Source organism: Thioalkalivibrio sp. ALE28 (genome assembly GCF_000377425.1).
GTDB lineage: Bacteria > Pseudomonadota > Gammaproteobacteria > Ectothiorhodospirales > Ectothiorhodospiraceae > Thioalkalivibrio.
Window position 1 is genome coordinate 1 of sequence record NZ_KB898103.1, and the last position, 99,050, is coordinate 99,050.

Below are 99,050 nucleotides of genomic sequence, written 5' to 3' on the forward strand. Positions count from 1 at the left end.
ATCGAGGGCGTCGGTCCGCTCACCGCGGCAGGCCTGACCATGGCGTTCCAGCGGGGGGCCTTCCGCAACAGTGATGCGTTCGTCGCCTTCCTGGGGCTGGATGTCCGCATCCGCGACTCCGGCACAAAACGGGGGCAGCGCAAACTCACCAAACAGGGCGATCCAGAGTTGCGACGGCTGCTCTATCTGGCCGCGATGCAGGCCAAGTCCAAACCCGCCTGGAGCGACTACTACCAGCGCTGCCTGGACCGTGGCCTGGCGACGACCCAGGCACTGAATGCCTTGGCTCGAAAGCTGGCCCGCGTCGCCTTCGCTCTGATGAACAATCAGACCGACTACCAACCTAAGACCCCTTGTGGAGAGACATAGAATCTCCTACAAGGATGTTTCCACCGCGCACCTCCCTGTTCGTCATCCCGGAAACCGCGTAGCGGTTATCCGGGATCTCCGGGGCCTGCACGGCGTCGGTGGCAGGGACGGGAGATCCCGGCTCTTCGCTTCGCTACGGCCGGGATGGCGGCGTGTGGGGGGACGCTGCGGCCGGGATGACGGGGTCTGGGGGAACGCTGTGGTTGGGATGACCGGGGGGGAACCTTGGGGGTAGGGCATCCAGGGTGTTGGTCTGGCGTATGGCCGGAGGGCGGGCAGAAAAAAGGGCTCCGCGGAGGGAGCCCTTAACTCGGTGACCCCACAGGGGGGAGTGGGTCACCAAGGCTGTTGGTGGTGCGTGTTATGCGGCCTGGCGGTGGGTGCTGTTGGAGCGGCGGCGCATGCCACCGACGCCGATGAAGCCCGCCAGGATCAGGAGGGACAGGCCCATCAGCGCCAGGGTACCCGGCTCCGGCACCGCGAAGCGCAGGCTGCCGTCATGGGTGGACTGGGTTTCGCTGAAGAGGCTTTGCCCTTCGCGCTCGTCGCCGTAGACGTTGTTGGCGTCATCGCCGAAGAAGGTCACGGGACCGGGTTCCTGGATCGTGCCGGCGCTGGCGAAGGCCGAGACGATGAACGTCGGGGCGCCTTCCTCGTCCTCCAGCAGATCGGCGAAGTCGATGCCGTCGGCGGTGAACCAGAAGCCCGGCAGTACGTTCACGACCTGGAATTCGAAGGTGAAGGTCCCTTCGATGAAAGCGCCGCCCGCGCTGTCGAACTCCAGGATGCTGTTGCCGGACACCAGTGCCAGCTCCATCACCTGTTCGCCAGCGCTGAAGTGGGCCGCCGCCGCCTCATAGTCCTGTCCGAAACCGGGATTCCGGTCGGATACGAAGAGCTGGAAGTTGTCGGTGCCCACCGAGGTGTAGTTGGCGTTGACCACAAAGTTGTCGCCGACGGTATTGGTGCCGGTGACCACCCCGCGGAGTTCATCCCAGAGGAGCCCCATGGAGTATTGGTTGCCAAGGGTGTCGGGCCCGGATTGGAGTGCAGAGGTGCCACTAGACGTCCGGTAGGAACCAGCATCGCCGTAGCCACGGTCATAGAACACATCGCCGACCTGTACCGGGTCGCCCGGGTCCTGCACGTACTGGAAGGTCTGGGTGTTCAGGTCGAACTGGATGCGGCGCACGTCTTCCACCGACCCGCTGTAGTCCGCGGTGGCGTCGAGGTTGATGTCGAAGTCGATGATCTCCGCCGCCATCGCCGTGCTCGCACCGGCGGCGAACATGCCGACAAAGAGCGAAGCGAGAAGCACTTTTTTCGCGTTCATTGGAACTCTCCTGATGCTCAATTTACAGCGATTCAACCATCGCCGGGGTCTGGCCTGGTGGCCGTGTCTGTTGCTTTCGGTTGAATACAAAGCAGGCTCCGTGCCAATTTCCAGGCTCAGGGCGGATGGGTCGCAAGGCATTGAAAAGAAGGGAGGAAAGTGGGGGTCATGTGCTGGGCCATGGGCCGCGTGATCGCAGGAGGGTCTTCTGGCCGGGGAACTGTAAAGGGTGTCGACGAGCGGGCCGGCTGGATGAGGCCGTCAGGACGCCCGAAACCGGAGAAACCGGTAAAGAATGTGCAAAAACAGAGGGTTGTTCGGATTACTTGGCTTGTAAAGCATCTCGACAGGCCGGCCGCCAGAGGCGCGACCGGGGGCTCGGTCAGGCCGCGCGGGCCCGCGCGAGCCGGTGCCCGACGACCAGCAGGGCCGGGAGGACCAGCAGGTCGAACAGCAGCGCCGCGATCAGCCCGAAGGCGGTCAACCAGCCAAAGGCGGCCGTGGGCTGGAAGTCGGACAGGGCCAGCAGCAGGAACTGGCCCACCAGCACCATGGTGGTGGCGGTGATCGCGCGCCCGCTGCGGCGGAAGCTGCGGGCGAGCGCCCAGGCAACCGGGCTGCCCCGCCCGCGGCGCTGGCGATAGTTGTGCAGGAGGTGGATGGTGTCGTCCACGGCGATGCCGATGGCGACGCTGGCAATCATGGCCGTGGCCATATCCAGCCAGATGCCGAGCAGGCCCATCAGGGCGAAGATCATCGCCACCGGTGCCAGGTTGGGGATCATGCTGAGCAGCGTCAGCGGGATCGAGCGCCACATCAGCAGCATCAGCAGCGTGATCATCGCGGCTACGGCATACAGGCTGTGCAGCTGCCCCTCGATCAGTAACCGCTCCTGGTCCGCGAACAGTCGGGCCATCCCGGCCATGTCCCATTCCAGGTCGGCCGGAGGGTTAGCCTCCAGATGGTCGCGCAGGTCGTCCATCAGTGCGTTGATGGCCCGCGCCCCGTGGGCGTTCAGGTTGAGCAGGATGCGGCTGCGTTCGAAGTCGCGGTCCACCGCATCGAACAGGTCGCGGCCGTCGTAGATGAACAGGTACTGGGCGACCAGGTTGGGGTCGTCCGGGATGCGCCGGAAGGCCGGGTCTTCCTCGTTGAAGGCCCAGTGCATCTCGGCGACGAGATCCGGCAGGGACAGGCTGTAGTCCACCTCGGGGCGCTGGTCCAGCCAGTCCTGCACGCGCTGGATGGCCAGCATCCGTTCCGGATCCTGCAGGCTGTCCCAGTCCGGCCCGTCGAACACCACCTCCAGCGCCATCACTCCGGAGAGTTCGCGCTCCACCGCACGGGTCGCCTGGGTGATCGAGTGGTCGTCGTCGAAGAAGGCGTAGAGATCGGTCTCGACCTCGACCTGCCGGATCTGCGGGATCGCCAGGGCCACCAGGATGGCGGTGGCCAGCAGGACCCAGCCGGCCCGACGGATCGCCAGGTGTGCCGCCAGCGCGGTGAAGCGGTCGAGCAGGCGCAGGCCGCGCTGCGGGGCGAGCCAGTCGCCGCGATCCCAGCGCACCATGATCGCCGGCAGGAGCAGCAGTACGACCGCCGCGGCGAGGAGCACGCCGAAGGCCCCGATCAGACCGAAGGTCTCGATCGGCCGGATGCTGCTGACCTGCAGCGACGCCAGCCCCGCCGCGGTGGTCAGCGCCATGAACGCGGTGGGACGGGCCACGGCGGCCAGCGCCGCCTCCACGCGCGCGCGCCCCCGGTGGCCGCGCTGCGCGGCATGCAGCAGGGCGTTGAAGAAGTGCATCAGCATCGCCACCGTCAATGCGGTCAGCAGGGGCGGCAGGATGGCGGAGATCAGTGTGAACGGCCGGTCGAGCAGGATCAGCAGGGCGATCGCGGGCCCGGTGACCGCGCTGATCGTGGCAGCGGACAGCACGACCACCAGCGGGCGCCGGAACAGCCACCACAGCAGCAGGAGGCTGATGGTCATGGTGCCCGGAACCAGGAAGGCGAGGTCCTTGACCATCGCCCGGAGCTGCGCGACATCCAGGGCGATATGGCCGGCGATGGCGGTCAGATCGCCTTCCAGGTCGTGCTCGGCGATCCGGTCGCGGAGCAGGCGTTCCAGCTGCAGGCGCTGCAGGCTGTTTTCCAGCGCGTGCGGGCGCACAACCACCGCCAGCGCCTCGCCGCCGGGGCCGGCCACCAGGCCGGGGGCGAAGCGATCACGCAAGACCCGCTCGCGCCATTCATCGGCCGTGCGCTCGTTCAGCGCGCGGCCGTCCACCAGGCGGTCCACGGTGAAGCCGTCGGTCGTGGCCCGGATGTGGTCCAGGGTGGTGACCGACAGGACCCGTTCGACGCTCGGATCGGCCTCCATGTCGCGCACCAGCGCGTCGATGCGTTGCAGGAAATCGGCCTCGAACAGCTCGCTGCCGGTAAACAGGCCGACCAGTACCTGATCCTGAGGGAAGCGTTCGCGCAGTTCGCGATCGAAGGTGACGGCCGCGGCGTCCTCGGGGAAATAGGACTCGGGGGCGTTATCCAGGTTGACCTGCAGGAGAACGGGGCCGGGCAGGAGGAGCAGCAGGGCCAGGATGCCCAGTGCCAGTCGCGGGCGCCCCAGCAGCCAGCGCATCAGAACTGCCCCCGCCAGCCGGTGACGAGCATGCGGTTATCGCGGTAGAAGCCCCCGGCCGTGCCCTCGGCCCCGTCCAGCCAGTGCAGGCCGATATAGAATTCCATGGGTTCGCGGGCGATCCATGCCAGTTCCGGGTTCAGGTAGACGTCGCGGCGGTTGAGCCCGATCGAATAGCGCAGGCGGGCCCGCCAGTTGTAGTCGGCAAACGGGCTCTCCAGTTCTCCGGTCAGGAAGTAGCTTTCGCGCGCATCCAGCATGTCGCCGGCGTTCAGCAGGTGCTGGCCCGCCAGCTGGGTGGTCATGCGGAAGTCCCCGTCTCCGGGGAAGCCCTCGGCGCCGACCACCCAGTCGACCCCCTCCACCGTGGTCTGGCGCAGGTCATCCGCGCGAGTCACCGGTACGTCGCTCAGCCAGGCGGCCTCGGCGCGCCAGGTCCAGGCGCCAGTGGCAAAGGCGGTGTCGCCGCCCACTACCCAGGTCCGCGGGTGGACGGCCTCCAGCGTCGGGTCCCCGGGTGGCTGGCCGGCCAGGATGGCCTGGCGGGTCTCGGTATCGAAGCGGTAGTAGGGCTGCGAATGCCGGGCCCGCTGGACGGTGACGGCGAAATCGGCGCCGCGGCCGGAGCGCCCCAGGCGCACGCCGGCGCCGCCGTTGCCGGAGACATCGTCGTCCAGCGCGGCCTGCTGGATCACCGGCGCCAGCGCCGGGTCCTGTGGAAGCCCCAGCAGGCGTCCGCGGTTGCGGTCCACCGGGTGCCAGAGGTTGTCACGGTCGGGTAGCTCCGCCGGCCGGAACAGGGGCAGGAAGACCAGGTCCGCATGCCACGGCCCCTGGAAGAATTCCGCGCGGATCGCCGGGTTCGCGCGGCGCCGTTCGCCGTACGGGTCCAGGCCGAAGCGGGTCAGGTCCTTGGTGCTGAGCCGGTCGGTGGGCGGGATCTCGTCCACCCGTCCCCACAGGATGCGCTGGGTGCCCACGGTGACGCGCGTACGATCGCCCCGGTAGCGCAGGAAATTTTCGTCATAGTCGGCGCGTGCGCGGGTGGTGCTCGGGTAGTCGCCGCCCTGCTGGGCCTGGATGTCCGCGCGCGCGCCCAGGCGCAGCTCCCAGGCCTCGTTCAGGTCGCGGCGGGCACTGACCACGCCGCGACCGTGCTGCACATGGTCCACGGGGCGCCCGGATGTGCCCAGCACGCCCAGTTCGATGCGGGCGTCCTCTACCCGCAGGTCCCAGGCGGCGGCGCCGGTCTGGGTGTCCGCGTCCGCATCCTCGGCCGACTCCTCGCCGAATACGAACGCGCGCTGTGCTTCGTCTTCGGCATCACCGTTTGGGGTGTCGCGCGACGGTGCCGGAGTGTCAGGCGCGGCGTCGCTCGCGGGAGCGGAGGATGCGTCGGCGACGGCGACGGGCGCAGCGGCGGACCCAGCCGTGGGCATGTCCGGGACCTGCAGCACCGCGCCGGCGCGCAGGGTATGCACGTCGCCGTCGAAGGCGTGCGGATTGTGTTCGAACAGGCGCTGGACCATCTCCCGAGTGGGGATGCGCGGGTCCGGGCGCAGGCGCTCGGCCACGCTCCACAGGGTGTCGCTGGCGCGCACGGTGTAGTAGTTGCCGGCGCTCGGGATGGGCGAGGGTTCGGTGCGCGCAAGCTCGTCCGGCGCGGGCGGCTGGAGCGTCGCCCCGGCCTTCAGGCCCTCGGGCCCGCCGTCAAAGGCATCCGGGTTGCGGGCATACAGCGCCTGCGCCATGGCCTGGATGCGGACGGACGGGTCGGGGCGCAGATCGCGGGCGATGCTCCAGAGGGTGTCGCCCGGCTGCACGGTATAGGGGGCCGGCGCCGCGGCGGCCAGCGGCATTGGCCCCAGCACCAGCAACCCGGCGAGCACCGTGGCGCGCCATCCCCCGGGCCGGGGCGTGGGCGCTTCATGGGCGATAGGGGCGCGCAAGGCTCGGGTCCGACAGGCCGCGGAGGGTGAATAGCTCGTCCGGGAGGCCGCTGTTGTAGGTCACGTCCTCGACCTCGAGGATGGTGGTGCGACCGCTGGCAAGATCGGTCATGGAGCTGCGGGTTACCGTCCAGTAGCCCTGGATCTCCTCGATCCGCTGTACCTCCAGGCGCTTCGCGGGCTCGTCGCCCCCTTCGTACAGGTCGATACGCAGCGGCAGGAGGGTCTCCTCGTGGATCCAGCTGACTCGCTTGCTGTAGACGGAGTTGCCGCTGTCCACGGGCACGCTCTCGAGCACGGTGACCGGGGTGCCCTCGTAGGTATCCTCGCCCAGGATGCGGTGGTGGTCCTTGTGCGGTTCGCGGTCTTCCAGGTCCTCGAAGTAGAGCTCGGACTGCACGAAGCTGCCGCCCCGGTTCTCGCTGCTGATGCGGCGCTCGCGCTGGATCGCGGGCAGGTAGAGCCACTGGTCGACATCGCCGCCCGGGTGGTTGTGGACCAGGATGGCCGTGTCGGCAATGTTGCGCGGCGACGTAAAGCGAATGAGGTTGCGGCTGGCACCGGGCTCGTCGCCATCCAGCCGGTACTCGTAGCTTTCGCGCACGCGCTCGCGGCGGCCGCCGCCGGTGAGTGTCATGATCCCCCGGGTGACGGCGTCGTCCCCGTCCGGGCGCTCGTGGACGGCGCGGGCCAGCTCGCGCGCCGCGGATTCCTCCGCCAGCGCCGTGGCGGGCAGGGTGGCCACCGCGAGCAGGAGGCCCGCGCCGAGGAACATGGCGGTGCGGTTCATCATGGCGTCATTGTACCTCCGGGTTCGCGGCCCGCTGGTGCGCGCGCTGGGCGCGCAGTCGCCGGCGGGCGATCCGGATCAGCAGGCGGTGGAGCGGGTTGCGATTGCCCCCGGGGCGCCAGGTGCGGGCGAGGCGCTGGCGGTAGGCGTCGAAGTGCACGCCCCGCGGGGCCCAGGTCAGCGCACCGCGCCCCAGCAGCAGCTTGAGCACCTCGGTGCCCATGACCCCGGCGCACAGGTCGCAGGCCATCGGCGTGGAGGGGCCGCGGCGTGCCGCCAGGTCGACGGCTGTCGGGTCGGCCAGGTAGCCCATCTGCAGCATCGCGGGCGCCAGGCCGATCATGAAGCGCAGGGCCAGCTCCTCGTCGTCCAGGTCGTCGTGCAGGTCGAAGTAGGCGTCGAAGCTCATCCCGTCGGGGCGGAAGTTCAGCAGGGCGGACCCCATGCCGAGCGGGGCCACCGTGACGGCGGGGATGCCGCGCTCGGCACAGGCCCGGAAGACCTGGCGCCGGATGTCGAAGGCGAAGAAGTCGAGGCCGTCCACGTAGACATCCACGCCGTCGAGGAAGGCCTCCAGGTTGTCGGCGTGGACGCCCTGCGCAAAGGCGTCGATCTCGAGTTCCGGGTTGATGTCCCGGGCCATCTCTTCCAGCACCTCGACCTTGGGTCGGTCCAGCCGCGACAGGGCCGCGCCGACCTGGCGGTTCATGTTGTGCAGCTCGAAGATGTCGGGGTCGGCGATGCGGAAATGGCCGATCCCGAGGCGCACCAGGGTCAGCAGGTGGGCGCCGCCGACCCCGCCAAGACCGGCGATCGCGATGCGGGCGCCGCGCAGCCGCTGCAGTTCGGCCGGCGTCACCCAGCCAACCGTTCGGGCGAAGGCCGTCTGGTAGTCGAACCCGGAACTCAATGTGCCAACCCGTTGAGTCCCGGTTGCGAGCGTGCCGGTAGCGGCAGGCGTGTCCGGCCGGTCGGGCGGACGACAGGGCACCCGGGCGCGCCCGGGAAGCGGAGCATCTGCGCGGATGTCACGGCCGGGGGGACACGCGGTGCGCGCAGCAAGGTCGACTCCACGTGCCGGCAAAGCTCGCTCAGGGCGCTCGATCGCTGGATGCTTTCGTGTGCCTCGCCGGAGTCGATGTAGAACGCCGCGCGCTTGCCGTGATAGTGCACGACCTCGCCGATCTGGGTGAACTCCAGCCCGGTATGCCGCAGGATGCGAGCAAGCGCCGGCTCCATCATCGCGAAGGCATGCTGCTTGCGGTAGTGCACGCAGAGCAGGGTTGCGGCCACGAACAGGCTGACCGCGAGGATCGGGAACACGCGGATCTGGTCGGGCGAGAGTTTCAGGGCCTCGATGTCCCCGATGGGGGTGGCGGCCTCGCCGTTACGGCGGCGGAACATGCTGTGCACGGCGAGCCGGGACACCTCGCAGACGTTGTCGCGCTCCAGCCGGTCCGGGCGCCAGGGGGTGTCGAAAAAGCTGTCGTGGCAATGGCGCTCCATGGGCAGCTGTCCGATCGGGTCCCGGGTGTCGACATGCACTACGCGCACACAGCCGGCGGCCATCCCGCTGGGCTTGTGCTCCAGCAGGCAGTGCCAGGCCTGGGCGTCGTACGCGTCGACCTCCTTGTGGCCCGGGCAATCATCCTCCCGCTCGAAGCCGAACTCCTTGCAGTACACCTGGTAGCGAAGATGCTGGATGTCCTCCAGGTGTTCCCCGGTGCGCTGGGAGAGGTCGAAGTACCGCTTGAACCCGCTGACGATCGAGTCGCTTTCCACGACTAGTTTCCTCCTGCTGCAAGCCCCGCCACGTCCGGTGGCGGCCCCCACGCGGCGGGCACCTCCGTCGGATGCGGCGCCCCGCCCGTGGCGGGCTCTTCCCACGCAGTGTAGTGGGGAATCTCCGCCGCTGCCGGGAGTTGCAGGCGCTCTCGCCAGGCGCGCAGGGCCGTGCCCGCGGTCTCCGTGTGCGCGAGGCACGGGATGCGGGTACCACGATGACGGTGGGGGGCGCCGCACACCTCGATGGGCAGGCCGTGGCGTCGCAGCAGTCGCACGAGTGCCGGGCGCACCAGGAAGAACATCCGGCGGTAGCCGTGGCGCCGCGCGTACTCCTGCGAGGCCTGGCACAGGTGATAGAGCACCTCGGGCGAAGCCCCGCGCACGATCAGGCGCGACACCTCCAGCGCGGGTTCCCAGGACTGGGCTGCCACCTCGGGAAACAGCCGGCAGTTCGCCGTGGTCGGCAGGGGTTGGTTCCCCGGCAGGATCAGGCGCATGGCGCCCACCCAGCGAGCGTCCGGCGGGCGGCCTTCGTGGCTGATCAGGAAATGCTCGGCATGCTCGTCGTAGGCATCGCGCTCGATGCCTTCCGGGTGCTGTTCGGCGGGTTCGAAACCGGTTTCGCGGCAGTACACCTCGTAGCGCAGGCGGAAATGGATCCGTCGGGCGGCCTCCGAGCGTGCGAGATAGGCGCGGAACCGTCCGGCCCTATTCACGCGCAGCGCCGCATCCGGAACCGGATGCGGCGGGCGGGCGAGGGGGTGTATCCGTACTCCGGTCGGGGGTCGAGTCCGTGTTCGGATGTTGCATGTTTCTGCTCCCATGGTCCGAGATTGAATGCCGCACGGTTCAGTGCGCGGCATTCGCGAACTGCAGCCCGACCCCGCGCGGACTGGAAAACACCACCACGCCGTCGCGCACGCTGCCCTCCGCCACCATGACCCGGATGGGCGTTCCCGGGGGCAGTCGCGGCTGGTAGCGCAGCGGCATGACGCGTGCGCCGTAGCGCGAGATGTCCACCAGCCGGCAGCGCGCCGGTCGTCCCTGCACCCACATCTCGGTGAGTCGGTTGACGATCTCGCGCGGCCAGCGCCGCCGTTCCTCAGGCATCGGGGTGGTTGCCCCGTCGTCCTGTCCCTCGCCGAGCTGCCATGCCATGGCCGCGCCCCAGTGCCGTTCCTCCGACGAGCTGGCGTAGATCTGTGCCTGCGCCGGATGCGTGATCGGGGGTGACCCCAGTCGGTCGATCAAGGCCGCCACGAAGCTGGCGGAGACCTGTTCATACTCGCCGACGGTCTCCAGATCCTGATACAGCTGGCCGTGGACCTCGTCCAGGATGCGCAGGCGTTCCTCCCAGGGTTGATCCGCGATCGCCGGGAACCAGAAGTCCGCGAGCTCCAGTGCCAACTTTTCGTGACTCATCAGCGATCCTTGAGGGTCGGTGCAGGGGCCGCTGCAGGCTTACGACTCTACCCAGTGACCCGGTAGCAAACCCTGTACCAGTTCACAGAACCGCCCGGGATTCATTCGCCTCCGTGCGATCGCCCGCGCCGTGATCTGCGCGTCAGTTCGCCGTGTGTAAACAATCCCGACATCTGTGGACAGGTGTGAGCAAACCCACTTGAATGAACCTGGGATTTCCCCAAACCCGGCGGGACCGGCACGACGGTGCCAGAGCCGGGTGGTCCCGGCGCAACGCAGGCGCGTCCGGGGGACAGGTATTCGCTGCAGATCGGCCCGCGGGCGCTCCCATGCGCCAGTGCGGTCGGCGGGAAGCTGGGCCGTATGGAAAAGATCGTTCAAGAGCTCTGGCAACATGTGCGGGGCACCTGGCGCAAGCGCTGGTGGATCCTGCCGATTGCCTGGCTGGTCTGTATCGGTGGCTGGGCCTACGCCCACAACCTGCCGGATACCTACCAGGCGGATGCCCGGATCTACGTGAACACCCAGTCGGTGCTGGACCCGCTGCTGCGCGGGATGACGGTACGCCCGAACACCGAGCAGCGCCTGCGCATGATCACGCGCACCCTGCTCAGCCGCGACAACCTCGAGGAGATCGCCCGCGAGAGCGATCTCGATGTGCTGACCGGGAACGCCAGCCTGGATGCCCAGGTGGCATTGCTGCGTTCGCGGCTGACGCTGGAGGGCGGCGAGCGCGACAACATCTACAGCGTCCGCTTCCGCCACAGCAACCCCGAGGTCGCCTACCGTGTGGTCCGCGAGACGGTTGACCTGTTCATGGCCCGCGGCATGGGCGACTCGCGCCTCGATCTCACCACTTCGCAGCAGTTCATCGAGCGTCAGCTGGAGAACTACGAACAGCAGCTGCAGGAGAAGGAGGCCGAGATCGAGCAGTTCAAGCGCGACAACGCGCGCTTCCTCAGTGGCGATGGCAACTTCTACTCGCGGCTCGAGCGCACCCGTGACCAGTTGCAGCAGGCCCGGCTGCAGCGCCGCGAGGCCGAGAGCCGCCTGCAGACCCTGGAGCGGCGCGCCCGCGAGGGCCGGGCCAGTGGCCTGGGCGGCTACGAGAACTCGGAACTGGACCGGCGCATCAGCGAATTGCAGGAGAACATCGACGCGATGCGGCTGCGCTACACCGATGAACACCCGGACGTGGTGTCGTCGCGCCGCATCCTCGTCGAGCTGGAGGAGCGCCGGGAACGGGAGGCGCAGGAGTTCGCGCGCAACCCGCAGGCCATCCAGCGCCCGGGCAGCAGCAACGAGGCGCTGCAGAACGCGATCTCCGAAACCGAAAGCGAGATCGCCTCGCTGACCACCCGCATCGCCGAGTTCGAGGAGCGGGTGGCGCGGCTGGAGGGCGATGTGGACCGCGCGCCGGCGGTGGAATCCGAGCTGACTTCCCTGACCCGCAACTACGACGTGCTGCGCAATTCCTACCGCCAGCTGCAGGACCGTCGCGAGCAGGCGGTGATGTCCGAGGCCGTGGAGAGCCAGACCGACGCGGTCGATTTCCGGGTGCTGGAGCCGCCGCGCCAGCCCACCGCGCCGGCCTCGCCGGATCGGCCCATGCTGGCCACCGCCGTCCTGCTGGTCGGCCTGGGGGCGGGCACCGGATTTGCCTTCCTGCTGTCGCAGCTGCGGCGAACCATCAGCAGCAGCCAGCAGCTGGCGGCGGTGACCGGCCGCCCGGTCCTCGGCAGTGTGTCGCGTGTGCGCACCCCGATGACCCGGCACCGGCGGCTGTCCGAGCTGGCCGTGTTTGCGGCGGCACTGGGGACCCTGGTGCTGGTCTACGCCGTGGTCATGGGGCTCTATGCGACCGGGTCCGAGTTCCTTCTGGACGAGCTCATGGGATGGCTGCGATGAGGGTGCCGGGCGGGTTCGCCGGGCACGTTTCCGGTCATCGCCCGGCGCACCGACTATTTTTCAGGGAACGGGCCGATTCGACGCAATCGGTTGCCGGCAGGGGGCAGACAGCGCGATGAGCATTATCGAGAAGGCACTGGACAAGAACCGGGCGCGACAGCCGGTCCCCGAAGCCAGGGCGGAACAGGCGCCGGCCCCCGAAACCGCGACACCCGAGCCCGAACCTCAACGGGCGCCGGTATCACAGGAAGTCAGCATCGATTTTGCCTGGCTGCGCAAGCAGGGGCTCATCGTGCCCGGGGATCAACGCTCCAGCGTGGCGGAAGAGTTCCGCATGATGAAGCGCCCGCTGCTGAACAACGCCTTCGGGCGCCACGCGGCAATGCGCGTGCCCCGCGGTCGGCTGATCATGATCACCAGTGCCCTGCCAGGGGAAGGCAAGACCTTCACCAGTGTGAACCTGGCCCTGAGCATGGCGATGGAACTGGAGCGCACGGTGCTGCTGGTGGATGCCGATGTGGCGCGACCGGCGATCCCCCGCACGCTGGGTTTCAAGGCCGACCTCGGGCTGATGGATGTGCTCAGCGAGCCCGATATCGAGATCCCCGATGTCCTGCTGCGCACCAACGTGGAGAACCTGACCGTTCTGCCCGCGGGCCGTCCGCACGGGCGTTCGACCGAGATCCTGGCGAGCGACGTGATGCGGGATCTGGTCGATGACCTGCACGATCGCTACGAGGACCGGGTCATCCTGTTCGACTCCCCGCCCCTGCTGGCGACCAGCGAGCCGGGCGTGCTCGCGACCCACATGGGACAGGTGGTGATGGTGGTCGAGGCCGATCGCACGCCGGCCACCACGGTGGAGCGGGCCATGCATCAACTGGATTCCTGCGGGGTCGTGCTCACCTCTCTCAACCGCGCGACGCCCGGTATCGGCATGGGGGGGCAGTACTACGGGGGCAGCTACTATGGCAGCGAGCGTGATCATGTCGCCGGCGCCCCGTCCCGCTAGGCCCCGTGGCCCGGGGGTGGCCGGTCGGTGGTGGATCGGCGCGGCCGCGGTCGTGCTGGCGGTGCCCGGTAGTGCGCAGGCCGTCGACTGGACGTTCACCCCCCGGGTCACGGTATCCGCGGAGGTGACTGACAACGCCCGCCTGGCCCCGCGGGGGCAGGAGGAGGCCGACCTGATCGGCACGGTCGCGCCCGGGTTCACGCTGCGCGGCGAAGGCGCGCGCAGCGACACCCGCATCGACTACCGCATGAACTCGCGCTTCTATGCCGACGATACACGCCAGGACCGCACGACCCACACCCTGCGCGGCCGCACGAACTGGGAGCTGGTGGACGATACCTTTTTCGTCGACGCCGGGGCCTCGCGTACCGAGCAGGCGGCCTCGATCCTCGGGCCGGTCGGCATCGGGGGCAGCACCCCGCGCGAGAACCTGCAGGAGACCACCACCTACAGCGTCTCGCCGATGCTGCGCACCCGCTACGGCAGTTTCGCCACGCAGGAGATCCGCTACACCTACGGCGAGAATCTCTACCACCGCAGCAACCGCCAGGACAGCGACTTCCACCGGGGTGAATACGTCCTCGACAGCGGGGCCGCCTTCAACCGTCCCTTCTGGCAGCTCGCCGGGTTCTACGAGAAAGAGCGCTTCGAGGATGGCCTGGAGGGCGAGTTCGGACAGGTCAGTGGGACCCTGGGGTACCGATTCGGGCGGTCCCTGCGCCTGTTCGGCGTGGTCGGCGAAGAGTTCAACGACTATGCGACCACCCGCGAGGACGATGACGGCGGCTTCTGGCAGGTGGGGGCGGGCTGGGCCCCGACGAGGGTCACCAACATCGAGGCCCGCTACGGCGAACGCTACTTCGGCAAGAACCGGTCGTTGGCGGTCGACCAACGCAGCCGCCGCGCCACCTATCGCCTCAGCTACAACGAGGGCGTGAGTTCGACCCGGCAGCGGCGCGACGGGCCCTTTGCCCAGCTCGCGGAGGACATCCAGTTCATGTCCGTCGATGAACTCCTGGACAACTACTCCCCGGAAGAGATCTTCCTGTTTCTGCTGAACCCGGAGCTGGGCGACGAGGCATTCGTGGAAGGCTTCTACCTGACCCGAACCTGGCGCGCCGGCTGGAGTTACGACACCGGTCGCAGTGTGTTCGGCGTCAACCTGATCCAGACCGAGCGCGAATCCGAGACTCAGACCAACGTCGGCCTGTTCGAGGACAACCGCACCCAGCGCGGGGCCAGCGCGTTCTGGCAATGGCGCTACGGTCCGCGCACGACGACCCTGCTGACCACCGGCATCAGCCGGACCGACTTCACCGACAGCGATCGCGAGGATGACCTCTGGTTCCTGCGCGCCAGCGTCAGTCGTCAGCTGACGCCGGATACCAGCGCCAGCCTGGCCTACCGGCACCAGCGCCGGGATTCGAACGCCGCGGCCAACGAGTACCGCGAGAACGCGATCATCGGCACGCTGACACGGGAGTTCTGAGGCATGTACGAGGAATTCTATGGTTTCACCGGCCGGCCCTTCGCGCTGAGCCCCGATCCGCGGTTCTTCTACGCGAGCAAGGGCCACAGCCGGGCGATGGCCTATCTGGAATACGGCGTGCAGCTGGAGGAAGGCTTCATCGTCATCACCGGCGAGGTCGGGGCCGGCAAGACCACCCTGGTGCGCAGCCTGTTCGAGACCCTGAGCGACAAGCCCTTGGTGGCGGCCCAGCTGGTGAGCACACAGCTGGATGCCGAAGACCTGCTGCGCTCGGTCTGCCTCGCCTTTGGGCTGGAGGATGCCCCGAATCACAAGGCCGGGCAGCTGCGCCGCCTGGAGTCCTTCCTGCACGACACGCGGGCCCGCGGCCAGCGCGCGCTGCTGGTGGTCGACGAGGCACAGAACCTGGGTCCCGACGCCGTAGAAGAACTGCGCATGCTGTCCAACTTCCAGGGCGAGGACGGCCCCCTGCTGCAGAGCTTTCTGCTCGGTCAGCCGGAGTTCCGGCGCCTGCTGCGCAGCGAGAACATGCAGCAGCTGCGCCAGCGGGTGATCGCGACCTACCACCTCGGCCCGATGGACGAGGACGATACGCGCGCCTACGTCGAGCACCGGCTCGCGCGGGTGGGCTGGAATGGAAGACCGCATTTCGACGACGACATCTGGCCGCGCATCCACGACTACACCAGCGGCATCCCGCGCAAGGTGAATACCTTCTGCGATCGCCTGTTGCTGATGGGTTACCTGGAGGAATGCCCGGATCTGGATGCGGCGCGCGCGCAGCAGGTGATCGACGAGATCGAGGAGGATCTGGAGGGAGTGCTGCTGGACGAGACGCCCCCCGCCGCCGGTTCATCGGGGCCGCGCTGGGAGGCGCACGCGGGCACGGACGACCAGGGCGACCAGGGCGACCCGGATCAGGCCGTCGCCAGCCAGGTCTCCATGCTGCGCATCGAACAGGATCTCGAGGCGCTGGAAGAGCGCCTGCACCGGATCGAGCGCAACCTCCTGGTCAACTTCCGCGTGACCCAGGAGGTGCTCAAAATCGTGCGCGACGAGGGCTACGAGCCGGAGTCCTTGTCCCCGGTTCCCAGCGCCGTACGGTCGTAGGGGCGGAGCCTCGTCATGCAGCCGAAAAACGCCCATCGGCCCAATGCTCTGACCGTCGATGTCGAAGACTACTTCCAGGTCTCCGCGCTGGCGCCGCAGATCCCGCGCGACTCCTGGGATTGTCGTGAGTGCCGTATTGAGCGGAACCTCGATCGCATCCTCGACCTGTTCGAGCGCCGTGGGGCGCACGCCACCTTCTTTACCCTGGGCTGGATTGCCGAACGTTACCCTCAGGCCATCCGGCGTATCGTCGAGGCCGGGCACGAACTCGCCAGCCATGGCTATGGCCACCAGCGGGTAACCGACCTCAGTCCCGAAGCCTTCCGCGCTGACGTTACCCGCGCGCGCGGGATACTGGAGGATCTTTCCGGTTCCCCCATCCGGGGCTATCGCGCGCCGAGCTTTTCCATTGGGGAGGGCAACCTGTGGGCGCTCAGAATTCTGGACGAGACAGGGCATGACTACAGCTCGAGCATTTATCCGGTTCGCCACGACCACTACGGCATGCCGGACGCCCCGCGCGAGCCCCATCGCCCGTTGGAAGGCGGTATCCTGGAACTGCCGCCCGCCACCCTGCGCATGGGCGGCCGAAATCTGCCGGCGGCCGGCGGCGGCTACTTTCGTCTCCTGCCCTACGCCATCTCGCGGCGCGCCCTGCGTCGGATTGAGCAGGTGGATGCGATGCCCGCGGTGTTCTATTTCCACCCCTGGGAGATCGACCCCGGCCAGCCGCGTATTCCCGGCATTACCGCCAAGACGCGTTTCCGGCACTACGTGAATCTGCACCGTATGGAGGCGCGTCTGGATCGCCTGCTGCAGGACTTCACCTGGGATCGAATGGATCGCGTATTCGCTGTCCCCCTCGATTTGCAGGCCCCCGCCCTGACGTCCTCGGAGGGCGCCCGTGTATCAGTCGCCTGAAGACCAGGAACGGATGGCGGCTACGCTGCCCATGCAAGTGTGCACACTCGACGCGACCGGGCATGGGCGCTGGGATGCCTTCGTCGATGGCTGCCCGCAGGCCACGTTCTTCCACCGCGCCGGCTGGGCAACGGTCATGCAGCGCGCCTTCGGGCATCCCGTCTGGTTTTTCTACGCGGAACAGAACGGGGTTATCCAGGGCGTGCTGCCGCTGGTGCGGGTGCGCTCGCGCCTGTTTGGCGATGCCCTGGCCTCGATCCCGTTCGGCGTTTACGGCGGCATTGCCGCGCAGACGCCCACGGCCTTCGAGGCCCTGGATCGGCGTGCCCGGGCGCTTGCCGAAGAGCTAGGGGTGGATTATCTCGAATACCGTCACCTGGAACCGCAGCACCCGGACTGGCCAACCAAGGACGATCTCTATTTCACCTTCCGCAAGGTCATGGAGCCGGAGGTCGAGGCCAACATGAATGCGATCCCCCGCAAGCAGCGCCGCATGGTGCGCAAGGGGATCAAGGCCGGGCTGACCAGTGAATTCGAGTCCGATATCGAGCGCTTCTACCCGATTTTCGCGGCCAATGTGCGCCGCATGGGGACGCCGGTCTTCAGTCGTCGCTACTTCGAGACTCTGCTCGACGTGTTCGGCGACGAATGCCGGGTGCTCACGGCGCTGCACGACGGTGATCCGGTCGCCAGCGTCGTGACCTTTTTCTTCCGCGAAGAGGTGCTGCCGTACTACGGCGCAGGTACGCCCGAGGCGCGCCAGGTCGCGGGCTATGACTTTCTCTACTGGGAGCTGATGCGCCACGCCTGCGAGGACGGTTACCGCATCTACGACTTCGGTCGCAGCAAGCGCGATACCGGCTCGTTCAGTTTCAAGAAGAACTGGGGCTTCGAGCCGCAGCCGCTGTACTACGAGTATCAACTGGTGCGAGCGCGCGAGATGCCCGACGTAAACCCGCTCAACCCCAAGTACCGCTATTTCATCAAGGCCTGGCAGCGCCTGCCACAGCCCGTCGCCAACTGGCTCGGCCCCAAACTCTCCCGCTCCCTCGGTTGAAGGGCCTTCCCGCCACCGAGGCCACAGCCAACACCGAGCAGGTCAAGGTCAGGGGCGGATTCACCACGAAGAACACGAAGACACGAAGGAATGCCAAGGCAAGTTCAAATGCAGAGCAGGCCTTGCCACCGGGGCCATGGGGCACACGGAGAGCGGCGACTGCAAGAGCGGGTTGACCGCGAAGGCACGAAGGGAAACCAGAAAGTGATTATGGGGGAGAAATGGAATTCGACCCGCTATCGAAGAAGGCCATTGGATTGGCGATCGAGGTACATCGCGAGCTTGGGCCGGGGCTCTTGGAGTCGGTTTACGAGAAATGCCTGGTGCACGAAATGCTGGAATCCGGCCTGTACTGCGTGTCCCAGGTTCCGATCCCGGTCACGTACAAAGGGCGGGAGCTGGATTGTGGCTACCGTATCGACATCCTGGTCGAGGACAGACTGATGCTGGAGCTGAAAAGTGTGGACGCCCTGCAAAGGATTCACGAGGCCCAAACCCTCACATACATGAAGCTCGCGAATGTTCCGCAAGCGCTGTTGATCAACTTCAACAATGTGCGCCTGAAAGACGGTCTCAAACGACTAGTCCTTTGAAGTGAAGGCCCTTCTTCGTGACCTTCGTGGTGAATACGCCCTATGGATGATCTTCTTTATCTGGTGCATCGGATTCCGTGGCCGCCGAACAAGGGCGACAAGATTCGTTCGCACCACATCCTGCGCTACCTGGCGCAGCACTATCGTGTGCACCTGGGTACGTTCATCGATGACCCGGCGGATGCGGCGTATCTGCCCGAGCTCAAGCGCATTTGCACGACGGTCTGTGCGCGTCCGCTGCCGCGCCGGCGGGCCCAGTTGCGCGCGCTGACCGGCTTCCTGAGCGGCGAGCCGCTGACCGTGCCCTGGTACCGCGACCGCGAGCTGGCGCGCTGGGTCCGGACCACGCTGATCCGCCAGCCGGTCGCCTGTGCCGTGGCCTTTTCCTCGGCGATGGCCCAGTACCTGCCGGAAGGGGGCGGGCGAACCCGGGTGGTCGACTTCGTGGACGTCGATTCCGACAAGTGGACGCAGTACGCCCCGACGCGGCGCTGGCCCATGAGCGCGGTGTATCGGCGCGAGGGCCGCCGGCTGCTGGACTACGAGCGCCAGGTCGCGCAGGCCAGCGATGCCAGTCTGTTCGTGTCGCCGGCCGAAGCAGACAGCTTCCGCCAGCGCGCCCCGGAGGCGGCGGACCGGGTGCATGCGCTGAACAATGGCGTCGATGCCGCCTTCTTCGCACCCGAGGCGGTGGCGGGTTCCAACCCCTATGTCGCCGGCGCCCGCACCATCGTGTTTTCGGGCGCGATGGATTACTGGCCCAACGTCGATGCGGTGGTGTGGTTCGCCGATCACGTCCTGCCCGGCTTGCGTGCGGAACACCCGGGTGTGGAGTTCTGCATCGTCGGCAGCCGGCCGGCGCCCGAGGTGGCGGCCCTGGCGGGCCGGCCCGGCGTGACGGTCACCGGATTCGTGGACGACGTGCGTCCCTGGATCGCGCACGCCACGCTCGCGGTCGCGCCGCTGCGCATCGCCCGTGGCGTGCAGAACAAGGTCCTGGAGGCGATGGCGCTGGGGCGTCCGGTCGTGGCCAGCCCGCAGGCCCTGGAGGGGCTGACCGCGACCCCCGGGCACGAGGTCGTCGCGGCCGAGGCCGAGCCGCGCGCGTTCCTGGAGGCGGTCTCCGGGTACCTGCGCGCCCCGGACCCGGCGCTGGGGCAGGCGGCCCGCGCCCGCGTACTGGCGGACTACGACTGGGCGCGCAATCTCGCGCACCTGGGCGAGATCCTGCGGCGTCGCCCGGGCCGCGTGTCGGGTACGGTGTCGATCGAGGAGGCCGCACATGGTCGCTGACGCGCTGAATTCCCGAACACGCGCCCGCGGTTCCTCCTGGTGGTTTGCCGCGCCGGTCCTGGTGCTGGGCCTGGTCGTGCTGGGGTGGATGTTCTACCCGACGTTCGCCTCCATCGTTACGATCTGGAACCGCTCGGACACCTTTGCGCACGGGTTCCTGATCGTCCCCATCGTCCTGTTCCTGCTGTTTCTCAAGCGTCAGGAGGTGCTTGCGCTGGAGCCGCGCCCATCCTGGTGGGCGTTGTTGCCCTTGGTGGGGCTGTCCCTCGTCTGGGTGGCGGGGGAGTTGGTGGATGTGGTGTCGGTGCGCCAGTTCGCGGCCGTGCTGATGATTCCCGCGCTGTTCTGGCTGGTGCTGGGCAACGCGATCACCTGGCGCCTGCAGTTCCCCCTGGCGTATCTGCTGTTCGCGGTCCCGTTCGGCGAGTTCCTGGTTCCGCCGATGATGGATCTGACCGCGGATTTCACGGTGACCGCCGTGCAGCTGACCGGGATCCCGGTCTATCGCGACGGGCTGTATTTCGATCTGCCCACCGGCCGCTGGTCGGTGATCGAGGCCTGCAGTGGCGTGCGCTACCTGATCGCGTCGGTCGCGCTGGGCACGCTGTATGCCTATCTCATGTACCGCAGTCCCTGGCGGCGGATCGTGTTTGTCGGCGTGTCGATCGTGGTCCCGATCGTTGCCAACGGCCTGCGCGCCTACATGATCGTGATGATCGGCCACCTGAGCGACATGGAGCATGCGGCCGGGGTGGATCACCTGATCTATGGCTGGATCTTCTTCGGCGTGGTCATCGCGCTGATGTTCGCGATCGGTGCGTTGTGGCGCGAGGACATGGAGCCGTTGCCGACCCCGACGGTGCCTCCCGCGCAACCCGGGCGCTCCGCGCAGGCGGGTTCGTTCGTTGCCGCCGCGGTGCTGACGGTCGTCCTGGCCAGTGCGGCGCCGCTGTATGCCGAGTGGATGAACCAGCGTGATCTCGGCCCCGTGGCGGGCCTGGGTACGGGCCCGCTGGCACCAGCAGGCTGGCAGGTCCTGGAGGAACAGGATGCCGCCTGGGAGCCGGGGTATCGTGGCGCCCGCGACGGTCGCGGCGGCCTGGTGACGGCCGCCGACGGCGGCGAGCCGGTGGGTATGCATGTGCTGTTCTACCGCGAGCAGTACCGGCACGGGAACATGGTGGGCTGGAGCAATACCCTGGCCGGGCGCGATCGGGCGCTGGAATGGTCGCAGTCGCGTCGCGGCCGGGCCATGCTGGAGGGATACCCCAACCCGGAACGCTTCCTGCTGAACGGTCCCGGGCAGCAGGTGCTGGTGTGGCGCTGGTACTGGGTGGATGGCCGCCTGACCACCCGCCCGCATGAGGTCAAGGCGCGGGAGGCGCTGAACCGGTTATTCGGTGGTCGGGACGATGCCGCGCTGGTGGTGCTCTATGCGCCGCTTGAGTTCGACAACGGCACCGATGCGGCGGAGGCGGCATTGCGGACCTACGCCGCGGATGCCCTGCCCGAGCTGCTCGAACAGCTCGACCACGTCGCGCGGCAGTGACGGGCGCCTCCGTACCCGTGGCCCGGGAGGGTGATCAGCGCCCCTGTGTGGCGCACATCATCCATCGCCTGGATATCGGCGGGATGGAGAACGGGCTGGTCAACCTGATCAATCACATGCCGGCCGATCGCTTCCGCCACGCGATCATCTGCATGACGGACTACACCGACTTTCGCCGACGCCTCGAGCGGGACGATGTCACCCTGCACGCCCTGCACAAGCGCGAAGGCAAGGATCCGCGGGTGCACCTCCGCCTGTGGCGGCTGCTGCGCCGCCTGCAACCGGACATCGTGCATACCCGCAACTTCGGCACGCTGGAGGCGCAGGTGACCGCCGCGCTCGCCGGGGTGCGGGCGCGGGTGCACGGCGAGCATGGCTGGGATGTCGGGGACCTCGACGGCACGCGTGACCGCAACCGCCGCCTGCGTCGCCTGGTGCGGCCACTGGTGGGGCATTACATCGCCCTGTCGCAGCACCAGACGGGCTATCTGCGGGAAGCCATCGCGGTGCCCGCGGCACGCCTGTCGCACATCTTCAATGGTGTGGATACCGGCCGCTTCGCGCCGCCGCACGAGGGCTTTGTGTCCCCGTTGCCGCAGGCATTTCGGGACCCCGGCACGTTCGTGATCGGCTCGGTCATGCGCATGCAGGCGGTCAAGGCGCCACTGGATCTGGCACGGGCCTTTGTCGCGCTGCGCGAGCTCCTGCCCGAGGCCTTTCCGCGCCTGCGCCTGGTGATGATCGGGGGCGGCCCCCTTCGCGCCGAGGTCGTTCAGTTCCTGGAGCAGGCCGGGGTCGCGCACCAGGCCTGGCTTCCCGGCGCCCGGGAAGACGTCGCCGACTGCCTGCGGGCGCTGGACCTGTTCGTGTTGCCGTCGCTGGCCGAGGGGATCTGCAACACCATCCTCGAGGCGATGGCGACGGGCCTGCCGGTGGTCGCGACGGATGTCGGGGGCAACCCCGATCTGGTACAGCCCGGGGTGACCGGGGCACTGGTGCCGGCGGGGGATCCCGACGCGATGGCCCGCGCGCTGATGGCCTATCCCGCCGATCCCGCGCGGACCGCACGCGAGGGACAGGCCGCCCGCGCCCGGGCCGAGGCGGCGTTCAGCATGGAGGCGATGGTCAAGGGCTACATGGCGGTATACGACCGGGTACTGGCCCGGCGTTAGTTGTGGCGCTAACGCCAGCCGCCCCACGGCGCGAATCGCGGGCGCTCGGTGGCGGGGTTGTCGTTTATTCTGGATTTTCCGTGATGGTGCGAGGGCCCGGCCCGAACCGGTGTCCGCCCGGCGGCACCGCCCAGTGTCGACCTGGCCGTGGATCGCCCGAATTCGACCGACGCCCAGGCAAGGAAGCAATCAGGATCCCTACATGTGCGGTATTACCGGCATCTTCGATCTGCGCGACCGGCGGCCGGTCAATCGGCCCCTGCTGGAGGCGATGAACGAGACCCAGTTTCACCGGGGCCCGGACGAGGGCGGTGTGCATCTGGAGCCGGGTGTGGGGCTGGCGCATCGGCGCCTGTCGATCATCGACCTGGCCAGCGGGCAGCAGCCGCTGTTCAACGAGGACGAGACCGTCGTCGTCACCTACAACGGCGAGATCTACAACTTCCCCGAGTTGACCGCCGAGCTGCAGCAGGCGGGCCATCGCTTCCGCTCCCACTGCGATACCGAGGTGATCGTGCATGCCTGGGAGGAGTGGGGCGAGTCCTGTGTGCAGCGCTTTCGCGGCATGTTTGCCTTCGCCGTCTGGGACCGCAACCGGGATACTCTGTTCCTGGCCCGCGATCGTCTCGGGATCAAGCCGCTGTATTACAGCGCGCTGGCCGACGGGCAGCTAATCTTCGGTTCGGAGCTCAAGGCGCTGATGGCGCATCCGGGGCTGCCCCGGCGCATGGATCCGCATGCGGTGGAGGACTACTTCGCCTTCGGTTACGTGCCGGAGCCGCGCAGCATCTTCCGCGGCGTGCACAAGCTGCCGCCCGGCCACACGCTGACCGTGCATCGCGGGCAGGGCAACCTGAGCGAACCACGCGAATACTGGGACGTGCCGTTCGCGGACAACGGCGTCACGCACCTGGATACGGCCGCCGAGGAACTGACCGCACGCCTGCGCGAGGCGGTGGACATCCGCATGGTGGCAGACGTCCCGCTGGGCGCGTTTCTCTCCGGCGGGGTCGACTCCAGCGCGGTGGTTGCGATGATGGCGGGGCTGTCCGACGACCCGGTGCGCACCAGTTCCATCGGCTTTGCCGACCCGGCCTACGACGAGTCCCGCTACGCCCGCCTGGTGGCCGAGCGCTACCACACCGATCACCACACGCAGGAGGTCGATCCCGACGACTTCGCGCTACTGGATCGGCTGAGCGGGCTGTACGACGAACCGTTTGCCGACAGCTCCGCGCTGCCGACCTACCGCGTCTGCGAACAGGCGCGCCGGCAGGTGGTGGTGGCCCTGTCGGGGGATGGCGGCGACGAGAACCTGGCGGGCTACCGGCGCTATCGCCACCATCTCGCCGAGGAGCGTCTGCGCGCACCGTTGCCGCTGGGGATGCGGCGCCCGCTGTTCGGCTCGCTCGCGCATCTCTATCCCAAGGCAGACTGGGCCCCGCGTCCACTGCGCGCCAAGGCCACCTTTCAGGCCCTGTCCAGGGATTCGATCGAAGGCTACTTCCAGGGCGTCTCCATCCTGCGCGATGACCTCCGCGCCCACCTGTTTTCGCCGACGTTCCGGCGCTCGCTGCAGGGCTACGGCGCAGTGGAGGTCCTGCGCCGGCACGCGGAACGCGCGCCCACCGAACACCCCCTGTCCCTGGTGCAGTACCTGGACATGAAGACCTACCTGCCCGGCGACATCCTGACCAAGGTCGACCGTGCCAGCATGGCGCATGCACTGGAGGTGCGGGTCCCCATCCTCGACCACCAGCTGGTCGAGTGGATCTCGGGCCTGCCGCCGGAACTCAAGCTGCGCGGCCCCGAGGGCAAGTTCGTGTTCAAGAAGGCCATGGAGCCCTACCTGCCGGAGGAGATCCTCTACCGCCGCAAGAAGGGGTTCTCCGTCCCGGTGGCGGAATGGTTCCGCGGGCCGCTGCGCGAGCGCATGCAGGCGCAGGTGCTCGGCCCGCGCATCGCCGACTCCGGCATCTTCGACATGGACTACCTCAAGACCCTCGTGAACCAGCACGTCAGCGGCGCCCGCGACCACAGCCCGGCCCTGTGGTCGCTGCTTATGTTCGAGGGCTTCCTGCGCCAGCACGTCGAAACCGCCGATAAGGATGACTGAACCGTCTGTTTCAGACGCTCGTGCCGGTGGGGCGGCGCCGCTGCTACCGCAGCCCGACTGGCCGCTGCGCATGCCGCAACGGCTGGCGGGGCGGGTGCTCTGGCCGCTGCACGAGCGCCTGCGTGGTCGGGAAACGGCCGCTCATTTGAAGGCCCTGCAGCAAGGTGAGCAGGCCGGAGCCGCCGCTCTCGGGCGCTTGCATCAATCACGCATAGAGGCCCTGCTGGCGCATTGCGCGGAGCACGTGCCCTGGTACCGGGAAGCCCTGGCAGGCCGTGCTCCCGAGTTGGAGGATTTTCCGATTCTCGAACGCGATACCGTGCGCGAGAACGGGCGTGCACTGGTGGCCGACAACGCTACGGGGCCGTTATTGCCCTCCAGTACCGGGGGCTCTACCGGGCGGCCCCTGGTTTTCTGGACGGATCGCGTCAAGGAGGCGCGCCATAACGCGCAGAAGCTCCGGTTTCGGGGCTGGTTCGGCATCCGTCCGGGCGATCGTCAGGTCGACTTCTGGGGTTCCCCCATCGAGCTTGGCAAGGCGTCGCGCCTGCGCGTAATCAAGGATCGCTACCTCCTGAACCAGGTCGTGCTCTCGGCCCACGATCTCACCCCCGAGCGTCTGCGCGCCTATGCCGGGTTCCTCGGGCGCTTTCGACCGCGCCTGGTCTATGGCTACCCCACCGTGATCGTGCGTGTCGCGCAGACCCTGCGCGAGCACCCGGAACTCGCGCGTGGCTGGCGGCCTCAGGCCGTGGTGTGTACTTCCGAGATGCTGTATCCGCAGGTGCGCGACACCATTGGCGAGATCCTGCAGTGTCCGGTCGCCAACGAATACGGATCGCGCGATGCGGGACTGATCGCCCACGAATGCCCGCACGGTCGCCTGCATATCGCGAGCGAACACGTGCACGTGGAGGTCGACGAACCGGACGCCGACGGGATCGGCGATCTGCTTGTCACCAACCTCGACGGGTATGCGATGCCGTTCGTGCGCTATCGCGTCGGCGACCGCGGCCGGCTGGGCGAGGCCGGTACCTGCCCCTGCGGCTCGCTGTTGCCGACGCTCGATCGCCTGGAAGGGCGGCGCAATGACTTCCTGGTGGGCGCCGAGGGGCGGCGGGTCCACGGCTCTGCCGCCAACTACGTGATGCGCGAGTTGCCGCAGGTTGCTCAGTACCGGCTGGTGCAGCGTGCGGACCTCTCCCTCGATATCGAGGTGATCGCCAATTGCGCCTGGGGCGAGGCGCAGACCCGCACGGTTACCGAAGGGATGCACCGCATCCTGCATGCCGATGTGCCTGTGCGCCTGGAGCTGGTCGAGTCCATCGCGCCGTCGCCTTCGGGCAAGTATCGCTGGGTCGAGAGCGAGGCGCTGGAGACGTGAAGATCCTTTACCACCATCGCACTCGCGGCGAGGATGCCCAGGGTATACATATCCAGTCCCTGTGCGACGCCTTCCGTGAGCTGGGCCATGAGGTCCACATGGTGGCGCCCCTGCAGCGCAGGGCCGAGGCGAGCAATACGCCAGTGCCCGCCAGGAACGAGGAAGGGGACGGGGATGCGAGGCCCACGCTGAAGGGCGTGCCGATCCCCTTCTGGTTCTACGAACTGCTTTCGCTGGCCTACAACGGGCCCGCCTTCGTATTGTTGCTGTGGGCGGTGCTGCGCCACCGGCCGGCCTTCATCTACGAGCGCTACAGCCTGTTCAGCTTTTCCGGTCGGCTGGTGGCCTGGCTGACCCGGCGTCCTCTCGTGCTGGAGGTGAACGCCCCGCTCAGCCTGGAACTGCAAACGCACGGGGATCTCGTGTTGCGGCGGCTGGCCCAGCGCATCGAGGACTGGCTTTGCCGCAGTGCCACCCGCACCATCGTCGTCACCCAGGCCATGGCAGATATCTTTGCCGCGCGTGGCGTCCCGCGCGAACGCCTGATGGTGATGCCCAATGGCGTGGACGGGGCCCGTTTCAACCCCCAGGTGGACGGTCGTTCCGTACGCGAGCGTTACGTACCCGCGGATGCCCGGGTGGTGGGTTTTGTCGGGTGGATCCGGCCCTGGCACGGCGTGGACGGGCTGATCCACGCCTGCGCGGCGCTAACGGGTGTGCACCCCAGCCTGCACCTGCTCATTGTGGGGGATGGCCCCGCCGTTCCTGCTCTCCAGAAGCTGGTAGTGGATCTGGACCTTGCCGAACGCGTCCATTTCACCGGGCCGGTGGAGCGCGTCGCCATCCCGACCCATATCGCGGCGCTGGATATCGCCGTACAGCCGGATGTCACCGACTACGCATCCCCGATCAAGCTGTTCGAGTATCTGGCGCTGGGTCGAGCGGTGGTCGCTCCGGACAAACCGAACATCCGGGAAGTGGTGCGCCACGACTCTAGCGCCCTGTTGTTCCCGCCGCGCGACTGGGGTGCTCTCGCCGAGCGCCTGGATGCCTTGCTGGCGGACGATGCGGCCCGCGTGCGGCTGGGTCGTCAGGCCGCGACCCTGGTGGAGGAGCGTGGCTATACCTGGCAGGCCAATGCGCGACATGTAATCGCCAGCGTCTGCCCCGCGGATGCGTCGGCACGGGATACGGCATGAAGCTCCTCGTCCTGTCGCGGGTGTTCCCCAATGCCGTGCAGCCCACCTACGGGGTATTTGTGCGCGAGCGCATGTTCCGCGTGGCGCGCCACATCCCGCTGGTGGTGGTCGCACCGGTTGCCTGGTTCCCCGGTCAGGGACTGATCCGCCGTTTCTGGAATCCGCACTACCGGCCCCCGGTGCCCTATCACGAGGTGCAGGACGGGATCGATGTCTACCACCCGCGGTTCCTCTGCATCCCCGGCATCATGAAGTGGACCGACGGGCCATTACTTGCGCTCAGCCTCCTGCGGCTGGTGCGGCAGCTCAAGCGGGATGAGGCCGTCACTGCTATCGATGCCCACTTCATCTACCCGGATGGCGTGGCCGCATGGCTGCTGGGTCGATGGCTGGGCCTGACCCACACCATCACCCTTCGCGGAACCATCCTGCGCATATCGCGCACACGGCTGTCGCGCTGGATGTCCGCGCGCGCGATGCACGCCGCCGCCCGTGTGTTCTCCGTCTCCGGCGATCTGCGCCGCGTCGCGCTGGGCATGGGCATTGCCGAGAATCAGGTGCAGGTGATGCCCAATGGCATCAACCTGGACTACTTCTACCCCGAGGACCGGGCGACCTGCCGCCAGGAACTTGGCCTCCCAGAGGACGCAAAGGTCCTGATCACCGTCGGCGGGCTGAACGAGCGCAAGGGTTTCCATCGGGTGATCGAGCAGATGCCGGCCTTGTTACGGCGTTTTCCCAACCTCCATTACCTCTGCGTCGGTGGTGGCGGACCGGACGGCAATGGCCAGGCCTGGCTGGAAGGGCTCGCGCGTGAGCAGGGCGTGCAGGATCACGTGCACTTCACCGGGGCCGTGGCACCGGAACGTCTGCGGTTCTACTACTCTGCCGCCGATGTGTTCGTGCTGGCCACCCGCTTCGAGGGCTGGGCGAACGTCTTCCTCGAGGCGGCTGCCTGCGGCCTGCCCACGGTGACCACGCGCGTGGGGGGCAACCCGGAAGTCATCTGCTCGGATTCACTGGGCACACTGGTCGAGCTGGGCGATGGCGATGCCCTGCGCCGCGCCATCGAGGACGCGCTTACAACCGACTGGGACCGCGCGGCGATCCAGGCCTACGCCCGCGAGAACCGCTGGGAGGCCCGCATCCCGATACTGGTGGATGCCCTGCGCTCCGCCCATTCCGCACAACCGCCAGCCCACTGAACAAGGCCAGGGCGTTTTCACCACAGAGGACACGGAGCACACAGAGGGGAAAGATCGGGTTCACCACGAAGCTCACGAAGGCACGAAGACGAGCTTGTTCACAGGAAGCGCGGGAAGAAGGGAAGATTTGTGAGGGTGGTGACGGGGCATGCCGGGTGATCGGGGTAACCCCAGCGCGGCGGATGCAGGCGACCACCGAAGCCCACAAGGACCTGAGTCCGCACTCCGCCGCCCAGATGAGGGGAGATGGAAACCGGTGCAGACGGGTGAGTTCCAGGCAGTCGACGCCGAGTCATTTCAGCCTGAGCCTTCCCTCTCTTCCCGTCTTCCTGTGACCCGCCCTTGACCTGAAGGGATTGAATTCACCACGAAGGACACGAAGGCACGAAGAAATTCTTGTGCTGTCTTTACAGCATGCCTGCGACACCCCGGCGCCGGACAGTGCCAGACAGGACGCGATCACCAGACCTACCCACCTTAATCCAGCCCTTCTCCGTGCCCTCTGTGTCCTCCGTGGTGTAACCGCCCTTGACCTTGCCCTTCCTTCGTCTCTTCGCGCACTTCGTGGTGATTAAATCCAGCTAGCGGGCGGCGGGGTGCGACTCCAGCCAGAGGTCGAGCATCATCAGGACCCACACCAATTCGCCGTAATACGCCGCGTGTTCCTCGCGATGCAGGCGGATCAGTTCGTCGATGAAGTCGTCGCGCAGGAAATCGCGTCCCTTCAACCGCAGCAGGCTGTCGTAGGCCAGTTCCTGTAGCGGCGCGTGTTCCTGCATCCACACCCCGAACGGCAGGCCGAACCCGTGCTTCTTCTTGTCGATGATCGCCTCCGGCAGAAAGCCGGTGAACGCCTCTTTGTAGAAGTGGCGCAGGCGTCCTTTCTTCAGCTTCAACGCGGACGGCACGCGGCAGGAAAACTCGACCAAGTCGTCGTCCAGCAGAGGGAAGGTCACATCGACCCCGGCGAGCTGGCACATGCCGGTCACCTTACGCAGGTCGTTGTCGGCCAGCGTCTGCTGCCAGTCCAGGTACATCATGCGATTCAGCGTGGAGGCATCCTCCGGCTGCGTATAGATCCGGCGCATGAGTTCCCATGGCGCCTCACGATCCAGCCCCGCGAGGAAGTCCGGCGTAAACATCGACTCCTGTGACAGCCGGTACAGGTAGTTGTAGGTCTCCAGCCGGTCCGGCAGCGGGATGCGCGCCTGTTCCACATAGCTGCGCGCCTTGCCGACCACGGGGAGCGCGCGCGGAAGGCGGGTAAACAGTGGATCCAGCAGATTTCGCCGCAAAGGCGCGGGGATGCGTCCCCAGTGCTCGAACACGCCCTGCTTGGCGTACCGCGCATTCCCGGCGAACAGCTCGTCGCCCCCGTCGCCGGCGAGCAGCCGGGTCATGCCGGCGTCTTTGGCCATGCGCGCGCAAAAATAGGCTGGCAGCGCCGAGGAATTGCCGAAGGGTTCGTCGTAGCTGGCGGCGATCCGGGGCACCGCGTCGACGACATCCTCGGGAGTCACATAGTACTCGTGTGCCTGGGTGCCGAAGTGCTGCGCGGCGATGCGCGCGTACTCCATCTCGTCGTAGCCGGGCGCGTTGAAGCCGATGCTGAAGCTGTCCGCCCCGGGCTGGATGCTGGCGAGCATGCTGGCGACCGTGGAGCTGTCCAGGCCGCCACTCAGGAAAGCGCCGGTTCGCGGGCCATCCGCGCGCCGGTCCACCGCGGTTTGCACCCGTTCGCGCAGCTCCTGTTCCAGCGCTGCCGGCGCGGCGCTGCCGTCCTCCGCGAAGACGGGGCGCCAGTAGGCGTTCACTTCGGCCCGGTCGCCGTTGTGGGTCAGGCAGTGCGCGGCGGGCAGCTTTTCCAGTCCGGCGAACAGACTGACCGGGGCTGGCAGCATGTGGAAGAAGCAGTAGTGGTAAAGCCCCTCGCGCGTTACCTCGGTGGCGACCGCTGGATGGGCAATCACGCTCCCAGCGCTGGTGCCGAAGGCTACGCCGCCATTCAACCGTGCAAAGTGCAAAGGCGTCTGGCCCAGACGATCGGTGCCGGCTACCAGGTGCCCCTGGCCTGCATCCACGATGACCAGCGCGAAGTCGCCGGTTATCTGTTCGAACAGGCCGCTGCCCTGTTGCCGCCAGGCCTCCAGCAGAGCCTGCGCGGGGTCGCGTTCGCGCGCACACTCCGCCAGCGCGGGTTTGCGCCATTGCGGGTGGCCGGCGATCGCGGCGATGACGTCCCCTTCCTGCGCGGTCCAGCCGCCCCGTACAAGGCAGCCACCCAGGCGGTTCGTGCACCGGGATTCACGTGCCCCGGGGAGCCCTGTGAGGGCCGCTCCCTGGGCCTCGAGGGCGTCGCCCGGGGATGCGGCATTCACCGCGAACCATCCACAAAGTCCCGCCATCCGTCCGCCTGCTGCCTGGTCGGTCCAGGGAAACGCTGGTTGATGTACGCACCCGGGCGTGGGCCCGGCGATCCGTGCCGTATGGGTCACCATTCTACGTCCGGGGTCGGGCGTTCGAAGGCGTGCGGGGTGCGGGGGGTTAACGAGCCGATCACGCGGGACCCGCGGGCTGTCAGCGACGATCTGGACAGCCTGTGCAGATACGGTAACCTGCCGGGTAACCCGCATCTCCGGTCGGGCACGGATACCCGCCTTCAGGAACCTTCATATGTCGACCCTCGATCACACCCGGAATCTGCTGGACAGCGCCCTCAGCCTGAACGGACGCGCTCAGCAGTTCGACCGCAACACCACTCTGCTGGGCGGTGTCCCCGAGCTGGACTCCATGGCAGTGGTCTCGCTGATCACCGCGATCGAGAGCCACTTCGACATCGTGATCGATGACGACGACGTCAGCGCCGAGACCTTCGAGACGGTTGGCACCCTCGCTGATTTCATCGACGCCAAACTCGACTAGCTCGGTCATGGAAGCCGGGTTCCTGGAGGGCAAGGCCGGACCGGTGTTCCATGTGCTGCATCGACCGGAAGGCCCTTCCGTCCGTGGCCGTGTGCTGTTTTTCCCGCCGTTTGCCGAAGAGCTCAACAAGTCCCGCCGCATGGTGAACCTGCAGGCTCGCCGCATGGCGCAGGCCGGGTATGCGGTGCTGATCCCGGATCTCTACGGATGCGGCGACAGTGGCGGTGACTTCGGCGATGCCGACTGGGACCTGTGGCTGGATGACCTCGCCCGCTGCAGCGACCATCTCGAGGCCTGCTGCCCGGCCCCCCTTCTGGTCTGGGGCTTGCGCGCCGGCTGTCTGCTGGCGGGCGATTTCCTGACGGCGCGTGCCGAACAGGCCGCCGCCGCGATCTACTGGTCGCCCGTCACGAATGGCGAACAACACCTGACCCAGTTCCTGCGCCTGCGCATGGCCGCCGGGATGATGGGCGGGCAGAAGGAATCCACCGGTGATCTGCGTTCGCGGCTGCGGGACGGCGAAGCGCTGGAGGTGGCGGGCTACACCCTGGCACCCGCCCTGGCCGAGCGCCTTGCCACCGCCCGCCTGGAGCAGCCCCGGGCGGCATCCATCGCCTGGTTCGACATCGCAGCACAGGACGATGCCCCGCTGCCGCCGGCGGCCGAACGCCTGATCGAGCGCTGGCGCGAAGATGAGGCGGCCGTAACCGCAACGGTCGTGGGTGGCGACGCCTTCTGGTCCACCCAGGACATCATCGAGGTGCCGCAATTGCTGGAGGCGACCACGCAGCGCCTGGAGGCCCTGGCATGAGCGAGCGCGCCGTTGTCTTCCGGGTGGGGGAGGAGGAACTGCTGGGTATCCTGCACCCAGGGGCGGAGGGCGCCCGGCGTGGTGTGCTGATCGCCGTGGGCGGGCCCCAGTACCGGGTTGGCAGTCACCGCCAGTTCCTGCTGCTCGCGCGGCACCTGGCGGCGCACGGCATCCCGGTATTCCGCTTCGACTTTCGCGGTATGGGGGATGCTTCCGGCCGCCAGCGCGATTACGAAGAAGTCCATGACGACATGAGCGCGGCCATGGATACCTTTGCGCAGCAGGTGCCGGACCTGCGCGAGGTCGTGATCTGGGGCTTGTGCGGTGCCGCCTCGGCCGGCCTGTTCTATGCTTGGCGAGATACCCGCGTGGCGGGGCTGGTGCTGGCCAACCCCTGGGTGCGGACCGACGAAGGCCTGGCCCGCGCGTACCTCAAGACCTACTACCTCAAACGCCTGTTCAGCCGGGATTTCTGGGCCGGGGCCCTGCGGGGCCGCTTCAACCCCTGGACCTCGGTCCAGTCACTCGCGCGCATGGCCGTCGCTGCCCTGCGCCCGCGAGGCACGCAGGGCGATGGGAGTAATCCAGATGCCGCTCGCGCCGATCTGGGCAATGGGCCGCTGCCGGATCGGATGGCGGAGGGCTGGCGGCGCTTCGACGGGCCGATCCTGGTGATCCTCAGCGGCGATGATCTGACCGCGGCCGAGTTTCGCGACGTGGCCACCGCCGCCCCGGCCTGGGAGGGTCTGCTGGCAGAGCCGCGCGTGACCCTGCGCGAGCTGCCGCAGGCCAACCACACGTTCTCGCGTCGTGAATGGCGCGATCAGGTGGCCGCCTGGACACAGGACTGGGTGCAGACGGCCCCCAATCGGGGAGCTACATGACCACGAGCACGCCGCCCAGCATCAATGCGAACCCCGCCGAGGCACCGCGGGCGAGCAGCAGTGTGCCGCGGGTATCGGTGGTGATGCCGGCCTTCAATACCGCCGCCTACATCGCCGAGTCCATCGACAGCGTGCTGGAGCAGGATTACCCGAACCTGGAACTGATCGTGGTGGACGACGGCTCCACCGACGGCACCGTAGAGATCATCCGGGGCTATGGCGATCAATTGACGCTGCTGACGCAACAGAACCAGGGCGCGGCGGTGGCCCGCAACGCGGGTATCGCGGCCGCCACCGGGGAGTACATCGCCTTTATCGACTCCGACGATATCTGGTTGCCGGGCAAGATCACCGCGCAGGTGATGTACATGGAGCAGCACCCGGAGATCGGGTTCACTCACACCCATTTCCTCTCCTGGAAGCCCGGCGCCGACGGCGCATTCCCGCCACCCTCGCAGATGGCGGCCCCCAAAATGCCGGTGCGCGAGGCCCCGGGCGTGGTCGCGGAAGGCTCCGGCTGGGTCTACAACCAGCTCCTGATGGAGTCCCTGCCGCACACCATCACGGTCATGATGCGGCGGCAGCTGGTGGACGAGGTGGGCGAGTTCGATCCGCAGCTCAAGCGCGGCCAGGACTACGACTACTGGATTCGCGCATCGCGGTTATCCGAGTACCGGCAGCTGGACCGCGTCACGGCCCTCTACCGGCTGCACGGCGCCGGCTGCATCACCAAATATCCGGATGTGAACTACGAAGTCGAGGTGGTCCAGCGCGCGCTGGCGCGCTGGGGGCGGGTCGGACCGAACGGGGAGGAAGCCCCGGCCGCCGCCGTGCGCAGGCGGCTTGGCGATGCCTGGTTTACGTTTGGCTACCATCACTACTGGAGCGCAAGCCCGCGTATCGCCCGGAATGCGTTTCTGCAGTCCATCCGGCAGCGCCCGCTGCGCGCGAAGTCCTGGGCCTATCTCGGGCTCAGCGCGCTCAAGTCCGTGCGCGCCCCGCGCCGGTAGCAGTTCCGGGCCGCACTCGGGCGATCAAGTACGGCTGCGGTATACCGCAACCCGGCCGATCGGCATTTTGCGAAAGCGCTTGGTGCGGTATTCGCGGTAGGTGACCGGCTCCAGAAACGGAGTCGCGTCCAGCAGTTTTTTCTGGGTTGGATTCTGATACACGATCAGCACTTCCCGTGGCTCGGCCCGCATGGCGTTTTCGAGATTTTCGAGCACCCGCTCCATGATGGCAGCCTTGAACGGATTGAACAGGTAGATCAACAAATCGCCCGCAGGAAGGTCGTACGCGCCGGCATCGCCGCACACGGTTTCGATCTTCTCCACCTTGCGTTCCGGGTGTTGGTAGAGGCGCGCGTTCTCGGTGGCAATGTCGTTCAGACGCGCGTTGTATTCCACTCCGATAACGCGGCGGAATGGGTGGTGCGAGGCGAGCAGCAGCGCCTTGCCCTTGCCCGAGCCCAGATCAATGAAGGTGTAGCGCCCGTGGACAATGTCCAGGGAGTGCATGATCCTGTGAAACAGCCTCGGAGGCGCGCCTTCGTAGCCTTCGTGTTCCTGCGGCAGGCCTGCATCGTCCTCGGCCTGCATCCCGGTGTTGGTGCCGTACTTGCGGTCGAAGTCCGTCAGAAAGAACAGGATGTTCCGGGGGATGAGCGTCAGGGTGCGCCAGAACCCGCGCTTGCGCAGTGAATCGCGCAGCCGACCAAACACGTGCGTCATGTCACTGTTCTCCCTTTGCCCGGCTCTGGAATCGCCAGCAGCGTCAGCCTGCGTCGGCGTCCAGGCGCGCGATCAGCGCCTTGCGGTCGACTTTGCCGTTCGCGTTCAGCGGCAGCTCGTGGGTTGCGTGGATTGCGCGGGGCACCATCACGGCGGGCAGGCGCTGGCGCAGTCGGTCGCGCAGGGCTGCTTCGTCGGCGCCTTCTGCGACCACGAAGGCCACGATCCCGGAGGCGCCGCTTTCCGTTCGCGGCCATCCGACGGCCACCGCCTGGTCCGTGCCGGCGGCCTCGCGCAGCGCCGCCTCCACCTCGCCGAGCTCGATACGTACCCCGCCGATCTTGATCTGATGGTCCAGGCGCCCGAGAAAGATGATCGGCTCGCCCGGGCCCGGGCGGCGCACCAGGTCGCCGGTCCGGTAGTGCACGCGACCGTCATCCAGGTGCACGAAGGCCTGCGCCGTGCGCTCAGGATCCTTCCAGTAGCCGGGGGTCACCTGCGGACCGCTGATCAGTAATTCGCCCTCGGCCCCGACGGGCACCTCCTGCAGGGCCTCGTCCACCACCCGCAACTCCACCTGATTGCCCGGATAGCCGATCGGGACCATGCCGTGTTCGCATTCCCCCGGTGACTGCGCCGGGTCCCAGCGGTAAAAGCAGGCATCCACCGTGCATTCGGTGGGGCCGTAGGCGTTGTCGATCCAGGCCTTGGGCGCGGCGACGGCCATTGCCTCGGCCAGCTCCGCCGACAGCGCCTCGCCACCAAAGCGGCACAGGCGCAGGTCCGGGAAACGCCCCGGCGCCCAGCCGTTGCGACGGTTCATCCCGTGCCCGGCCGAGGGGGTTATGTCGATCACCGTAAGCGCCTTGTCCGCAATGTAGCGGTTGGGGTTGAACCACTCCTTCGCGGACGGGCAGCACAGGCAGGCGCCAAAGGCCCACGAGACGTACAGATCGAACATCGACGAGTCGAAGGTGATGTCGTAGAACTGCGAAAAACGGTCCGTCTCGTTGATGCCGAAGTCCCGGTACCTCTCCAGCGACATCTCCACAAACCGGGCGACGTTGCGATGCAGCACGCCCACGCCCTTGGGTATGCCCGTGCTGCCCGAGGTAAAGAAGAGGCAGGCCAGGTCATCGGGTGATACAGCTGACGGTACCCAGTCCGTGGGTCGAGCGGTGTCTCCGGCCACCCGAAAGTCGTGCCCGGGCCAGCGCGCCTGGAGCTCGTCCAGCCGCTCGGTATCGGGTAGCAGGATCACGAGCGGGCGTGAGAACGCCCCCAACAGGTCATCGAGCCGCTCCAACCCTTGATCATCCACCAGCAACGCCGACAGATCCGCCTGCTCGGCCATAGCCAGTGTGCGCTCCGTCGGGAAGCCCGGATTCAGCGGAACCAGGGTATGTCCGGCCAGCAGCGTACCCAGAAGCCCTTGGTACATTGCCAGCGAGCGCTGAGCCAGCACGCCAATACGGCAGGGCGTGCCATCGCAATCGACGGACTGCTGCAGCGCGTGGGCGGTTGCGGCAGCGGCCTCGAACAGCTCGTCGTAGCTGAGCACCTGGCTCTCCACATCCAGCGCCGGGCGTTCCGGGAACTGTTCCGCCGAGCGCAGGAAGCCGCTCAGCAATCCGTTCGTTAGCCTGGCGTTTGGCACTGTTGCGGCCCCCGCTTTGCTCGAAAATCCTTTGTCCGCGCGGCTTGCCGACCCTTCCGGCCGGTTGTGGCACGAAGCTCTCGCAGCCTGCCGCGCCCCGGAACGCCCTGGGCGCTTCCCGCCAAGCTTCCGTGATCCGTGCATCTCGTACAATCGAGTACATCTACAGGCCGCATGGCCTGGCTAACGGCTGCCTGATGGCGGTTCCCCCGTGGGTCGCCAAGGCCCCTCGCATGAAGGATCCGGGTCGGCGACATGCTGGAAACCCTGCACAAGCTGAATGCCCTGCTGGACCCCCGCGATCGCGGGAAGGTCGGGCTGCTGGCGATCCTGATGATCGTGACCGCCTTCATGCAGACGGTGGGTATCGCGTCGGTAATGCCGTTTCTCGCAGTGCTGTCGGACCCGGCCATGGTCCAAGACAACGACCTGCTGCGCATGGCGTACGAGTGGCTGGGGTTCGAATCCACCAGCAGCTTTCTGTACTTCCTGGGGCTGGCCGCTTTTGTGCTGTTCATGACGGGCACGGCCCTGCAGGCGCTCAGCCAGTGGGCGATCACCCGCTTCACCCACATGCAGCAGTACGAGCTGTCGCGGCGCCTGATGGGTGACTATCTGGCGCGGCCCTATACGTTCTTCCTCAATCGCAATTCCGGCGATCTGGCAAAGACGATCCTGGAAGAGACGACCCATGCCATCAACGGCGCCCTGATGCCGGCCCTTCGACTCGCCAGCCAGGGGCTTCTGGCATTGTTCATTATTGCGTTGCTCATTGCGGCCCAGCCGTTGCTGGCTTTTATCGTAGCCGTCAGCCTGGGAGGGGTTTACGCGGCCATCTACGTCGTCGCGCGCACCTGGTTAAACCGCATTGGGGAGGACCGGGTGGAGGCGAACCGGGAGCGCTTCACCGCCGCCGCCGAGGCCTTTGCCGGGGCCAAGGAAATTCGGCTTCTCGGGCGCGAGCGTGACTACTTGGAGCGTTACCGTCAGCCATCCAAACGCTTCGCCAGCCACCAAGCCAACGCAAGCCTTTTGAGGGACCTGCCACAATATGCCATCGAGTCCATTGCCTTTGGCGGGGTGCTCTTACTCGTTCTGTTCCTGATGGCGGGCGACGGGGGGCTGGCCCAAGCCTTGCCACTCATCGGTCTTTATGCCCTCGCTGGACGCCAACTCATTCCTGCCTTCCAGAAGATCTTCCAGCAGGTCGCCTTGTTGCGTTTCAGTACCGCGGCGGTCAACAACATCCTCAAGGATCTGGGCCCGCATCCCGAAAGCACTCCTCTGCTCTCGCAAGGTGAAACGCCTGAACCTCTCGCGCCGGAGCGCTCCATCGAAGTGATCGCGGCCACCTACCATTATCCGGGCCATGAACGCCCTGCTCTCGGGGACGTCACGCTGGAAATTCCTGCCCACACCACGGTTGGTTTTGTCGGATCCTCCGGGGCCGGCAAGAGCACGCTGGTCGATATGCTGCTGGGGCTGCTGGAACCCCAGTCCGGCACCCTCCAGATCGATGGCAAGCCATTAACCCGGGAGAACGTGCGCAACTGGCAGGCGGCGATCGGCTATGTCCCGCAGCACATCTTTCTGGCGGACCAGACGGTTGCAGCAAACATCGCTCTCGGGGTGCCGGAAGACAAGATCGACCATGCGGCGGTGGAAAAGGCCGCTCGTCTGGCCAACCTTCACGATTTCGTCATCGGTGACCTGCCGGATGGCTACAACACCATCATTGGTGAGCGCGGCACGCGCCTCTCGGGCGGCCAGCGCCAGCGTATTGGCATTGCACGTGCGCTATATCGCGATCCTGCAGTGCTCTTTTTCGATGAGGCCACCAGCGCGCTGGATAACGCGACCGAGAAAGCGGTGATGGAGGCCCTGCACAACCTCTCTGGCGAAAAGACCATCATTCTTATCGCGCACCGCTTGAGTACGGTGCGGCCCTGCTCCCGGATCTATGTACTGGAACGAGGGCAACTTGTGGACAGCGGTACATGGAAGGAACTTGCCGGTCAAAGCGCTCCTTTCCAGAGACTGGTTGCCGGGATGTCGTGACCCGCAGCCGTTCAGCTGCACTCGGATTGAAGCAAAAGTGGGCCAGAAACCGGCCCGAATGGAAGAACCATGAATCTGGAAGAAACCGAGTACACCGAGGAAGTCAGAGCTCTTCTTCGGGAGGCAAAGGGAAACTGGGACTTCTTCCCACCGACCAAGATTCCGCAGATGGAGGAAGCGGCGCGGGAGTGGGCTTCCGCGCTTGAAGGCATCGAGCGCCCCTGGTTGTGCTGGAATGTCGACGAAGACTGGTGCCGTATTCAGCAGCGGCTGGTTCGCTCGGTCGGCTGGACGCCTGTTGTGGGTGGTGATCCACGGGCCGGGCGTCCGCCCCTTGAGTCCGGGGCAATCGCCGTCGACTTTAACGCCCGATTTGACTACCCGATCATGCATTTCCTTTTTCCGATCGAGTTTTCGCACCTGTTCACCCAGAAGATCGCTTTCTGGCACTCGGATCTGGTGGTCCGAAAGACAGTGATGGAGAACCTGGCCACCATGTTCGAGAACCTGCCCGATGGATCCGCCGCAGCGGTGGATCGGCGCAGGGGCTGGTATCGCAGATGGCGTGGACAACGGGGGCGGTTCTGGGAGCTGGTCGCGTGTACGACCGCTGGCGCCAGTCGAGACCAGTACGCCAAAGGTGCAGGCTGGTGGCGCAACATCTGGCGCCACCCGAATTGTCGGGATGTCCTGCGCCAGCGCCTTGAGCATCGATATGACTACGACCATGGGGCAGGAATACTGGCCTGGCACGAGGTCCACGGAGGAAATGTTGTCCCCATCCCGCATGGCTGGGTCGAAGAGGGCCACTGTACCCGCGTGGGTAATTCCAACTACCGGCGCCGGAGCCCGCAGGACGAGCGCCGCGACCTGGGCAAGGATCTCAGTCACAACTTCGATTTGCGCGAGGTCTGCCAGCGCCTGGGCATCAGTGATCTTCTCTAGCCCAGGCCAACATGGACGTTCATGGGTCGGGATGGGCGGGCCTCGTGATCAACCGCAACGAGAAGGGGCTCATCCATGAAATACGCCAAAGCACTGGTGCGGCGCCTTCTGCCTGCGCGGATCGAGTCCTGGCTCACTCGGATAGTCAGAGCAGTCGAGATCGCCGCGCGGGTATTTCATCTTCGGCTGGTCAATCGCCTATCGCGTCGCAGGATTCGCGACGCACCAGACTCGCCGGTCGTCAGCCTCACCAGTTTCCCGGCGCGACTGGAAACGGTCTACCTCACCATCGAGAGTATCTTCCGGCAATCCGAGCCACCGGGCGGTGTATACCTATGGCTGTACGAGGGGGAGGTTGCGCGATCGGAGTTGCCTTCAACCCTACGCCGACTGGAGCGCCGCGGGCTTCACATCGAGTTCGTCCCCGAAAACCTTCGGGGTGCCAAGAAGCTGATATACGCCGCCCGCGCGTTTCCCGAGCGCAGTATCGTCACCGCAGATGATGACCTGATCTATCCACGAGACTGGCTGCAGCAACTGATGGCGGCCAGCAGGGCCACGCCCGGGGCCGTGGTGTGCCACCGGGGCCATAAGATCCGGCGCCGCCCGGACGGCCCGTTTCATCGGTACTGGGACTGCATGAGGACCGACCGGGGCGGAGTCGAACCCGCTTTTGCGTTGCTACCGACCGGCAATGGAGGCGTTCTTTACCCGCCGGGTGCGCTGAATTCGCGGGTTTTCGATACCGAGCTCATGCACCACCTGTGCCCGACGGCCGATGACATCTGGTTCAAGGCGATGACGCTGCTCAACCAAGTGCCATCACGACGGGTCAACACGCGCAACTTCATGCCCATCGTGATACCCGGAAGCCAGGAACAGGCGCTGATCCATGGCAACAAGCACGCCAATGACGCCCAGCTCCAGGCCACCTTTTCTCACTTCGGCCTGGAGGAGTACTTTCCGAAGGAGTCATTGGATGATGCGTAAAGCCTACCGCGTGATCAGACACGCAAGCCCCGGATTCATCTGGAAGCCCATCCGGCGCGCGGTCCATGACATTGCCATGGAGGCCGGGTACCGACGTGATGCGGAGCCTTCCCCGTGTGATCTTCGCGGGCTGATCGATGATCCCCTCGAGGCCCTGGAGCGTGCCAATGGGACGACCGCCCTGGTCGAAATACCGATGGCCCGGTGCCGCACGCTGCACGCACTGGCCTTCCCGGCACACCCCGAATCGGACAACCCCTACATCCTGACGGCACGCTGGATGCAGGCGACCTCGCAAGATGACCAACCGCCTGAAGAATCTCCACTGTCGGCCTACTTCGAGGCCGTGCAGCCGCTGTCCGCGGCACAGTTCTTCGGTATCAGAAGCGATCGCCTCTCCAGCTTGACGCCTATCGCAGCCGAGTGGCCCTGGACAGGCCCCTCGGGGCGCCCGGTTCAACTCCGTCGTCATAACACCGTGGCCAAAGAGGCCCGGGTCAATGGCTGGGACCTGGCCGCGGGCCATGGCTGGCAACACGTTGGGCCTGTCACCGAAGAAAAACTTCGGCTGGAGCTTGAGCGCACGGCGAATCTGGTGCGCTCGATCGGGCGAAGCGGCTACCGCGCGGAGCAGTCAGGGCTTCGCAGGGGACTGGATCAGATCAGGGGGCTGCTGCTGGTCAACGAACGGGGCGAGTGGCGCTTTGTTGTCGACGGTGGCGAGCATCGGGTGGCGGTCCTGGCGGCTCTGGGTCATGCCACTTTTCCCGGGGTCGTGCGCCCGGACGGGGTCTATTACCGCTCAGGTGTGGAAGAATGGCCGGGCGTGGCGGCCGGCGATGTCGGCACCAAAGAGGCCACCCGGCTTTTCGACCGTGTGTTTGCCGGCGAGCCGCCGGGCTTCGTCGAAACCGCATGGAGCCCTGTCGCCGCCTGCCTGCGGCAAGCGCTGCGCGACCATGGTGCCCGCGAACCTGACACAGTTGCCGGCCCCGCCGACTCGGAGACACAGTGATGGTGGATGCGGTCATCACCTGGGTGGACGGGGCCGATCCGGCGCATCAGGCAAAACGCGAACGCTGGCTGGCAGAACTGGAGGGGCGCGAGTCGAAAGCCCGGCCCGGCACGGCGGAAACCCGCTGGGAATCACGTTTTGAATTGTATTACTGCATCCGGTTGATTCGCCAGAACGCGCCCTGGATCCGGCGGATCTTTCTGGTGACCGACAATCAGCGCCCGGAATGGCTCACCGAGGAGGCCGCCCAACACTATGGCGTGGTGCTGGTGGATCACAAGACCCTGTTCGCCGGCCATGAGCACGTGTTGCCTACATTCAACTCCACCACCATCGAGACCATGCTCCATCGCATCCCGGGGTTGTCGGAGCGCTATCTCTATTTCAACGACGATGTCTTTCTACTAAGACCCGTCCGGGAAGAGGACTACTTTCGCGGCGACCGAGGGTGCTGGCGTGGACAATTCCAGAAGCGCTACACGGTCAAGAAAGGGGTTCAGTTCATGCGGTGGGTCACCCGAAAACCGATCCCCGATGGCTTTGTCGGAGTGCGTGGAGAGCAGGAGGTTCTTGGCCGGAAACGGATGTTCATGCTGGGGCACGCGCCGCACCCGTTTGCTCGGGATTTCACCCGTTCCGTGATCGAGCATGACGGGCGCATGGAACGGAATATCGTCCACCGATTCCGCCATTGGGACACGCTCTGCGTGCCTGCATTGATTGCCAATGCGGGGTTCCTGCAGGGCCAGGCCCGGCGTGGGCCCAACGACTGGGCCTATATCCATGAACACCATGGCGAAGCTGAAATCCGGCACCGGATGGATCGCTGTCGCAGGGACGACCGTATCAAATCCCTCTGTGTTCAGTCTCTGGACATGATGCCGGACGACGTTCAAATGGAGATCGAAGCGCTTTTGAAGGGATTTCTGAACGCGCCCTGACCCCGACGGTGTGTGCAGAAACGGGCCTGCCGGCTTGCTACTCGTAGCGGCGAAAAACCCGGCGTCAGGCCCGTTGCGTTCCTCAGGGTGTGGGCCCTCGTGAGGCCCACTTCACGACCAACTCGGTTGCGCACCGGCCTTTGCAGAGTTCGAATGCCGGAAGGCTGCGACCGATTGCCCCCGCGATCGCGGATGGCATCGGTGCTTCCAGCCAGTCTGCGGTGCTCAGCGGTTTGATTTGGCCGCTGTCTTGCGGCCCCGTTGTCAGGGAGTAATCGGTGATGCTGCTTTGCGTAACCGCGTGTCCGCCGGGGTTGAGGTATCGCACGCTCTTGCCTGGCGCGCAGTCGAGCACGACTCGCTGTGTGATGCGCGGGCGATCCAGGTGAATGGTCAGCTCCAGATGGGCCGCGATGCCCTCCAGGCGAGGGCGCCGCAGGGCGGACTGGCGGCCAAGCTGGCCGCCCAGCAGGCGCCAGTCCAGGGCCGCAAGTGCGCGCGCGGGGAGGCCCGTGATCGGGGGGCGATGCAGTGCCCGGGGGTGGCCGGACAGGGAGACCCGTACGAGTCGTTCGTCTTGTGTGACTTCACACGAGTCGAAATCCGTCAGGCCAAACATCACGCCTTCGGACTCGAAGATCGGCGTCCACCCGGCCAGGGCCGGGTCTGCCTGAAGCGCTTTTAGCGAAACCCGCGCGGGCGCGGGGCACAGCGGTTGGCCTTGCCATGTCATGTGCAGCGGGACGCCGCCGGCGTAGCGCAGCTCTGCCGCGCTGCGGCTGAAGGCCTGGGGTGGCTGGCCACGCCCGGAAACCAGCGCAAAGACCGTGGCGGGATTGCCCACGCGGAACTGTTCCGAGTGCGGATCGTGTGCAGGGAAGGGCTGGGTGGCCCGAAGGTCGATTGGTATCGGCGCGCGCTCCGCCTGTGTGGCCCGGTGCCGTGCCCATGAAACGATGGCAGCCGTCCAGGCGTTGTATACCGACAAGTGCATGTAGGGGTCGTAGCCGCAACCGGCTGTGGACCGGTCCGCCGGGTTCAGTGCAATGAAGCCATCGGCGCGCGTCTGTGCCTGCCAGCGGTCCAGAATGCCATGCAGCATTCGGGCTGTGGCAGTCTCTCGAGCCGAGGATTGGCCCGCGCCCAACAGGATCAGGCTGGCCACCAGGCAGGCATCCCCGAACAGGGCGTGGCTGCTGCGGCCCAGGCCACCGACATGCCCGTGGCCATCCCAGGTTTGCAGGCTCCATTGCAGCAGGCGCGCCACGATTGGCTGCCAGGCCTCGGCCTCCCCGTATTCCGCGGCCATCACGGCGACGAACAGGGCCTTGTGGTGGTAGGCGGCGGGTGTGGCACCCGTTCTGGATCGGCCCGGGTGTGCTGGGTAGTCGATGAAGGCGCCGTCCGGGGTCGTCCACTTGTCGAACAGTCCGAGTAGTCGCCGTGCAGCCCGGCCCTTGCGGAGGGCGGGCGCCTCCTGGAGATCGCACAGACGCGCGAGCAAGGTCCAGTTATTCGACGGATACCCGCGCGCCAGTCTGCAATCGCGTGCGAGGCCGCGAAGGCGGGAAGCTTCGCGCGGGTCGCCGGTTTTGTTCGCTTTGCAGTCGGCCAGCAGGTTGAGCAGGAAGCGGTTGAAAGGCGCATGCCCCCGATCCCTCGTGGGAAGTGCCTGCCAAGCCGTCAGGGCATTACGGGCCGCGATGGAGTGGTCGCCATCCAGAAGCGTCAGGGCCAGCGCCGTGGAGATCTGTCCGTAATGATCGGGTGGCGTGGGTGACTGATCCTGTGGGTCCCATAACCCGGATTCGGGGTGGCTGTGGTCGCGCAGTGTGTCGGCAAGCGCCTGCAGTGCGGTATCGAGCCGAGTTGTTTCGAACGCGTCGCGCGTTCGCGAGGAGCCTTGCGCCACTGGTGCGGGCACGGTCTCGCGCTCAGCGGGACGAGGACGCATCGCGGCCAGAGTCGCTCATCATCGAGCCCGACATGATGGTATCAGGCGCACCGGTCGTCGGTTCGTATACCGGTTTTGTCGCTGGCGCCGAGGTCTGCGGCCCCGTCACCGTAGGGGAACGCACCGCCGCCCTCTCGGGCGCCGGGACCGTTTCCAGTTCGCGCCGCATGATCACAGCGAGAGCGATGAAGGCATATAGGAGGTTGAAATAGGTCACATCGAGGAATGTGCCAGCGACCAGATATCCCAGAAGACCGATCTGCAGCGCCCAGGCATACTCGGCCAGCCATATCTGCCCGGTGCGGTATCGGGCGGTACGCCGGATTCGGTTGAACGTCATGAAGGTGAAGGCCATGAGAGTCAGGAATAGCCCCAAGCCCACAAAGCCGTGTTCCTGCATCAGGCCAAAGTAGACGCTATGGGGCGACAATACATGGCGCCATACGCCCTCGAAGTTCGCATAGGAGATGTACCAGTCATACCCAAGGTGATGCGCACGAAAGCCGGCTCCGGTCACGGGGTTTTCCATGGCAATGTTCCAGGCCACCCCCCAGGACTGGATACGCATCATCGCGGAGTTGTCTTCCTCGTAGGCCTGGATCGTCTGCCACCGCTCAACCAGCGGTTCGGGCGCCGTAACCCCTACAAGGGCGACCAGGACAAATCCAGCCAGGACCATCAGCCCCTTCTTCTGCATATGCAAGAACAGGAACGGGACAATCGCCAGTAGACCAACAAAGGCGCCGCGCGAATGTGTCGCGAGGATCGCGATGGCGGTTAGCCAGAAGACGGCATAGGAGAACCACCCGATGGGCCGCGAGAAGCGATTCAAGAGCCCGACGCCGAGGTCGGCCGCCCAGCGCCGGTCGAACATCCGGGCGGTGGCCAGGATCAGCGGCAGCACCATGACCATCGCCAGCCCGATATACGTATTGCCGGACAGGTAGGATCCACTGGGGCCCAGAACGTGATACCCGCCACCGGTCTGGATCGCGAACAATCCGCCCTTGAAACCGTAGAAGGCAATCGAAGCGGTAATGACCAGCAGCAGCCAGACAATGCGGCGCTCACCGTAGATCAGCATCGGCGTGATGAAGGTGATCAGCAGGATCTTCATCACGTGGATCCAGAAGTCCCACGCCCCGCTGGAGTTGACCGCGAAGTGGCTGGTCATGGCAAAAAAGCCCGCCAGCACAAACAACATGACTGTCTCCCGTGTGAACGGGAACGGTTTTCGATCCTGGGCCAGGAACAGCGCGATCAGTGTGGCTCCGCCTACGTAGGTGGCCAGCGGTGCGCCGCGCATGAAACTCCAAGCGTGCCATTGGGGGGCAAATAGCCCAACCCAGAACCATGCAAGGATGCCGATCCACGCATAGCGCACGATCAGCGGCAGCAGTACGGCGATGATCAGGGCGAGGAGGTAGTCACGCATGCAGTTTGCATCTCGCGCCGCTGTGGCTGGTTCAGGCGATAGGGGCTGGCTCATGGCCCGTTTCGTCGCATGTTACACGCGGCCGCTCCCGTGTAACCCCGGGCCGACGAACGGGCTACTAACGGTGCGCCTGGGCCGCGGCCGGAAGCCGCTGGTGCCTGGGGTATGATCGAGCCGTCATTTTCCGATAGCCCCGGGCGCCGAGATGTCCTTTCTTGTGCACGATTCCGTATGGATGCAAGCCGACAGCGCAGCGGCCGCCCCGGCCCTGCGCTATCGGGACGAGGGCGAGGACTACGCGACAGTTGCGGCCAGTATCGATCGAGCCGCCCGGCGCCTTCTGGGGTGCGGTCTGGGGCGTCAGGAACGGGTGGCGGTCTACCTCGACAAGCGGCCGGAGACGGTGCACGCCCTGTTCGGCGCCAGCCGGGCCGGCGGCGTCTTCGTGCCGGTGAACCCGTTGCTCAAGGCGGAGCAGGTGGCGCACATCCTGCGCGACTGCAATGTGCGCATCCTCGTTACCTCAGCGGACCGCCTTTCGGCGCTGAGTCCGGTCCTCGCCGGCTGCCCCGATCTGCATACGGTGCTGGTGGTGGGCCCGGAGCCTAGCCAGGACTCGGGTGATGCCGAGGTCGGGCATGTCCGAGTGGATGCCTGGGATGCCGCGCCGGAGCGTGACGGCTTGCGCCCGCACCGGGTGATCGATACCGACATGGCGGCGATCCTCTACACCTCCGGGAGTACCGGACGTCCCAAGGGGGTCGTGCTCTCGCATCGCAACATGGTCGCGGGGGCGCAAAGCGTTGCGACCTATCTGGAGAACCGGCCCGAGGATCGTCTCCTCGCCGTGCTGCCGTTCAGCTTCGACTACGGCCTGAGCCAGTTGACCACGGCGTTTCGCACCGGGGCCCAGGCCGTGTTGCTGAACTACCTGCTCCCGCGCGACGTGATTCGGGCGGTGGAGCGTTACGGCATCACGGGGCTGGCGGCCGTGCCTCCGCTCTGGATTCAGCTTGCGCGTCTGGAATGGCCCGAGGCGGCGCGGGAGACGTTGCGCTATCTCACCAACTCCGGTGGCGCGATGCCGAAGGAGACGCTGTCGGCCCTGCGAGCCGCACTGCCCGGCACCGACTGCTATTTGATGTATGGCCTGACCGAGGCGTTTCGGTCTACCTATCTTCCGCCCAAGGAGCTGGATCGGCGTCCCGGCTCCATGGGCCGGGCGATCCCTAATGCGGAGATCCAGGTGGTCCGCGAGGATGGCAGCCCCTGCGCCCCCGGCGAGCCGGGAGAGCTGGTGCATCGTGGCGCCCTGGTCGCCATGGGGTACTGGAACGATCCGGAACGTACGGCCGAGCGGTTCCGCCCGGCGCCCGGCCAGCCGTCCGGTACCCCGCTGCCCGAGATCGCGGTGTGGTCCGGCGACACGGTGCGCATGGACGAGGACGGCTTCCTGTATTTCGTGGGCCGCCGGGACGAGATGATCAAGACCTCGGGATACCGCGTGAGCCCTAACGAGGTGGAAGAGGCGGTCTATGCCACGGGGCTGGTGGCGGAAGCCGCGGGGCTGGGGGTGGAGCACCCGGATCTGGGTCAGGCCATCGTGCTGGCGGCCCTGCCCCAGGCCCCGGGTTTGAGCGAGGACGACTTGCTCAACGCCCTTCGTCCCCATCTGCCGGGCTTCATGCTGCCGGCGCACGTGGGGCTGCGCACCGAGCCGCTGCCGCGTAACGCCAACGGCAAGATCGACCGCAAGGCGCTTGCTGAAGAATTCGGCGATCTGTTTCGGGAGGGGGTGCCGGCATGAGCGATGTCCGCCCCGGTCACAGCGCGATGGAGCAGTTCACGGTAGTGGACGACTGTCTGCAGATCGGCGGTATTTCGCTGCCCGATCTGGCCGCGCGTGTCGGCCAGACCCCCTTTTATGCCTACGACCGTGCCGTGATGATGCGCCGGGTCGAACACCTGCGCAGCAGCCTTCCGGACGGCCTCTCCCTCCATTACGCGATCAAGGCCAATCCGATGCCGGCTGTGGTGCAGCATATGGCGGGTCTGGTGGACGGGCTCGACGTGGCCTCGCAGCGGGAGATGCAGGTGGCTCTGGATACGGGCACTGCGCCGGACGAGATCAGCTTTGCCGGGCCGTGCAAGTCGGTGCCGGAGCTGGAGGCGGCGGTAGCGGCCGGCATCACGATCAACCTGGAGTCGGAGACGGAACTGGAGCGTATCGGTGCGATCGCCGAACGCACGGGGCGGCTGCCGCAGGTGGCCGTCCGCGTGAATCCGGATTTCGAGCTGAAGAGCTCTGGTATGCGCATGAGTGGCGGGCCGAAGGCCTTCGGCGTCGATGCCGAACGGGTCCCCGATCTGCTGGCCCGTATTGGCGAACTGGGGCTGCACTTTCGGGGCTTTCACATCTTCTCGGGTTCCCAGAACCTGCGACCCGAAACGCTGGTCGAGGCGCAAGGGCAGACGTTCGAGCTTGCCCTGCGCCTGGCCGAGTCCGCGCCGGGCCCGGTCGAGATGCTGAATATCGGCGGCGGCTTCGGTATCCCCTATTTCCCGGGTGACCCGTCGCTGGATCTCGGCCCCATCGCGGAACACCTGGCGGAGCGCTTGCCGGCGGTACGGGATGCGCTTCCGGACGCGGAGATTATTCTCGAACTGGGGCGCTACCTGGTGGGCGAGGCGGGTATCTATGTGGCCGAGGTGCTGGACCGGAAGGAATCGCGCGGTCAGGTCTTCCTCGTCACCAACGGCGGCCTGCACCACCATCTGGCCGCCTCCGGCAATTTTGGCCAGGTGATTCGCAAGAATTATCCGGTGGTGGTGGGCAATCGCGTGCAAGGCACCGAACGCGAGGTCGTGAACGTGGTGGGCCCGCTGTGCACGCCGCTGGACGTACTGGCCCAGCAGATGGAGCTGGCGCGCGCCGATGTGGGCGATCTGATCGTGGTCTTCCAGTCGGGTGCCTACGGCTACACCGCCAGCCCGACGCGCTTTCTGAGTCATCCGGAACCGGTGGAGATCCTGGTGTGAACAAGCAACCGATCGCTGCCCTCGACCCGAGCAGTCAGGCCGAGGCTGGTGAACGCCCATGAGCCAGCGGTGTTCTCCAATCGTTGTCGTGGGCAGCGGGCGTTCCGGCACGACATTCCTGGCCAAACTTCTCGACAGTCACCCCCGTGTTCTGTATCGACACGAACCGGATTGGGCACTTGTCGACAGGTCAATCCCGTTTCTTCCCGGGCCGGACGATCGGGAACGCTGTCTGCGTCAGGCGGGCGAATATTTAAGGCGGTTGGAGAATGTTCGGGCGCTTAAGGTCAGCGGCAAGGAGCCCTTCTTCCGCAAGTCTTACCGGTCCAGCCCGAGAGAGGCCGCTTACCGGCTCAATGTTGCGGCCGCTCGCCTGCTGGACCGGGTGGGGATCGCACAGAAACGAGACACCGTCCGGGACATGGTTGGCCGGGGTGCCCCCGATAACGTGGTGACTGTCATCAAAAGCGTGAATTCGGTGGCGCGGGCACCGTTGTTTGCGGATGCGCTGCCCCGTGTGCGGCTTGTGCATATCGTTCGCCATCCGGCTGGGGTCATTGCATCCAGACTGCGCGGAGCCGACAGGGGCCTTATGGACTCTCGGGTCTACATCAACAGCCTGTTCGACGCGGGCTATGCGGACCAGTGGGCGTGGCAACGAGAGGAGGTCAAGAGCTGGCCTATCGAGAAGCAGTTGGCCTTTGAGTGGATGGCGGTTAACGAATTCGTTTACCGATCACTCGAAACCCACGAGGCCTACATGTGTGTGACTCATGAGGCGTTGTCCCGGTCCACCGAGGCGGAAACCAGAAAGATCTTTGCCCACGCAGGGCTTGACTGGAATGAACAAACGGCTGGGTTTGTTCAGTCGCTGACCTCTCGTTGCGGCCAGTCCGGTTACTTCGACGTGCAGCGGGCGCCGGAGACTCAGATCGCCAAATGGCGCGAGGAACTGACGGAGCAGCAAGTGTCCTGGATCGAAGAGGTCGTCACGCCCTCATTGGTGGGCAAGTGGTTTCTTTGAGCCATTTGCGGAACGCTGGCCAGACTGATCGGTGTCGCCTCAAGCGCGTACTTCTCTCGGCCCCGTGAGGTTGCGGGCCAGGCGCAGGCCGAAGCGCAGGGGGGTGCGATCCCAGGGGGTGAAGCGCGGGAGCTGGAAGAGGTCGGAGTCCGCGCGTGCAGCACCCGGCGCGGTGGACACGGCGGCCTCGAAGCCGCAATCGCGCGCGATCTGCACGTGTTCGGCGGCGTAGTCCTTGTCCGGGCGCCCGTTGGGGTAGGCGAACAGGCGTGGCGCCCGCCCAAGCAGCGCCTCGAGGTCGTTCCGGCCCTTCTGGATCTCGGCCCGGGCGGTGGCCGCGTCCACCTCGGTCAGGATGGGGTGGGTGGCGGTGTGGCCGCCGATTTCCATACCCGCGTCCGCGAGTTCGCGCACCTGCTGGCCGCTCATCATCAGGTTGTCCGGCAGTTGCAGGCCAAAACGCGCGGCCAGAGCCTCGGTACCGGCTCGGCGCTGTTCGGCGGGCTGGTACTTGAAGCGGCTGATCAGCGCGTGGATCAGTTTCAGGCGGTCCTGGTGGGTCTCCAGCGCCCACTCCCCGAGGCCTTCCGGGCTCATGTCGGCATTTTTCGGCAGGCGGCGCACCGTCTCGATCAGGGTGTCGTTGAACATCCGGCCGCCATCGAGATAGCCGGTGGCAATGAAGAACGTGGCCGATATGCCTTCCTCTTGCAATATCGGCAGCGCGACCTCGGCGTTGTCGGCATAGCCGTCGTCAAAGGTCACGCATACGGCCCGTGGTGGCAGGGTGTGGTTTTGCAGGCGTTCGACGGCCTCGGCCAGCGGTAATGGGTTCATGTGGCGGGCCAGCAGGCGCATCTGCCAGCGGAAGTCATCGGCGTGCGGATCACCATCCAGCAGCGGGTCGGGCTCCGGCAGTACGCGGTGGTAGATCAGGATGGACAGACGCCCCCTGGAGCCACCAGGCGACATAAGGGACAGCAGCGAGCGCAGCAGCATGAGGCCTAGACCGTCCGAATGCGCGCGACGCAGCACCGCCGGGCGATGACGGGGGCGGTCTGCTCGCTGGCCTCGCTGACCCGCACCAGCCTGTGCGGCGCCCGGCCAATTTTCATGAACCTCGGCCGGGCGCCGACCCCTCGCATGGTTTTGCATGGCGGATGAGATTTCATGGTTGTCGCGGTGTTCTGTTGGTGGATCTTCAGGGCGCTGTCGTGGCGCCGCCGACGGACGCTGCTCGTGTCCCTGGCGGGACTGTGTGGCCGGTCCAGATCCCTCCTTCAGACTTACTCTAACCTGCCTGCAGAAACATGCCGGCCCTTCGTGAATGACCCGTTATATCGCGAGGTGAGAGGGGAGCGTGACAAGGCCGGTTGAGCGGTCCACCTTTAGGTAGGTCTAGGATCAGGTTGTTGCGTTCCTGCGTCTGATTGCTCGTTGGGTTGGCGGGCCGGGGCAGTGCGCATGCGTTTCCTTGCGTGTGGTTCGTTTTCGGGCAATCCGCCGGAGCTATTCAAGGGGGTGGGCCATGGACTACAGGAAGTTGTTCAGCCCCCGCCGGCTACGAACGGGTTTGCGCGGCCGGTTCCTCGATGCACGGGATACCTGGCGTCACCTGAAGGACGAACAGGCCTATTTCAAGGCTCGCTTCCCGAGCGCATTCCGTCGCTATCGGTACTTGGCCTCGCGGGGATTCTCGGCGCGCGAGATCAGGCTCTGGGGGTTGATGAATCCTGGGCTCGGTCGGCGGGCCCTTGAGCAGTATGTCAGCAAGCGCGAGATGCTGAAGGTTCAGGCGAGGCACAGTCCTGTTGGGCACGCCGCCCTGCTGGAAGACAAGGCGGTTTTCTATCGCTACTGCCATGAACTGGGATTGCCTATTCCGGGGACCGTCGCGTTTCTCTCGCGGGACCTTGTGCGATTCCCGGATTCCCTGGAGCCCTTGTCCAGCGAGGACATGGCGAACGCCCTCTATAGAGAAGAGGGGCGTGAGTTGATCCTCAAGCCTGCCAACGGTGTGTATGGGGCCGGGATTCGCCGGCTTCGGGTCGTGGAGGGATGGTTGCAGGAAGGTGAGCGCATCCTTGATCTTGGGGATCTGCTTGCTGAGCTCAAAGGGCAGACGTGTTATGTCCTGCAACGCAGGCTTGAAAATCATCCGTCCATTGCGGGCTGGACGGGCCTTGAAACGGTCCAGACCGTGCGGATCGCGACCGCCATGCCCGCGAGTCCCGGCTCCAGCCCGACATTGATCTCGGCAAGTTGGCGCTCTGTAGCCACGAATGTTGATAACGACAACTTCAACTACGGGGATACCGGAAACCTGCGCGCGCGACTGGACCTTCTATCCGGCCGGATTCTTCGGGTAGTCCGCGCATCGCCCTCGGGCATTGGCCTGGAGGAGGTTGAAAACCACCCCAATACCGGATCCCAATTGGTTGGCAGAACATTGCCGCACTGGGAGGAAACACGGCGACTTGCTCTGGCAGCCGCGCAAGCGTTCTATCCGATTCGTCTTATTGGATGGGATGTCGCGATCACCCCGCAGGGGCCTGTGTTGATCGAGGGTAATTACTGGTTCGACCCGGACAACGCCTGGGGCGAACTAAGGAGTCAGCTGGACAACGCCTTGAAGCATTGACGGGCCGGGAGGTAGGTCGTGGCTTTGCAGCGACAGTGGTACTGGACATCCAGCTGCTGGCCGGTCCGCTTCATCGTGTCGGTGCTGGCCGGCAGTGCAGCAGTGGCTTACACACCCGCGGTGTCGGCGGATGTCGCGACCGTTGCGCAGTCCGCGCCCTCGGCCTCGCAAGTCGTGCGCGCGGGGCCGGAGGATTACCGGGTGGCGGTGGGTGCGCTTGAGCCCGGTGACTGGTTGCGGCTGGAGCCAGGGGGCTATCCGCGTTCGCTGCGGTTACACGGAGTGCGCGGGACGCCGGAGCGGCCCATCGTGATCAGCGGGCCGGCGGAGGGTGAGCCGGCCGTGCTGCGCGGGCGCCGCGGGGAGAACACGATCAGCCTGGTGGATGCGGAACATCTGGTGATCCGGCATCTGACGCTGGATGGCGGCGGGGAACCGGTTGCGGGGGTGGTGGCGGAGGCGCGCGGTGACGGCGTGCATCACGTGACGCTGGAGCACCTGACCATCCGCCATTATGACCGTTCGCAGGGCAACACGGGGATCACGACGCGCGTGCCGGCCTGGGGCTGGGTGATCCGGCACAACGAGATCCATGATGTGGGTACCGGGATGTATCTCGGACAGCCGGATGGCACCAGCCCGTTTGTCGGTGGCGTGATCGAGCACAACCATGTGCACCGCACTCTGGGGTACAACATCCAGATCAAGCACCAGACGGAAAGGGAGATGATTCCGGATCAGGACCCGGGCCCGCGCGAGACGCGGATTCGCTTCAATTTTCTGAACAAGGCAGAACGCGGGAGCGACGGGGCCCGGGCCCGCCCCAATCTGCTGGTGGGGCATTTCCCGCCCACCGGCCCGGGGTCTGAAGACCGCTATCGCATCGAAGGGAATCTGCTCTACCAGAACCCGCACGAGCGATTGTTCCAGGGCGAGGGCAACCTCCTGATCCACGACAACCTGTTCGTGAATGATGTCGGCGATGCGTTGCTGGTCCGCCCGCACAACCATGTGCCGCGGGAGATCCACGTTGTGAACAACACGGTCCTGGCGAGCGGGTTCGGGATTCGGGTGGACGAGCCCGACCAGGCATACGAGCAGGTGGTGGCGGGCAACGCCGTGTTTGCCGGGAATCCCCTGCAGCTTTCAGGCGGTATCGCCGGTGACCACAACTACACCGCACCGCGGGAAGACGCGGCCCGGTATCTGGAGGCACCGAATGCGGGACTGGATGCCCTGGATCTCTACCCGCGCGCGGGCGGTCTGCGGGAACGTGGGGACAGCGTGAGTTCGCCCGCAATCGCGGGCGCGGATCACGATTACAATGGCCGCCTGCGCGAACGACCGGTCTGGGGCGCCTTTGCCGGTCCGCCGGGCCCCAATCCGGGGCGCGTGGATGAGATAGGGCCACGCGTACCGGGTTGCGCGCCCTGCCAATAGGGAAACATGGATCTGTGTTTCCGTGAGGCGGGCGCGGTCCAGGGACAGAACGGCCCCCGCCGGGGTGCCGCATGACGAAGAGCAACGAGAACGGACATCTTATGCATACGCTTCCCGCGCTGGATGAAGTCACCATTGGGGTCATCGGTCTTGGGTATGTCGGCCTGCCGCTGGCCGTCGAATTCGGCCATCACTGGTCCACCATCGGGTTCGACATCGACCCGGAACGGGTGCGGCAGCTGCGGGCCGGAGTGGATCGCACGCGCGAGGTGGAGGCGGACAAGCTGGCGGCCACGCCGCATCTGGAATACACCTCGGACCTGGAGGCGATGCGGGCCTGCAACGTGTTCGTCGTGACGGTGCCGACGCCCATCGACCGGCACAAGCGCCCGGACCTCGGGCCGCTGCTCGGGGCCAGCCGCAGTGTGGGGCGGGTGCTGAAGCCGGGCGATACGGTGATCTACGAATCCACCGTGTATCCGGGGGCCACGGAGGAGGATTGCGTGCCGATCCTCGAGGCGGAGTCCGGTCTGGTGCACAACCAGGATTTCTTTACCGGCTACAGCCCCGAGCGCATCAACCCGGGCGACAAGGAGCACGGGGTGACCTCCATCATGAAGGTCACGTCCGGCTCCACGCCGGAGGTGGCCGACTTCGTCGACGCGCTGTACGCGCGGGTGATCACCGCCGGTACGCACAAGGCCGAGAGCATCCGCGTGGCCGAGGCCGCCAAGGTGATCGAGAACACCCAGCGCGACGTGAACATCGCGCTGATCAACGAGCTGGCACTGCTGTTCGAGCGCCTGGGTCTGGATACGGAGGCGGTGCTGAAGGCGGCCGGGACCAAGTGGAACTTCCTGCCGTTCCGCCCTGGGCTGGTGGGCGGCCACTGCATCGGCGTGGACCCGTACTACCTGACGCACAAGGCGCAGGCGGTGGGGCACCACCCGGAGATGATCCTGGCCGGGCGCCGTGTGAACGACTCGATGGGCGCCCACATCGCGGACAACACGGTGCGGGCCCTGGTGCGCAAGGGCATCAACCCGGTGGGCGCGCGCATCCTGGTGATGGGGCTGACCTTCAAGGAAAACTGCCCCGACCTGCGCAACACCCGCGTGATCGATATCCACGCGACCCTGGCCGGCTACAACGCCGAGGTAACCGTCTTCGACCCCTGGGTGGACCCGACCGAGGCCGAACACGAATACGGCATCACCCCGGTGACCGAGACCCCGGCCCCGGGGCAGTTCGATGCGATCATTGTCGCGGTGCCGCACCGCGAGTTCCTGAAGATGGGGATCGAGGCGATCCGGGCGCTGGCACGCCCGGAGTCGGTGATCTTCGACGTGAAATCGGTCTTCCCGCGCGCGGCGACCGATCTGCGCCTTTAGCAGCTGGGCGGTTTCGCTTCGCGTCTCCCGGGATACCGGCGCGCAGCGCGGCTGGTGAACGGCACGCCCGCATAACGCCTGCGCTGTTCCCGGACGAGGGCAGGTTTAAAGTGGCGGGACGCCCTTCGTCCCGGGAGACGCCTAAGCATGCATCCCTCCGCGTTGTTGCCCCATGGTTTCCACCGTACAGCCTGACGGCGGCGGTGCTGCGCCCGCTGTGCGTCCATGGGCGGCGCGTGGCGGAATACATCCCTGGATCGGCGTTTCCCCCACCCTTCGATGAGCCCGCCGGCCGCCGCTGTGGAACCTCTGTCGCTGCGCACCTGTGCGCTGTGGGCCTGGCTGTCGCTGGGGGCGGCGATCTACCTGACGCTGCTGCCGTTCGAATTCGGCTCGGTGAGTCTGGAGCGTGCCTGGGAGATCTACCGTGGCATGAGCCTGACCGGCCCCGGGACCAGCGGCCGCCAGCAGTTCATGGCCAATGCCCTGATGTTCCTGCCGCTGGGGTTCTTCTGGACCGCGTGGCTGACCCATGGCCGCCGCAACCGGCTGACGGCCTTTGCGGTGTTCACCTTCGTGGCAGCCCTGGGGCTGGCGGTTACGGCGAGCGTGGAGTTCCTGCAGGTCTGGCTGCCCTATCGGCACCCCGCGGGCGCCGATATTGCCGGTAACTTTTCCGGGGCCGTGGCCGGTTCGCTCGTCTGGCTGGCCCTGCGCGATCCGCTGGTGCGCTGGCGGCAGGTGCTGGAAGGCGCGGGTGCGCAGACCCTGACCGCCGGTCTGGTGGTCTATGCCGTGCTCTACGTGCTGATTGGCTTCGTCCCCTTTGACTTTGTACTGGCCGCGGACGAGTTGCGGGCCCGGTTGGCATCGGATGCCTGGGGCTGGTGGGTGGCGGCCGGCGCCTGCACGGGTGGTCTCCGCTGTATCAGCTGGCTGACGCTGGAGGTGGTGGTCAGTGTACCGGTGGGCTTGCTCCTGGCGCTTTGGCTGCAGCGGCGCGGAGCTTCGCTGCTAGGGGCCGGGATTCCCCTGGCCCTGCTGCTGGCGGGCCTGCTGGAGCTGTTGAATCTGGCGACTCTGTCGGGGATTGCCGAAGGACGTTCCGTGCTGCTGCGGGCACTGGGGATGGGGATCGGCCTCGTCCTGTTCCGGCGCCTGCCCGCGCATCCCCATGGCGTGATCCGGACGCTGCAGCAGTTCGCCACCCCGTTGCTTGTGACCGGCGCTGTCGCCTATGCCTTGCTGCTGGTCGCACTCAACCACGGCTTCGGTGCGTTTCACGCCGACGGGGAGGCGGTCCGTGCCCAGTGGGCCGACCTGAACCTGTGGCCGTTCTACTACCACTACCACGTGGACGAGATCCACGCCCTGCGCAGTACCGCGCTGCACCTGGCCATGTACGCGCCTCTGGGGATGCTGGTCTGGCTCTGGCAGTTGCGTCATCCACTGCAACCGGCCGCGTTGAACCTGCTGGCCGTCGTCGCGGGGGCGGTGCTGGCACTGGCGGTCGAGGCCGCCAAGCTGTTTGTGGACGGTGCCCGCCCGGACCCGGCCAGCCTGGTCCTGGCCGGGCTGGCGGCCGGGTTCATGGCCGCCTCGCTGCAGTGGCTGGAACGCGCGAGCGTCGCGGGTGTCGGGCAACCGGCCGTCGCGTCGCGACACGAGCCCCGGAGTGTTGTCCCGGGGCCGGGTGATCCAGGCCCGGTCGTGGGCTCTCTGCAGCGGTTCCGTCAGGCCCTTGGTGGCCTCCTGGCTTTGGTGGCCGTACTGGCGGCGGTGACCTGGCCGGTGGCGCCAGTCGCGCTGGCTGCGGGGTTGCTGGTCTACGCCGTATTGCTGGCCTGGCGTCCGCAGGCCTGGCTGGTCGTGATCCCGGTTGTGCTGGCCACGCTGGACTTGACCCTCTACCACGGGCGTCTGTTTGTCTCCGAGCTGGATCTGTTCCTGTTGATGACCCTGGCCGTGGCCCTGTGGCGAGGGCCCCATGCGCTGCATGCGGGCGTATCGCTGCTGCCGCGCGGGATTTGCTGGCCACTGGGGCTGCTGGTCGTCTCCACCCTGATCGGCCTGGCGCTGGCCCTGTGGCCGCCCGGAGGCTGGAATCCCGGCGCAGCGGTGCACTTTGCCCACGAATGGAATGCGCTGCGGGTGGCCAAGGGACTGCTGTGGGCGGTGGTGCTGCTGGCGGTGTTGCGCGTGGCGCCCATTCCGGTCCGGGAGCAGGTGACACGCTGGTTTCTCCCGGGCGTGGCCCTGGCCCTGCTGGCGCAGCTGGCCTTCGTGGTGCGGGAACGGATCACCTACCCCGGGCTGCTGGATTTCGACAGCGGCTACCGGCTCTCCGGCCTGTTCTCGGAGATGCAGGCCGGTGGCCCCAGTATCGAGAGCTTTCTGGTGCTGGCCTTTCCACTGGCCCTGATCTGGTTCTGGAGGCAGCGCCCCGGCCTGATGCTCGCCGGGGCGGCTGCGCTGGCGGTGGGGACGGCCTATGCAGTGGCCATGACGTACTCCCGCGGCGGGTATCTGGGGCTGGTCGTGGCGGTGGTGGTCCTCGCCGGCGGGGTATTGCTGGCGGCGCTGCAGGGGCGCATGCGGGCACGCGGCGGGGCGCTGATCGGCGTGCTGTTGTCGGCCGCAGCGATCGCCCTGATTGCGGGCACGACCCTGGGCGGATTCGCCGAACAGCGTCTGGGTCAGATCGAGCGCGACTTCGGCAGTCGCGTGGATCACTGGCAGGCCGCGCTCGAATTGCCCGGTGGCGGGCCTCTGGCTCCCCTGTTGGGTCGAGGCGTCGGCAGTTTCCCCGAGCACTATCGCACCGGGAACCGCGACGGGCGCCTGCCCGGCAACCTTGCGTTTACCCGCGAAGAGGGTGAGCCGCGCCTGCAGCTGGGCGGCGGCGATTCGCTGTTCGTCAATCAGCGGGTGGACCTGCCGCGGGAGGGTGTCTATCGCGTGACGGTTGAGGCGGCCAGCGCCCGACCCGCGGGTTTTCGTCTGTTCCTCTGCGAGAAGCCCATCCGCCATTCGTTCGCCTGTCGCAGCGAAGGGGTGCAACTGGAGGGGGACGCGCGCCAGACGGTTGAGTGGACCTTCGATCTCGATCCGATGGGGTCCCGCCCATGGCCGTTCCAGCGCGGGCTGGTGCTGTCACTGGCGGTCGATGCACGGCAGCAGTCTGTCGTCGAATTTTACAACGTTCAGCTCCGGGGCCTGGACGGTCGCGAGTACGTGGCAAACGGCGACTTCCGGCATCTGGGGCGTCACTGGTATTTCACCACGGATCACCTCTGGCCCTGGAGGGTCGAGAACCAGTGGCTGGAGCTCTATTTCGACCAGGGCTGGCTGGGCCTGGTCGCCTTCGTCTGGCTGACACTGGCCGCTCTGACCCTGCTGGTACGGCGCGGGCTGAGGGGCGATGCAGTGGCGCTGGCCATGGCGGCCGCGCTGGCGGGGGCATTGACGATTGGCCTGTTCAGTACGCTGTTCTTCTCGCCGCGTATCGCGCTGTTGTTCTATCTGGTGCTGTTGCTGGGGGTGGCCTCCGCCATCATGCACGTCGAGGAAGAAAGCCGGACTCGGGTCCGGATGCCGGCCGGTTCAGACCCGAAGGGTGCCGGTTGAACACAGTGTCTGGATTATTCGACAGGCCTGAACGGATGGACGGTCGGTGGGGTGTCCGATTTTTTTACGCAGCCAGGTGCGTGGTGTGTATCGGTGACGGAACACCCGGAGCGTGTTGTTAAAAAACAGCGGCCTATCGCGGGTGGCATCGTGATTGCTTGCGGGTCGGGCCAATGCCTCGGAACACCGACCAAGGGACGCGACCCATGAAAAAGGCACTTCTGATCGTACCGCTGGCGCTCCTGTCAGTCTCCGCCCACGCTGCGACGGTCGATCCGACCTACCAGTTCTTTGGCGCGTTGCCGGAAGCTGATTTCGGAGGGAGTGGCATCCCCAACGATTCCGTTGCCCAAACCCCGTTCGAGACGGCGGAGGCCCCCGGCCGGCTGGGCCTCTCCGCGGCGCAGCGTTTCGGTTCGCCCGAGGTCACCAACGACGGCGCGGGCACGTTTTTCGCGCAGCCCGGCATCAGCGACCCGACCTACGACTCGGATTTCGGGTCCGGTCTGTCGTTGTGGAACTTCAATTTCTACATCGATCCCGGCGCCGGTTTCATGACAGGCGCGCCGCTGACTTTCGAGCTGTATTTCGAGACCGTGCCCGGCCAGATCAGCACGTTGCAGCTGGGAAGCCTGGAGGGCGTTACGCAGGGCTCGCAGAATCTCGGCTTCGACTGGGTGAACACCCTGGCGGGTTCACAAGGGAATGACCCGTTCGACCCCTTCGCGGAGGGCATCTACAGCTTCGGGCTAGCCGCGTTTAGCCAGTCTCTCGAACTGCAAACCACGCAGAGCGTTGCCCGTCCGGTGGCGGAAACCTGGATCAACGTCCAGGTGGGCGATCCGACCGCGGTGTCGGAGCCGGGCAGTGCGTGGATGCTGGGCACGGGCCTGGGGATGCTCGCGCTGATGGCCTGGGGTGTGGGCCGCAGGCGCCCCGGCGCTGGCAAGGCCTGACACCGGCCTAGTCTGCCCCTGGCAACCCCCGGTGCTGGCTTTCGCCAGACCGGGGGTTTTTCGTGTCGGGCTCACGGTCGCGCAGACGGCATGGCCCGGGGCGGGTACCTGTCGGGAAATCCCGCTGCTACTCTCGTTTGACCGACCTTCCTTGGATCCCGGGAGATGAACAAGGCCTTCGAGGCGTTTGACGAGCACCTGCTCGAGCTGGCCCGGTTTGTTGAAGAAGCCGAGTCCATGGAGAAGGGGCTGCACCAGTTGACCGTCCTGGTGGGCCACGCAATGGACTGCCGGCATTGCTCGATCATGCTGGTCAAACAGGATCCCGAGACCGGCGAACCACGCCTCCGGGTCGAGGCGCACCAGGGGGCGCTTGTGCCGCAGGCCTACGGGGAGTCCCAGCGTTTCGGGACCGGCATCGCGGGACAGGTCGCCGCATCCGGCAAAGGGCTCCTGATCAACGATCTCCACCATTCCGAATTTGCCGGCGACGCCCGCCGTTGCCACGAGGTGGAGGCGGTCGACGTGATCGCGGTGCCGGTGCTGCTCGATGGCGAAGTGATCGGCGTGATCAATATTGATTCCCCGCGTGATCAGCGGCGGCTGACGCAGGAGGATCTGCGCATGGCGTCGATCCTGGCGCTGGTGGTGGCCAAGTCCGTACTGGTCCATCGGCTGAAGGGGCTGCTGCGCACCAGTTTCACGCAAATGGCGCTGGCCCGTCAGCCGGGAGCGGCGACGGGGCCCATTACCCACGCACCGGAGCGCGTTGCCCGGTTGCTCGCGCGCACGCTGTACGACGAGATGAGCCGCGCCGGGTTTTCCCGCGATCATGTGCTGACGGCCGCGACCGAACTGATCGGCCAGGTGAGCGAGGGGCGGCAATGACGGCGAGGGTGCCATGAAGGACGCCGGATTCGAGCGCCGCTGGCGCCAGCGTTTCCTCGAACGCGGGGCGAGCCTGGAGGATGACGCCGGGATCGCCGGCTGGACGCCGACTGGCCTGAACAGCCGCGTGCGGCAGTTCGAGCGTCTCTGGCGGGACGCGGCCCATGCGCCCGGACGCTGGCTCGATATCGGCTGTGGCGCGGGTACCTACACGCGAATGCTGCATGCGCAGGGTCATGCGGTGTGGGGGCTGGACTACTCCAACCCGTCCCTGGCGAAGGCGAGGGATCGCAGCGATCCGGCGATCCCGTGGCTGGCGGCGGATATCCAGCATCTTCCGCTGCCGGAGGCCGCGTTCGACGGGGTACTCTGTTTTGGCGTAATGCAGGCGTTGTCGGAGCCTGCGCCGGCACTGGCCGAGATCCGGCGGGTCCTGCGTCCCGGTGGCGAGGCCTGGGTCGATGCGCTGAACCTGCGGTGTCTGCCCACGGCGCTTCGGGAGTGGCGGCGCCATCGCCGGGGCCGGCCGCCGCATTTGCGCTACGACGATCCCGCCGCCCTGCGTGCCACCGCCGAGGCCGAGGGTCTGGTGGCGCTGGAACTGGACTGGTTGCCGCTGGCACCCGGGCGTCTCGCGCGCCTGCAGCCACTGCTGGAGAACCGGGCCACCCGTGGCGTGCTGCAGACGGTGCCGGTCGCCGGGGCATGGCTGAGCCATTCGTTCATTCTGCGCTTGCGCAGGGCGTGATGCGCCAGTCGTCCGGCCCCTGTCGGGAAATTTTGCACTTGGCGGCGACGAGCTCCCTTGCGAACTCGAGGTCTGGTGAGGCGGCCCTCGATATCAGTGAGTTACCCGTTATTCGATGGAGTGGCATTGCGCTTGCTAACTCTTGGTAGAAAGCGTCTGATTGCAGTGTGCCCCGAAATTCCCCCGGTGCGGGTGGAGGCGGGTGCCCTGGCGCGAACGGCGTGACGCCGGGGACGGACCTGGAGCAGGCAAGAATGAGCGACGAACACGATCAGAACCACAGCCATGGCCCGGAGGGCGAGGATCCGTCCGGCAGCCCCGTGGATCGGGACGAGGCTTCAGCCGGCCCGCGCAGCCGGACCCGCCGCCGTCTGACCACCGCCGGCCTGGGTGGCGCGATGCTGGTGTCCCTCCCCGCCAAGTCGGTCTGGGGTGCGCAGGGCCAGTGCTCGCTGTCGGGCAATATCTTCTCCGCCAACGTCTCCAATATCGACCACGAGTGCACCGAGGGCGATGGCTGCACGCCGGGCTTCTGGAAGAACAACTGGTTCGCCTGGGACTGCACCGGCTACTCGCCGGGGACCTGCCACAAGACCAATCCACCGGGCAACCAGTGCCGCAGCTTCGATGCGACGGTGCATCCCGGTGGCGCGACCTCCTTCGAGTCGGTGTTCGGCTACAAACCGGAGTGTCTGAGTGGCTCGCCGTCGCTGATGGAGGTGCTGCAGGCCAGTGGCGTGTGCAGTGGCTCGCTGGACTGGCATGCGGTGGGGGCGGTCCTGAACGCGGCCTGCACCTCGATCGACTTTGGCGCCTCGGTGGATGAGGTGGTGAAGGCCTATTCCATGGCCCGCGATGACGCGGACAAGTACACGGCCGTGAAGAACGTCTTCGTCTACATGAACGAGCGCTTCTGCCCAATCAACAGCCAGGGCGACTGCGAGGATGGATACTCGCGCAACGAACTGGGCGTATGCGTAGAGGTGCGGACCACCACGTCCAACCAGAAGGGCAATCGCTGACCTGCGGGGCGCTGCCCCGGGTACGCCTGGCCGCACGGTAAACGAGGCGCACTTGTCCGTTCCCGAAGAACCCCTCGAACTGATTTCGCTGCCGGTCGCTCACGTGCGGGCGTGGGGCGAATCCGTGGTCGTCTATGATCAGCGCTGTGGCGAGACACACGTGCTGCAACCGCCCCTCACCGAGCTCTTCCAGGCCCTGCAAGAGGGGCCGATGACGCCGACGGCCCTGTTCGAGTACCTTGAACAGCGTTACGAAGCCGCCGAGGGGGAGCTGGAGGATGCGATGCAGGCCGGCCTGAGTCAGTTGCGGGAGCATCACCTGATCTGTGATCCGGCGGACTCGCGGGACGCGTGACAGCCCCAGAAGACCTGCGCGCGGGGCTGCGCGGCGCCGGGGTGGCCCTTCAGGTGGGCCCGTTCGTGGTCCGGCTGCGTTCGCGGCTGGACCGGGTCGAACGCGCGCTGGCCCTGTTCTACGACCGGCAGTTGCTGCCGCCGGAACAGGCGGCGTTTGCCGATTTTCACATCACGCTCGCACGGGCCTCCGGTCTGCACTGGCTCTGGCGCCCGCAGGCGCGATTCTTCCTCGACGGTCGATCACCGTTTCGCCCCCTCCCGCTGGCCCACGCCTACCCGCTGTTCGAGTGGGGACTGAACTGGTGCATTGCCCAGCACGCCCACGACTTCCTGATGATCCACGCGGCGGTGCTGGAACGTAACGGTCGGGCGCTGGTGATGCCGGGCGAGCCGGGGGCGGGGAAGAGCACGCTGACCGCCGCGCTGACCCTGTCCGGCTGGCGCCTGCTGTCGGACGAATTCGCCCTGCTTTCCCTGACGGACGGGCAGCTGGTGGCCCTGCCGCGCCCGGTCAGCCTGAAGAATGCAGCCATTGACCTGATCCGCGAGCGCTACCCGCAGGCGGTCATCGGGCCCGCCTCGCATGACACCAGCAAGGGGACCGTGGCGCATCTGAGACCGCCGGATGCGAGTATTCAGAAGATGCACGACCCGGCGCGACCGGCCTGGCTGGTCTTCCCGCGTTTTGCCGCGGGGGGCCGTGACCACCTTGCGCCGCTGGACCGGGCCGTGGCCCTGCAGCGGCTGGTCGGGTCGTCGTTCAACTACAGCGTGGTGGGGGCCGCGGGCTTCGAGGCCGCGGCCGACCTGATCGAGCAGAGTGCGTGCCTCGAGCTCGAGTACGCGGATCTGGATGCCACCCTGGGGCTGCTGAACGACCTGACCGCGGGGGGCGCGTGACATCCTCCGTGCTGACGCAACTGCTCGCGGTCCTGGGCACTCCGGAGTCGGCCGGGAGGCTTTCGCTGGCGGACTGGGACCTGCTGGTGCGGGTGGCGCGGGTGGCCTCCCTGGAAGGGCGGCTGCATGCATTGATCGAGGAGGCCGGGACACTGCCCGAGGTGCCACCGGCGCCGCGACGGCACCTGCACGCGGCCCGGGTCCTGGCGGACCGTCAGCACGCCATGGTCCGCTGGGAGGTGGCGCGGATCCACGAGGCCCTGGCGCCCGAGGCGATCCCGGTGATGCTGCTCAAGGGCGCTGCCTATGTCATGGCAGGCTTGCCCTGCGCCCCGGGGCGTCAGTTCTCCGATGTCGACATCCTCGTCCCGCAGGCGCGGATTGAGCAGGCGGAGCAGCACCTGTTTGTCCAGGGTTGGGTCTGCGAGGGCTACGATGCCTATGACCAGCGGTACTACCGCCAGTGGATGCACGAACTGCCGCCGCTCACGCATATCCAGCGCAAGAGCGTGCTGGACGTGCACCACACCATCCTGCCGCCGACCGCGCGGCTGCATCCCGACCCGGATCTTCTGTGGCAGGCGGCGCTGCCGCTCGACGACTATCCGGGTGTGTATATCCCGGCTCCGGTGGACATGGTCCTGCACAGCGCGACGCACCTGTTCCACGACGGCGAGCTGGAGAACGGGCTGCGGGACCTGGCCGATCTGGATGCGCTGCTGCGGTACTTTGTGGCCGAGGATCCGGGTTTCTGGGAGCGGCTGACGGCGCGCGCCTTCGAGATGGATCTGGCACGCCCGCTCTTCTACGCCCTGCGCTATGGCCGCGAATTCCTGCAGACCCCCGTGCCCGATTCGGCCTTCGCGGCCCTGGCCCGCGCGCGCCCGTCGGCGCCTCTGCGTGGGCTGATGGACGGGCTGTTCCGTCGCGGCCTGATACCCCATCACTGGAGCTGCGATGGCGTCGGGTCCGGCGCCGCGCGCTGGCTGTTGTACGTGCGTTCCCATTACCTGCGCATGCCGCTCCACCTGCTCCTGCCTCATCTGGTGCGCAAGGCGGTCAAGGACCAGCGCAAGGGGAAGCGGGAACGGCCCGAACCCTGAGGGAGACGCTGATTGAATCGCACGTCCGCGCTCGAGTCGCTTTTGCGTGCGAACAAGGCGCGGTGACTGCGGTGCAGTCATTCTGCACAAGGGAACCGCAACGCCGTTCCCGCGCCCGTTTTTGATCAACAACGGGCGGCCGAGCCCCGACTTTCACTAGCTTGTGGGGTTGGCACCCCAAGTTCCCCGATCCTGCGTTGCGCCGCTTGCGGGTAGAACCACTACCCGCTGCACGACGCGCCTTGTCTCGGAACGCTTTGTCTCGAAGAACCGGGGGGCACCAACGCGGACGTGCGATTCAATCAGCGTCTCCCTGAGGTCCGCGCGCTCCCGAACCCGCAGCTCGACCGCCGCCCGTCTACCCGACCAGCGGGCCTTTACCCGGTAGCGGGGTCCGCCTCTACGCTTAGGGGTGCCAGGAGCAGCTCGGCGCGAAACAGGACGCGTGGGCCGGCCACCAGGCCGAGGCAGCGGTAGCGCTGCTGTGCCATCCCGGAGCCGGCCAGGCCGCGATCCGAGGTGTCCACGTGTTCGGCCGGGCTCACCAGCATATGCAGGGCATCGGCGCTGCGCAGGGCGCGCGCCAGACGCTGGTCGACGCTGATGTGATGCGCGGTATAGATCATGGGGTCGCGATAGAAATCGTGGCCATCGGCATGGGCCTTCTCCAGCAGCGCGCAGGAGATCAGGGATGCCGGAAACATGTCGGGAAAGTTGACCCGGTCCTCCAGCTCGTCGAAGTAGTCCGCCTGGCGCACGAGCGAACCCGACAGCAGATTCTTCGCGTTGCTGTTGGTCATGAACTTGCGCTTGTGGAACCACCCGTTGTCCGGCAGTTCGCGGCGGTCCTCGAGCCGGTCGAGGTCGAACCCCGCGGGCAGGGGCAGTGCCGCGTCCGGCAGCGCGCGGGGGGTGGCCGTGTCGCGCACGTGTCCCAGCAGCACCAGACCGCCGGATGTGCGCATCGCGATGCGGTTCGACAGTTGCGGCCGTCCCGCCTCGTCCATGCGCCGGTTCGTGGGCTTGACCACGGTGGTCAGGGCCTCGTCCGGGCGCAGGGCCCCGGCAAAGGTGAACTGGTAGTTCCGGAATGGCCGTTCGCGGATGTTCCCGCTGTCGCCCTCCGCCTGGCGTACCTGCGTGATCAGGGCCTCGGCGAGGCATTCCAGTTGAAAGCCCAGCACAATCGGGCCGCCAAACGGGTTGCCGCGGATCCGCATCCACTTGTCGCCGTCATGGAACGGATTGAAGTCATCGGTGGCGTTGCGCGCCACGTCGATGTGGATCTGACGAAAGACGCGGGGGGCGTCGAGAGGGGGCGCGGCCATGGGCGTGCGTTCTACCGGGCAGGGCCTGCCGTGACGTGTGCGGGCGTCGATGGGTTACTCCCGGGCGTTTGCCAGCAGCGGACGAATCCGGTCCGCTGGCACCGCGTAGCTGATCCCGCTGGGGTGGCCGACCGCCGCCTCGCGTCCGCCCTGGACGAAGACCTGATTGATCACGCCGACGACTTCGCCGCTGTCGATCCGGTAGACGGGGCTACCGCTGTTGCCGGGGTAGGCGGTGGCATCCAGCTGAAACACCATGGGTGCGCCGGCCCGCAGTTGCCGGATGCGCGCCTCGCTCAGTTCGCTCGAGCGCCGGGCGGTGATCGCCATGGGGGTGCGCGCCGCCACGCTCGCGCGATGGGTCGCGGGATAGGTGCCCAGGACCATGCCGATCGGGAAGCCGGTAAAGGCCAGTTGTTCGCCTTCCCGCACGGCATCGGAGGATCCCAGCTGCAGGGGTGGCAGCGGGGGCCCGGCAATCCGCAGCAGGGCCAGGTCGTCGTCCGCCGAATGGGCCACCAGTTCCGCGCTGTGGATGGAGGTGTCACGGCCTTCGCCGCTGACCACCACGAGTTGTTCGCGGTTCTCGTGATCCAGGGACGTCGGGATCACATGGTGATTGGTGACGATCAGACTACCGTCGCCAACCGCAAAGCCGGTGGCGAGGTAATGGGCCCGGGGGCTGCGCGCGGGCTGGTGGGTGGCGATGCTGACCACCGAGGGTTTGACGCGCTCGATGGTGTCGGGCAGCGCATCGGCCGCGGCCGGGGGCTGGACGACCAGAAGGGCCAGAAGACTGGCCGCGGCCAGGGCCTTCAGCGTCCGCCATTTGCGCGGGCGGGTGCATGGCGCAGAGGCCGGTGACAAGAGGCCGGATCGCGTGCTCGTCGTATTGTTCATGGGCCACCCCCGCCGGTTGATGGTCCAAGTCTAGGCCAGGCGTCTCCGATCGTGGTGGCAGTGCGTTAGGTGACGCGGGTAGTGGCCGGCGGAGGCGTTAAGCCGAATGTTCAGTTGAAGACGATGGTCTTGTTGCCGTGGGTGAGGACGCGGCCTTCGAGGTGGTAGCGCAGGCCGCGGGCGAGGACCCATCGTTCGACGTCGCGGCCCTTGCGGATCAGGTCCTGCACGCCGTCGTCATGGCGGATGCGGGTGACGTCCTGTTCGATGATCGGGCCGGCGTCGAGGTCCTCGGTGACGTAGTGGCAGGTCGCACCGATCAGCTTAACGCCGCGGGCGAAGGCCTGGTGGTAGGGCCGTGCGCCGACGAACGACGGCAGGAAGCTGTGGTGGATGTTCAGGATGCGTTCGGGGTATTCGTCGCACAGCGCGGGCGGCAGGATCTGCATGTAGCGCGCCAGTACGATGGCGTCGGGCGCGAGTTCGGCGAGTCGCGCCTGCAGGGTAGCGAAGGCGGTCTCGCGGTCCTCGCGCGGCACGGGGATGTGCTCGAACGGGATGCCGTAGCACCGGGCCAGCGGCTCCAGGTCACGATGGTTGGAGAGGATCGCCGGGATCTCCATCGGCAGTTCGCCGTTGCTCCAGCGGGCCAGCAGGTCGCTGAGGCAGTGCGGCTCGCGCGAGACCATCAGGACCACACGTGGTCGCGTTTCGGCGCCCGCCAGCCACCAGTCCATGCCGAGATCGAGGGCCAGCTCGTCCAGGCGTTCGCGCAGGGCGGGCTCGGCATCGACGGGCAGCGAGAATACCCAGCGCATGAAGAACCAGCCGGCCTCGGCATCGGTGTGTTGTGCGGCCTCGGTGATCCAGCCATCGGTGTTGGCGATCGCGTTGGCGATGCGCGCGACGATCCCGTGCTGATCCGGGCAGCGAATACTCAGCCGAAAACGCGGTCGATCATCCATGTCGTTTGGAGTCCTGAATCAGGTCACGGGCGGTTAACAGGAAGTCGGGAAGACAGGAAGGATTTTTTTGAGTGCGGCACCCCTGACGTTCGGGGATATGCCAGCAACGGCGGGTGTGTCCGGCGCGCCCCAATCCAATTTTCTTCAAATCTTCTTGTCTTCCTGTAGATCGCCCTTTCAGGCGGATTCGCGGCGCAGGCCGGAGGGGATGGAGAAGGTGATGGTCTCTTCGCGGCCGGCGAGTTCGGAGACGGTATCGACGCCGTGCCCGCGCAGGAAGTCGAGCACCTCGTTGACCAGGACCTCCGGGGCCGAGGCGCCGGCGGTGACGCCGATGCGGCTCTTGCCCTCCAGCCAGGCGGGGTCGATGTCGGCGGCACCGTCCACCAGGTAGGAGGCTACGCCCATGCGGGCGCCGATCTCGCTCAGGCGGTTGGAGTTCGAGCTGTTCTTCGAGCCGACCACCAGCAGCAGGTCGCACTGCTTCGCCAGGTCCTTCACCGCATCCTGACGGTTCTGGGTGGCGTAGCAGATGTCCATCTTGCGCGGGCCCTCGATCTTCGGGAAGCGCGCGGTAAGGGCATCGATGATGCCGGCGGTGTCGTCCATCGACAGCGTGGTCTGGGAGACGAAGGCCAGACGGTCCGGGTTCGCAACCTCCAGATTCTCGACGTCCGCGATGGTCTCGACCAGCATCATGCAGCCGCCCCGGGAGTCGTCGAACTGGCCCATGGTGCCCTCGACCTCGGGGTGCCCGGCGTGGCCGATCAGTACGACCTCGCGACCCTCGCGGGCGTAGCGCGCCACCTCCAGATGGACCTTGGTGACCAGCGGGCAGGTGGCATCGAACACGGTCAGGCCGCGATCCTCGGCCTCCTGCTGCACGCGGCGCGGCACGCCGTGCGCTGAGAAGATCACCACCTGGCCGTCGGGCACTTCGCTCAGTTCCTCGACGAAGCGCACGCCCGCATCCGTCAGGCGGCCGACCACGTGGCGGTTGTGCACCACCTCGTGGCGCACGTACAGCGGCGCGCCGTAGATCTCCAGGGCGCGTTCCACGATCTCGATGGCGCGTTCCACCCCGGCGCAGAAACCGCGCGGATTGGCGAGCTGGGCCTGGATACTCATGGTGTTCTCCTGCGGTCGGTCGCGACCTATTGTGGCTCCCGTACGGATACCACATCCACCTCGAAGGTGAAGTGTTGCCCCGCCAGCGGGTGGTTGAAATCCACCGTCACGGTGTCGTCCTCCACCGCTTCGATGCGGCCGGGCACGGCCTCGCCGGAGGGGCTGTTGAACTCGTAGATGTAGTCCACTTCCAGCGGCAGGTCATCCGGGAACTGCGAGCGCGGCATGCGTTGCACCGCCGCCTGATCCCGGAACGGGAACATGACGCCGGCCTCGATCGCAAATTCCCGGTGGTCGCCGGCCTCCAGCCCGACCAGCAGATCCTCCAGGCCGGGCAGGATCTCGCCGGAGCCGATCTCCAGGGTAATGGGTTCGTCGCCGGTCCCGTCCACTACAAAGCCGTTTTCGAGGATCAGGCGATAGTGCATCTCGATGTGCGCGCCCTTGGTGGCCGTGGTCATGCGTGCTCCCGTGTTCAGTGCTTGTCTTCGGAATGGCTGTGGTCACCCTCGATGAAGGTCGCCACGATCAGCGTGATCGCCCCCACCACGATGGCCATGTCCGCCACGTTGAAGGCCGGCCAGTGATAGCCCGCCCAGTGAAAGTCGAGAAAATCCACCACCGCGCCATAGCGCACGCGGTCGATCAGGTTGCCCACGGCCCCGCCCAGTACCAGGCCCAGGGCCGTCACCGACCACCACGCCCGGCGCGGCAGGCGGGCCAGCCAGCCGATGATCAGCAGCCCGATCACCACGGCGATGCCGGTCAGCAGCCAGCGGCCCCAGTCCCCGGCGCCGGCCAGGAAGCTGAAGGCCGCACCGGGGTTGTAGACCAGCGACAGATTGAAGAAGCTCGTCACCTCGACCGGGGCGAACAGCGTCAGCGCGTGTTCCGCCCAGATCTTGGTGACCTGGTCCGCGACCACGATCGCGGCCGCGATCAGCAGCCCCGGGCCCAGACCGGAACCCCGCAGTTGCATCAGGCGAAGTGCCGGGTCTCGCCCGGGCCTTCCACGTTGCTGACGCAGCGCCCGCACAGTTCCGGGTGTTGCGCGTGCTCGCCGACATCCGGACGGCGGTGCCAGCAGCGCACGCACTTGGGCTGTTCGCTCTTGTGCACCACCACGCCCAGCGCTGTCCCGTCTGTCAGTTCGGCGGTATGCGCGCCTTCCGGGGCGGCGCCCTCGGCCAGACGGGCCTCGGAGGTGATCAACACGAAGCGCAGCTCGTCGCCCAGGCGCTCCAGCAGCGCGCGCGTCGCGGAGTCGGCCGGCAGATGCAGGTCGATCTCGGCATTCAGCGAGGCGCCGATGCCCTGTTCGTTGCGCGCCAGTTCCAGCGCGCGGGCGACGTGGGTGCGCACCTCCAGGATGCGGTCCCAGTCACCGTCGGAGAACGTCGCGTCCTCCGGCAGCGGGGCCAGTCCCTCGTACCAGGTGGCGAACAGCACGCTGTCCGGCCGCTCGCCGGGCAGCAGCTCCCAGATCTCTTCGGCGGTAAAGGTCAGGATCGGAGCCACCCAGCGGGTCAGGGCCTCGGCCACGTGGTACAGCGCGGTCTGCGCCGAGCGCCGGGCGTGCGAATCCGCCTGCGTGGTGTACTGGCGATCCTTGATCACGTCCAGGTAGAAGCTGCCCAGCTCCACCGAGCAGAAGTTGTGTACCCGCTGGTAGATCTGGTGGAACAGGTAGTCGTCATAGGCCTTGGTGACCTGGCCCTGTACCTGCAGCGCGCGGGCGACGATCCAGCGATCCAGCGGCAGCAGATCGTCCAGCGGCAGGGCGTGCTCGGCCGGCTCGAAGCCGTTGAGGTTGCCCAGCAGGAAGCGCGTGGTGTTGCGGATGCGGCGGTAGGCATCGGCGGTGCGATCGAGGATGTCCTTGGAGATCGCCATCTCGCCGGAGAAGTCGGTGGCCGCGACCCACAGGCGCAGGATATCCGCGCCCAGGGTGGAGACGACCTCCTGCGGCGCGACCACGTTGCCGCGCGACTTGGACATCTTCTCGCCCTTCTCGTCCACGGTGAAGCCGTGGGTCAGCACCGCCTTGTACGGCGCCGCGCCGCGCATGGCCACGCTGGTCAGCAGGCTGGACTGGAACCAGCCGCGGTGCTGGTCGGAGCCTTCCAGGAACAGGTCCACCGGCAGTCCGCCCAGTTCCGGGCGCTTCTCCACCACCGTGGAGTGCAGCACGCCGGAGTCGAACCAGACGTCGAGGGTGTCGTTCAGCTTCACGTAGTCGTCGGCCTTGTCGCCCAGCAACTCCTTCGGGTCCAGCTGGAACCACGCCTCGATGCCTTCCTGCTCGATGCGCTGCGCGACTGCCTCGACCAACTCCGCGGTGTGCGGGTGCAGGCGGTTGGTTTCCTTGTGCACGAAGAACGGGATCGGCACGCCCCAGTTACGCTGGCGCGAGATGCACCAGTCCGGACGGTTGACCACCATGCCGTGGATGCGGGCCTGGCCCCAGCTCGGCATCCACCGGGTGTCGGCGATCGCCTTGAGCGCATCCGCGCGCAGCTCGGCGCGGTCCATGCTGATGAACCACTGCGGGGTCGCGCGGAAGATGATCGGCGTCTTGTGGCGCCAGCAGTGCGGATAGCTGTGCTCGAACTTCACTGCCACGATCAGCGCGCCGTGTTCCTTCAGTACGTCGATCACATGGCCGTTGGCCTGGTGCACGTTCTCGCCGGCGAAATGCGGGGTGTCCGGCAGGAAGCGCCCGTCCGGGCCCACCGGGTTTTCCACCGGCAGGCTGTACTGCAACCCGACCGCGTAGTCCTCCTGGCCGTGGCCGGGGGCGGTGTGCACCGCGCCGGTACCGGTCTCGGTGGTCACGTGGTCGCCCAGGATCAGCGGGACTTCGCGGTCCAGGAACGGGTGGCGCAGCATCAGGCCTTCCAGCGCCTGGCCCTTGGCGCGGGCGACGATCCGGCCCTCGCCCAGCGAATAGCGGGCCAGGCAGTCCTCGACCAGGTCCTCCGCCAGCAGGATGCGCTCGTGCTCCAGCTCCACCAGGGCGTAGTCCAGCTCCGGGTGCAGGGCGACCGCCTGGTTGGCCGGCAGGGTCCACGGCGTGGTGGTCCAGATGACCACGCTGATCGGGCCGCGCGAGCCGTCGATGCCGTCGAAGCGGCGCAGGAAGTCGATGTCGTCGACCACGCGGAAGCGCACGTCGATCGCCTGCGAGATCTTGTCCTCGTACTCGACCTCGGCCTCGGCCAGGGCCGAGCCGCAGTCCACGCACCAGTGCACCGGCTTCTCGCCCATCTGCACGTGGCCGCGCTTGAAGATCGTGCCCAGCGCGCGAACGGTATCGGCCTCCACCTGGTAGTTCATGGTCAGGTAGGGGTGGTCCCAGTCGCCCAGTACGCCCAGGCGCTGGAAGTCCGCACTCTGGCCGTCCACCTGCTCCTGGGCGTATTCGCGGCAGGCCTTGCGGAAGGTCGCGGCATCCACGTCGCGCCCGGCCTTGCCCAGGTTCTGTTCCACCTTCAGCTCGATCGGCAGGCCGTGGCAGTCCCAGCCCGGCACGTAGGGCGCATCAAAGCCGGCCAGGGTGCGGCTTTTCACGATCACGTCCTTGAGGATCTTGTTGACCGCGTGGCCGACATGGATCGAGCCGTTGGCGTAGGGCGGGCCGTCCGCCAGCACGAAGCGCGGCCGCCCGGCACAGTGCTCGCGCAGGCGCTGGTAGCGGTCCTCGGCCTTCCAGGCCTCCAGCCATTCGGGCTCCCGCGTCGCCAGGCCGGCGCGCATGGGGAAGGCCGTCTCGGGCAGGTTGAGGGTGTCCTTGTAGGGATTCGGCGGTGCCGGTTTGCGTGCCATGAGCGAGTTCCGGATCGGCCCTGCGGGCCGGTTTCAGTCGAGTTCGGAGAGTTGCATGCGGGCCGTGTCGACGTCGCGCGCGATCTGTGCGCGCAGCGCCTCCAGGCCCTCGAAGCGTTGTTCGCCGCGCACCTGCGCGACCGGCTCGAAGCACACGGCCTCGCCGTACAGGTCGGGCTGGCCCTCGAGCACGTGGGCCTCCAGGCGCTGTTCGGTGCCGTCCACGGTCGGGCGCCAGCCGATATTGGCGACCGCCGGCAGGGACTCGCCGGAGGCGCGTCGCAGCCAGCCGGAGTACACCCCGCGCAGCGCCAGCGGCCAGGGCCCCAGGCGCAGGTTCGCGGTGGGGAAGCCGATGGTGCGCCCGCGCTTCTCGCCATGCGCGACCCGACCGTGCAGGCGGTAGGGCCGGCCGAGCAGCTCGGTCACCCGGGCGAAGTCCCCGGCGACGGCCGCGGCGCGCACCCGCGTGCTGCTGATACGGCCCTCGGCGTCCCGCACCGTCGGGGTGGACTCCACAGTGAAACCGAGGCGTCGGCCGGCGGTCTGCAGCGCGGCCTGGTCGCCCTCGCGGCCGCGTCCGAAGCGGAAGTCGTCCCCGACCAAGACGTGCCGCGCCCCCAGCCGCTGGTGCAGGACCTCCTCCATGAAGGCGTTCGCCGACAGCCCGGCCAGGTGCGCGTCGAAGCGCAGGATCCAGGCGGCATCCAGGGCGCTGTCGCCCAGGGTGACCAGGCGGTCGCGCAGCCGCTGCAGGCGCCCGGGCGGAGCCGGGGCCTGGGTCCGCGCGCCAAAGTACTCGCGCGGCAGCGGTTCGAAGGTCATCAGGAGCGCCGGCGCCTGGCGATCCTGCGCCGCCTCGAGCAGGCGCCCCAGAACAGCCTGATGACCACGATGGAGACCATCAAAGTTGCCAATGGTCACCACCGCGCCGTGCAGGCCGGCCGCCTCGAACGCCTTGCTGTCGGCCGGCCCCAGGCCGCGAATCAGCCGCATCGCCCCGATCCCGCGCAAAACCGCGAGTATAACCCGCCGGGGCCACCCCGGGCATCATTGATCCGCGCCTTCCGTGGACTCGCGCAGCAACAGGTGACGCGGGCGCAGCCCGGCCAGCCACAGCGTGGCGGCGAGCGTGGCGGTCCCGGCCAGAATCAGACCCGCGAGCGCCATAAGGCGTGTATCGATGGACCACTCGGTCCACTGGCCGAACTCGGGCGAGAGCCAGGCCAGCACGCCGATCATCGCGGCCAGGCCCAGCGGCAGCCCGAGCCGCAGCCGGCGCAGGCCCGGGCCCGGCTGGTAGATGCCCTCGCGGATCAGCCCGCGATAGAGCAGCCCGGCGTTGATGTAGGCGGAGGCCGAGGTGGCGAGCGCCAGCCCGGCATGCGCCCCCGGCATACCGGAGAGATACCACGGCAGCACGAAGGCCCCGTTCAGCACCATGTTCCAGAGCATGGCGATGATCGCGATCTTGACCGGGGTCTTCGTGTCCTGGCGGGCGAAGAAGCCGGGTGCCAGGACCTTGATCAGGATGAACCCGGGCAGGCCCAGGGCGTAGGCGGCCAGCGCCATCGCGGTCATGTAGGTGTCGAACTGGGTGAAGGCCTGGTACTGGATCAGCGTGGCCAGGATCGGCACCGCCAGCACCACCAGTCCGACCATGGACGGCAGCGCCACCAGCATCGCCAGGCGCAGGGCCCAGTCCAGCGTACGGCCGAACGCGGCCGGGTCGGCCTGGTTGTACTGGCGCGCCAGGCGCGGAAGGATCACCGTGCCGATGGCGATCCCGAACAGCGCCAGCGGCAGCTCCACGAAGCGGTCGCCGAAGTACAGCCAGGAGATCGACCCTGCGACCAGAAACGAGGCGATCAGGGTGTCCACCAGCAGGTTGATCTGCACCACCGAGGTCCCGAGGATCGCCGGCAGCATCAGCTTCACGATCCGGCGAACCCCCTCGTGGGCGCGCCGGAAGCGGGGGCGGGGCAGCAGTCCCGCGCGCCACAGGAACGGGATCTGGAAGGCGAGTTGCAGGGCCCCGGCGATGAACACGCCCCAGGCCAGGGCCATGATCGGTTCTTCGAACATCGGCGCCAGCCACAGCGCCGCGCCGATCAGCGCCAGATTCAGGAACACCGGGGTGAAGGCGGGCACCGCGAAACGCCCGATGCTGTTGAGGATGCCGGCCGCCATCGCGGTCAGCGAGATGAACAGCAGGTACGGGAAGGTGATCCGCAGCATGGTGGCGGCCAGATCCTCGCGCCCGGCCTCCTGGGTGCCCAGGCCCGGGGCGAATACCCAGATCAGCGCCGGTGCCGCCAGGACCCCGATCAGGGTCACCACGGTCACCACGGTCATCAGGGTGCCGGCGGTGTGATCCAGCAGATCGCGCAGGGCTTCGCGCCCGCGCTTCTCGCGAAACTCGGCGAAAACCGGCACGAAGGCCTGGTTGAAGGCGCCCTCGGCGAACAGCCGGCGCAGGAAGTTGGGGATGCGAAAGGCGACGAAGAAGGCGTCGGTCGCGGGGCCGGCGCCGAAGGTGACCGCCAGCACCATGTCGCGCAGATAGCCCATGATCCGGGAGATCATGGTCATGCCACTGACAACGGCGGTGGAGCGGAACAGGCGGTTCATCGCGTGCGGGCGGCCGACGGGAAAGCCCCGCAGTGTACTTGAATCACCCGCGCCGGACTGCTGCCTTCGCCACGAAGCCCGCGACGAAAGACCAGGTGAAAAGCGATTTCACCACGAAGGGCACGAAGGGCACGAAGGCACGAAGAAGGTCAAGGTCAAGGGCGCTTGCACCACGGAGGGCACAGAGGACACGGAGAGAAAGAGGGTTCGTTTGGTAGGGGCGTGGATGAGCGCAGCGAATCGCATCAATCCCAACGGACGGCCCAGCGTCGATGCGTTTCGCATCGTTCATCGCATCCTGCCGCTTCCGAGCCGGTATCCACCTCAAGTCTTTGCAGCTTTCTCCGTGGTCTCCGTGGTCTCTGTGTGCTCTGTGGTGAAAATGCCTTTGCCCTTCTTCGTGCCTTCGTGTGCTTCGTGGTGAATACAGGTGGTGAGATCAGAATGCCGGGCACGAAAAAGGCCGCCCGGAGGCGGCCTTCTTGGACGGTCCAGTGAAGGAGCCGTCAGCCATGGGAGTGGCGCCTTAGATGGCGGTCACTTCGCCGGCGGCGAGGCCCTTGGCGGTTTCCTGGATCTCAAAGGAGACCTTCTGGCCTTCGGCCAGGGTCTTGAAACCCGAACCGTTGATCGCGGAGAAATGGACGAACACGTCCTTGCCGCCATCATCGGGGGTGATGAAACCGAAACCCTTGCTCTCGTTGAACCACTTCACAACACCAGTATTCACAACTTGTAACCTCTTCATGTAACTAACAAATGTGTTCGCGGCATGCTGCCAACAGATCAACGGGAGCACTGGTTCAGAAACTAGAAACTTCCTAGTGTTGCCGCTCAACCACGAATCACGTCTCCGACTATACGCCGCATCCCCGGCGAAATCCAACGCCCCTCCATGAACTTTTTTTGGCGCTGCAGCGCCGATTTTCCGCACGCCGGTGGGGCAGCCGCGGCTCCACGAGGCAGGGCCAGGTCAAAAGCGGATTGACCACGAAGCTCACGAAGGCACGAAGAAGGGCAAAGGCATTTTCACCACAGAGCACACAGAGAGCACGGAGGACACGGAGAAAGGCGGGGGCGGTTTTGTAGCGGGTGGGATGCAGATGGGCGCAGCGAAACGCATCGATCCCGTGGAGCGGCCCGCCCCCGATGCGTTTCGCTGCGCTCAACACCTCCTGCCCCCCGGGGAATCTGTTGCTTTCCTCCGTGTCCTCCGTGGCCTCTGTGGTGCGATTGCCCTTGACCCTGCCCTTCTTCGTGCCTTCGTGAGCTTCGTGGTGACAAAAAGGGGCGACAGATCAGAGCTGGCGGATGTCGACGAAGCTGCCGCGGGTGGTCTGGTGCAGGCGGGGCAGGACGTCGAGGATGACGCGGGCGGCGTCCTCGGGGTTGGGCATGTCGCGGGTGCCGCGCGCGGCCTTCAGGCGCTGGAGGACCGGAAAGCTCTCGCGGTCGGCCTCGTCGCACAGGTAGTCCTGCATCGCAGTATCCACCAGGCCCGGGGCGAAGGCGTTGATCGCCGTCTCTTCCGGGAATTCGTGGGCGTAGAGCTGCATCATCATGTTCAGCGCCGCCTTGGAGAGCGAGTAGCCGCTCCAGCCGGCATGTCCGGAGACCGAGGCGCCGGAGGAGATGGCGATGATCTGGCCAACCCGCACGCGGTGCTTCAGCAGCGCGTCGAGGATCACCTTGTTGGCGAAGGTGTTCACGTCCATGAGCAGGCGTAGCTCGTCCATCGGCGCGTCCTGCATGCGCTGCATGTGGCCCAACAGTCCCGCGTTGAGCACCACCAGGTCCAGCGAGTCCACGCCCTGCAGCAGGCGTTCCATCGCGGCCCCGGTGGCGGTGAAGTCGCCGAGGTCCACCCGCTCGTCACCGCTGACCCCGGCCTCGGGGCAGCCGCGACGGCTCATGCCATAGACGTTTGCGCCCTGTTCCAGCAGTACCCGGGTCAGCCCCAGGCCCAGCCCGCTGGAGTTGCCGGTCACGAGCGCCGAACCAAAACGGCCGTCCTGCATATCGCTCTCCTTCAGGTTCTGAATGTGCGGATTGTCTACCACGAAGCACACGAAGACACGAAGAAGGGCCAAGTCAAGAGCGTTTGCACAGGAAGATGCGAAGACCGGAAGAGGGATATGGGATGAAGCACGAGTGCTTTGCCGGACATCTCGGATGTGCCTCGGCCGCCCATCCAGTACCCACCAAAATCCTTCCAGACTTCCCGTCTTCCTGTGAATCGCCCTTGCCCTTCTTCGTGCCTTCGTGTGCTTCGTGGTGAATTAAGAAGGACTACCCCGGCGTACGGGGACGTTCGCGCCACTGGCGTTCGAGGTCGGCGGCCGGCATCGGGCGGCCGAGCAGGAAGCCCTGGATCTCGTCGCAGCCCATCTCGCGCAGGAAGCGGTGCTGCTCCTCGGTCTCTACGCCTTCGGCCAGCACCCGCAGTTTGAGGGTCTTGCCCAGGCCGATGATGGCGCGGGTGATGGCCTCGTCGTCCGGGTCGTTGCCGATGCCCCAGGTGAACTCGCGGTCGATCTTCAGCGTGGTCAGCGGCAGCCGCCGCAGGTAGCGCAGGGATGATTGTCCGGTGCCAAAGTCGTCGATCGCCACCGACACCCCGAGATGCACCAGGCGCTGGAGTATGGCCGCGGCCGCGTCGATGTCCTCGACCAGGACACTCTCGGTGACCTCCACCTCCAGGCGCTCGGGGGCGAGCCCGGCTGCCTGAAGCGTCTCGAGGATGCGCTCGGGCAGGTTGGGGTCGGCGAACTGGCGCGCAGAGAGGTTGATCGCCAGGCGTAGCGCCGGCAGGCCCTTGAGGTCCCATTCCACCAGTTGTTGCGTGGCGGTGCGCAGCACCCAGTCGCCGATCGGCACGATCAGCCCGGTCTGTTCCGCCAGCGGGATGAAATCCGCCGGCGAGATCATCCCGCGCTCCGGGTGGCGCCAGCGGATCAGGGCCTCGATGCCGACCGTGTCACCCCGATTCAGGCCAGTCTGCGGCTGATAGTGGAGCTCGAACTCGCTCTGGCGCAGCGCGGTGCGCAGCCCCTGCTCCAGTTCCAGTTGCTCGCGCGCCTGGGTGTTCAGCCTCTGCGTGTAGAAGCGACAGGTGTTGCCGCCGGCGTTCTTGGCATCGTGCAGGGCGCTGGTGGCATGGCGCAGCAGGTCGTCCTTGCCCCGTGCATCCTGCGGGAACAGGCTGACGCCGGCACTGATCGTCGCCACATGCTGGCCATCCCCCAGGGCGAACGGCTCGGCGCAGTGTTGCAGGATGGCCTGCGCGCGATCACGGGCCTCGGCCGGGTCCGCGATCGCGGTCAGGACCAGGGCGAATTCGTCCGCGGCCAGTCGTGCGAGGGTGTCGCGTGGCTGCAACTGATGCTGCAGCCGTTGTGCCAGTGCGTTCAGCAGGGCGTCCCCGGTGTCGTGTCCCAGGGTGCTGTTGATCGAGGTGAAGCGGTCGATGTCCAGCAGCAGTACCGCCAGTGGTTCCCCCTGGCGCTCGGCCTCGTCGAGGGTGGCGCGCAGGCGGGTGCGCAGCCCGGTCCGGTTGGGGAGGCCGGTCAGGGCGTCGAAATTCACCAGCTTGAACAGGGCCTGTTCAGTCTTCTCGCGCTCGGTCAGGTCCTGGTGGATGCCGAGGATGCGCGTGGGCGTCTCCTCTGCGCGTTCGCCTTCGGCCAGCATGTAGCGTTCTTCGCCGTGGGGCAGCAGCAGGCGATGCCGGATGGAGAAGCGGTGGGTCTGGCCGTTGGCCAGGCGCAGCAGGGCGAATGCCAGCGCGGCGCGATCATCCGGATGGGTGGCCTGCACCAGGGCCTCGCGGGTCAGGGTGCGGGGCTGGTCGCCATGTCCGAAGAGTTTGCTTGCCTCGGGCGAGAGGTGGACCTCGTCGGTCTCCAGGTCCAGGTCCCAGTGGCCGATGCGGGCCACACGCTGTGCGGCCAGCAGGCGTTGATGGCTGTCCTGCAGGGCCTGCTCGGCGCGCATGCGTTCCTGCACCTGATGGGTCAGCAGGTCGATAGCCTCGCGCAGGTGTTCGGCCTGCTCCGGTGTGTCGTCCGGCCGGTCCGCGCGCTGTTCGCGCAGGACCGCGAACTGCAGCGGCTCTAGGGCGTGCTGGCAGGTCCCGATGTCGATCAGGGCGGGACGGGGCCGGCCGTCCTCGCGGACCAGGTCCACCGGGTCGCGCCGCGGGATCCAGCCCTCTGCCCGGGTCGCCTCGCGCAGCCGCTCGTGCAGGTCGAAGGCCGGGTCTCGCGGCGTGATCAGGCGGGCCAGATTGCGGCCGTCCAGGCTGCAGGCGGTGGTGCCGAACAGGCGTTCCGCCGCCGGGTTGGCGTAGCGTACGGTGCCGTCGGCCGTGACGAAGAGGATCGCCTCGCTCAGCGCGTTCACCAGATCGAGCGGGGCGGGGCTTTGACGGGTCTCCAGGGCGTAGGTCATGGCGTATCGCCGGATTCGCGCTGGGCGTCGGGGTCCGCTTGCCAGCGGTAGTCGGCTTCGACCCGGTTGCCGCTGCCGTGATAGCGCACCTGTTCGCACAGCTGGCGTACCAGAGTCAGTCCGCGCCCCCACAGGCGCTGGTCGCCACGGCCCTCCAGGGCTTCCTGGATCCGCTGGTGGTCGAAGCCCGGTCCGCTGTCGCGCACGCGGATGCGGATGCAGTGCTGACCATCCAGCGGGCGGTAGCGCAGGGAGAGGGCGATCCGGCCGCGGATGTCGCTCAGGGCCGCGGCGCGCTGGCGATAGTACTGCTCGAAGCCCTCCACCGTGGCCTTCATGCCGGAGTCCAGCCGCAGGACGCCGTGTTCGAAGGCGTTGTTGCACAGCTCCGCAATCACGGTCTGCAGGGCCTCGGCGTGCCCGCCCCCCAGATTCGGCAGCCATTCGCGGAGCTGGTTGCGAGCCGCGCCGACCAGGTCGACTTCGGCCAGGCGCTGGTCGCTGGCCTCCAGGGACCAGCGCAGCGTGCCCCGAAGCTCGCGGCTCTGCGGTCGTTCGCTCTCGGTCACTACCGCCGGGCTGCAGTCGATGGTGACCAGGGTCATGTCGTCGGCGGGGGTCTGATCGCCACAGTGGAGATCCAGCGCCTTGCGGATGCGCTCGAAGGCGGTCCCGGCCGATTCGCTGGCCTGGCAGTGGCGGAAGATCGCGTCCTCGCCAAAGGCCGTTCCGGCGATGTCGGTGGCTTCGAGGACGCCGTCGCTGACCAGCGTCAGCCAGTCGCCGTCGTCGAGCTCGTAGCTGCGCGCCCCGGTGTCGAGGTCCAGCCGGTCGAGGATGCCCAGGGGCATCGCCTGGGACTGGATGCGCCGGACCCGGTCCTGGCGCGTGTTGCAAAGCCAGGCGTCCGGCATGCCGCCGTTCCACAGCCGGACGCGGCTTCCGTCGGCGGAGAAGGTGGCGAGCAGGGCGCCCATGAACATCGCCGCGGGCAGGAAGTCGTGCAGCACGTGGTTCAGTTCGTGCAGTAGCTCCTGGTCGTCGACGCCCGCCTGGGTCAGGGTGTGGAAGGTCTCGCTGACCGGGTAGGTGCCGATCGCCGCGCTGAGGCCGTGGCCGGTGAAATCCCCCACCAGGACGCGCAGCGCACCGTCCGGCGTGTAGTCCGACAGCACCACATCGCCGCTGAAGGTGGAGGCCGCGCGGCGGTAGAGCTGCAGCCGGTCGAGGCCGCGATTGCGACGGGTGATCGCGCGAGAGAACAGGCCCTCGGCGGTTTCCTCTTCCCAGGCCTGGCGGGCCTGGGCCCGCAGCAGGGCGGCGTTGCGGCTTTGCAGGCCAGTGTGCAGGTCGCGCAGGCGCTCCATCGCGTGGATCTTGGCCTTCAGGATCGCGAGGTTCAGCGGCTTGCTAAGGAAGTCGTCGCCGCCCGATTCGATCGCCCGCAGCAGCGCGTTTTCGTCGTCCAGCGCGGTCAGAAAGATCACCGGGATGAAGTGCGCGCCCATCTCCGCCTTGATCCGGGACGTCGCCTGGTAGCCGTCCATCTCCGGCATCATCACGTCCATCAGGATCAGGTCGGGTGCCTGCTCCCGGCAGGCCTGCAGGGCCGTCCGGCCATCCGAGGCCTCGCGCACCTCGTAGCCGGCGCCCACCAGCATCATGCGCAGCAGTCGCCGGTTGTGCGGGTCGTCGTCGGCGACCAGTACTCGGCCTTCGCCGGAGATCAGGTCACCGGGCGGGGTCGAGCGCGGCTCGGGGGCGGTGTCGTCCACGGGGCCGGTTACTGGATGCGGAACAGGCGGCCAAAATTGGCGATGTCCAGTACCTTGCGCACGCCCTCCGAGGCACCGGTGATGCTGACGTCGGAGAACTCGCCGCCGGCGTGTTCGCGCAGCAGGAGCAGCATGCCGAGTGCGGAGCTGTCCATGTACTCGGTATGGGCGAGGTCGACGATGTAGCGCACGCCGGTCCCGCCGGTGTCGCGGTAGGCGGCGCGGAAATCCTGGTGCTGCTCGAAGTCGAACCGGCCCTTGACCCGGATGCGGACTTCCTTGCCGTCGTCGGAGGTGTACTGCTCGATGCTCATATGCGGTTCCTGGCGCTGTGGCGGGCTTCATGCCCGGTGAGAGTTGGTACGCGGCCCCGGGATTCGCGATCGGGTACGCGGGGGTTCGACGGAAAATCCTCAGAACAATTCCACATCCCCCGTGCCCATGTTCTGCTGGTTGACTGCGCGGTGATAGGTCTCCTGGCGGCGCTCGCGCCATTCGCGCACGCGGGTGGCCATGGCCCGCGCGTCCTCGGTAGAGCGGGCCTCGTGCAGGATGCTTCGCAGCTCCTGCAGATGTGCCACGGCCTCCTCCGCGGTGCCCAGTGACTGGCGGGCGATGTCCTCGAACTGCAGCGAGCGCACGGCGGTCGCGACCGCCTGGTTCATGCGCTCGCTCAGCTCGGCCTCCTCGCGGATGCGGTCCTCGAGCTCGTCGGTGGCGCGCTGCGCGTAGGCGAACAACCGGGTGATGCGTTCCTTCTCGCCCATACTTTGGTTCATGTCGCGCGAGGCCATGTCGTGTACGGTCCCGTGGACCTTGTTGATCGATTCGCGGGCCTGGTCGATCTGCGCGCGGATGTCGTCGTGGAAGGTGGCCGAGCGCTGGGACAGCGAGCGCACCTCTTCGGCGACCACCGAGAAGCCGCGCCCGGCCTCGCCGGCCCGCGCCGCCTCGATGCTGGCATTGAGCGCCAGCAGGTTGGTCTGCCCGGCGATCGCGCCGGCGCTGTCCAGCAGCTTGAACACCCCGTCCATGTGCTGGCTCATGTCCTCCATGTGGTGGGCGCTCTCCACGCTCTGGCGGCTGATTTCCACCAGGGTGTCGATGAACATCTGCAGGGTCTCGTCGGACTTGCGGGTCAGTTCGGTGATGACCTCGGCGTGGGTCATACCCTGCCCGTCAGCGCCCTCTCGCGCGACGTCGCTGGTCATCAGTTCCATCTGGCGGTCGGCGATCTGGTGCATCTCGTTGAAGCTGGTGCCCAGTTCCTGCACGGCATCGGCGATCAGCCCGCGCTGGCGGCCGATCTCCGCCTCCAGCTGGTCCAGCTCGAAGCGCATCGCCTGGTCCAGCGCGTCGGAGAGTTCACTGCCGCCGGTGGGCTGGCTCGCGGTCATGTCCGCGCTGGATTCGGCCGCCGGGGCCGGCCCGCGCAGATACGCGCCTGCGGTGATCAGGGCCGCCAGTCCGGCCAGGATTGCGGCCCCCAGAGCGATCCAGCCGGCCCCATTCAGTGCGGCGAGGATCGCCCCGAGCAGGAGCAAAACGGCGAGGCTGAGCGTCAGCCCCTTCTGGGTGATGTCACGGGTCAGCCATTGCATACGGTGGTCCATTCCGGTGGCTCCTATTCGCCGGCTGCGGCGGCTTTGCGGTGATCGCGGATCAGCGCGGTGGCGATCCGGCCCAGCGGCAGCACCTGGTCGGCGGCGTCCAGCTTGACCGCCTCGCCGGGCATACCCCAGACCAGGCTGGTGCTCTCGTCCTGGGCGATGGTGTGGGCCCCGGCCTCGCGCAGCGCCTTGAGCCCGCGGGCCCCGTCGTCACCCATGCCGGTCAGCAGGGCGGCCACGATGTTGGCCCCGGCCTGTTCTGCGGCCGAGTTGAACAGCACGTCCACGCTGGGGCGATGACGGTTCACGGGGCCGCTGCGGTCCAGGCGGCAGACGTAGCGGGCGCCGTCCCGCGCCAGACGCAGGTGGTAGTCGGTACCCGGGGCGACGTAGGCATGCCCGGGCATCACGATGTCGCCGTCCTCGGCCTCCTTCACGCTGAGCGCGGTGTTCCGATCCATGCGTTCTGCAAAGGCGCGACTGAAGCCGGAGGGGATGTGCTGGGTGATCAGGATGCCCGGGGCGTCCGGCGGCAGGGCCGTTAGCACCTCGCGCAGGGCCTCCGTACCCCCGGTGGAGGCCCCCAGGGCGATTACCCGGTCAGTGGTGCGAAAGCGCCCCGCGCCCGCGGAGGCGAGCCGCTGCGGCGCTGCTGCCGGGGTCGCGCTGCGGGCCTGCAGGCGGATGCCGGCCGCGGTGCGGATCTTGTCGATCAGCACGTCGGCGTAGTCCTGCAGTGCATGCGAGACATCCATTTTGGGTTTGGTGACGAAATCCACCGCGCCCACCTCCAGCGCCTCCAGGGTCACATCCGCACCCGCCTCGGTCAGCGAGGAGACCATCACCACCGGCATCGGGCGCAGGCGCATCAGATTGCGCAGGAAGGTGATGCCATCCATCTTCGGCATCTCCACGTCCAGGGTCAGCACGTCGGGTTCGTGCTGCTTGATCTTCGTGCGCGCGTCATAGGGGTCGGAGGCGGCGGCGACCACCTCGATGTCCGCGGCCTGCGACAGGATCTCGGTCAGCAGCTTGCGGATCAGGGCCGAGTCGTCGACGACCAGAACGCGAATGGGCTTGGCATTGGCAGGCATCTAGAACAGCTCCACGTCGCCCTGCAAGGGATCGTCCTGCAGTCGGCGGCGGTAGTCCTGCTCACGCTCGAGCAGGGTGTTGTTGTGCAGGGCCACGAGCTTCTTGATGCGCACGCGTCCGGTGGCGGGGAAGAAGACGACCTTGCGCGGCCAATGCCCGCCGACGTCCTCGGCGACCAGGTCCAGGTTCTCCTCGCGCAGGAAGCGGCGCAGGAAGGTGATATTGCCGGCACCGACGTCGGTCATCCCGGCCATTACGCGGCCGCCGCCGAACATCTTGACGCGCAGGTCGCTTCGCTCCGCGCCCAGCTTCAGCAGTTCGTTGATCAGGAACTCCATCGCATGGGTGCCATAGCGCGTGGCATTGGAGACCGCCGGTCCCCAGCCGCTGTCACGGGCGCCGTCCGGCAGCATGAAGTGGTTCATGCCGCCGATGCCGGCCGTAGGCGACCACACGCAGGCGGACACGCAGGAGCCCAGCACCGTGGTGATCAGTTCGGTCGGGGAGACCGAGACGTAGCACTCCCCCGGCAACAGCTTCGCGGCCGGGCAGGCGTGCACCCGGTCCCAGTAGCGATTGATGTGCGCGAAGGCGCCATCGTGCAGCTGCGGCAGGGCGGACATCAGGCCGCCCTCCGGTACAGCGTCTGCTCCAGCAGCCGGAAGTCCTCGGTCACGCGGAACAGCGACTCGGAGTGCCCGATGAACAGGTAGCCCTCCGGGCGCAGCAGGCGCGCAAAGCGTTCCACCAGCTGCTTCTGTGTCGGCTTGTCGAAGTAGATCAGCGTGTTGCGGCAGAAGATCACGTCCAGCGGGCCCTTCATGGGCCATGGGTCGAACAGGTTCAGCTGGCGGAAGTTCAGCATGGCGCGCAGCTCGTCGCGGATCTTGACCCGGCCCTCGTTGGCGCCAGTCCCGCGCAGCAGCCAGCGCTTCTGGCGTGCCTGCGGGATGCCGGTGACGCGCTTGGCGTCATACACCCCGGCATCGGCATGGGCGACCACGCGCGAGTCGATATCGGTGGCGAGGATGCGCACATCCTCCGGCGACGGCAGGGCCTCGGCCAGCGTCATCGCGATGGAGTAGGGCTCCTCGCCGGTGGAGCATCCGGCCGACCAGACCTTCAGCGGGCCGGTTGGGTTGGCCCGCCGGAGCTCCTCCAGCACCGGGCCGCCCAGCATCTCGAAGTGGTGCGGTTCGCGGAAGAACGCGGTCAGGTTGGTGGTCAGGGCATTGATGAACTCCTCCAGCTCGCCCTCGTCGCCCCCCTCGACCCGGTCCAGGTAGGTGTCGAAGGCATCCAGGCCGAGCACGCGCAGCCGCCGAGAGAGCCGGCTGAAGACCAGCTCCTTCTTGCTCTCGTTGAGCATGATCCCGGTGCGTTCCTGCGTCAGGCGCGCCACGCGCCGGAAGTCGCGCTCGCTCAGGCGATCGGAGGCGGCCATCTAGCATCGACCCTCCATCCTCAGAACTCCTCCCATTCTTCGGAGGCCTCCTGGCGCGAGGGGGCCGGGCGCTTGCTGGCGGCGTTGCCGGACGCGGAGGCCGGGCGCTTCAGTCCGGTGGCACTGCCCTGGCCGGCGGCGGTCGCAGGCGTCGGACGCTGGCTGGGCTGCTTCATGGCCTGGCTGGCGGCCGCGGCCTGCTCGCCCTTGAAGAAGCTCATCAGCTCCAGCAATTCGCGCGACTGGTCGTCCAGGGATTCGCTGGCGGCCGCGGCCTCCTCGACCAGGGCGGCATTCTGCTGGGTCACCTCGTCGAGCTGGGTCACGGCCTTGTTGATCTCGTCGAGGCCGGTGGACTGCTCCTCGCTGGCCGCGGCGATCTCGGCAATGATGTCGGAGACCTTCTTCACCGAGTCGACGATGTCTTCCAGGGCCTTGCCGGAGTTGTCGACCAGCTTGCTGCCTTCGCCGATGCGCTCCACCGAGTCGTTGATCAGGGTCTTGATCTCCTTGGCGGCCTGCGCACTGCGCTGGGCCAGGTTGCGCACCTCGGTGGCGACCACCGCGAAGCCGCGGCCCTGCTCACCCGCGCGGGCGGCTTCCACGGCGGCATTCAGTGCCAGCAGGTTGGTCTGGAATGCGATCTCGTCGATCACGCCGATGATGTCGGCGATCTTCTTCGAGGACTGGTTGATCTCGCCCATCGCGGTCACGGCCTTGTCGACTACCTCGCCGCCTTCCTGGGCCTTGTCGCGGGCGGCGCTGGCGAGCTGATTGGCCTGCTTGGCGTTGTCCGCGTTGGACTTGACCGTGGAGGTCATCTCCTCCATCGACGAGGCGGTCTCCTCCAGCGAGGAGGCCTGTTCCTCGGTGCGCTGGGACAGGTCGGTATTGCCCTGGGCGATCTCGGCCGAGGCCGAACGCACGTTGCCCGCGCCCTCGAGGATCTGCCCCACGAGCTGGTCGAGGTTCTCCAGCGAGGTGTGGATGGCGTCGCGGAACTCGGCGAATTCGCCGCGGAACTCGCCCTGCATGCGCACGCTCAGATCGCCCTCGGCCATGGCCTGCATCACCCGAGAGCCCTCGCGCACCGGCGGGACGACGGCGTCGAGCAGCTCGTTCAGGCTCTCGGCGATACTTTGGGTGAATCCGCTGTAGCGCTCGGTCTCCAGGCGTTCGCCCAGGTTGCCGCTCGCCGCGTCGCGGATCAGGGCATCGATCTCGGCCTCGGCGGTCCGCATCTCGGTGACATCCCGCCACTCCAGCATGTTGCCGGCATAATTGCCGTCGTCGTCGATGATCGCGGTCGCGTTAATCCAGAAGCGCAGGTCGCCCAGGCTGATTTCGGTTTCGTACGGCAGTTTGGACGGGTCCTTCAGGATGGAATGCTGATGCGACGGGACCGAGTGAAACTGGTCAATGGACTGGCCCACCATGTTGTATGGATCGAAGCCTGGAAACGCCTTGGTGAAGGCCTCGCGGTGTTTCTGGAACATCGCGGTCAGTGATGCGTTGGAAAAGGTGATGGTCATGTTCTCGTCGCACATCATGAGTGACGCGGTAGCGCCATCAATCGCAGCCCTGAAGCGAGCGCGCTCGCGGTCCGCCTCGTTCCATTCCGTCACGTCCTGCCACTCGACCATGCTGCCGATGATCCTGCCGTTGTCATCGGTGATCCCGGATGCCTGCAGCTTGAATTCGAGTCCACCAACCTCGATCTCGGCGGTGTAGGGCATGCGTGCCGGGTTCGACAGGATGGCGCGCTGATGTGACGGGTCCTTGTGGAATTGGTCGATCGACTGTCCCACGAGGTTGTCCGGATCGAAGCTCGGGAAGTGCTGCTGCAGGATGTGGCGGCGTTTCCGCAGCAGACTGACGACCGCCTCGTTGGCGTAGATGATGTTCATATCGTCGTCGCACATCATCACCGCCATTTGCGACCCCTCGCAGGCGGCACGCATGAAGCGGCCGTCCATCATCTCGTTCGGGTCGGTTTCTGGGGCGTCGGTTTGCGGATTGGCGGCCATGGGGGTGTCCTCGCTTGGCTTGTTCGTATGGCGCGCGGCCGAGGTGCGGCGGCGGGCGGGTTTGTTGGTTTTCGGCGTCTCGGTTTTCGGGCCGGACCGGGGTTCGGGGGCGGCTTCGTCCGAAGCCGGGCGCTCGCTCGGGGCCTCGTCGGAGACCGGTTCGCGGGCCGCGCTGGATGGGTCCATCCAGCCCAGCGGGTCGTTGCCCAGCTTGTTGCGTTTGCGTGTGGTCATGGCCCGTGTTCTCCCTGGCTTGCGGCTCAGGCGTGTGCCGCCGTCGGGCGGGTGTTGGTTGGTGCCCCGGCCGCGATCAGGTCGGCGGCCAGTTGCTGGAAGTCCGCGGCCGCGCGATGGCGCGGCTGGTACTCGAAGATCGTCTGCCCGAAGCTCGGGCTCTCGGCCAGCACCACCGACTCGCGGATGGTGGTGGGCAGCAGGGCATCGGCGAAGTGTTCGCGGATGCGCTCGCGCACCTCGCGGGCGTGGCGGCGCTGTTCGACAAAGCGCGACAGCACGATCCACTTGCGACGGCTCGTACCCAGGCGCGCCTCGATGCCCTGCAGGATGCGCATCAATCGCGACAGCCCGTTCAGGGCCAGGAAGTCTCCGGCGACCGGGATCAGCATCTCGTCGGCGGCGATGATGGCGTTCATACCCAGCAGGCCGGCCGACGGCGGGCAGTCGATCAGCACGAAATCGAAGGTCTGTTCCAGTCTGTCCAGCGCCTTCTGCAAGCGCCAGCCACGCGCGGCTCCACCCTCGTTCAGGTTCTCGACCTCCTGTAGCTGTTCCCCGGCGGCGACGATCTGCAGCCCGTTTCCGGCTTCGCTGAAGGCGTCCTCCAGGCGCGCGCCACCCTGCAGGACCTGATCCAGGCCGGCCGGGTCCTCCAGCCCGAAGGCCATGGAGAGATGCCCCTGCGGGTCGGCGTCGATCGCCAGCACCCGATGCCCGGCCAGGGCCAGGGCATGCGCCAGGTTCAGGGTCACGGTCGTCTTGCCGACGCCCCCCTTCTGGTTGATCACCGCGATGCTCCGCATGGTTCCCCGCAGCCCCCGGCTACGCCGTGGCCTCGGCCGCGATGGCGTCGGTGCTGGCAATCAGGCCCGGGCCGAGCAGGGTGTCGATGTCCAGCATCAGGATCATCTTGTCGTCGACCGTCGCCAGGCCGCGTACGAAGTCGATCCCGATGCGGGTATTGAAGTCGGGGGCCGGCTGCATCTCGTCAGCGCCCACGCTGTAGACCTCGGACACGGCATCGACGACGATCCCCATCACGCGCTCGCGGTCCTCGTTGATCACGCGCAGCATGATCACCACGGTGGTCGGGCCGTATTCCATCGGTTCCATGCCGAAGCGCAGGCGCATGTCGATGATCGGCACGATCATCCCGCGCACGTTGATCACCCCGCGGATGTAGTCCGGGGCATTGGGCAGCGGGGTGGGCCGCTCCCAGCCCTTGATCTCCTGCACCCGCAGGATGTCCACGCCGTATTCCTCCTCCGCGAGGATGAAGGTGAGGTACTGGTCCTCGCCGGCGGTGGCGGGGTCGTGGATGGACTGGGTTGCGTCGTTCGCCATTGCGTTGGGCTCCTTGATTTTTACGCCGCGCGGGTGTCGCGCCCGGAGGCCATCCGCGCGATCCCGGCGACATCCAGGATCAGCGCCACCTGGCCGTCTCCGAGGATGGTTGCGCCGGCGGTGCCGGGGACCTTGCGGAAATTGGTTTCCAGCGTCTTGATCACGACCTGCTGCTGGCCCAGGAGGTCGTCGACGCGCAGGGCGACACGCTGGTCGTCGGCCTCGGCCACCACCAGCAGGGCGCGCTCCGGCAGCGGGCTGGGCTCGGCCCGGCCGAACAGCGCGGCCAGATCGACGATGGGGATGTATTCGTCCCGCAGCCGGTACAGTGGCAGCTTGCCGAAGGCCTGCTTCACGCTCTCCGGCAGGGTCTGCAGCGATTCGACGATCGCGATCAGCGGGATCACGAAGGTCTCGTCGCCGATCTTCAGCAGCTGACCGTCCATGATCGACAGCGTCAGCGGCAGGCGGATGGTCAGGCGCGAACCCTTGCCGGGCTCGGATTCCAGTTCGACGTTGCCGCCCAGGCCACGGATATTCTTCTTCACCACGTCCATGCCGACGCCGCGGCCGGAGAGATCGCTGACCTGGTCCGCGGTGGACAGCCCCGGCTCGAAGATCAGCTGCAGGATCTCGTGGCGGTCCAGTTGCTGGTTCGGGCCGACGATCCCGGCGTCGCGGGCCTTGGCCAGGATGCGGTCGGCATCCATGCCCTTGCCATCGTCGCGGATCTCGATGACCACGTTACCGCCGCGGTGGTAGGCCTCCAGACTGACCTGGCCGGTCTCGGGTTTGCCCGCCGCCGCGCGAACATCGGGCATCTCGATGCCGTGATCCACGGCATTGCGCACCAGGTGCACCAGCGGGTCGCCCAGGTGCTCCATGACCGTCTTGTCGATCTCGGTGTATTCGCCCTTCAGGGTCAGATCGATCTGCTTGCCGAGCTGCCCGGAGATGTCGTGTACCAGGCGCGGGAAGCGGTTGAAGACCTGGGCGATCGGCACCATGCGGATGCCCATCACGCTTTCCTGCAGCTCGCGGGTATTGCGCTCCAGCTCCGCCAGGCCGGTGCGCAGGCGCTCGATCTGCGCCTCCATCTGCGAGGGGTCTTCCTCCAGCTGTTCGCTGATATCGGTCAGCATCGACTGGGTGATGACCAGCTCACCGACCATGTCGATCAGCGCATCGATCTTGCCGGTGTTCACCCGCATGGAGCTGGATTCCGCGCTGCGGTTATTGCCGGCGCGCGCAGCGGGTGGCTCGGCGCGGGTCTCCGTGGCAGGGGAATCCGGGGGCGTAACCGGTTGCTCTGCCACTGTGTCCGGGGCCGTCTCGGGGACGGCAAGGGGTTCGATCTCCAGGTCGCATTCGTCCTCAACCCATTCGAAGACCTCTTCGATCTGGTCGCGGGTCGCGTCCCCTTCCAGTTCCAGGGTCCAGGCGAGATAGCAGTCCTCCGGGTCGAAGGCCTCTGCGCTGTCCGGCAGGCGGTCGGTCTCGCAGTGCACGGTCAGTCGGCCCAGCTCCTCCAGCACCTCGAACATGCGCAAAGGGTCGTTGCCGGTGCGCATCAGGTCTGCAAAGGGCCGGAACCGGATGCGCCAGCCTTGCGGGCCGTCGCCGCCGGTGGGACCGGCCGCTTCGTCCGCCCCTTCAGACGTTGGGGCGGCCGGCGCGGGTTCGCCCAGATGGGCCTCGATCAGGGTGCGCACCTCGGCCACTTCGGCGGCATCGGCCTCGCCGCCGTCGCGGGCGGCATGCAGCTGGGCGCGCAGGATGTCCACCGCGCGCAGCAGCAGGTTCACCGTCTCCGGCGTCGCCTCCTGCTCGCCGTTGCGCATCCGGTCCAGCAGGGTCTCGACCCCGTGGGTGAACTCGGAGATCGCGCCGAATCCGAAGGTCCCGGCCCCACCCTTGATCGAATGGGCGCAGCGGAAGATGGTATTCAGGGTCTCCGGATCGCCGCCGTCCAGCGCCAGGAGTTCGGTCTCCATGCGCTCCAGCCCCTCGAAGCTCTCCTCGAGAAAGGCATCGACGAACTGGGCCATGTCGACCGACATGACTAGCGCAGCACCCGGTTCACGGTGTTCATCAGCTGGTCCGGGTCGAACGGCTTGACCAGCCAGCCGGTCGCACCCGCCGCCTTGCCTTCCTGTTTCTTCTCCGGGCCGGCCTCGGTGGTCAGCACCAGGATCGGGGTGAACTTGTAATCGCCCAGCTTGCGCAGTTCGCGGGTCAGTTGCAGCCCGTCCATGCCCGGCATGTTCACGTCGGTGATCACCAGGTCCGCCTTCGTCGCCTGGGCCTTGCCCAGGCCGTCGTTGCCGTCGCGCCCCTCGGTGACCTCGTGTCCGGCCTGCTTGAGGGTGAATGCGACCATCTGGCGCATCGAGGCGGAATCGTCCACCACCAGAACCTTAGCCATTGTGTTCTCCTGAATCGGTATCGTGTCCCTGTCCCGCACGCGCGGCGGCCGCGTCCGCACCGAGCGCCTGGAAGGCCTGCGTTAAGACGGCGCTTGCTCCGTCGATCGAAAAGCCCTGCGCATGGCGTGCCGCGCAGTGGCGTGCCATCAGCAGGACCTGAACCCCGGCGGCGTCGATATCGGCCACGGTCGTCGCGTCCACCTGAAGGTCCTCGCCGGCATCCAGCGCCACGCGCAGCGCCTGCCAGCAGGCGGTCGCGGTGTCGATGCGCAGGCGTTCGGGCAGCGCTATGGTGGTCATCGCCGTTACCTTTCCGTGAATTCGTTCACACGGTACAGGATCTGTACAGATATTTCCCAGCTCTTTGTAAAAAACTTGTACGGCTGCGGGTGGGAAAACTTGAGGACGGATTCACATGGAAACGTCGGCAGCGCGCTGGACTTTCGTCGCGCCAGTGTGACCAGATGCCGTGTGCGCCCGCGCAAGCCCGCTTTTTCCATGCAACCTTCGACCCCGGTGAGATGCTGAGATGGAGGCCCGTTCGCTCTACCGACTACCGGCCGACCCGGCGGCCCGGCAGGCCGCCGCGGCCTGGCTGCGGACCGCCGCAGCCCGGGGGCCGGTGCTCTGGGTGGGGCGGCATGTGCCCGACGGCCTGCCGCACGTGGCGCCGGCACAGGCCGGGCACTGGCTGGGCCACGAAGTGCAGGCCCTGGTGTTCGAGGCCGGGGATCCGCTCGCCGTGGATGCGCTGGTCACCGCGGCCGGGCTGCTGCGCGGCGGGGGCACCCTGGTGGTCCTCGACGGCGTCACCGGTGAAGGCGCGTTTACCCGCCGCTGGCGGGCCGCGCTGGCCGAGGCGTGGGTGCGGACGCCCGCATCGGCGGAGGAATGGCCCGAGGTGCCGGCACGTCCGGCGCCCGCCTTTGCGTGGACGCCGGATCAGGCCGCGGCGCTGGATCGTCTCGCGCATCTTGGCGCCGACGAATGCCTGGCGCTGATCGCCCCGCGCGGTCGCGGCAAGTCGACCCTCCTGGGCGAGTTCCTCGGCGGGACACTCCAACACGGCGGGCCCGCGATCACGCTGACGGCACCGAGTCCACGGGCCGTGGGTGCCCTGCTGGCGCGCGCCCGCCGGTGGGTCGACACGCCGGAGCGTCTCTACCGGGCACCGGATATCCTGCTGGAAGCGCCCGAACTCGTGGATACTCTGATCATCGACGAGGCAGCGAACCTGCCGGTGGAGCGCCTGCTGCGCCTCGCCCGCCGTGCCCGGCGCCTGGTGTTGTCCACCACGACCGGCGGCTTCGAGGGGAGTGGCCAGGGCTTCCGGCTGCGTGCGCTGCCGGCCCTGGAGGCGGCGGGCTTCCGGGTGCGCGTGCAGCCCATGGCGACGCCGGTGCGCTGGGCGCCGGGGGATCCGCTGGAAGACTGGCTCAACCGGTTGTTCCTGCTGGAGGCGGAAAGCCGGACCCCGGCTACCCAGGCCGTCCGCCTGCGCTGGACGACCGGGGCGGCCCTGGCGGGTTTGCCGCAGACCCTGGAGGCCGTGACGGGCCTGCTGGCGGATGCGCACTACCGGACCCGTCCGTCCGATCTGCTGCGCTGGCTGGAGGACCCCGGCGTGCGCGTGCTGTGCCTGGAGGGCGTGACGGACGGGGCGCTCTTCGGCGTCGTGCTGATTCAGGAGGAACCCGGCCTGGATCGGGCCCTGGCCGAGGCGGTGTGGGCGGGCGAGCGCCGGCCGCAGGGGCAGTTCCTGCCCTGCACGCTGGGCGCTTTGGGGGGCTTCGAGCTGGCGGCGGAGCGTGCCTGGCGCATCCAGCGCATCGCGGTGTACCCGCGCTGGCAGGGGCGGGGCCTGGGCGGCCGCCTGCTGCGGGCGGTCGCGGATCGGGCCGTTGCCGAACGGGTGGCGCTGCTGGGGGCGAGTTTCGGACTGCAGCCCGCGTTGCTGCGGCTCTGGCAGCGGGAGGGCTACGTTCTGGTGCGCGTGGGCACCCAGCCGGACGCGGCCAGTGGTCAGGTCAGTGGTGTGGTCCTGCGCGCACTCCGGCCCCGCACGGCCTCCGGTCTGCAGCCAATCCAGCGCGCCTTCTGGCGCGACTGGTCGGTGTGGCACCCACGCTTCCTGCCCGCATCCGCCGCCGCCATGGTGAGTGCGGCCCTGGAGGAAACGGCCCGGCCGCTGTCGGAGTCCGACCCGGCCACCGATCTCGCGGAGGTTCGAGCCTTTGCGTACCGCGCGCGGCCGCTGGAATGGGCGTTGCCGGCCCTGTTGCGGCAGCTGGAAGCAGCCCCGCCGGCCGATCCGGAAGGCCGCCTGTTGGAGACGACCCTGGCCGCGCCCGTCGATTGGACGCGGCTGGCCCGCGAGCTCGGGGTATCCGGGCGGCGCGGCGTCACCCGCAGGCTGCGCCGCGCCGCCCGGGCCTGGCTGGAGGCCCGTAGCCCGTAGCCCGTAGTCCGGGTCAGAGCCGGAACTGCGCCAGGGCCTGCTGGATCTCCTTTTCCACCTGCTTGAGCTCGTCGGAGGCGGCGCTGACCCGGTCGGCGGTGTTGGCCGACTGATCCGCCTCGTCGGAGATCTGCACGATATTGCGGTTGATATCCTCGACCACCGTGCTCTGCTGGCGTGAAGCGACCGCGATCTGCTCGGTCATCTCCACGATGGTGGTGACCGACTGCCGGATCTGCTGCAGGGCGCCGTTGACCTCGGCGGTATGCTCCATGGTCGACTCGGCCTCTTCCTGACCCTGTTCCATGGCCTTGACGGCACTGGTGGTGGCGGTTTGCAGGCGCGAGATCATGGACTCGATCTCGTCGGTGGATTCCTGTGTGCGGGTCGCGAGCTTGCGGACCTCGTCGGCGACCACCGCGAAGCCGCGGCCATGTTCGCCGGCGCGGGCGGCCTCGATGGCCGCGTTCAGGGCCAGCAGGTTGGTCTGCTCGGCGACCCCGCGGATCACCTCGAGGATGGTCCCGATCTGCTTGGAGTCCTCGCCCAGCTTGGAGACGGTCCCGGCGGCCTGCTCGACGGTGCCGAGCAGCGAGGCCATGGACTCGATGTTCTTCTCCATCACCTCGGAGCCATTGTTCACCGCATCCCCGGCTTCCTGGCCGGCCTGGGAGGTCGCGTCGGTGTTGCGCGCGATCTCCTCGGCGCTGCTTTGCAGCTCGTTGATCGCGGTGGCGACACGCTCGGTCTCGTCGCGCTGGCGCGAGACCGCCTCGCGGGCCTCGTAGGCCTCCTGGTTCAGGTTCTCGGTGGCGCGGTTGAGTGTCTCGGTGCTGCCGCGTGCGTGGCCGATGGCCTGGGCGATCTTGTCGGTGAAGCGGTTGAACGCACGGCCGAGCTGGGCGGTTTCGATCAGGCCGTTCTCGTCCAGACGGCGGCTCAGATCGCCATCGCCATCGGCGATCTCCTCGAGCGCCGCGGTGGAGTGGGCCAGCGCGCGCCGCACGACCAGGATGATGAACACCGCGCCGGCCAGCCCGAGGATCACGCCGATCAGAGCCAGGATGCCCTGGGTCGTCTGGGTGGCGCGCATGTCGGCGGTCAGGGCGGCGGCGCTGCGTTCGGCGCGGGCAGTGATGCGCTCGCTGAGTCCTTGCAGATGATCGCGGGCCTCGACCAGCAGCGGGCCGATCTCGGTCCGAATCAGGTAGGCATCCTGGAGGGCCTGTTCGCTGCCGTGGATCTCGATCAGGTCGTCCAGCGCGGTGTTCTGGGTATCCAGGGCCATCTGGAAGTCTTCCAGCGCGATCTGCTGTTCGAAGTCGAGATCGTCGAACTGGTCCATCAGCTGCGCGGTGATGTCGTTGGTGCGGGTCGAGAACAGGCGCACGTTCTCGCGGAAGGCGTCATCGCGGAAGGCGATGAACCCGCGCAGGTTGGAGGTGACCTGGACCACCGACATGCGCAGCTCATGCAGGGTGTCGAGACGGTCCCAGGAACGCTGGAAGCGCGGCAGGGCCATCTCGGCGTCGATCATCATGTTGGTCTGCTGGGTCATCTCGCGGCTGGCCGGGTTGGCCCGGGCGTTGGCGATTCCCAGGGCCGGCATGTTCTCGGCCGCGTTCTCCGCCACCTCGATCAGGCGGTCCTCGAAGCTGGCGAACTGATCCACCAGGCGGCGTACCTCGGTCGCGCTGGCGGCGAGTTCCTCGTCGGCCGCGATGACCGGATTCTCGTTCAGGGCCCGCGTGGCCGCATCGAGCTCGCGCATCGCGTTTTGCCATGCATCGCGATGCGACTGCTCCTCGCTCATCAGGTAGAAGCCGAGAAACGCCGCGCTCTCCTGCAGCAGCTGCTCGACATCGTTGACCCGGGCGACGGCCGGGTAGTCAGCCTGCGTGAGCTGCTCGACCCCCTGACTGCCCGTGCTCATCGCGCGCAGTGCCAGCAGGGAGTTGATGATCAGGATGGCGACGACCAGGCCGAACCCGGCAATCAGCAGCCCCCGAATGGAGAGTTTGTCCAGCATGCGATGACTCCTTCAGCGCGCCCTGTCCCGGGCGCTTCGCGAACCGGCCGCGGTCTCGGAGAGCGCGGACCCGAAAGGTGGCTATTCAACCCCTGTTACGGCAGACCCCCGGCAGAGTTGAGGGGTGGCCGGAAACCCGAGTGTAGACGCGCCGACGCTCAACCGGATTCCAGCTGCTCCCAGCGCTCGAAGCAGTGGGCCAGCTCGGCCTCCACGGTCTCGAGCCGCGCCTGCAGGTCGCGCATGCGTTCACCGTCGCGCAGGGCCTCGGGATCGGTCATCGCCGTGGTCAGTTCCTGTTGCTCGGTCTCCAGGGCCTCGATCCGGGCCGGGAGGGCCTCCAGTTCGCGCGCATCCTTGTAGGACAGTTTGCGCGGGGTCGCCGTAGCGTTTTCCGATGTCTGCGGCGATGGTTCGGGAGCGGGCTCGGCCCGCGGCTCCGGGGCGCCGGGGCGGGCGGCGGCCGCGGTTTCGCCCTCCAGCAGCCGCTGCGTGACGCGTTCGGGCAGGTCGGACCAGCCACCCACGAACTCTTCCACCGACCCGTCGCCCGGCAGGACCAGGGTCGAGGTCGCGACATTGTCCAGAAACGAGCGGTCGTGGCTGACCACGATCACCGTCCCGGTGTACTCGATCAGGAGCTGTTCCAGCAGCTCCAGGGTCTCCACATCGAGGTCGTTGGTGGGTTCGTCGAGCACCAGCAGATTTGCCGGGCGCAGGAACAGCTTGGCCAGCAGCAGGCGATTGCGCTCGCCCCCGGACAGCGCCGACACCGGCTGGCGGGAACGTGATGGCGGGAACAGGAAGTCTTCCAGGTAGGACAAAATGTGCCGGCTCTCGCCATTGACCATCACCCGGTCGCGCCCCTCGCCGACCGCGTCCTGCACCGTGGTGTCTTCGTCGAGGTGCGCGCGCGCCTGGTCGAAGTACGCGATCTCCAGCTGGGTGCCCAGCTTCACGTGACCGGCCAGCGGCTCCATCTGTCCGAGCAGGCCGCGCAGCAGGGTCGTCTTGCCCGCGCCGTTGGGTCCGACGATGCCCAGGGCATCGCCGCGTTGCAGCAGCAGGTTCACGTCCCTGACGATGGGTTTTTCGTAGCCGAAATCGGCGTGTTCCGCCTCGATCACCAGCCGGCCCGAACGCTGTTCCGGGCTCAGCTTCATCTTGACCTGGCCGCTGCGTTCGCGACGCTCGGCGCGCTTCTTGCGCAGGGCCTGCAGTGCCCGCACGCGCCCCTCGTTGCGGGTACGCCGTGCCTTGATGCCCTGGCGCACCCAGGCCTCCTCCTGCGCCAGCTTGCGGTCGAACTCCGCGCGCTGGGTGGCCTCGGTCTCCAGGCGTTCGGCCTGACGGCGGCGGAATTCCTCGATCGACGGCGGATGTTCATACAGCTGCCCGCGGTCCAGCTCCAGGATGCGGGTGGCTACACTCTCCATGAACTGGCGGTCATGGCTGATGAAGACCACGGTCAGGCCGCTCTCGAGCAGGAACTCTTCCAGCCAGCGGATCGCGGCCACGTCGAGATGGTTGGTCGGTTCGTCGAGCAGCAGCAGCTGCGGGCGCTGCACCAGCTCGCGTGCCAGCCAGACCCGGCGCTTGAGTCCGCCGGACAGCGCGGCGAACTCCGCCTCGGGGTCCAGGCTCAGGCGGGAGATGGTGGTCTCCACCCGGTTCTGCAGGCTCCAGCCATCGATGGCGTCGAGCTGCGACTGCACTGGCCCCATCTTCTCCAGGGCATCCATGTCGCCGCCGGCCGCGGCCTGGCTCAGGTGGTGGAAGCGCTCCAGCAGGCGCCCGGCCTCGCCCAGGCCCTCGGCCACGACATCGAACACCGTCCCTTCAATGCCCGGGGGCAACTCCTGGGTCAGGTAGGCGGTGGTGAGGCCGTCCTGGCAGGTGATCTCGCCCGAATCCGCCTGCGCCTCGCCGTTGAGCACCTTGAGCAGGGTGGATTTGCCCTCTCCGTTGCGCCCGGCGATGGCGACGCGCTCGCCGGGTTCCAGGCTCAGGTTGATGCCGTCGAGCAGGGCGGCCATGCCGTAGGCCAGGTGGATGTTGCGCAGGGTGAGCAGTGCCATTCGAGTTCCGGTCGCGAGCGAGTGTTGTAGCGGGCGCCAAGCCTATCACCTTGGCGCTCTGCGGCGTGCGGTTGGCTGCGTCCAGCCGCCTGCCTCGTGGTGGCTGGTCCTCTTTCGTCATCTGGTGTTTACGGTGCCTTCGGTCCACATACTGCCCGGCGCTGACTCGCCAGCGCGCCGCGCCCGTTGTTGATCAAAAACGGGCTTCTTTGCTCGTGCAAAGAAGTACCCAAGAAAGTGAACCGCCCCGGGTTTCCCGGAGACCCGTTGGTTTGGGTCACGCTGCACGAACGGACCCCTGAACTTGTTGATGGTACTGCGCTTCGATGATTGCCGGCGGTCGATACCCGTTGGATTCCAACAGGCGTCGCCGGTTGAACCAGTCGACCCACTGGAGCGTAGCCCACTCGACGTCGCGTCGATCGTTAAGACGTCCCCAGTAGGCCCGGACCTCGGTCTTGTACAGCCCGTTGATGGTCTCCGCCAGGGCGTTGTCGTAGGAGTCACCGACCCGGCCCACCGAGGG

At 67.0% G+C, this 99,050-nt stretch carries 79 protein-coding genes and 2 pseudogenes; 39 read left to right on the forward strand and 42 right to left on the reverse strand.

From position 1 onward, the window contains the following. Positions 1-369, forward strand: a 369-nt coding sequence (locus tag D105_RS0110700) for an IS110 family transposase (RefSeq protein ID WP_018878387.1), incomplete at its 5' end; no start/stop codon positions are given. 361 nt (positions 370-730) lie between these two features. Here D105_RS0110700 and D105_RS0110705 read toward each other — a convergent pair. The 8 genes from D105_RS0110705 to D105_RS0110740 form a co-directional block, all read right to left on the reverse strand. Beyond that, positions 731-1,702: a PEP-CTERM sorting domain-containing protein gene (locus D105_RS0110705; protein ID WP_018878388.1), complete on the reverse strand. Its 972-nt coding sequence runs from the start codon at positions 1,700-1,702 to the stop codon at positions 731-733. A gap of 382 nt (positions 1,703-2,084) precedes the next feature. Then, on the reverse strand, positions 2,085-4,343 hold the full coding sequence (locus D105_RS0110710; RefSeq protein ID WP_018878389.1) for an RND family transporter: 2,259 nt from the start codon (positions 4,341-4,343) through the stop codon (positions 2,085-2,087). Then, a complete protein-coding gene (locus tag D105_RS0110715; RefSeq protein ID WP_026280470.1) occupies positions 4,343-6,232 on the reverse strand; it encodes a LysM peptidoglycan-binding domain-containing protein in 1,890 nt (629 codons plus the stop codon). The genes D105_RS0110710 and D105_RS0110715 overlap by 1 nt, the downstream gene beginning before the upstream one ends. Before the next feature lie 37 nt (positions 6,233-6,269). Then, entirely contained in the window at positions 6,270-7,085 is an 816-nt protein-coding gene (locus tag D105_RS0110720; RefSeq protein WP_018878391.1) for an outer membrane lipoprotein-sorting protein, read from the reverse strand. A gap of 4 nt (positions 7,086-7,089) precedes the next feature. Then, positions 7,090-7,992, reverse strand: coding sequence for a ThiF family adenylyltransferase (locus D105_RS0110725; protein WP_018878392.1), 903 nt, complete (start codon positions 7,990-7,992; stop codon positions 7,090-7,092). Beyond that, positions 7,989-8,864 carry a PEP-CTERM/exosortase system-associated acyltransferase gene (locus tag D105_RS0110730; RefSeq protein WP_018878393.1) on the reverse strand — a complete coding sequence of 292 codons (876 nt, stop codon included), beginning with the start codon at positions 8,862-8,864 and terminating at the stop codon, positions 7,989-7,991. The genes D105_RS0110725 and D105_RS0110730 overlap by 4 nt, the downstream gene beginning before the upstream one ends. Before the next feature lie 2 nt (positions 8,865-8,866). Beyond that, positions 8,867-9,583, reverse strand: coding sequence for an acyl-homoserine-lactone synthase (locus D105_RS0110735; protein ID WP_018878394.1), 717 nt, complete (start codon positions 9,581-9,583; stop codon positions 8,867-8,869). A gap of 133 nt (positions 9,584-9,716) precedes the next feature. Further along, positions 9,717-10,289: a PilZ domain-containing protein gene (locus tag D105_RS0110740; RefSeq protein ID WP_018878395.1), complete on the reverse strand. Its 573-nt coding sequence runs from the start codon at positions 10,287-10,289 to the stop codon at positions 9,717-9,719. A gap of 363 nt (positions 10,290-10,652) precedes the next feature. Between D105_RS0110740 and D105_RS0110745 the strand changes: the two genes are divergently transcribed. The 14 genes from D105_RS0110745 to D105_RS0110810 all read left to right on the forward strand — a co-directional run bounded on the left by D105_RS0110745 (position 10,653) and on the right by D105_RS0110810 (position 28,297). Continuing rightward, positions 10,653-12,197 (forward strand): XrtA system polysaccharide chain length determinant, encoded by a 1,545-nt coding sequence (locus D105_RS0110745; RefSeq protein ID WP_018866603.1) that lies wholly within the window; start codon positions 10,653-10,655, stop codon positions 12,195-12,197. Positions 12,198-12,312: 115 nt separating this feature from the next. After that, complete coding sequence (locus tag D105_RS0110750) at positions 12,313-13,209, forward strand: XrtA-associated tyrosine autokinase (protein ID WP_018878396.1); 897 nt, start codon at positions 12,313-12,315, stop codon at positions 13,207-13,209. A gap of 16 nt (positions 13,210-13,225) precedes the next feature. After that, a complete protein-coding gene (locus D105_RS0110755; protein WP_018878397.1) occupies positions 13,226-14,698 on the forward strand; it encodes a TIGR03016 family PEP-CTERM system-associated outer membrane protein in 1,473 nt (490 codons plus the stop codon). Positions 14,699-14,701: 3 nt separating this feature from the next. Further along, entirely contained in the window at positions 14,702-15,808 is a 1,107-nt protein-coding gene (locus D105_RS0110760; RefSeq protein ID WP_018878398.1) for an XrtA/PEP-CTERM system-associated ATPase, read from the forward strand. A 15-nt stretch (positions 15,809-15,823) separates the two neighbouring features. After that, positions 15,824-16,729 (forward strand): XrtA system polysaccharide deacetylase, encoded by a 906-nt coding sequence (locus D105_RS0110765; RefSeq protein WP_018866607.1) that lies wholly within the window; start codon positions 15,824-15,826, stop codon positions 16,727-16,729. A gap of 31 nt (positions 16,730-16,760) precedes the next feature. Then, on the forward strand, positions 16,761-17,786 hold the full coding sequence (locus D105_RS0110770) for a FemAB family XrtA/PEP-CTERM system-associated protein (protein ID WP_018878399.1): 1,026 nt from the start codon (positions 16,761-16,763) through the stop codon (positions 17,784-17,786). Between the two features lie 221 nt (positions 17,787-18,007). Further along, a complete protein-coding gene (locus D105_RS0110775; RefSeq protein WP_018876701.1) occupies positions 18,008-18,379 on the forward strand; it encodes a GxxExxY protein in 372 nt (123 codons plus the stop codon). A 42-nt stretch (positions 18,380-18,421) separates the two neighbouring features. Next, the gene (locus tag D105_RS0110780; protein WP_018878400.1) at positions 18,422-19,672 is read left to right on the forward strand and encodes a TIGR03087 family PEP-CTERM/XrtA system glycosyltransferase; all 1,251 of its coding nucleotides are present in this window, start codon (positions 18,422-18,424) and stop codon (positions 19,670-19,672) included. Next, positions 19,662-21,221, forward strand: coding sequence for an exosortase A (gene xrtA, locus D105_RS0110785; RefSeq protein WP_018866611.1), 1,560 nt, complete (start codon positions 19,662-19,664; stop codon positions 21,219-21,221). The genes D105_RS0110780 and xrtA overlap by 11 nt, the downstream gene beginning before the upstream one ends. Positions 21,222-21,268: 47 nt before the next feature. Continuing rightward, positions 21,269-22,393, forward strand: a complete 1,125-nt coding sequence (locus D105_RS0110790; protein ID WP_018878401.1) for a TIGR03088 family PEP-CTERM/XrtA system glycosyltransferase — start codon at positions 21,269-21,271, stop codon at positions 22,391-22,393. A gap of 202 nt (positions 22,394-22,595) precedes the next feature. Next, positions 22,596-24,509: an XrtA/PEP-CTERM system amidotransferase gene (locus D105_RS0110795; protein ID WP_018878402.1), complete on the forward strand. Its 1,914-nt coding sequence runs from the start codon at positions 22,596-22,598 to the stop codon at positions 24,507-24,509. Between the two features lie 40 nt (positions 24,510-24,549). Continuing rightward, a complete protein-coding gene (locus D105_RS0110800) occupies positions 24,550-25,893 on the forward strand; it encodes a phenylacetate--CoA ligase family protein (RefSeq protein WP_026280471.1) in 1,344 nt (447 codons plus the stop codon). Further along, the gene (locus D105_RS0110805) at positions 25,890-27,092 is read left to right on the forward strand and encodes a glycosyltransferase family 4 protein (protein ID WP_018866617.1); all 1,203 of its coding nucleotides are present in this window, start codon (positions 25,890-25,892) and stop codon (positions 27,090-27,092) included. Before D105_RS0110800 ends, D105_RS0110805 begins: the two co-directional genes overlap by 4 nt. Continuing rightward, positions 27,089-28,297, forward strand: a complete 1,209-nt coding sequence (locus D105_RS0110810; protein ID WP_018878405.1) for a glycosyltransferase — start codon at positions 27,089-27,091, stop codon at positions 28,295-28,297. The genes D105_RS0110805 and D105_RS0110810 overlap by 4 nt, the downstream gene beginning before the upstream one ends. Positions 28,298-28,878: 581 nt before the next feature. On the opposite strand, the gene D105_RS0110815 is transcribed toward D105_RS0110810, so the two are convergent. Continuing rightward, on the reverse strand, positions 28,879-30,702 hold the full coding sequence (locus tag D105_RS0110815) for an asparagine synthetase B (protein WP_026280472.1): 1,824 nt from the start codon (positions 30,700-30,702) through the stop codon (positions 28,879-28,881). A 268-nt stretch (positions 30,703-30,970) separates the two neighbouring features. Here D105_RS0110815 and D105_RS0110820 point away from each other — a divergent pair, with 268 nt between their 5' ends. Genes D105_RS0110820 through D105_RS0110835 form a run of 4 tightly spaced genes read left to right on the forward strand, consistent with a single transcriptional unit; the run spans position 30,971 to position 33,924 of the window. Beyond that, positions 30,971-31,219 carry a phosphopantetheine-binding protein gene (locus D105_RS0110820; protein ID WP_017941958.1) on the forward strand — a complete coding sequence of 83 codons (249 nt, stop codon included), beginning with the start codon at positions 30,971-30,973 and terminating at the stop codon, positions 31,217-31,219. A 7-nt stretch (positions 31,220-31,226) separates the two neighbouring features. After that, on the forward strand, positions 31,227-32,030 hold the full coding sequence (locus D105_RS0110825; protein ID WP_018878407.1) for a hydrolase 2, exosortase A system-associated: 804 nt from the start codon (positions 31,227-31,229) through the stop codon (positions 32,028-32,030). Beyond that, a complete protein-coding gene (locus tag D105_RS0110830) occupies positions 32,027-32,914 on the forward strand; it encodes a hydrolase 1, exosortase A system-associated (RefSeq protein WP_018878408.1) in 888 nt (295 codons plus the stop codon). The genes D105_RS0110825 and D105_RS0110830 overlap by 4 nt, the downstream gene beginning before the upstream one ends. Continuing rightward, positions 32,911-33,924 carry a glycosyltransferase gene (locus D105_RS0110835; protein ID WP_018878409.1) on the forward strand — a complete coding sequence of 338 codons (1,014 nt, stop codon included), beginning with the start codon at positions 32,911-32,913 and terminating at the stop codon, positions 33,922-33,924. The genes D105_RS0110830 and D105_RS0110835 overlap by 4 nt, the downstream gene beginning before the upstream one ends. Positions 33,925-33,948: 24 nt before the next feature. On the opposite strand, the gene D105_RS0110840 is transcribed toward D105_RS0110835, so the two are convergent. After that, positions 33,949-34,644 carry a class I SAM-dependent methyltransferase gene (locus D105_RS0110840; protein ID WP_018878410.1) on the reverse strand — a complete coding sequence of 232 codons (696 nt, stop codon included), beginning with the start codon at positions 34,642-34,644 and terminating at the stop codon, positions 33,949-33,951. A gap of 43 nt (positions 34,645-34,687) precedes the next feature. After that, positions 34,688-36,301 (reverse strand): amino acid adenylation domain-containing protein, encoded by a 1,614-nt coding sequence (locus D105_RS0110845; RefSeq protein ID WP_038032913.1) that lies wholly within the window; start codon positions 36,299-36,301, stop codon positions 34,688-34,690. 255 nt (positions 36,302-36,556) lie between these two features. Here D105_RS0110845 and D105_RS0110850 point away from each other — a divergent pair, with 255 nt between their 5' ends. From D105_RS0110850 to D105_RS14355, 5 genes are all read left to right on the forward strand, one after another. Continuing rightward, entirely contained in the window at positions 36,557-38,359 is a 1,803-nt protein-coding gene (locus D105_RS0110850; RefSeq protein ID WP_018878412.1) for an ABC transporter ATP-binding protein, read from the forward strand. A 69-nt stretch (positions 38,360-38,428) separates the two neighbouring features. Then, positions 38,429-39,304 carry a hypothetical protein gene (locus tag D105_RS0110855; protein WP_018878413.1) on the forward strand — a complete coding sequence of 292 codons (876 nt, stop codon included), beginning with the start codon at positions 38,429-38,431 and terminating at the stop codon, positions 39,302-39,304. Between the two features lie 75 nt (positions 39,305-39,379). Next, complete coding sequence (locus tag D105_RS14255) at positions 39,380-40,294, forward strand: glycosyltransferase (RefSeq protein WP_018878414.1); 915 nt, start codon at positions 39,380-39,382, stop codon at positions 40,292-40,294. Further along, on the forward strand, positions 40,284-41,309 hold the full coding sequence (locus tag D105_RS0110865; RefSeq protein WP_018878415.1) for a hypothetical protein: 1,026 nt from the start codon (positions 40,284-40,286) through the stop codon (positions 41,307-41,309). Before D105_RS14255 ends, D105_RS0110865 begins: the two co-directional genes overlap by 11 nt. Continuing rightward, positions 41,309-42,250 (forward strand): stealth family protein, encoded by a 942-nt coding sequence (locus D105_RS14355; RefSeq protein WP_018878416.1) that lies wholly within the window; start codon positions 41,309-41,311, stop codon positions 42,248-42,250. Before D105_RS0110865 ends, D105_RS14355 begins: the two co-directional genes overlap by 1 nt. 82 nt (positions 42,251-42,332) lie before the next feature. Here the strand turns inward: D105_RS14355 and D105_RS0110875 are convergent, their stop codons facing one another. Together D105_RS0110875 and D105_RS0110880 are read right to left on the reverse strand one after the other, a co-directional pair. After that, on the reverse strand, positions 42,333-44,162 hold the full coding sequence (locus D105_RS0110875) for a hypothetical protein (protein WP_018878417.1): 1,830 nt from the start codon (positions 44,160-44,162) through the stop codon (positions 42,333-42,335). Between the two features lie 22 nt (positions 44,163-44,184). Continuing rightward, positions 44,185-45,639 (reverse strand): putative O-glycosylation ligase, exosortase A system-associated, encoded by a 1,455-nt coding sequence (locus D105_RS0110880; protein ID WP_018878418.1) that lies wholly within the window; start codon positions 45,637-45,639, stop codon positions 44,185-44,187. A gap of 235 nt (positions 45,640-45,874) precedes the next feature. Between D105_RS0110880 and D105_RS0110885 the strand changes: the two genes are divergently transcribed. The 3 genes from D105_RS0110885 to D105_RS0110895 are packed head-to-tail and all read left to right on the forward strand — an operon-like array spanning position 45,875 to position 49,702. Beyond that, the gene (locus tag D105_RS0110885; RefSeq protein ID WP_018878419.1) at positions 45,875-47,446 is read left to right on the forward strand and encodes an acyl-CoA ligase (AMP-forming), exosortase A system-associated; all 1,572 of its coding nucleotides are present in this window, start codon (positions 45,875-45,877) and stop codon (positions 47,444-47,446) included. Next, complete coding sequence (locus D105_RS0110890; protein ID WP_026280473.1) at positions 47,443-48,678, forward strand: pyridoxal-dependent decarboxylase, exosortase A system-associated; 1,236 nt, start codon at positions 47,443-47,445, stop codon at positions 48,676-48,678. The genes D105_RS0110885 and D105_RS0110890 overlap by 4 nt, the downstream gene beginning before the upstream one ends. Positions 48,679-48,736: 58 nt before the next feature. Continuing rightward, positions 48,737-49,702 (forward strand): sulfotransferase, encoded by a 966-nt coding sequence (locus D105_RS0110895; protein WP_081619304.1) that lies wholly within the window; start codon positions 48,737-48,739, stop codon positions 49,700-49,702. A gap of 39 nt (positions 49,703-49,741) precedes the next feature. On the opposite strand, the gene D105_RS0110900 is transcribed toward D105_RS0110895, so the two are convergent. Further along, a complete protein-coding gene (locus D105_RS0110900; protein ID WP_018878422.1) occupies positions 49,742-50,701 on the reverse strand; it encodes a polysaccharide deacetylase family protein in 960 nt (319 codons plus the stop codon). A gap of 529 nt (positions 50,702-51,230) precedes the next feature. On the opposite strand from D105_RS0110900, the gene D105_RS0110910 reads away from it, so the two are divergent. The 11 genes from D105_RS0110910 (at position 51,231) to D105_RS0110960 (ending at position 64,775) form a co-directional block, all read left to right on the forward strand. After that, positions 51,231-52,343 (forward strand): sugar-transfer associated ATP-grasp domain-containing protein, encoded by a 1,113-nt coding sequence (locus D105_RS0110910; RefSeq protein WP_018878424.1) that lies wholly within the window; start codon positions 51,231-51,233, stop codon positions 52,341-52,343. Positions 52,344-52,652: 309 nt separating this feature from the next. Beyond that, positions 52,653-53,783 (forward strand): hypothetical protein, encoded by a 1,131-nt coding sequence (locus D105_RS0110915; protein ID WP_018878425.1) that lies wholly within the window; start codon positions 52,653-52,655, stop codon positions 53,781-53,783. Positions 53,784-53,884: 101 nt separating this feature from the next. Continuing rightward, positions 53,885-55,174, forward strand: coding sequence for a Vi polysaccharide biosynthesis UDP-N-acetylglucosamine C-6 dehydrogenase TviB (tviB, locus tag D105_RS0110920; RefSeq protein ID WP_018878426.1), 1,290 nt, complete (start codon positions 53,885-53,887; stop codon positions 55,172-55,174). Positions 55,175-55,453: 279 nt separating this feature from the next. Beyond that, entirely contained in the window at positions 55,454-58,801 is a 3,348-nt protein-coding gene (locus D105_RS0110925; RefSeq protein WP_018878427.1) for a VanZ family protein, read from the forward strand. Positions 58,802-59,007: 206 nt separating this feature from the next. Further along, a complete protein-coding gene (locus tag D105_RS0110930; protein ID WP_018878428.1) occupies positions 59,008-59,757 on the forward strand; it encodes a hypothetical protein in 750 nt (249 codons plus the stop codon). A 165-nt stretch (positions 59,758-59,922) separates the two neighbouring features. Continuing rightward, positions 59,923-60,645 carry a GAF domain-containing protein gene (locus D105_RS0110935; RefSeq protein ID WP_018866643.1) on the forward strand — a complete coding sequence of 241 codons (723 nt, stop codon included), beginning with the start codon at positions 59,923-59,925 and terminating at the stop codon, positions 60,643-60,645. A 13-nt stretch (positions 60,646-60,658) separates the two neighbouring features. Further along, positions 60,659-61,393, forward strand: coding sequence for a bifunctional 2-polyprenyl-6-hydroxyphenol methylase/3-demethylubiquinol 3-O-methyltransferase UbiG (locus D105_RS0110940; protein WP_018866644.1), 735 nt, complete (start codon positions 60,659-60,661; stop codon positions 61,391-61,393). Between the two features lie 254 nt (positions 61,394-61,647). Then, positions 61,648-62,415, forward strand: a complete 768-nt coding sequence (locus tag D105_RS0110945; protein WP_018878429.1) for a hypothetical protein — start codon at positions 61,648-61,650, stop codon at positions 62,413-62,415. 52 nt (positions 62,416-62,467) lie between these two features. Then, a complete protein-coding gene (locus tag D105_RS0110950) occupies positions 62,468-62,770 on the forward strand; it encodes an HPr-rel-A system PqqD family peptide chaperone (protein WP_018878430.1) in 303 nt (100 codons plus the stop codon). Then, positions 62,767-63,672 (forward strand): HprK-related kinase A, encoded by a 906-nt coding sequence (locus D105_RS0110955; protein ID WP_018876662.1) that lies wholly within the window; start codon positions 62,767-62,769, stop codon positions 63,670-63,672. The genes D105_RS0110950 and D105_RS0110955 overlap by 4 nt, the downstream gene beginning before the upstream one ends. Next, positions 63,669-64,775, forward strand: coding sequence for a nucleotidyltransferase family protein (locus tag D105_RS0110960; RefSeq protein ID WP_018878431.1), 1,107 nt, complete (start codon positions 63,669-63,671; stop codon positions 64,773-64,775). Before D105_RS0110955 ends, D105_RS0110960 begins: the two co-directional genes overlap by 4 nt. A gap of 377 nt (positions 64,776-65,152) precedes the next feature. Here D105_RS0110960 and D105_RS0110965 read toward each other — a convergent pair whose 3' ends face one another. From D105_RS0110965 to D105_RS0111080, 25 genes and pseudogenes are all read right to left on the reverse strand, one after another. Then, entirely contained in the window at positions 65,153-66,103 is a 951-nt protein-coding gene (locus tag D105_RS0110965; RefSeq protein ID WP_018878432.1) for a hypothetical protein, read from the reverse strand. A gap of 54 nt (positions 66,104-66,157) precedes the next feature. Next, entirely contained in the window at positions 66,158-67,003 is an 846-nt protein-coding gene (locus D105_RS0110970; RefSeq protein ID WP_038028714.1) for a S1C family serine protease, read from the reverse strand. 110 nt (positions 67,004-67,113) lie between these two features. Beyond that, positions 67,114-67,968, reverse strand: coding sequence for a formyltetrahydrofolate deformylase (gene purU, locus D105_RS0110975; RefSeq protein ID WP_018878433.1), 855 nt, complete (start codon positions 67,966-67,968; stop codon positions 67,114-67,116). A 177-nt stretch (positions 67,969-68,145) separates the two neighbouring features. Next, positions 68,146-69,096: a 4-hydroxy-3-methylbut-2-enyl diphosphate reductase gene (gene ispH, locus D105_RS0110980; protein ID WP_018866652.1), complete on the reverse strand. Its 951-nt coding sequence runs from the start codon at positions 69,094-69,096 to the stop codon at positions 68,146-68,148. A 26-nt stretch (positions 69,097-69,122) separates the two neighbouring features. After that, a complete protein-coding gene (locus tag D105_RS0110985; RefSeq protein WP_018876657.1) occupies positions 69,123-69,557 on the reverse strand; it encodes a peptidylprolyl isomerase in 435 nt (144 codons plus the stop codon). Positions 69,558-69,571: 14 nt separating this feature from the next. Then, positions 69,572-70,075 (reverse strand): signal peptidase II, encoded by a 504-nt coding sequence (gene lspA, locus D105_RS0110990; RefSeq protein ID WP_018876656.1) that lies wholly within the window; start codon positions 70,073-70,075, stop codon positions 69,572-69,574. Next, entirely contained in the window at positions 70,075-72,921 is a 2,847-nt protein-coding gene (gene ileS / locus D105_RS0110995; protein WP_018878434.1) for an isoleucine--tRNA ligase, read from the reverse strand. The genes lspA and ileS overlap by 1 nt, the downstream gene beginning before the upstream one ends. 33 nt (positions 72,922-72,954) lie before the next feature. Then, positions 72,955-73,917 (reverse strand): bifunctional riboflavin kinase/FAD synthetase, encoded by a 963-nt coding sequence (locus tag D105_RS0111000; RefSeq protein WP_018878435.1) that lies wholly within the window; start codon positions 73,915-73,917, stop codon positions 72,955-72,957. Between the two features lie 54 nt (positions 73,918-73,971). Further along, entirely contained in the window at positions 73,972-75,552 is a 1,581-nt protein-coding gene (gene murJ / locus D105_RS0111005; protein WP_018878436.1) for a murein biosynthesis integral membrane protein MurJ, read from the reverse strand. A gap of 526 nt (positions 75,553-76,078) precedes the next feature. Next, complete coding sequence (locus D105_RS0111010; protein WP_018873518.1) at positions 76,079-76,282, reverse strand: cold-shock protein; 204 nt, start codon at positions 76,280-76,282, stop codon at positions 76,079-76,081. 568 nt (positions 76,283-76,850) lie between these two features. Then, positions 76,851-77,570, reverse strand: coding sequence for an SDR family NAD(P)-dependent oxidoreductase (locus tag D105_RS0111015; RefSeq protein WP_018878437.1), 720 nt, complete (start codon positions 77,568-77,570; stop codon positions 76,851-76,853). 271 nt (positions 77,571-77,841) lie between these two features. Further along, positions 77,842-80,001, reverse strand: coding sequence for a bifunctional diguanylate cyclase/phosphodiesterase (locus tag D105_RS0111020; RefSeq protein ID WP_018878438.1), 2,160 nt, complete (start codon positions 79,999-80,001; stop codon positions 77,842-77,844). Next, positions 79,998-81,776, reverse strand: a complete 1,779-nt coding sequence (locus tag D105_RS0111025; protein WP_018878439.1) for a SpoIIE family protein phosphatase — start codon at positions 81,774-81,776, stop codon at positions 79,998-80,000. Before D105_RS0111025 ends, D105_RS0111020 begins: the two co-directional genes overlap by 4 nt. 8 nt (positions 81,777-81,784) lie before the next feature. Continuing rightward, positions 81,785-82,090 (reverse strand): STAS domain-containing protein, encoded by a 306-nt coding sequence (locus tag D105_RS0111030; protein WP_018866661.1) that lies wholly within the window; start codon positions 82,088-82,090, stop codon positions 81,785-81,787. A gap of 99 nt (positions 82,091-82,189) precedes the next feature. Then, positions 82,190-83,389: a methyl-accepting chemotaxis protein gene (locus D105_RS0111035; RefSeq protein WP_018878440.1), complete on the reverse strand. Its 1,200-nt coding sequence runs from the start codon at positions 83,387-83,389 to the stop codon at positions 82,190-82,192. A gap of 11 nt (positions 83,390-83,400) precedes the next feature. After that, a complete protein-coding gene (locus D105_RS0111040) occupies positions 83,401-84,480 on the reverse strand; it encodes a chemotaxis response regulator protein-glutamate methylesterase (protein WP_018878441.1) in 1,080 nt (359 codons plus the stop codon). Continuing rightward, positions 84,481-85,104, reverse strand: a complete 624-nt coding sequence (cheD, locus tag D105_RS0111045) for a chemoreceptor glutamine deamidase CheD (RefSeq protein WP_018878442.1) — start codon at positions 85,102-85,104, stop codon at positions 84,481-84,483. Continuing rightward, positions 85,104-85,925, reverse strand: coding sequence for a protein-glutamate O-methyltransferase CheR (locus tag D105_RS0111050; RefSeq protein WP_018139559.1), 822 nt, complete (start codon positions 85,923-85,925; stop codon positions 85,104-85,106). The genes cheD and D105_RS0111050 overlap by 1 nt, the downstream gene beginning before the upstream one ends. Positions 85,926-85,945: 20 nt before the next feature. Beyond that, positions 85,946-88,186 carry a methyl-accepting chemotaxis protein gene (locus D105_RS0111055; RefSeq protein ID WP_018878443.1) on the reverse strand — a complete coding sequence of 747 codons (2,241 nt, stop codon included), beginning with the start codon at positions 88,184-88,186 and terminating at the stop codon, positions 85,946-85,948. Positions 88,187-88,212: 26 nt separating this feature from the next. After that, positions 88,213-88,992 (reverse strand): ParA family protein, encoded by a 780-nt coding sequence (locus tag D105_RS0111060; protein ID WP_018878444.1) that lies wholly within the window; start codon positions 88,990-88,992, stop codon positions 88,213-88,215. Positions 88,993-89,011: 19 nt separating this feature from the next. After that, entirely contained in the window at positions 89,012-89,533 is a 522-nt protein-coding gene (locus D105_RS0111065) for a chemotaxis protein CheW (RefSeq protein ID WP_018878445.1), read from the reverse strand. 20 nt (positions 89,534-89,553) lie between these two features. Continuing rightward, positions 89,554-91,158, reverse strand: a pseudogene (locus D105_RS0111070) (chemotaxis protein CheA); the annotation flags it as partial. 201 nt (positions 91,159-91,359) lie between these two features. Further along, positions 91,360-91,593 (reverse strand): annotated as a pseudogene (locus D105_RS15395) (Hpt domain-containing protein); the annotation flags it as partial. 2 nt (positions 91,594-91,595) lie between these two features. Next, positions 91,596-91,958, reverse strand: a complete 363-nt coding sequence (locus D105_RS0111075) for a response regulator (protein ID WP_018878447.1) — start codon at positions 91,956-91,958, stop codon at positions 91,596-91,598. Then, positions 91,951-92,259: an STAS domain-containing protein gene (locus D105_RS0111080; protein WP_018878448.1), complete on the reverse strand. Its 309-nt coding sequence runs from the start codon at positions 92,257-92,259 to the stop codon at positions 91,951-91,953. The genes D105_RS0111075 and D105_RS0111080 overlap by 8 nt, the downstream gene beginning before the upstream one ends. A gap of 229 nt (positions 92,260-92,488) precedes the next feature. Between D105_RS0111080 and D105_RS0111085 the strand changes: the two genes are divergently transcribed. Continuing rightward, on the forward strand, positions 92,489-94,417 hold the full coding sequence (locus tag D105_RS0111085; RefSeq protein WP_018878449.1) for a GNAT family N-acetyltransferase: 1,929 nt from the start codon (positions 92,489-92,491) through the stop codon (positions 94,415-94,417). Between the two features lie 13 nt (positions 94,418-94,430). Here D105_RS0111085 and D105_RS0111090 read toward each other — a convergent pair whose 3' ends face one another. From D105_RS0111090 to D105_RS0111100, 3 genes are all read right to left on the reverse strand, one after another. Next, a complete protein-coding gene (locus tag D105_RS0111090) occupies positions 94,431-96,446 on the reverse strand; it encodes a methyl-accepting chemotaxis protein (RefSeq protein ID WP_018878450.1) in 2,016 nt (671 codons plus the stop codon). 158 nt (positions 96,447-96,604) lie between these two features. Next, positions 96,605-98,524, reverse strand: a complete 1,920-nt coding sequence (locus D105_RS0111095; RefSeq protein ID WP_018876637.1) for an ATP-binding cassette domain-containing protein — start codon at positions 98,522-98,524, stop codon at positions 96,605-96,607. A gap of 277 nt (positions 98,525-98,801) precedes the next feature. Beyond that, on the reverse strand, positions 98,802-99,050 hold a 249-nt coding region (locus D105_RS0111100; RefSeq protein WP_018878451.1), incomplete at its 5' end, for an integrase core domain-containing protein.

What these genes read in the sequence shown, in the direction of transcription:
- D105_RS0111095 (WP_018876637.1), bottom strand. Translation starts at nt 98,524, where the DNA reads ATGGCACTGCTCACCCTGCGCAACATCCACCTGGCCTACGGCATGGCC.
- D105_RS0110930 (WP_018878428.1), top strand. Translation starts at nt 59,008, where the DNA reads ATGAAAAAGGCACTTCTGATCGTACCGCTGGCGCTCCTGTCAGTCTCC.
- D105_RS0111030 (WP_018866661.1), bottom strand. Translation starts at nt 82,090, where the DNA reads ATGAGCATCGAGCAGTACACCTCCGACGACGGCAAGGAAGTCCGCATC.
- D105_RS0110910 (WP_018878424.1), top strand. Translation starts at nt 51,231, where the DNA reads ATGGACTACAGGAAGTTGTTCAGCCCCCGCCGGCTACGAACGGGTTTG.
- D105_RS0110885 (WP_018878419.1), top strand. Translation starts at nt 45,875, where the DNA reads ATGCAAGCCGACAGCGCAGCGGCCGCCCCGGCCCTGCGCTATCGGGAC.
- D105_RS0111080 (WP_018878448.1), bottom strand. Translation starts at nt 92,259, where the DNA reads ATGACCACCATAGCGCTGCCCGAACGCCTGCGCATCGACACCGCGACC.
- D105_RS0110850 (WP_018878412.1), top strand. Translation starts at nt 36,557, where the DNA reads ATGCTGGAAACCCTGCACAAGCTGAATGCCCTGCTGGACCCCCGCGAT.
- xrtA (WP_018866611.1), top strand. Translation starts at nt 19,662, where the DNA reads ATGGTCGCTGACGCGCTGAATTCCCGAACACGCGCCCGCGGTTCCTCC.
- D105_RS0110970 (WP_038028714.1), bottom strand. Translation starts at nt 67,003, where the DNA reads ATGAACAATACGACGAGCACGCGATCCGGCCTCTTGTCACCGGCCTCT.
- D105_RS0110985 (WP_018876657.1), bottom strand. Translation starts at nt 69,557, where the DNA reads ATGACCACGGCCACCAAGGGCGCGCACATCGAGATGCACTATCGCCTG.
- D105_RS0110780 (WP_018878400.1), top strand. Translation starts at nt 18,422, where the DNA reads ATGGATGATCTTCTTTATCTGGTGCATCGGATTCCGTGGCCGCCGAAC.
- D105_RS0110810 (WP_018878405.1), top strand. Translation starts at nt 27,089, where the DNA reads ATGAAGCTCCTCGTCCTGTCGCGGGTGTTCCCCAATGCCGTGCAGCCC.
- D105_RS0110830 (WP_018878408.1), top strand. Translation starts at nt 32,027, where the DNA reads ATGAGCGAGCGCGCCGTTGTCTTCCGGGTGGGGGAGGAGGAACTGCTG.
- D105_RS0110835 (WP_018878409.1), top strand. Translation starts at nt 32,911, where the DNA reads ATGACCACGAGCACGCCGCCCAGCATCAATGCGAACCCCGCCGAGGCA.
- D105_RS0110880 (WP_018878418.1), bottom strand. Translation starts at nt 45,639, where the DNA reads ATGCGTGACTACCTCCTCGCCCTGATCATCGCCGTACTGCTGCCGCTG.
- ileS (WP_018878434.1), bottom strand. Translation starts at nt 72,921, where the DNA reads ATGGCACGCAAACCGGCACCGCCGAATCCCTACAAGGACACCCTCAAC.
- D105_RS0111065 (WP_018878445.1), bottom strand. Translation starts at nt 89,533, where the DNA reads ATGGCGAACGACGCAACCCAGTCCATCCACGACCCCGCCACCGCCGGC.
- D105_RS0110940 (WP_018866644.1), top strand. Translation starts at nt 60,659, where the DNA reads ATGAAGGACGCCGGATTCGAGCGCCGCTGGCGCCAGCGTTTCCTCGAA.
- D105_RS0110925 (WP_018878427.1), top strand. Translation starts at nt 55,454, where the DNA reads ATGAGCCCGCCGGCCGCCGCTGTGGAACCTCTGTCGCTGCGCACCTGT.
- D105_RS0111015 (WP_018878437.1), bottom strand. Translation starts at nt 77,570, where the DNA reads ATGCAGGACGGCCGTTTTGGTTCGGCGCTCGTGACCGGCAACTCCAGC.
- D105_RS0110855 (WP_018878413.1), top strand. Translation starts at nt 38,429, where the DNA reads ATGAATCTGGAAGAAACCGAGTACACCGAGGAAGTCAGAGCTCTTCTT.
- D105_RS0111020 (WP_018878438.1), bottom strand. Translation starts at nt 80,001, where the DNA reads ATGACCTACGCCCTGGAGACCCGTCAAAGCCCCGCCCCGCTCGATCTG.
- ispH (WP_018866652.1), bottom strand. Translation starts at nt 69,096, where the DNA reads ATGAGTATCCAGGCCCAGCTCGCCAATCCGCGCGGTTTCTGCGCCGGG.
- D105_RS0111035 (WP_018878440.1), bottom strand. Translation starts at nt 83,389, where the DNA reads ATGGACCACCGTATGCAATGGCTGACCCGTGACATCACCCAGAAGGGG.
- D105_RS0111040 (WP_018878441.1), bottom strand. Translation starts at nt 84,480, where the DNA reads ATGCCTGCCAATGCCAAGCCCATTCGCGTTCTGGTCGTCGACGACTCG.
- D105_RS0110840 (WP_018878410.1), bottom strand. Translation starts at nt 34,644, where the DNA reads ATGACGCACGTGTTTGGTCGGCTGCGCGATTCACTGCGCAAGCGCGGG.
- D105_RS0110705 (WP_018878388.1), bottom strand. Translation starts at nt 1,702, where the DNA reads ATGAACGCGAAAAAAGTGCTTCTCGCTTCGCTCTTTGTCGGCATGTTC.
- murJ (WP_018878436.1), bottom strand. Translation starts at nt 75,552, where the DNA reads ATGAACCGCCTGTTCCGCTCCACCGCCGTTGTCAGTGGCATGACCATG.
- tviB (WP_018878426.1), top strand. Translation starts at nt 53,885, where the DNA reads ATGCATACGCTTCCCGCGCTGGATGAAGTCACCATTGGGGTCATCGGT.
- D105_RS0110775 (WP_018876701.1), top strand. Translation starts at nt 18,008, where the DNA reads ATGGAATTCGACCCGCTATCGAAGAAGGCCATTGGATTGGCGATCGAG.
- D105_RS0110890 (WP_026280473.1), top strand. Translation starts at nt 47,443, where the DNA reads ATGAGCGATGTCCGCCCCGGTCACAGCGCGATGGAGCAGTTCACGGTA.
- D105_RS0110825 (WP_018878407.1), top strand. Translation starts at nt 31,227, where the DNA reads ATGGAAGCCGGGTTCCTGGAGGGCAAGGCCGGACCGGTGTTCCATGTG.
- D105_RS0110945 (WP_018878429.1), top strand. Translation starts at nt 61,648, where the DNA reads ATGAGCGACGAACACGATCAGAACCACAGCCATGGCCCGGAGGGCGAG.
- D105_RS0110865 (WP_018878415.1), top strand. Translation starts at nt 40,284, where the DNA reads ATGATGCGTAAAGCCTACCGCGTGATCAGACACGCAAGCCCCGGATTC.
- D105_RS0111060 (WP_018878444.1), bottom strand. Translation starts at nt 88,992, where the DNA reads ATGCGGAGCATCGCGGTGATCAACCAGAAGGGGGGCGTCGGCAAGACG.
- lspA (WP_018876656.1), bottom strand. Translation starts at nt 70,075, where the DNA reads ATGCAACTGCGGGGTTCCGGTCTGGGCCCGGGGCTGCTGATCGCGGCC.
- D105_RS0110720 (WP_018878391.1), bottom strand. Translation starts at nt 7,085, where the DNA reads ATGATGAACCGCACCGCCATGTTCCTCGGCGCGGGCCTCCTGCTCGCG.
- D105_RS0110770 (WP_018878399.1), top strand. Translation starts at nt 16,761, where the DNA reads ATGCAAGTGTGCACACTCGACGCGACCGGGCATGGGCGCTGGGATGCC.
- cheD (WP_018878442.1), bottom strand. Translation starts at nt 85,104, where the DNA reads ATGTCCGCCCTGCCGCAGCTGCACGATGGCGCCTTCGCGCACATCAAT.
- D105_RS0110760 (WP_018878398.1), top strand. Translation starts at nt 14,702, where the DNA reads ATGTACGAGGAATTCTATGGTTTCACCGGCCGGCCCTTCGCGCTGAGC.
- D105_RS0110900 (WP_018878422.1), bottom strand. Translation starts at nt 50,701, where the DNA reads ATGCTGCTGCGCTCGCTGCTGTCCCTTATGTCGCCTGGTGGCTCCAGG.
- D105_RS0110895 (WP_081619304.1), top strand. Translation starts at nt 48,737, where the DNA reads ATGAGCCAGCGGTGTTCTCCAATCGTTGTCGTGGGCAGCGGGCGTTCC.
- D105_RS0111000 (WP_018878435.1), bottom strand. Translation starts at nt 73,917, where the DNA reads ATGCGGCTGATTCGCGGCCTGGGGCCGGCCGACAGCAAGGCGTTCGAG.
- D105_RS0110750 (WP_018878396.1), top strand. Translation starts at nt 12,313, where the DNA reads ATGAGCATTATCGAGAAGGCACTGGACAAGAACCGGGCGCGACAGCCG.
- D105_RS0110935 (WP_018866643.1), top strand. Translation starts at nt 59,923, where the DNA reads ATGAACAAGGCCTTCGAGGCGTTTGACGAGCACCTGCTCGAGCTGGCC.
- D105_RS0110765 (WP_018866607.1), top strand. Translation starts at nt 15,824, where the DNA reads ATGCAGCCGAAAAACGCCCATCGGCCCAATGCTCTGACCGTCGATGTC.
- D105_RS0110710 (WP_018878389.1), bottom strand. Translation starts at nt 4,343, where the DNA reads ATGCGCTGGCTGCTGGGGCGCCCGCGACTGGCACTGGGCATCCTGGCC.
- D105_RS0110745 (WP_018866603.1), top strand. Translation starts at nt 10,653, where the DNA reads ATGGAAAAGATCGTTCAAGAGCTCTGGCAACATGTGCGGGGCACCTGG.
- D105_RS0111055 (WP_018878443.1), bottom strand. Translation starts at nt 88,186, where the DNA reads ATGACCACACGCAAACGCAACAAGCTGGGCAACGACCCGCTGGGCTGG.
- D105_RS0111090 (WP_018878450.1), bottom strand. Translation starts at nt 96,446, where the DNA reads ATGCTGGACAAACTCTCCATTCGGGGGCTGCTGATTGCCGGGTTCGGC.
- D105_RS0110815 (WP_026280472.1), bottom strand. Translation starts at nt 30,702, where the DNA reads ATGGCGGGACTTTGTGGATGGTTCGCGGTGAATGCCGCATCCCCGGGC.
- purU (WP_018878433.1), bottom strand. Translation starts at nt 67,968, where the DNA reads ATGGATGATCGACCGCGTTTTCGGCTGAGTATTCGCTGCCCGGATCAG.
- D105_RS14355 (WP_018878416.1), top strand. Translation starts at nt 41,309, where the DNA reads ATGGTGGATGCGGTCATCACCTGGGTGGACGGGGCCGATCCGGCGCAT.
- D105_RS0110965 (WP_018878432.1), bottom strand. Translation starts at nt 66,103, where the DNA reads ATGGCCGCGCCCCCTCTCGACGCCCCCCGCGTCTTTCGTCAGATCCAC.
- D105_RS0110795 (WP_018878402.1), top strand. Translation starts at nt 22,596, where the DNA reads ATGTGCGGTATTACCGGCATCTTCGATCTGCGCGACCGGCGGCCGGTC.
- D105_RS0111085 (WP_018878449.1), top strand. Translation starts at nt 92,489, where the DNA reads ATGGAGGCCCGTTCGCTCTACCGACTACCGGCCGACCCGGCGGCCCGG.
- D105_RS0111050 (WP_018139559.1), bottom strand. Translation starts at nt 85,925, where the DNA reads ATGGCCGCCTCCGATCGCCTGAGCGAGCGCGACTTCCGGCGCGTGGCG.
- D105_RS14255 (WP_018878414.1), top strand. Translation starts at nt 39,380, where the DNA reads ATGAAATACGCCAAAGCACTGGTGCGGCGCCTTCTGCCTGCGCGGATC.
- D105_RS0110820 (WP_017941958.1), top strand. Translation starts at nt 30,971, where the DNA reads ATGTCGACCCTCGATCACACCCGGAATCTGCTGGACAGCGCCCTCAGC.
- D105_RS0111075 (WP_018878447.1), bottom strand. Translation starts at nt 91,958, where the DNA reads ATGGCTAAGGTTCTGGTGGTGGACGATTCCGCCTCGATGCGCCAGATG.
- D105_RS0110740 (WP_018878395.1), bottom strand. Translation starts at nt 10,289, where the DNA reads ATGAGTCACGAAAAGTTGGCACTGGAGCTCGCGGACTTCTGGTTCCCG.